Source organism: Anaerotruncus sp. DFI.9.16 (assembly GCF_024461615.1).
GTDB classification, from domain to species: Bacteria; Bacillota; Clostridia; order Oscillospirales; family Ruminococcaceae; genus Anaerotruncus; species Anaerotruncus massiliensis.
The window spans coordinates 1-94,073 of sequence record NZ_JANFZX010000007.1 but is presented as its reverse complement, the minus strand read 5'-3'; the positions used below and the strand labels follow the sequence as shown (position 1 = coordinate 94,073).

General features: G+C 55.4%; 108 protein-coding genes, 3 tRNA genes and 2 pseudogenes. 9 read left to right on the top strand and 104 right to left on the bottom strand.

Annotated features, from left to right (window positions below):
- A partial coding sequence (locus NE609_RS05400; RefSeq protein ID WP_256151947.1) for a cell wall metabolism sensor histidine kinase WalK occupies positions 1-819 on the top strand: 819 nt, incomplete at its 5' end.
- A 15-nt stretch (positions 820-834) separates the two neighbouring features.
- Here the strand turns inward: NE609_RS05400 and NE609_RS05395 are convergent.
- From NE609_RS05395 to NE609_RS05345, 11 genes are all read right to left on the bottom strand, one after another.
- A complete protein-coding gene (locus NE609_RS05395) occupies positions 835-2,232 on the bottom strand; it encodes an ABC transporter ATP-binding protein (RefSeq protein ID WP_055245603.1) in 1,398 nt (465 codons plus the stop codon).
- Entirely contained in the window at positions 2,229-2,927 is a 699-nt protein-coding gene (locus tag NE609_RS05390; RefSeq protein ID WP_055245604.1) for an energy-coupling factor transporter transmembrane protein EcfT, read from the bottom strand. The genes NE609_RS05395 and NE609_RS05390 overlap by 4 nt, the downstream gene beginning before the upstream one ends.
- Positions 2,924-3,526: an MptD family putative ECF transporter S component gene (locus NE609_RS05385; protein ID WP_055245605.1), complete on the bottom strand. Its 603-nt coding sequence runs from the start codon at positions 3,524-3,526 to the stop codon at positions 2,924-2,926. Before NE609_RS05385 ends, NE609_RS05390 begins: the two co-directional genes overlap by 4 nt.
- A gap of 70 nt (positions 3,527-3,596) precedes the next feature.
- Positions 3,597-5,339 (bottom strand): ABC transporter ATP-binding protein, encoded by a 1,743-nt coding sequence (locus tag NE609_RS05380; protein ID WP_055245606.1) that lies wholly within the window; start codon positions 5,337-5,339, stop codon positions 3,597-3,599.
- Positions 5,336-7,129, bottom strand: a complete 1,794-nt coding sequence (locus NE609_RS05375) for an ABC transporter ATP-binding protein (RefSeq protein WP_055245607.1) — start codon at positions 7,127-7,129, stop codon at positions 5,336-5,338. Before NE609_RS05375 ends, NE609_RS05380 begins: the two co-directional genes overlap by 4 nt.
- A gap of 91 nt (positions 7,130-7,220) precedes the next feature.
- A complete protein-coding gene (locus tag NE609_RS05370; RefSeq protein WP_055245608.1) occupies positions 7,221-7,835 on the bottom strand; it encodes a TetR/AcrR family transcriptional regulator in 615 nt (204 codons plus the stop codon).
- Between the two features lie 300 nt (positions 7,836-8,135).
- Positions 8,136-8,492 (bottom strand): FMN-binding protein, encoded by a 357-nt coding sequence (locus NE609_RS05365; RefSeq protein WP_055245609.1) that lies wholly within the window; start codon positions 8,490-8,492, stop codon positions 8,136-8,138.
- The gene (locus NE609_RS05360; protein WP_055245610.1) at positions 8,489-9,307 is read right to left on the bottom strand and encodes an ABC transporter ATP-binding protein; all 819 of its coding nucleotides are present in this window, start codon (positions 9,305-9,307) and stop codon (positions 8,489-8,491) included. Before NE609_RS05360 ends, NE609_RS05365 begins: the two co-directional genes overlap by 4 nt.
- 12 nt (positions 9,308-9,319) lie before the next feature.
- Complete coding sequence (locus NE609_RS05355) at positions 9,320-10,318, bottom strand: iron ABC transporter permease (protein WP_055245611.1); 999 nt, start codon at positions 10,316-10,318, stop codon at positions 9,320-9,322.
- Complete coding sequence (locus NE609_RS05350; RefSeq protein ID WP_256151946.1) at positions 10,315-11,367, bottom strand: iron ABC transporter permease; 1,053 nt, start codon at positions 11,365-11,367, stop codon at positions 10,315-10,317. The genes NE609_RS05355 and NE609_RS05350 overlap by 4 nt, the downstream gene beginning before the upstream one ends.
- On the bottom strand, positions 11,360-12,334 hold the full coding sequence (locus NE609_RS05345) for an ABC transporter substrate-binding protein (RefSeq protein WP_110440243.1): 975 nt from the start codon (positions 12,332-12,334) through the stop codon (positions 11,360-11,362). The genes NE609_RS05350 and NE609_RS05345 overlap by 8 nt, the downstream gene beginning before the upstream one ends.
- Positions 12,335-12,615: 281 nt before the next feature.
- Here NE609_RS05345 and NE609_RS05340 point away from each other — a divergent pair, with 281 nt between their 5' ends.
- Entirely contained in the window at positions 12,616-13,134 is a 519-nt protein-coding gene (locus NE609_RS05340; RefSeq protein WP_055245614.1) for a ClbS/DfsB family four-helix bundle protein, read from the top strand.
- A 331-nt stretch (positions 13,135-13,465) separates the two neighbouring features.
- Here NE609_RS05340 and NE609_RS05335 read toward each other — a convergent pair whose 3' ends face one another.
- The 14 genes from NE609_RS05335 to NE609_RS05270 all read right to left on the bottom strand — a co-directional run bounded on the left by NE609_RS05335 (position 13,466) and on the right by NE609_RS05270 (position 25,220).
- Positions 13,466-14,452 carry an AraC family transcriptional regulator gene (locus NE609_RS05335; protein ID WP_162598951.1) on the bottom strand — a complete coding sequence of 329 codons (987 nt, stop codon included), beginning with the start codon at positions 14,450-14,452 and terminating at the stop codon, positions 13,466-13,468.
- Positions 14,453-14,983: 531 nt separating this feature from the next.
- Positions 14,984-15,406 carry a flavodoxin gene (locus NE609_RS05330; protein WP_256151945.1) on the bottom strand — a complete coding sequence of 141 codons (423 nt, stop codon included), beginning with the start codon at positions 15,404-15,406 and terminating at the stop codon, positions 14,984-14,986.
- Between the two features lie 36 nt (positions 15,407-15,442).
- Positions 15,443-15,799, bottom strand: a complete 357-nt coding sequence (locus NE609_RS05325; RefSeq protein ID WP_110440240.1) for a DUF3793 family protein — start codon at positions 15,797-15,799, stop codon at positions 15,443-15,445.
- A gap of 44 nt (positions 15,800-15,843) precedes the next feature.
- On the bottom strand, positions 15,844-16,635 hold the full coding sequence (locus tag NE609_RS05320; RefSeq protein ID WP_055245618.1) for a class I SAM-dependent methyltransferase: 792 nt from the start codon (positions 16,633-16,635) through the stop codon (positions 15,844-15,846).
- A 144-nt stretch (positions 16,636-16,779) separates the two neighbouring features.
- Positions 16,780-17,556: a ZIP family metal transporter gene (locus NE609_RS05315; RefSeq protein WP_256151944.1), complete on the bottom strand. Its 777-nt coding sequence runs from the start codon at positions 17,554-17,556 to the stop codon at positions 16,780-16,782.
- A gap of 27 nt (positions 17,557-17,583) precedes the next feature.
- On the bottom strand, positions 17,584-18,285 hold the full coding sequence (locus tag NE609_RS05310) for an L-2-amino-thiazoline-4-carboxylic acid hydrolase (protein WP_256151943.1): 702 nt from the start codon (positions 18,283-18,285) through the stop codon (positions 17,584-17,586).
- A gap of 15 nt (positions 18,286-18,300) precedes the next feature.
- A complete protein-coding gene (locus tag NE609_RS05305) occupies positions 18,301-18,906 on the bottom strand; it encodes a class I SAM-dependent methyltransferase (protein ID WP_256151942.1) in 606 nt (201 codons plus the stop codon).
- Positions 18,907-19,099: 193 nt separating this feature from the next.
- Positions 19,100-19,678 carry a TetR/AcrR family transcriptional regulator gene (locus tag NE609_RS05300; protein WP_256151941.1) on the bottom strand — a complete coding sequence of 193 codons (579 nt, stop codon included), beginning with the start codon at positions 19,676-19,678 and terminating at the stop codon, positions 19,100-19,102.
- 226 nt (positions 19,679-19,904) lie between these two features.
- Entirely contained in the window at positions 19,905-21,350 is a 1,446-nt protein-coding gene (locus NE609_RS05295; protein ID WP_134107467.1) for a carbon starvation protein A, read from the bottom strand.
- Between the two features lie 193 nt (positions 21,351-21,543).
- Complete coding sequence (locus tag NE609_RS05290) at positions 21,544-22,290, bottom strand: LytTR family DNA-binding domain-containing protein (protein WP_205490656.1); 747 nt, start codon at positions 22,288-22,290, stop codon at positions 21,544-21,546.
- 41 nt (positions 22,291-22,331) lie between these two features.
- Positions 22,332-24,068 carry a LytS/YhcK type 5TM receptor domain-containing protein gene (locus tag NE609_RS05285; RefSeq protein WP_256151940.1) on the bottom strand — a complete coding sequence of 579 codons (1,737 nt, stop codon included), beginning with the start codon at positions 24,066-24,068 and terminating at the stop codon, positions 22,332-22,334.
- Positions 24,068-24,316, bottom strand: coding sequence for a hypothetical protein (locus NE609_RS05280; RefSeq protein WP_177809362.1), 249 nt, complete (start codon positions 24,314-24,316; stop codon positions 24,068-24,070). Before NE609_RS05280 ends, NE609_RS05285 begins: the two co-directional genes overlap by 1 nt.
- A gap of 8 nt (positions 24,317-24,324) precedes the next feature.
- The gene (locus NE609_RS05275; protein ID WP_256151939.1) at positions 24,325-24,834 is read right to left on the bottom strand and encodes a ferritin; all 510 of its coding nucleotides are present in this window, start codon (positions 24,832-24,834) and stop codon (positions 24,325-24,327) included.
- A complete protein-coding gene (locus tag NE609_RS05270; protein ID WP_134107477.1) occupies positions 24,831-25,220 on the bottom strand; it encodes a Fur family transcriptional regulator in 390 nt (129 codons plus the stop codon). Before NE609_RS05270 ends, NE609_RS05275 begins: the two co-directional genes overlap by 4 nt.
- A gap of 196 nt (positions 25,221-25,416) precedes the next feature.
- Between NE609_RS05270 and NE609_RS05265 the strand changes: the two genes are divergently transcribed.
- From NE609_RS05265 to trxB, 4 genes are read left to right on the top strand one after another with little or no spacing between them, the layout of a single operon-like run.
- A complete protein-coding gene (locus NE609_RS05265; RefSeq protein WP_256151938.1) occupies positions 25,417-25,839 on the top strand; it encodes a rhodanese-like domain-containing protein in 423 nt (140 codons plus the stop codon).
- A gap of 2 nt (positions 25,840-25,841) precedes the next feature.
- On the top strand, positions 25,842-26,258 hold the full coding sequence (locus tag NE609_RS05260; RefSeq protein ID WP_256151937.1) for an Rrf2 family transcriptional regulator: 417 nt from the start codon (positions 25,842-25,844) through the stop codon (positions 26,256-26,258).
- A 12-nt stretch (positions 26,259-26,270) separates the two neighbouring features.
- Positions 26,271-26,591 carry a thioredoxin gene (gene trxA / locus NE609_RS05255; RefSeq protein WP_256151936.1) on the top strand — a complete coding sequence of 107 codons (321 nt, stop codon included), beginning with the start codon at positions 26,271-26,273 and terminating at the stop codon, positions 26,589-26,591.
- 10 nt (positions 26,592-26,601) lie between these two features.
- A complete protein-coding gene (trxB, locus tag NE609_RS05250; RefSeq protein WP_256151935.1) occupies positions 26,602-27,525 on the top strand; it encodes a thioredoxin-disulfide reductase in 924 nt (307 codons plus the stop codon).
- A 712-nt stretch (positions 27,526-28,237) separates the two neighbouring features.
- On the opposite strand, the gene NE609_RS05245 is transcribed toward trxB, so the two are convergent.
- From NE609_RS05245 to NE609_RS05220, 6 genes are all read right to left on the bottom strand, one after another.
- The gene (locus tag NE609_RS05245; protein ID WP_256151934.1) at positions 28,238-29,155 is read right to left on the bottom strand and encodes a DUF4300 family protein; all 918 of its coding nucleotides are present in this window, start codon (positions 29,153-29,155) and stop codon (positions 28,238-28,240) included.
- 270 nt (positions 29,156-29,425) lie between these two features.
- Positions 29,426-31,024: a hydroxylamine reductase gene (hcp, locus tag NE609_RS05240; protein WP_172678065.1), complete on the bottom strand. Its 1,599-nt coding sequence runs from the start codon at positions 31,022-31,024 to the stop codon at positions 29,426-29,428.
- Between the two features lie 23 nt (positions 31,025-31,047).
- Positions 31,048-31,737 carry a DUF2249 domain-containing protein gene (locus NE609_RS05235; RefSeq protein WP_256151933.1) on the bottom strand — a complete coding sequence of 230 codons (690 nt, stop codon included), beginning with the start codon at positions 31,735-31,737 and terminating at the stop codon, positions 31,048-31,050.
- Between the two features lie 4 nt (positions 31,738-31,741).
- On the bottom strand, positions 31,742-31,999 hold the full coding sequence (locus NE609_RS05230; protein WP_134107492.1) for a DUF2249 domain-containing protein: 258 nt from the start codon (positions 31,997-31,999) through the stop codon (positions 31,742-31,744).
- 25 nt (positions 32,000-32,024) lie between these two features.
- Positions 32,025-32,180 carry a rubredoxin gene (locus NE609_RS05225; RefSeq protein ID WP_256151932.1) on the bottom strand — a complete coding sequence of 52 codons (156 nt, stop codon included), beginning with the start codon at positions 32,178-32,180 and terminating at the stop codon, positions 32,025-32,027.
- A 33-nt stretch (positions 32,181-32,213) separates the two neighbouring features.
- The gene (locus NE609_RS05220; protein ID WP_256151931.1) at positions 32,214-32,927 is read right to left on the bottom strand and encodes an ATP-binding protein; all 714 of its coding nucleotides are present in this window, start codon (positions 32,925-32,927) and stop codon (positions 32,214-32,216) included.
- Between the two features lie 87 nt (positions 32,928-33,014).
- Between NE609_RS05220 and NE609_RS05215 the strand changes: the two genes are divergently transcribed.
- Together NE609_RS05215 and NE609_RS05210 are read left to right on the top strand one after the other, a co-directional pair.
- On the top strand, positions 33,015-33,710 hold the full coding sequence (locus NE609_RS05215; RefSeq protein WP_256151930.1) for a Crp/Fnr family transcriptional regulator: 696 nt from the start codon (positions 33,015-33,017) through the stop codon (positions 33,708-33,710).
- Positions 33,711-34,138: 428 nt separating this feature from the next.
- Entirely contained in the window at positions 34,139-34,927 is a 789-nt protein-coding gene (locus NE609_RS05210; protein WP_110440229.1) for a CPBP family intramembrane glutamic endopeptidase, read from the top strand.
- 399 nt (positions 34,928-35,326) lie between these two features.
- Here the strand turns inward: NE609_RS05210 and NE609_RS05205 are convergent, their stop codons facing one another.
- The 65 genes and pseudogenes from NE609_RS05205 to NE609_RS04880 all read right to left on the bottom strand — a co-directional run bounded on the left by NE609_RS05205 (position 35,327) and on the right by NE609_RS04880 (position 89,044).
- Positions 35,327-35,929 (bottom strand): hypothetical protein, encoded by a 603-nt coding sequence (locus NE609_RS05205; RefSeq protein WP_055245636.1) that lies wholly within the window; start codon positions 35,927-35,929, stop codon positions 35,327-35,329.
- 168 nt (positions 35,930-36,097) lie between these two features.
- Positions 36,098-36,502 (bottom strand): hypothetical protein, encoded by a 405-nt coding sequence (locus tag NE609_RS05195; protein WP_242857777.1) that lies wholly within the window; start codon positions 36,500-36,502, stop codon positions 36,098-36,100.
- A gap of 41 nt (positions 36,503-36,543) precedes the next feature.
- Complete coding sequence (locus NE609_RS05190; protein WP_055245637.1) at positions 36,544-37,308, bottom strand: YwaF family protein; 765 nt, start codon at positions 37,306-37,308, stop codon at positions 36,544-36,546.
- A complete protein-coding gene (locus tag NE609_RS05185) occupies positions 37,305-37,829 on the bottom strand; it encodes a YcxB family protein (RefSeq protein ID WP_110440226.1) in 525 nt (174 codons plus the stop codon). The genes NE609_RS05190 and NE609_RS05185 overlap by 4 nt, the downstream gene beginning before the upstream one ends.
- Positions 37,830-38,133: 304 nt before the next feature.
- Entirely contained in the window at positions 38,134-38,691 is a 558-nt protein-coding gene (locus NE609_RS05180) for a hypothetical protein (RefSeq protein WP_055245639.1), read from the bottom strand.
- Positions 38,688-39,542 carry a metal ABC transporter permease gene (locus NE609_RS05175; protein WP_172678067.1) on the bottom strand — a complete coding sequence of 285 codons (855 nt, stop codon included), beginning with the start codon at positions 39,540-39,542 and terminating at the stop codon, positions 38,688-38,690. The genes NE609_RS05180 and NE609_RS05175 overlap by 4 nt, the downstream gene beginning before the upstream one ends.
- Entirely contained in the window at positions 39,539-40,243 is a 705-nt protein-coding gene (locus tag NE609_RS05170) for a metal ABC transporter ATP-binding protein (protein WP_110440225.1), read from the bottom strand. Before NE609_RS05170 ends, NE609_RS05175 begins: the two co-directional genes overlap by 4 nt.
- 13 nt (positions 40,244-40,256) lie before the next feature.
- Positions 40,257-41,786 carry a metal ABC transporter solute-binding protein, Zn/Mn family gene (locus NE609_RS05165; RefSeq protein WP_317258890.1) on the bottom strand — a complete coding sequence of 510 codons (1,530 nt, stop codon included), beginning with the start codon at positions 41,784-41,786 and terminating at the stop codon, positions 40,257-40,259.
- 113 nt (positions 41,787-41,899) lie between these two features.
- On the bottom strand, positions 41,900-42,196 hold the full coding sequence (locus tag NE609_RS05160; protein ID WP_055245642.1) for a hypothetical protein: 297 nt from the start codon (positions 42,194-42,196) through the stop codon (positions 41,900-41,902).
- 22 nt (positions 42,197-42,218) lie between these two features.
- Positions 42,219-42,614, bottom strand: a complete 396-nt coding sequence (locus tag NE609_RS05155) for a transcriptional repressor (protein WP_162598949.1) — start codon at positions 42,612-42,614, stop codon at positions 42,219-42,221.
- A 164-nt stretch (positions 42,615-42,778) separates the two neighbouring features.
- Positions 42,779-42,961: a hypothetical protein gene (locus tag NE609_RS05150; protein WP_110440171.1), complete on the bottom strand. Its 183-nt coding sequence runs from the start codon at positions 42,959-42,961 to the stop codon at positions 42,779-42,781.
- A gap of 63 nt (positions 42,962-43,024) precedes the next feature.
- On the bottom strand, positions 43,025-43,591 hold the full coding sequence (locus tag NE609_RS05145) for a hypothetical protein (RefSeq protein WP_110440170.1): 567 nt from the start codon (positions 43,589-43,591) through the stop codon (positions 43,025-43,027).
- 132 nt (positions 43,592-43,723) lie between these two features.
- A complete protein-coding gene (locus NE609_RS05140; RefSeq protein ID WP_110440169.1) occupies positions 43,724-44,944 on the bottom strand; it encodes a cell wall metabolism sensor histidine kinase WalK in 1,221 nt (406 codons plus the stop codon).
- Positions 44,941-45,642, bottom strand: a complete 702-nt coding sequence (locus tag NE609_RS05135; protein ID WP_110440168.1) for a response regulator transcription factor — start codon at positions 45,640-45,642, stop codon at positions 44,941-44,943. Before NE609_RS05135 ends, NE609_RS05140 begins: the two co-directional genes overlap by 4 nt.
- A 90-nt stretch (positions 45,643-45,732) precedes the next feature.
- Positions 45,733-46,470 (bottom strand): hypothetical protein, encoded by a 738-nt coding sequence (locus NE609_RS05130; protein WP_110440167.1) that lies wholly within the window; start codon positions 46,468-46,470, stop codon positions 45,733-45,735.
- Positions 46,471-46,883: 413 nt separating this feature from the next.
- Positions 46,884-47,141 carry a helix-turn-helix domain-containing protein gene (locus NE609_RS05125; protein WP_055245649.1) on the bottom strand — a complete coding sequence of 86 codons (258 nt, stop codon included), beginning with the start codon at positions 47,139-47,141 and terminating at the stop codon, positions 46,884-46,886.
- Positions 47,138-49,003, bottom strand: coding sequence for a type IV secretory system conjugative DNA transfer family protein (locus tag NE609_RS05120; RefSeq protein ID WP_110440165.1), 1,866 nt, complete (start codon positions 49,001-49,003; stop codon positions 47,138-47,140). Before NE609_RS05120 ends, NE609_RS05125 begins: the two co-directional genes overlap by 4 nt.
- Before the next feature lie 2 nt (positions 49,004-49,005).
- On the bottom strand, positions 49,006-49,956 hold the full coding sequence (locus tag NE609_RS05115) for a DUF3991 and toprim domain-containing protein (RefSeq protein ID WP_110440164.1): 951 nt from the start codon (positions 49,954-49,956) through the stop codon (positions 49,006-49,008).
- A gap of 10 nt (positions 49,957-49,966) precedes the next feature.
- The gene (gene mobP3 / locus NE609_RS05110) at positions 49,967-51,958 is read right to left on the bottom strand and encodes a MobP3 family relaxase (RefSeq protein WP_110440163.1); all 1,992 of its coding nucleotides are present in this window, start codon (positions 51,956-51,958) and stop codon (positions 49,967-49,969) included.
- Positions 51,946-52,371 carry a hypothetical protein gene (locus tag NE609_RS05105; RefSeq protein WP_110440162.1) on the bottom strand — a complete coding sequence of 142 codons (426 nt, stop codon included), beginning with the start codon at positions 52,369-52,371 and terminating at the stop codon, positions 51,946-51,948. Before NE609_RS05105 ends, mobP3 begins: the two co-directional genes overlap by 13 nt.
- A 395-nt stretch (positions 52,372-52,766) precedes the next feature.
- On the bottom strand, positions 52,767-53,207 hold the full coding sequence (locus NE609_RS05100; RefSeq protein WP_110440161.1) for a hypothetical protein: 441 nt from the start codon (positions 53,205-53,207) through the stop codon (positions 52,767-52,769).
- 334 nt (positions 53,208-53,541) lie between these two features.
- A complete protein-coding gene (locus NE609_RS05095; RefSeq protein ID WP_110440160.1) occupies positions 53,542-54,552 on the bottom strand; it encodes a hypothetical protein in 1,011 nt (336 codons plus the stop codon).
- 1 nt (position 54,553) lies between these two features.
- Entirely contained in the window at positions 54,554-54,823 is a 270-nt protein-coding gene (locus NE609_RS05090) for a DUF6103 family protein (RefSeq protein ID WP_110440159.1), read from the bottom strand.
- 106 nt (positions 54,824-54,929) lie between these two features.
- Entirely contained in the window at positions 54,930-55,211 is a 282-nt protein-coding gene (locus tag NE609_RS05085; protein ID WP_110440158.1) for a hypothetical protein, read from the bottom strand.
- 15 nt (positions 55,212-55,226) lie between these two features.
- Positions 55,227-55,634 carry a hypothetical protein gene (locus NE609_RS05080; protein WP_110440157.1) on the bottom strand — a complete coding sequence of 136 codons (408 nt, stop codon included), beginning with the start codon at positions 55,632-55,634 and terminating at the stop codon, positions 55,227-55,229.
- Between the two features lie 14 nt (positions 55,635-55,648).
- Positions 55,649-56,434: a hypothetical protein gene (locus NE609_RS05075; RefSeq protein ID WP_256151929.1), complete on the bottom strand. Its 786-nt coding sequence runs from the start codon at positions 56,432-56,434 to the stop codon at positions 55,649-55,651.
- 12 nt (positions 56,435-56,446) lie between these two features.
- The gene (locus NE609_RS05070; RefSeq protein WP_110440156.1) at positions 56,447-57,202 is read right to left on the bottom strand and encodes a hypothetical protein; all 756 of its coding nucleotides are present in this window, start codon (positions 57,200-57,202) and stop codon (positions 56,447-56,449) included.
- Positions 57,203-57,212: 10 nt separating this feature from the next.
- Complete coding sequence (locus NE609_RS05065; RefSeq protein ID WP_110440155.1) at positions 57,213-58,409, bottom strand: hypothetical protein; 1,197 nt, start codon at positions 58,407-58,409, stop codon at positions 57,213-57,215.
- The gene (locus NE609_RS05060; RefSeq protein ID WP_110441771.1) at positions 58,409-60,172 is read right to left on the bottom strand and encodes a VirB4 family type IV secretion system protein; all 1,764 of its coding nucleotides are present in this window, start codon (positions 60,170-60,172) and stop codon (positions 58,409-58,411) included. Before NE609_RS05060 ends, NE609_RS05065 begins: the two co-directional genes overlap by 1 nt.
- Positions 60,173-60,268: 96 nt before the next feature.
- Positions 60,269-60,514, bottom strand: coding sequence for a hypothetical protein (locus tag NE609_RS05055; protein WP_110440154.1), 246 nt, complete (start codon positions 60,512-60,514; stop codon positions 60,269-60,271).
- Positions 60,515-60,518: 4 nt separating this feature from the next.
- Positions 60,519-61,106: a hypothetical protein gene (locus tag NE609_RS05050; RefSeq protein WP_110440153.1), complete on the bottom strand. Its 588-nt coding sequence runs from the start codon at positions 61,104-61,106 to the stop codon at positions 60,519-60,521.
- Positions 61,103-61,366, bottom strand: a complete 264-nt coding sequence (locus NE609_RS05045; RefSeq protein WP_110440152.1) for a hypothetical protein — start codon at positions 61,364-61,366, stop codon at positions 61,103-61,105. The genes NE609_RS05050 and NE609_RS05045 overlap by 4 nt, the downstream gene beginning before the upstream one ends.
- Before the next feature lie 65 nt (positions 61,367-61,431).
- On the bottom strand, positions 61,432-61,725 hold the full coding sequence (locus NE609_RS05040) for a 4-oxalocrotonate tautomerase (protein WP_110440151.1): 294 nt from the start codon (positions 61,723-61,725) through the stop codon (positions 61,432-61,434).
- Between the two features lie 213 nt (positions 61,726-61,938).
- Positions 61,939-63,441, bottom strand: a complete 1,503-nt coding sequence (locus tag NE609_RS05035; protein WP_256151928.1) for a HipA domain-containing protein — start codon at positions 63,439-63,441, stop codon at positions 61,939-61,941.
- A 64-nt stretch (positions 63,442-63,505) separates the two neighbouring features.
- Positions 63,506-63,949 (bottom strand): annotated as a pseudogene (locus NE609_RS05030) (DNA cytosine methyltransferase); the annotation flags it as partial.
- Positions 63,950-64,081: 132 nt separating this feature from the next.
- Positions 64,082-64,483: a DUF6262 family protein gene (locus NE609_RS05025; protein ID WP_256151926.1), complete on the bottom strand. Its 402-nt coding sequence runs from the start codon at positions 64,481-64,483 to the stop codon at positions 64,082-64,084.
- Positions 64,464-65,744, bottom strand: coding sequence for a site-specific integrase (locus tag NE609_RS05020; protein ID WP_256151925.1), 1,281 nt, complete (start codon positions 65,742-65,744; stop codon positions 64,464-64,466). The genes NE609_RS05025 and NE609_RS05020 overlap by 20 nt, the downstream gene beginning before the upstream one ends.
- Positions 65,745-66,003: 259 nt before the next feature.
- Positions 66,004-67,821, bottom strand: a complete 1,818-nt coding sequence (locus NE609_RS05015; RefSeq protein WP_256151924.1) for a tyrosine-type recombinase/integrase — start codon at positions 67,819-67,821, stop codon at positions 66,004-66,006.
- A complete protein-coding gene (locus NE609_RS05010) occupies positions 67,814-68,965 on the bottom strand; it encodes a tyrosine-type recombinase/integrase (RefSeq protein ID WP_256151923.1) in 1,152 nt (383 codons plus the stop codon). The genes NE609_RS05015 and NE609_RS05010 overlap by 8 nt, the downstream gene beginning before the upstream one ends.
- A 115-nt stretch (positions 68,966-69,080) precedes the next feature.
- Complete coding sequence (locus NE609_RS17760) at positions 69,081-70,148, bottom strand: hypothetical protein (protein WP_370867138.1); 1,068 nt, start codon at positions 70,146-70,148, stop codon at positions 69,081-69,083.
- A 42-nt stretch (positions 70,149-70,190) separates the two neighbouring features.
- Positions 70,191-70,841 (bottom strand): annotated as a pseudogene (locus tag NE609_RS05000) (DNA cytosine methyltransferase); the annotation flags it as partial.
- Positions 70,838-71,737, bottom strand: coding sequence for a conjugal transfer protein TrbL family protein (locus NE609_RS04995; protein WP_110440149.1), 900 nt, complete (start codon positions 71,735-71,737; stop codon positions 70,838-70,840). The pseudogene NE609_RS05000 and the gene NE609_RS04995, both read right to left, overlap by 4 nt.
- A gap of 94 nt (positions 71,738-71,831) precedes the next feature.
- The gene (locus NE609_RS04990; RefSeq protein WP_110440148.1) at positions 71,832-72,257 is read right to left on the bottom strand and encodes a hypothetical protein; all 426 of its coding nucleotides are present in this window, start codon (positions 72,255-72,257) and stop codon (positions 71,832-71,834) included.
- Positions 72,258-72,267: 10 nt separating this feature from the next.
- Complete coding sequence (locus NE609_RS04985; protein ID WP_110440147.1) at positions 72,268-72,606, bottom strand: DUF3852 domain-containing protein; 339 nt, start codon at positions 72,604-72,606, stop codon at positions 72,268-72,270.
- A gap of 14 nt (positions 72,607-72,620) precedes the next feature.
- Positions 72,621-74,381, bottom strand: coding sequence for a hypothetical protein (locus NE609_RS04980; RefSeq protein ID WP_110440146.1), 1,761 nt, complete (start codon positions 74,379-74,381; stop codon positions 72,621-72,623).
- 74 nt (positions 74,382-74,455) lie between these two features.
- The gene (locus tag NE609_RS04975; RefSeq protein ID WP_110440145.1) at positions 74,456-75,004 is read right to left on the bottom strand and encodes a DUF6550 family protein; all 549 of its coding nucleotides are present in this window, start codon (positions 75,002-75,004) and stop codon (positions 74,456-74,458) included.
- A 97-nt stretch (positions 75,005-75,101) separates the two neighbouring features.
- Complete coding sequence (locus NE609_RS04970; RefSeq protein WP_256151922.1) at positions 75,102-75,635, bottom strand: hypothetical protein; 534 nt, start codon at positions 75,633-75,635, stop codon at positions 75,102-75,104.
- The gene (locus NE609_RS04965) at positions 75,632-76,024 is read right to left on the bottom strand and encodes a DUF4320 family protein (RefSeq protein WP_370867140.1); all 393 of its coding nucleotides are present in this window, start codon (positions 76,022-76,024) and stop codon (positions 75,632-75,634) included. The genes NE609_RS04970 and NE609_RS04965 overlap by 4 nt, the downstream gene beginning before the upstream one ends.
- Positions 76,024-76,899 carry a secretion protein F gene (locus tag NE609_RS04960; RefSeq protein WP_110440143.1) on the bottom strand — a complete coding sequence of 292 codons (876 nt, stop codon included), beginning with the start codon at positions 76,897-76,899 and terminating at the stop codon, positions 76,024-76,026. Before NE609_RS04960 ends, NE609_RS04965 begins: the two co-directional genes overlap by 1 nt.
- A gap of 5 nt (positions 76,900-76,904) precedes the next feature.
- Positions 76,905-77,834 (bottom strand): type II secretion system F family protein, encoded by a 930-nt coding sequence (locus tag NE609_RS04955; protein WP_110440142.1) that lies wholly within the window; start codon positions 77,832-77,834, stop codon positions 76,905-76,907.
- Positions 77,831-79,342 (bottom strand): ATPase, T2SS/T4P/T4SS family, encoded by a 1,512-nt coding sequence (locus NE609_RS04950; RefSeq protein WP_110440141.1) that lies wholly within the window; start codon positions 79,340-79,342, stop codon positions 77,831-77,833. Before NE609_RS04950 ends, NE609_RS04955 begins: the two co-directional genes overlap by 4 nt.
- 144 nt (positions 79,343-79,486) lie before the next feature.
- Positions 79,487-80,284 carry a ParA family protein gene (locus tag NE609_RS04945; protein ID WP_110440140.1) on the bottom strand — a complete coding sequence of 266 codons (798 nt, stop codon included), beginning with the start codon at positions 80,282-80,284 and terminating at the stop codon, positions 79,487-79,489.
- Positions 80,281-81,084: a Flp pilus assembly protein CpaB gene (gene cpaB / locus NE609_RS04940; RefSeq protein ID WP_110440139.1), complete on the bottom strand. Its 804-nt coding sequence runs from the start codon at positions 81,082-81,084 to the stop codon at positions 80,281-80,283. Before cpaB ends, NE609_RS04945 begins: the two co-directional genes overlap by 4 nt.
- 20 nt (positions 81,085-81,104) lie before the next feature.
- Positions 81,105-81,515, bottom strand: a complete 411-nt coding sequence (locus NE609_RS04935) for a prepilin peptidase (RefSeq protein WP_110440138.1) — start codon at positions 81,513-81,515, stop codon at positions 81,105-81,107.
- Between the two features lie 3 nt (positions 81,516-81,518).
- Positions 81,519-81,755, bottom strand: coding sequence for a DUF6133 family protein (locus NE609_RS04930; protein WP_110440137.1), 237 nt, complete (start codon positions 81,753-81,755; stop codon positions 81,519-81,521).
- Positions 81,756-81,798: 43 nt separating this feature from the next.
- Positions 81,799-82,158 carry a SpoVG family protein gene (locus NE609_RS04925; protein WP_162598946.1) on the bottom strand — a complete coding sequence of 120 codons (360 nt, stop codon included), beginning with the start codon at positions 82,156-82,158 and terminating at the stop codon, positions 81,799-81,801.
- A 58-nt stretch (positions 82,159-82,216) separates the two neighbouring features.
- Positions 82,217-82,765, bottom strand: a complete 549-nt coding sequence (locus NE609_RS04920; RefSeq protein ID WP_256151921.1) for a YodL domain-containing protein — start codon at positions 82,763-82,765, stop codon at positions 82,217-82,219.
- Between the two features lie 15 nt (positions 82,766-82,780).
- The gene (locus tag NE609_RS04915) at positions 82,781-83,509 is read right to left on the bottom strand and encodes a DUF3849 domain-containing protein (RefSeq protein WP_110440135.1); all 729 of its coding nucleotides are present in this window, start codon (positions 83,507-83,509) and stop codon (positions 82,781-82,783) included.
- 41 nt (positions 83,510-83,550) lie between these two features.
- Positions 83,551-84,072 carry a hypothetical protein gene (locus tag NE609_RS04910; protein WP_110440134.1) on the bottom strand — a complete coding sequence of 174 codons (522 nt, stop codon included), beginning with the start codon at positions 84,070-84,072 and terminating at the stop codon, positions 83,551-83,553.
- Between the two features lie 20 nt (positions 84,073-84,092).
- The gene (locus NE609_RS04905; protein WP_110440133.1) at positions 84,093-85,052 is read right to left on the bottom strand and encodes a DNA adenine methylase; all 960 of its coding nucleotides are present in this window, start codon (positions 85,050-85,052) and stop codon (positions 84,093-84,095) included.
- Positions 85,049-85,387, bottom strand: a complete 339-nt coding sequence (locus tag NE609_RS04900) for a hypothetical protein (RefSeq protein WP_178627455.1) — start codon at positions 85,385-85,387, stop codon at positions 85,049-85,051. Before NE609_RS04900 ends, NE609_RS04905 begins: the two co-directional genes overlap by 4 nt.
- A 142-nt stretch (positions 85,388-85,529) precedes the next feature.
- Positions 85,530-85,925, bottom strand: coding sequence for a hypothetical protein (locus NE609_RS04895; protein ID WP_110440132.1), 396 nt, complete (start codon positions 85,923-85,925; stop codon positions 85,530-85,532).
- On the bottom strand, positions 85,922-87,124 hold the full coding sequence (locus NE609_RS04890; protein WP_110440131.1) for an antirestriction protein ArdA: 1,203 nt from the start codon (positions 87,122-87,124) through the stop codon (positions 85,922-85,924). The genes NE609_RS04895 and NE609_RS04890 overlap by 4 nt, the downstream gene beginning before the upstream one ends.
- The gene (locus tag NE609_RS04885) at positions 87,117-88,457 is read right to left on the bottom strand and encodes a DUF4314 domain-containing protein (protein WP_256151920.1); all 1,341 of its coding nucleotides are present in this window, start codon (positions 88,455-88,457) and stop codon (positions 87,117-87,119) included. Before NE609_RS04885 ends, NE609_RS04890 begins: the two co-directional genes overlap by 8 nt.
- Positions 88,457-89,044, bottom strand: coding sequence for a hypothetical protein (locus tag NE609_RS04880; protein WP_256151919.1), 588 nt, complete (start codon positions 89,042-89,044; stop codon positions 88,457-88,459). Before NE609_RS04880 ends, NE609_RS04885 begins: the two co-directional genes overlap by 1 nt.
- A gap of 215 nt (positions 89,045-89,259) precedes the next feature.
- Between NE609_RS04880 and NE609_RS04875 the strand changes: the two genes are divergently transcribed.
- Positions 89,260-89,655 carry a hypothetical protein gene (locus NE609_RS04875; RefSeq protein WP_110440129.1) on the top strand — a complete coding sequence of 132 codons (396 nt, stop codon included), beginning with the start codon at positions 89,260-89,262 and terminating at the stop codon, positions 89,653-89,655.
- A 57-nt stretch (positions 89,656-89,712) separates the two neighbouring features.
- Here NE609_RS04875 and NE609_RS04870 read toward each other — a convergent pair whose 3' ends face one another.
- The 8 genes from NE609_RS04870 to NE609_RS04835 all read right to left on the bottom strand — a co-directional run bounded on the left by NE609_RS04870 (position 89,713) and on the right by NE609_RS04835 (position 93,971).
- A complete protein-coding gene (locus NE609_RS04870; RefSeq protein WP_110440128.1) occupies positions 89,713-90,633 on the bottom strand; it encodes a DUF6329 domain-containing protein in 921 nt (306 codons plus the stop codon).
- Positions 90,630-91,817 (bottom strand): antirestriction protein ArdA, encoded by a 1,188-nt coding sequence (locus tag NE609_RS04865; RefSeq protein ID WP_110440127.1) that lies wholly within the window; start codon positions 91,815-91,817, stop codon positions 90,630-90,632. The genes NE609_RS04870 and NE609_RS04865 overlap by 4 nt, the downstream gene beginning before the upstream one ends.
- Positions 91,814-92,509, bottom strand: coding sequence for a hypothetical protein (locus NE609_RS04860; RefSeq protein ID WP_110440126.1), 696 nt, complete (start codon positions 92,507-92,509; stop codon positions 91,814-91,816). The genes NE609_RS04865 and NE609_RS04860 overlap by 4 nt, the downstream gene beginning before the upstream one ends.
- Positions 92,510-92,586: 77 nt before the next feature.
- On the bottom strand, positions 92,587-93,177 hold the full coding sequence (locus NE609_RS04855; RefSeq protein WP_256151918.1) for a hypothetical protein: 591 nt from the start codon (positions 93,175-93,177) through the stop codon (positions 92,587-92,589).
- A 214-nt stretch (positions 93,178-93,391) separates the two neighbouring features.
- Entirely contained in the window at positions 93,392-93,517 is a 126-nt protein-coding gene (locus NE609_RS04850; RefSeq protein WP_256137409.1) for a hypothetical protein, read from the bottom strand.
- A 147-nt stretch (positions 93,518-93,664) separates the two neighbouring features.
- Positions 93,665-93,740 (bottom strand) — tRNA-Thr (locus NE609_RS04845).
- A 28-nt stretch (positions 93,741-93,768) separates the two neighbouring features.
- Positions 93,769-93,844, bottom strand: a tRNA-Trp gene (locus tag NE609_RS04840).
- Between the two features lie 50 nt (positions 93,845-93,894).
- Positions 93,895-93,971, bottom strand: a tRNA-Ile gene (locus NE609_RS04835).
- Between the last annotated feature and the right edge of the window lie 102 nt (positions 93,972-94,073).

The window sequence follows — 94,073 nt, the reverse complement described above, 5'->3', positions numbered from 1 at the left end:
CAGGTGGAGCAGGTGCAGCTGAACAATCTTGCCGATATGAGGATCGATGAAGACGCCATTTCGGAGTTCCGGCAGCTGAGCCGCTCGTTCAACCAGATGCTGGAGCGGCTGAACAACGCCTTTGCCGCCCAGCGGCAGTTCACCGGCAACGCCGCCCACGAGCTGCGCACGCCGCTGGCGCTGATGCAGGCGCAGCTGGAGCTGTTTTCCGCGGAGCATCCCGATGTGCGGCCGGAGACGGCGGAATTCCTCACGCTTTTGCGCGAGCAGACGGAGCGGTTGACGCAGATGACCAAGACGCTGCTGGAGATGAGCAATTTGCAGCAGGTGGCGCGGAACGAGCAGATCCAGCTCGCCCCCATGGTCGAGGAGATCTTCACAGATCTCGCGCCGCTGGCGGAGAAGCGAAGCATCACGCTGGATGCGGCGGGCGACGCCGCCCTGACCGGCAGCGACGCGCTGATCTACCGCCTGCTCTTTAATTTGACGGAGAACGCCGTCAAATACAACCGTCCCGGCGGCTCGGTGCGGGTCGAGCTTGCGCAAGGGCAGGAAAAGTGCATCATTCGCGTTTCCGACACCGGCTGCGGCATTCCGGAGGAGTATCAGCGGAGCATTTTCCATCCCTTCTTTCGGGTAGATAAATCCCGCAGCCGCGAGTACGGCGGCGCGGGACTGGGGCTTTCTCTGGTGTGGGAGATCGCCAATCTCCACGGCGGCTCCGTTTGGGTGGAGGAAAGCTCGGACAAGGGCACGACCATCGCGGTAGAGCTGCCGGCAGGGGCAGAAAACGATTCCCCCGGCGCGGATATCCCATAACGGTCCTCGGCTGACTCATGGCGATCGTTTTTCAACCTCCACAACATTACCGCAGCAGCTCTCGATCAGCTCCCTGTCATGGGTGATCACGAGAATGGTTCTGCCGTTCCGCTCTTCGCTTTTCAGCCTTTCCGCAATCAGGCGCATATTTCGCCCATCAAGGCCGCTGGTAGGCTCATCGAGTATCAATATCCTGCGGCCGGAAAAGATGGCGCAGGCAATGGCAAGGCGCTGCTTCTGCCCGCCGGACAGGGTGGACGGGTGCGCATCCCTGTACTCGTAAAGCCCAAACTCTTTCAGCAAATGTCTGGCACGGTCTTTGTTTTCTTCCGTCAATTCGGTATTCAGCAGCAGCTCCTCCGCCACGCTTGCCGTAAAGAACTGCGTTGACGTGTCATTGCCGCAGTAATAGATCTCCCTGCGCCGGACTGCCGCTCTTGCTTTTTTCCCATCTATCAGGATATGACCCCTTGTATGCTTCGCCAGCCCGCAGAGGATCTGCGCAAGTGTGGTTTTCCCCGCGCCGTTTTGTCCCGTTATGGCGGTCACGCTGCCCTTTGGAACGGACAGCGAAATATCCTCAAAAATGACTTCTTTGCGTATTCTTTTCGAGAGCCCTGCTGTCTTCAAGACGGCAGGGTTTTCGTCTAATACGGAGGGAGCGGGAAGGCTCTTTCCCTCGTGCGGAGAGCGCAGCCCCATGCCTAAGATGTCTGCTTCCGGCAGAAGGAGTAAGTCCCGTGGTGCATACTCGGCCGCTATTCTACCCTCCCGCAGATATAAAAACCGGTCTGCGATCCCCATCAGCCAGTCGATCCGATGCTCCGTGAGGAGCAGGGTAAAGCCCTGCTCCTTGAGCTGCCGAAGGGTCTGCGCAAGCTGCCTCGTCCCGGCGGCGTCGAGGTTGGCCGTCGGCTCATCGCACACAAAGACCTTTGGCTTCATGGCATATACGGACGCAATGGCCGCCCGCTGCTTTTCTCCGCTTGAGAGGACGTCAACTGCCCTGTCTTTCAAATGGGACAGCTTCAACGCCTCTATGGCGGCGTCCGTTCTCTCCCGTATCTCCCGGGCGGACAGGCCGTAATTCTCGCAGGGAAAGGCCACCTCTCCGGCAAGCTCAGCGGAAAAGAACTGGCTTTTGGGGTCCTGAAAAACGCTTCCCACCAAACGCCCGATCTCCCATGTGGAAAGCCTTGATATGTCCTTGCCGTCTATCCGCACACTCCCGCTGAAAACTCCGGGATAGTAGGACGGCGCAAGCCCGTTGACAAGCCTTGTCACGGTGGTCTTGCCGCAGCCGGAGAGTCCCGTCAGCACGACGCATTCGCCGCTTTTTACCGAAAGGGAAATGTCCCGCACACCTCTGTCCGAGTTTTCGTATTGAAAGGAAGCGTGTGTAAGCTCGATCATGCCATGCTCCTTTCCAAAACCAAATAGGAAGCCGTGACTATCGCACATGCGGCTGCCGCGATGTGATCCCGCGCCCCGGCCCTTTTCTCATAATAGCTGCCGCGCACGCCCGGGCGTTCCGCGCCCCTTGCAACGGCGGAAACGGAAAGCTGATCGGCAAGCTGCAATACCCGAAGAAGAAACGGAACCAGCACATACTCCATGCTCTGCACGGGATGTGCGAGCAGCTGCCCCGCCGCGGTCAGCCCTCGGTTTTTCATCGACCTGCCTACCCCCTTTAGCTCCGCCCGCATGGTGGGGAAGAAGCGAAAGACCACAAGAAGCCCGAGAATGAACGGGGTGGGCATACGGAGGCGGGATAAGAATGCGGAGAGCATCCCCGGCGGCGTGGTGATCAGATCCCATGACACCAGAAAGATCGGCGACAGATTCCAGAACATCAGCACATAAAACTCCGAAAAGGCCGGCATGCGCAGCCCATGAAAGCGGATGCCGTAGAGCAGCAGCGCCAGCAGCAGATAAAAGCAGCCATAGGACGCGGCAAGTCGGAAGTTCCGCTGTAAGACGAGATAAAGAAGCGCCCCGCCGGTCAGGATGCAGGTGAGCAGCACATTCCCGCCGATAGTCACTCCGGCAAAGACGCACAGCAGTGCCCACAGCTTGACCGACACCGCAAAGGATGCGTCCGCTCTCATAGAACGCCGGCCTTCTTAAAATGCCTGCGGATCAGCCGACTGCCCACCATGCAGCCTAAAAAGCCCATCAGCGTCGTGAACAGCAGAATAAAGGCCAGCCAGCCGGGAGAGGTGTAGTAACGCACATAGGAATCGATATAGCTCTGCTCCATGCCGCTTGCCAGCGCAAAATCATAGTAGGTGTCCCAGAAAAACCAGATGGGCAGCAGATTGACCCCGTTGTACAGCAGGCTCGCCGCCGTCCAGGCGGCAGTCAGCCGTTTCGGTTTTTGGCAGGAGCCTTCCTTCCAGAGAATCACCTCGCAGATGACGCCCGTGACGATAAAGTAGGGGAGCAAAAACCAGTTGCCCATCAGGAGAAAAATCACGCCAAGCAGCGTCATATAGATCAGCGTCACAAACCGCTTGCCGATCCGGCTGACCATGAGCATATAGACCGGCGCGCAGAGGAACATGGTGATCCCCACCGACAGCACCATGCTGACAAAGTCGTTGGCCATGCAGACCATGTTGATAACGAGCTGGATCACGATCAGCACCGCCGAAAGCAGCACCGTTGTAATAACATCCTTAACAGACCATTTATTTGTTTCTTTCATAAACGCCTCCTTGTTTTCGACACTTTGTTTTCCAATATTACACTTGGAATCCTGTTTATCTCGCAACTTTCTACGCCGTCCACGCCATGCTCTCGCTCTGGAGCTGCGCCATGTGGCGGAACAGGCCGTTCTTTTTCAGCAGCTCGGCCGGAGAACCCATCTCAACCACGCGGCCGCCGGAGAGCAGGACGATCTGGTCGGCGTTCATGACGGTACGCATACGGTGCGCGATGATGAGCACCGTCTTATCCTTGATCAATCCGGACAGCGCCGCCTGCACCGCCGTTTCGTTTTCCACGTCCAGCGAGGCCGTTGCCTCGTCCAGCAAAATCACCGGCGCGTCCTTCAAGATGGCGCGGGCAATGGAGATGCGCTGCCGCTCGCCGCCGGAGAGCCGGGAGCCGTTTTCTCCGATCAGGGTATGGTAGCCCTCCGGCAGCTTGGATACGAAGGCGTCGCACTGCGCCGCCTTCGCCGCCGCCAGCACCTCCTCGTCGGTGGCGTCCCGCTTGCCGAGGCGGATGTTTTCCATCACGGTGTCGGCAAACAGCACCACATCCTGAAATACGATGGCGTAGTTCTTCAGCAGTGCCTCGCCGTCCACCGTGGACACGTCCACGCCGCCCAGCCGCACCGTTCCCTCCGCCGGATCCCAGAAGCGGGCTGCCAGCTTGGCTGCCGTGGACTTGCCGCCGCCGGAGGGGCCCACCAGCGCCGTCACCTGCCCCTGCTTCGCCGTAAAGGAGACGTCTCTTAGCACGTCCTCTTTTTCCCGGTAGGCAAAGGTCACGTGCTCAAAGCGGATGTCGTAGCCGTCGGGATCATATTCGGTCAGTCCGGTCATGCGCTTTTCGCTCTCGATCTCCCGCATACGCTCGATGCGCACCTCGCAGGCGAAAACCGCGGCCATGTTGGCAAACATGGAGCCGATGGGGTCATATACCCGGGTGGCGGCGATAAGGAACATCAGAAACGGGATCAGCGCCAGGTCGCCGCGGCTCATCAGCGTTACCCCCGTGAGGACGGTGGTGGCAATGCCCAGCTTTAAGAAGGATTGCGCCGCCGTGACTACGGAGCCTGTGAACAGCTCGCCCCGGATGGTGTCCCGCTCCGCCTCGTCCAGCCTGCGGTTCAGGTCAGCGATATACCGCGCCTTTTGGTTGCACGCCTTGATCTCCGGCGCGCACTCCAGCACCTCCTGCATGGCGTCAGTGGCCGCGCGGCGGGTGACGAGACCCTTCGTTATATGCCGCTTTTCCATGCGCCGGGAGAGATAGACCATCAGCAGCGACGCGGGCACCACCCACAAAAGAGCCAACGCCATCCGCCAGTCGTAAAGCAGCATGCCTGCGGAAATCAGCGCCGTGGAGAGGAGCGCGCCGTGCATGGCAGGGTAAAAGTGGGAGAAGGCCTTTTCCAGCGTCTCCGTATCCCCCATGATGGTGGTGGTCAGGTCGGTCAGGTCACGGTTTCCGAAGAAGGACAGCGGGAGCTGGCGCAGCACCTCCGCCAGCCGGATGCGGCGGTTGGCGCTTTCCCGGTAGGTAGCTTCGTATAAGGCTTTGTATTGGATCAGGAAGGTCACAAAGAGCGCGGCGAGGGCAAGGACGCCCGCGACCAGAAAGCGCGTAAGCCCCGTCCTTGGGTCTGTGCCGTTTGTCAGCGCCTCTACGATGCCGGAGAGTGTCGTGGCCAGCACGCCTACGGGCAGCATTTTGCTGATGTTGACCAGTACGGACCAGAACACGGCGGACACATAGTCCCTTGCGCCCTTCTCCGTCATGGCGTATTTTTTGCTGATGCGTTCGATCATGCTGCACCTCCTACCTTCCACTGCGCGGCCTTTTGGTATTCCTCCCACATGGCGGCGTATACGCCGCCCTTTTCAAGAAGCTCGTTGTGCTTTCCTTCCTCGGCGATCTCGCCGTCCCGGATGACGAGGATGCGATCCATGTTCCGCACCGTGGACAGGCGGTGGGCGATCATCAACACGGTCTTACCCTTCATCAGCGCCTCGAAGGCCTTTTGTATCTTCGCCTCGTTCTCGGGGTCTGCAAAGGAGCTGGCCTCATCCAGCACCACGATGGGCGCGTCCTTTAAGATCGCCCGGGCCAGCGCGATTCGCTGCATCTCGCCGCCGGAGAGGTACACGCCCTTGGCGCCGATCACGGCGTCCAGCCCGCCCGGCGTCTTTCCCAGAATATCGCCGCACTGAGCAAGCTGCGCTGCCCGTAATATCTCATCCTCTGTGGCGCTCGGCCGAGCGGCGCGGATGTTGTCGCGGATGCTCTTCTTAAACAGGCGTACCTCCTGAAAGACAAAGGAGATCTGCTCCATCAGCTCCGCGGTGGGGATGCTGCGCACATCCCGTCCGCCCAGGAGCACCGCCCCTGCCTGCACATCGAAAAAGCGCGGGATCAGCCGGGCGATGGTGGTCTTGCCGCCGCCGGAGGGACCCACCAACGCCCACGCCTCCCCCTGCGGCAGATGGAAGCTCACATTCGTCAGCGCGGGCCTGTCCGCGCCGTCATAGGAAAAGGTGACATTCTCAAAGGAAATTCCTCTGTCCGCGGGCTTGCTTCCGCTGTCCGCCGCAGGCTCGGGAAGGGGCGACTCCCGGAGTATCGCCTCCAGCTTGTTCACTGCCTCGGCGGCCTCCATCTGTGCGTTGACCGCGTACATCAGCCGCTCCATCATAAAGGCAAGCTGGGGCGCGAAGAAAATGTAGAATACCAGATCGGCCAGCACTGCCCAACCGTCTGCCGCTCCGCCTACGAGAACCATCCCCAAGGGCATGAGAAGCAGGAACATGGCGTTCAGCACTACTGTAAACAGGGTGTAGGGCATACGGCACATCATGGCGTAGCCGCTGGCAAGGTCGCGGTAGCTGAGGATGGCGGTATGAAAGCTCTTGAAGGAGTAAACCGTCTGCTGGAATACCTTCACCACCGGGATGCCCCGGACATACTCCGTGGCCTCGGCGGAAATGCGCTCTCCGGCGCGCTGGTATTCCTCAAAGAACTTCATGCCTCTCCCGGTCATCATGGTCATCAGGCAGACAAGCCCGATGATCATGGGGATCAGGCAGGCAAGCCCCATGCGCCAGTCAAAGACGAAGAGCAGTCCCACCGCCAGTATCGGCGTTACGATTCCGCCCACCGCGTCGGGGATGGTGTGGGCAAGGAGCGTTTCTGTCAGCGCCGCGTTGTCGTCGATCTGCTTGCGCAGCCGTCCCGTGAGGTTGGCGTTAAAGTACCCCAACGGCAGGTCAATGAGATGAGCGGCCGCCGCCTTTCGCATATTCGTCGCCACCCGGAAGGCCGCAAGGTGCGTGCACATAAGCCCGGCGAAATAGATCGCTGCGCTCAGAAGTGCCGCCGCCAGCGCATACCAGCCGTAGCGGGCAAGCCCTGCCGGAACGCCGCCTCCCGGCGTTAAAATGCCCCTGGCCGCGTACCAGACAAAAACGAATGGGAAAATGCCGACCGCCGCCGAAACGCCGGACAGCCCGCAGCCCAAGACGGACAGCCACTTATGCCCTCCGGCGTATTCCAGCAGCCTGCCCAGCACCGGCGGCTGCTTTTCTTTTTTCTGTTTGCTCATATTCCGTGTTCCTTTCTTAAAATATATGGATTTGGTGGAGGATGTGCCGCATCGGTTAGAGGCGACTAACCAACAGTTATTTTTTTAAGGCTCATTCGAGCCTTAAAAGTCCGCTCCAGCCGGAGTGGAAAAAGATAGCCAGTTCATCAACGTATTTCATGGCTTCCTCTCTCGGCATGTTGTGGACGATGGTTTCACACACCGCCGTAAAGTAAGCTCTTGTGATCATGTGATGAAGCTGACGAGTCATGCTCCCGGAGAGCATACCGTTTTTTCTGAGGAGGGCGTAGTATTCTTCGGATCGATCGACCTCCAGTTCCACCAGCACCTCGATGAAATCCGCGTAGCCCGTTCCCTCCGCCCGGCAGAGGATCAGCTTGAATTCGTCGAAATGGTCGTACATGAACGCGACAAGCTCGTGCAGGTGTTGGGTGGAAAGCTCCAGACTGTCTTTTGCTCTCCCTTCCGGGATGAGGTCAAAATAATCATCCTGTGCCGCCTTGAAGCGGGTGAGCAGCTCCTTTGCGGTCTCACCCACAAGGTCTTCAAACAGAGCGGTCTTATCCGGGTAGTAGCCGTAGAAGGCACCCTTCGTGAAGCCTGCCTCCGCGACGATTTTATTCAGAGATGCGTCCTTAAAACCTTTTTCCAGAAATTCTTTTTTCCCAACTTCGAGGATCTTCCTTTGGGTTTCCGTTCGTTCCATTTCCTACGCCTCCTGATATACCAGCAGTACATACCACTGGTATATTATAACCGCGTAGATTTGGTTTGTCAATGGGAGTGACACATTTTATACTAAACACATATACCCTTGCTTGGAGGATTCGCGATATTCTTTTGCGCATGGAAGGGAGTTCATACAGCCATATATGGAATCTCCAGCGAAATGCCTGCGGCACTTCGCTGGAAAAGCACTTAAAACAGCAGCTATGGCTGATTTTTTGACTTGCCCTTCATCTCACCCATTCTATCACCGCAAAATATCCTTTGCAACGCAAATGGTTCATCGGAGTGCCGCCTGCGCGAGGCAATCTCTGACCGCTTCACGAATGGCATCGCTGGTAAATGTTGCGGATGAAACGGCATCCACATCCCAAGTCTGCGCCTCCACGATCCGGGAAGGGAGTTCATCTATTGCGCGGTCTGAGATATTTACTGTTTCGCTGTGAGATAGGACATGTACAGACAATATGCTACTCCCGTCAAACTCTACCTCTACGGTAACCGGACCGGAATAACCTTCAGCGGAAGCCGTATAAACGCCCGCCGTGTAGATGTCTCCCGATTTGCCGCATCCTGCGCACAGCAGCAGCGCACCCACCAGCACGGAGAACAGCACTGATTGCACCCCTTTTTTCATGTGTTCGAACCTCCTGTTTTTTTGTTCTGCTCCGTTATCCTGAAGGGGAGGCATACCGGAACATTTAATACCGGATGTGTAATGACCTCCGCTTCTACATCAAAGATTTCCCGCAACGCCTGCTGGGTAATAACCTCTTGCGGCGTACCTGCGTTGTGCAGTGTCCCGTCTTTGATCGCCACCAAATAGTCGGAAAACATGATGGCATGATTTAAATCATGAAGAACCATTACGATGGTAACACCATTTTCCCGGTTGAGGCGGCGCAGAAGGTACAATATATCCAGTTGGTGCGAGATGTCCAAATAGGTCGTGGGTTCATCCAGAAACAGCAATCCGGTTTTCTGCGCCAACGCCATGGCGATCCATGCCCGCTGTTGTTGACCTCCCGAAAGTCTCTCCATTTCTCTGTGTTCAAGGGAACTCATGCCTGTACTGGCAAGAGCCCACTGAATGATCTCCCGATCCTTTTCACCGAGACCGCTCAGCGCCGACCTATAAGGAAAACGCCCGTATTCCACAAGGTCGCCGACTGTGATGCCGGCAGGGGCTTGCGCTCCCTGCGGCAGCAGCGCAAGCCTCTGGGCAACACGCTTTGTCGGCATTTCGTGGATCGCTTCGCCATCAAGATATACTGCGCCGGAATCCGGGGAAATGATCCGGCACAGTGTCTTCAGTATGGTGGATTTTCCAGAGCCGTTGGAGCCTATCAAGGTGGTTATGCTGCCTTCAGGGATTTTTAAGTCAAGCCCCCTGAAGACGGCCTCCCCGTTATATCCGGCAGACAAACCCTTTGCCTGCATATGTGAAAGCATAGACATCCTCCCTTAAAAATACCTGCGGAGCAGGAACAGAAAATACGGAGCCGAAAGCACGGAGATCACGATACCAACCGGGATATCCCTCGGCTGAAAGGCAGACCGTCCCAACGTGTCTGCCAAAAGCAACAGCAGCGCCCCCAGCAGCATGGAGGCAGGCATAAGGGCATGGTGTCTGCCTCCGATCAACCTTCGTGCCATATGCGGCGCTACCAGTCCCACAAAACCGATCCCTCCGCTGACGGCAACGCAGGCAGAGGTAAGAGCCACCGATGCAATCAGGAGCAGTCTTAACTCCCTCTCTACGGCTATCCCCAGAGAAATGGCCGTATTCTCTCCTAAGAGCAGAATATCCAGTATATTCGACTTTGTAAGAAGAAAAGGAACCAGTATGAGCATATATGGCAACAGGGCAAGAACCTGATGCCAGCTCGTTCCCCAAATATTTCCTGCAAGCCATCTTGCCACGAGTTGATAGCTGCTGTTGTCCATGTTCGCGGCCATGATCAGCATAAAAGAAGAAAATAGGGACGCAAGCCCGATGCCGCCCAACAGAAAATATATTGGGATGAGTTTTCCGTTCCTCTTTGCAAAAAGATACAGCAGTCCCGTTGTGCAAAGCCCGCCCGCTATGGCAAATATCGGCTGGTACGCCATGGTACGTATATGCAGTGCAGGGAAAAATGTCAGGAACAGCATAACGGCAAATCCCGCCCCTGCGTTTATGCCCAATATCCCCGGATCGGCCAGCGGATTCCCCGTGACAGTCTGCATAACGCATCCGGCAAGTGCCAGACCCATCCCACATAGAACGGCGAGGACGATTCTCGGAACGCGAAACTGCGCTACGACTACGGAGGCTCCATCCGTATGCGGTTGGAATATGCTGTGAACCGCAGTCGAGAAGGAAATTCTTGCGTAACCACTGTTAACGGATAAGATAGCCGCAGCTACAATCAGGATAAGAAGACCGTTGAGGATAAGGAGCTGTCTGGTTTTCTTTTTCATAAGACCATGCCCTCCTTCCTGAAAGTAAGCGCAAAAAAGACGGGCACGCCGAGGATGGATACCAGTGCGCCGACAGGCGTATCAAAAGGGGCGTTTATCATGCGCGCCGCAATATCCGACAGCACCAGCACAACGCCGCCCATGAGCGCAGACACGGGAACCAGCCTGCGGTAATCACCGCCCACAAGAAGTCGGGATATATGCGGCACAATAAGCCCGATAAATGCGATGCCTCCCACGAGCGATACACTGGCTCCCGCAAGCAGCAACACCACAAGCATACCGAAAAGCCTGACCGTGCGGACATTTACGCCCAAGCTGGCGGCGCTATCTTCTCCCAGTGCCAGCGCTGATAGTCGGCTCGATAAAAGTAAACCAAGCGCACTGGCTGAGAGAATCACCGGGGACAGCATTTTCAAGCTTTGCCATGTCACGCCGGACAAACTTCCCGCGCTCCAGAAAGAAAGGGATTTCACGATTCCAAACGCCAGAGAAACCGCCTGACTCAACGCGGTAAGCAGGGCTGATACAGCAGCGCCTGCCAGAATGAACCGGAAAGATTCGGATCTATGTTTGCCGGCGCCGAAACCATAGACCATGAATACCGCAAGAGCGGCTCCGGCAAAGGCGGCGCATGTTTTCACGATGTCTGGTGCGGCGGGAAACAGAATTGCGGACAGTGCAACAAAGAAACCGGCTCCCGCATTGATCCCCAGAAGGCCGGCGTCCGACAGGGGGTTTCTGGTAATTCCCTGCATCACAGCGCCGGAGAGAGCGAAGGCCATTCCTGTCAGCCCGGCAGCCAGCGCCCTGGGCATACGCATTTCCAACATAATCATTCCAACACCGGAAGCCTTAGCGGGGGACATAACCGTTTCCGCAAAGACCTTGAAGCTACCGCCAGCAATGCCGGTGCAGACGGAGAGAACCATTGAGAACCCAAGCAGCAGCACCAATGCGGCAAGAATAATCAGAAAAGCCGGCGCGGAGCGTTTGTATCTCTCTTGTCTCTGCGATATTCCCGCAACCGCGCCTGTTTCCTTACTCAACGTCCCCATGGTTCAGAATCGCGTTCGCGAGCTTTTCCAAATAGAGTTCCTTTCCCATCGCCGTAAAAGCCATATTATACTGATCTTCGTTGATACCAAAGTAAACGTTGCCGGCTTTGACCGCTTTCATATTCTTCCACACGGCAAGGTTCCCCGTGTCTCCAGCTCTGCCGTCGTCGCTAAAGAAGAAGATGTGATCTGCATCGATCAGGGAAAAGTATTCCGCATCGACCACTTCACCCCAGACATTCTCCGGTACTCCGGCTGATGGTGTGAGTTTCAGCTCATCGTAGACAAGCTCACCCGGCCCGCCGCTGCGATAGATGTAATAGGAACCAAAATGAACGGAATTGGCCTCCAATACAGCAAAGGTTTCGTCCCCAATCATATCCCTGATTCTCGCCGCAAGCTCCGCAGCTTTGACGTCGTAGTCGGCAAGCCATTTTTCTACGGCTGCTTCTTTATCAAACCACTGCCCCAGTTGCTTAAATCTTCCGCGCCAGTTAACATAGCTTATGTCATCATCGATCATGACCGTGGGAGCAATAGCCGCGAGTTGTTCATAAACCTTCTCGTGGCGAATATTCATAATGATCAGATCAGGCTTTAACTCCGCGATCTTTTCGAGGTTCAGGTCTCCGGTAGAAGAAGACCCGGAGTAATTGCCGACAACCTCAATACCTCTTTCGGCAAAAAGCGTTGTCAGATGTTTGGGGACAGACACCCCATCGAACATGCTGGTATTAGCCGAGGCAATTACCTTCATATCCAGAATAAGAAGTTCCTCTGTCAAGCCAGCTACATCAACGATGCGCTGTGGATTTGCCGGGATGGCAACCTCGCCCTTCATATCCGTTACCGTGACGGTATCCGAGACCGATCCCTGCGGCGTGGTATCCGTTCCAGCACAGGCTGCAAGAGCAAACACAAGCACAAGGCACAACATGAGCATTGCGGATTTTTTCATTCTGATGACCTCCTGAGTAATAAATCTTTAGTTAGAGTAAGCTAACCAACGGGCGCGCATAGCGAAATAACAGAACAGCTGAGTCTTTTAACCGTGTGGGGTCAACCTTTTCTAACCGCCTACCATTATACAGTCGGCGAAAGGAAAAATCCCCCCGAAAACGCCATGTCTTTCCCCTAAAGCGCCATGATGCTCAGTGCAGTAATAGAATAATTCATAAAGCTATGCTATAATCAGAATCATTGCTCAATAGACAAACCGGAATTTATGGAGGTGTTTTTTTGCGAGTATACAAAAGCAAAGAAGAACTCAAAGCTGAAATCAATAAAACTTTTGAAAAATATATTTCGGAGTTTGATAGCATACCAGAAGCCTTAAAAGATAAGAGGGTTGATGAGGTTGACCGGACCCCGGCAGAAAACCTTGCCTATCAGGTGGGTTGGACAACATTGGTTCTTAAATGGGAGGAAGATGAAAGGAAGGGGCTTCAAGTAAAGACGCCGTCGGACGAATTCAAATGGAACCAACTTGGCGAGCTGTATCAGTGGTTCACGGATACCTACGCTCATTTGTCTCTTCAAGAGTTGAAAGCCGAACTGAACGAAAATGTCAAGTCTATCTGCGCAATGATTGATTCGCTCAGTGCGGATGAATTATTTAAGCCGCATATGAGAAAATGGGCTGATGATGCTACAAAAGCAGCTGTATGGGAAGTTTACAGGTTCATTCACGTTAATACTGTTGCTCCTTTCGGAACTTTTAGAACTAAGATCAGAAAATGGAAAAAGGCGGCGCTGTAACTTCCGGTTCATCAAGCCAATATGCCCTTAAAACACGAGCGGCGGGACAGCCTTTATCTGTCCCGCCGCTCTGCTTTTTCAGCGGTCAAAGTTTTACTTATGCGTAGGCTCGTTTACAGCCCCGCGCGAATGGTTAATTCCGCCCAGCACTAACATCAATGTGTATGCCGCTGCTGAGCAACTCACATTTCAAATGATATAGTTTCCACTGGGCAAGATCTTCCTCGAAATGTGCTGCCTACTATTCTGGTTTTTCAAGGGAAGATGCAATCTTTGTAATTTCCATCCAAGTAACCACAAGAGAATACACCTGTGTCTTTGCTCTTATGTTTCAGAATGGTAAGCTCCGCTTATATTCACTCGGAGTGCATCCAAACTTTTTTCGGAAGGCGTCGCTGAAATGGCTGATGTTGCTGTACCCCACCAACCCTGCTATGTCTTTCACCTGAGCATCGGGCACAGACAACAGTTCGCAGGCGTGCTCCATGCGGCGATTTAACATATATTGATATATGGTGATTCCATAGTGCTTTCGAAATATCTCACGAAGTTTGGATTCACACATAAAGTGCTGTTTGGAGAGCTCCGCGATGGTCACGGGTTCCAGAAATCCCTCATCTATCTGTCGCCTGACCCGAAGTAACGTCTCGCTATCCGCCCAGCTCAACGACCCCTTCACAGCAACAGAATTCTGATCCATCATCTCGTTCGCAAAGGCTGCAACAAGTTCCAGTATCTTTCCTTCTTGATACAATGACTTTGCACAATCATTGTAGTTACACTGCAATATCTGGCGTATTGTGGCTTCTATGGTAGCGGTGATTCTATGTTTTGGTGGAGTTTTACCCCCGCTAAAGGCGGTGCAAGCCTTTTTCTTCTGCAAACCATCCATCACAGAGCGAAACCGACAGGGATGCAGGTTCAGCCCGACACCTATATATCTCTGTCCTGCCTCATAGATATTTTCCGCATCAAACAGACCGCTGCCGTATACGCAGCAATCTCCCTTTTCCAACAACGTTTTTTTGTTTCTGCCCGAAGCCTTCCACTCCAATGCGTCGGAAAGAGAGAAAATGACGGAAAAAGAATCCTTATACACTTGCTCCCGCAATACTGTGTCCCTGTAAAACATTACATCGCAGATATACATCTCGATATTGGGGCACGGTGAAATATAGCGGAAATATCCTTCTCCAATGTCGCTTGGCAAAGCAACCTGATTGTCTTTCATAATACCGCAAAGCTGCTGCATTGCGGGGGAGAAAAAGTCGCTGCGATCCGTTTGCCCATGAAGAAAATCATATTGTGCTTCTTGCATACCAGGCCACCTCCTCCGACACATGATTAGACACTTTTATGCAAATTGGTCCATTCCACCTTTCCAGTTCCAGTTCTGCACACTGGTTAGCCTGCTCTAACCAGTGGATGAAATAAAAGGCAGACTGCCTGTACGCAGTTTGCCTCAAATCCGACGGCACAGCGCCTGTAAAAAATATTTTACCATAAGCGCGCAGGGATTTCAATGTAGAACACCAGGCATCCCTGATTTTCCTGCGAATTTTCCGTTTGCCCAATGTCATCCGTGTGCCGAGAGGGAAGGCCTCAGTGCTTTCAGCGAAAAAATCAATCGATTCAAACACGTTTTCTTATTCGGCTTTACGTCTACTCAACACAGAGCCTCTCTGTTCACATGTCTTGGATGCTTGAGCATATTCTTTTTCAATACTCGCCATACAGCGCAAGGCAGGAACACCGCAAGAGGTGTCCCTGCCTTTTCGGATAGGCTGTTTGGCAAATGCAACCCGCGCAATCTGCCGCTAAAGTTACCGTCAATGGCAGGCATCATTTTTCATTCCACCAATGCCTTGCCCAGAGCGCGGCAGGCTTCAAGCGCCGCGTCGTCGGGAGTCTCCGTGCAGATCACGCTCTCGCAAACGAGGTTCACCCCTGCGCTGTCGCAGTCACTCTCCCAGGTACGCATCCACTCGCCGTCGCCCCAGCCGTAGGAGCCGAACAGCGCCGCGCGCTTGCCGCCGAGGCTGTGCTTGCAGGCATCGAACATGGGCTGGAACTCCATTTCCTCCAGCACCTCGGCGCCCATGGCGGGGCAGCCGAAGGCGATGGCGCCGTAGGCATTCAGATCGCCGGGTGCGACCTCGGCGGGCGTGAGCAGCACAGCCTCTGCGCCCGCGGCGGTCATGCCCTCGGCAACGGCACGCGCCATCGCCTCCGTATTGCCCGTACCGCTCCAGTAAATAACAGCAGTTTTCATGTTTGTAAGTTCCTTTCTTTTCATGATTTTATATGATCAAACCGCGACGGCAAGCTGCTCCAGCTTCAAGCCGCTTTGCCAGAGTGTGCAGTAGATCTCCGTACATTTTTTGTATTTTGCGAACAGTGAGCGCGCCTTTTCCTCGTCGCCGTAGACCTTCCAGAGCCCCGCGCACTTGAAATCGTTCGCACGGTGGTCGATGAAGCCCTTTACATCCTCCGGCGGGTAGCTGAGAAACAGCCCTACCTCATGCGGAAACTCTCCGCTCTCGTCTCCTTTGAATGTTTTCCGGTTAGCATACTCTAACCCTATAGCCCTTGAGAAGCCGCCCGAAGGCGGCTCTTCAAAAATCACCGACTGCCGCCGTGAACGGGCGTCATGGTTCTCTGCCAAGTAAGCCTCGGATGCAGACCGGCATTGCTGATGTCATCGCCGCCTTACTTCCTTCCCACCAGCAACGTTGAGCCGCGAAGCATCAGGCGTTTGGCCTCCTTCGGCGTCATAAAGCTGCCATCGGTCGTGTCCATCAGCTCCACGCGCTCATAGCCCATATCCCTGAGCTTTTGGACAAATGCCTGCATATCGCCGTATCTACCGGGCGACATCAGGTCGTGGATGGCAAACGTTCCGCCCTTTTTCAGCACACGTAACGTTTCCAACAGAAGCGCCTGCTTGTCTTTCCCCGCGATATTGTGATAGACATAATTGCTGGTCACCGCGTCGAAGCTCTCGTCGGGGAAATCCAGCTTCACTGCGTTCCCACGTTGGAACGAAGCGTTTTTCACGCCCTCCGCAGCAGCGTTTTTTTCGCACAGCGGCAGGCTGAAGGAGGCGTATTCCTTGCCCCAGCGGTCGATGCCGACCATTTTTCCCTGGGGATTGCGCTTTGCACAGGCAATGGTCAGCGCGCCGCTGCCGCAGCCGATATCCAGTCCCACGCCGCCCTCCGGCAGCGTGATATGCTCCGCCGTGCCGTCAATGATCTGCTTTGAGAGCTTGCGCTCGCCGTCATAGGAAAAGCTCCGATAGGCATACACGCACCACTGGGTGTACTTTGCACAGACGACAAAGGCGACTCCGAATACCACGCCCAGCACGACGCGCAGCTTTCCGCTCACTTCGATGCCGAATACGCCGAAAACCAGCAGCAGCGCAAGCGATAGTGCTGTTCCCGCAATGAGCGAAAACATCATTCCCTTGGGGATCCAGTTTTTGTAGTCAGGCTTCATTCTTGGACTCCTTTCTTTTCTAACGGTCCTCATGCGAAAATCCCTGCGGTCGTCGCCGCGTCTCAGCGTTTTCGTTCGATGCCGGGTGCAGACCGCGTCATAGGTAATATCATAGCTGTCGCAAAAGCAGCGGCACCTCCGCGCCTATCCCAGCGCCACATCCAGCGTCATCATGACGCTGAAGCCCACGGCAAAGAAAATCGTGCCGATGTTGGAGTGCTTTCCCTGCGACATTTCGGGGATCAGCTCCTCCACCACCACATAGAGCATGGCGCCCGCCGCAAAGCTCAGCAGATACGGCAGCGCCGGGATCACAAGCTGCGCCGCGAGAAGCGTCAGCACTGCTCCGACAGGCTCCACCACGCCGGAGAGCACGCCGCCGAGAAACGCCCTGCCCTTGCTCTCGCCCTCCGCCCGCAGGGGCATGGAGATAATTGCCCCCTCGGGGAAATTCTGAATGGCGATGCCCAGCGACAGGACAAGTGCGCTGGCCGCCGTGATCTGCGCGTTCCCCGCAAGGAAGCCCGCGTACATCACGCCCACCGCCATTCCCTCCGGGATGTTATGCAGGGTCACTGCCAGCACCATCATGGTGGTGCGGCCGAGCCTGCTTTTCGGGCCCTCCGCCTGATTGCTTCCCACATGAAGGTGGGGAATCAGATGGTCGAGCAGGAGCAAAAACAGCACGCCGACCCAGAAGCCGACAAATGCAGGAAGGAAGGACAGCCTGCCCATGCCCTCCGCCTGCTCGATGGCAGGGATCAGCAGACTCCATATCGACGCCGCCACCATCACACCGGCGGCGAAACCCGCAAGGGCGCGCTGCACCAAATTGCCAAGGGTTTTTTTCATAAAGAACACGCAGGCCGCGCCCAGCGTTGTGCCCAAGAAGGGAATCAGCATGCCGAGAAAGGTTTCCATTTATCTCACCGCCTTTGCGTTGCAGCATTATTTGTTCTTTCTGAACCCCGCCTCATCCCGGTATTCGGGATGTTCCTTTAGGTGTGGGTCTTTATCGCCGCATATAGCATAGTCGCATTTGCAGCCGTCCACACAGGTGGTCGTCCGCACCAACCTTGCGTGGAGCAGCTCCATGGAAGCAAAGTCCACATTGCACAGGGCGGGCATGATGTCCGTAAGGCCGTGCCGGATGGCAAATTCCGCTGCCGGACTCGACGTAAACTCATAATAAATAGGCTTGTCGGTTTCATAAGGTGCAACCGTCATCTCGTAATCGTGCCATTTGTCGCAGCCGCTTTTCGCCCGCACAAACGCTCTGTACATCAGCTTCCTCCAGAACGGCTTGTTGCAGTCCACAAAGCGCAGCCTGCGGAAGATCGGCAGGATCAGGTTTTCTTCCATCTCTTCGATCTCGCGGAAGGATGTGACGGGGTTGCAGACCGTGTAATAGCTCATAATGGCGATGCAGTCGTAGGTGCCGCCTACGCCGTTGTGGAAGTTCCGTTTGCCGCCTAAATCGGTGCGCCAGTCGGAGAGAAAGTCCGCATACTGCCGCTGTACCTGTTCCCATATCGTCTCCCGCTCCGCTTCCGGGTAGTGCAGGGCGATCTTCGCCCGTATCTCCTTCTTGCAGGGCCGGGAATACAGCACATGGCATTTGCGGTCGAATAGGAGCTTCTTGTCCTTCATCTGTCTGCTTCTCCCTCATTTCCGCGCCGTGACGCAGAGCCAGCTTTTCTTTTTGTGTATCTGCACATCGTGAAAGCCCGTCTGCTCCAGATACGCCTTCAGCTGGATGTCCTTGTAGATGGTCATGCCGCCGATGATCTCCGTCCACCTCTCGTCCTTGTCCGAGTCGCCATTGCTCTCGTTGCAGATGAGAAAGTTCCCGCCGGGCTTCAGCACCCGGTAAACCTCCCGGAAGCACCGAGGCAGGTCAGGCCAGAAATAGACGGTCTCAAAGGCCGTGACCGCATCGAACCAGTTATCGGCAAACATCATATCCGCCACGCTGCCTTGCAGAACGGCGCAGCGACCCTCCGCGATGGCGGTCTCGTTGACCTTTTTCGACTTCTCCACGCTGACGGGAGAATAGTCGATGCCCTTGACAATGCCCTGCGGGCATTTTTTCAGAAGTCTCTTCATGTTCGCACCGCCGCCGCAGCCGCAGTCCAGCACTTTGGCGTCCGTCGCGGCATTCAGAAATTGAAGACCCCACCGGGCCACGGCGCCGTGCCCGACGTTCATCATGGCGACCATGAGCTTCCCGCCAAAGCCTACGGGCTTGCGGGTGTTTTCAAAGAATGACATATCACACCTCCATTTTTACACACTCGGCTGAAGCGATCGTACCAACCGGCATCTCTGTCCCAGAAATTCTTTCGTCCTTTCATAGCCGTCCTTTTATCTGCGGGAAATAGCTAACCGATGCTTGTGCGGTTTTGCGGTTAGATGCAGCTAACCGCCTCGCCGTGGAAAAGCCGCACCTCTGCGGCATTTTGTCTTATTCAAATAACTCCCTGCAAGCGCCGCATACCAGCGTTTGAAGCGCCTGCGGGTACAACTCCCCGATCTGCTCCCTGTGGGAGACCGTCAGGATCAATCCCCGAACTGTAGCGGCGGCAAGAGAAACGCCGCGCTTAGGCACGAGGTCGTGTTTCTCCAGCAGCTCACGTATGTGCGCTTCGCCGTCGTGATAATGCTCCCTTTTGACGGGTTCCGGAAGCCTTTGCAGGAGCAGCTTCGCGTCGTTTTCGATGAAAACCATATCGCCGGTGTCGGAAAGCCGCTTGCAAACGGCAAGAACCGCCTTTGCCGTGCGCTCCGATGGCGGCACGCCGCCATTTTCGCTCAACGCCCGGTCAGCTACATTGTAAAGCTCCGAGTGGACTCCCTCTAAAACCGCGAAGAAAAGCATTTCCTTGGATTCGTAGAATTTATAAAAGGAGCCCTTGGCGATACCCACGGCCTTCGTCAACTGATCCACGGAGGTCTTCTTCATTCCTAACGTCACCGCGCAACGTCTCGTTTCCTTCAGCAGCGCCTTGCGAAGCTGTTCGGTTTCGTAATCGGTAAAAGCCAAGACTGTGCCTCCTTGAAATATGACCACTTCGGTTCTTTCAGTCATATTATACCGTGTTTCCTTCAATTTGGCAAGGGGCGGGATAAATATACTGCGTTAAAAAGCAAAAGACAGCGCTTGGGCGGCTATTGCCGCGGAGCAAAATAAATCAGGGGCGAAGTCATTCCCATGAATGTCCCCGCCCCTTTGCGTGTTCTATATTATCTTCGACAGCCTATCTTACGGCTTACTGCGCTGATTCGTAAGGAGTTTCCTGAACAGGCGTGTTGGCGTTTTTGCCCTTGCCCATTACGCAGCTCCACAGAAACACCCCGAGGCAGGCCGCGGCGAAAGCGATTCCCACCGGATATGCAACGGAGGTGGGGAGCTTAAAGCCCTCCTGCGCCATCAGTATATAGGTGCAGGATACGGCGGACATGAAGCTCGCAGGAACCACGGTGATCCAATAGTTCCTCTTCCTGCGGAACAGGTACACGCTGGCCGCCCAAAGGGCGATCATGGCAAGGGTCTGGTTGGACCAGGAGAAATACCGCCATACGATCTGCACATCTACCTGTGTCAGCACCGCGCCTACGGCGAGCAGCGGCACGGTTAGAATCAGGCGGTTCTTGACCGGCTTCTGATCGTAGTTAAACCAATCCGCCAGGGTCAGCCTCGCGCTGCGATAGGCGGTATCCGCGGAGGAAACGGGACAGGCGATAACGCCTATCATGGCGATCACCGCGCCCACGGGGCCAAGCAGGGTAAAGCATATATCGTATACCACTACGGACTGTCCCTGAGAGAGAGCCTCAGCAAGGCCGCCGGTACCGTTGTAGAAGGCCACTCCCGCAGCAGCCCATATCAGGGCTATGATGCCCTCCGCCACCATAGCGCCGTAAAATACCTTTCGTCCGTCCTTTTCCGTCCTGATGCAGCGCGCCATCAGTGGCGACTGAGTGGCGTGGAAGCCGGATATGGCACCGCAGGCCACGGATACAAACATGATGGGCCAAATGGGAGTGTTAGATGGATGCAGGTTTGTCAGGGTGATCTCGGGGATGTGGTAGCCCTTTAGCAGTATGCCGCCGCCCACGCCGAGCGCCATGACGATAAGGCATATACCAAATACCGGGTAAATTTTACCAATCACCTTGTCGATGGGGACGAATGTGGCGATGAAGTAATAAATAAGCACCACGACCAGCCAGAACTTGGTATCCAGCACCTTAGGGGTGAGCATGGCCAGAAGATTGGCAGGGCCGGTAGAGAAGGTAACGCCCACGAGCACCAGCAGCACCACGGAGAACACGCGCATCACCTGAAGCATACCCTTGCCCAGGTAGGTTCCGGTAAGTTCGGAAACGCTGGCACCCTTATGCCGCATAGACATCATGCCTATCATAAAATCGTGGACTGCGCCGGCAAAAATGGTGCCCAATGTGATCCAGAGAAATACGCTTGGGCCCCAACACGCGCCGGCAAGCGCGCCGAATATCGGGCCAAGGCCTGCGATGTTCAAAAGCTGAATGAGAAAGACCCTCGGCGTGCTCATAGGCACATAGTCCGCGCCGTCCGTCATGGCAAGGGAAGGCGGCGTCCTGTCATCGGAGCCAAAAACCTTCTCCGCTATTTTCCCATAAGTGAAAAAGCCTACGATCAAAACCACAAGACATACAAAAAAGCTAATCATTCTTTTTCCCTCCTTATTTTCTTTTTGTACGGTTCCATCTTCCGTTTATCCGAGGTTTTGGGTATTTTGTATTATACATAAAAGAAAAGTTAAGGGAAGCTTATTTGCGCCAAGTGTATATTGCGCTGTGTAAAGTGTAAAATGCGCGGCATAAACGGAGCCAGCACATCGGCTGCCGGCTCAAAGCGTCTCTTTAGAAATCCCAAAGCTGACGCAGGGTTTTTATCTTTTCCCTGCTCACGGGCAGTATATTTTGCTCATAGCCCTGCATTTTAAGGGCAAATCCATTATTGGCCCAGGGGAGGATCTCGCTTATGTAGCTCAAATTGACCAGAAAGCTCTTATGTATCCGGCAAAAGCCGCTGCCGGCGAGCTTCTTTTCGTATTCTCCCAGCAGCGCGTTTTCAACGTAATCCTTGCGGGTGGTGTGGATAACGCATCCCCGTCCCAGGGTTTCGATATATACGATCTGGTCAATATCCAGCAGCACGATAGTCCTGTTGATATTCACCGGCAGGCGGCGCGAGGTATGGAGCTGTTCCCTGCCCTGCCGCGTATCCGCTGCTTTAGCAGCCTCGCCCTCCAGTTCCCTGCGGCACTTTTCCAGCACGGTATGCACCCTCGCCGGGTCAAAGGGCTTTAGCAGGTAATTGTTTACCCCCAGCTCAAAGGCCCTTACCCCGTATTGGGAATAAGCCGTGGCAAAGACTATCTGGGCGGCGGGCAGCAGCTTTCTTGCCGCGGCGGCTAACGTCGTGCCCTCCATATCGTTTAACCCGATATCCACGAACAATATATCAAAGTCATTCTCGCTCATCAGCGCAAGCGCGCTGCTTCCGCTGTCCGCCTCTGATATCTCGCTCTCCGGCATCGTATGCAGTATCTGATATATCAATTCGTTTCTGGCGGAGCGCTCGTCGTCTATCACCGCAATTTTCATACGCTTTCTCCCCCGTTCATCCTTCATACCCATGCTTTGCCTCAAACCGCCCGTCCCTGCGCCGAAATCGCCGCAGGCTCCCCAAGATCCTCGATCTTCCCCAAGGGGATGCGAAAAGCCACCCGGGAGCCATTTTCTGTAACGGTGATCTGTAATCCCCCTTCCTCTCCGTAAAGGCTTTGCAGCCGCTTATGCACATTGAGCAGGCCAACGCCCTTGCCTTGCCCTGCCTTTAAGCTCCGTACCACCTCGTCGGGTATGCCGGAGCCATGATCCGTCACAGCGATGACCGCCGCATCCTCCTTTGTCTCCGCGCTGATGTTTATAATGCGGAAGCCCCTTTTATCCACGCCATAGCGCACCGCATTTTCCACAAGAGGCTGCAGGATAAAAGAGGGCAGGACGCAATCCAGCTCCTCCTCAATATCAAATTCCACAGCCAGCTTTTCTTCAAAGCGGGTCTGCTCCAGCTTGAGATAGTTCATTACCTGATATAGCTCTGTGGAAAGGCGTATCATGTATTGTTCATTCTCCAGGGTCTGCCTATAGTATAAGGACAGGGTCAAAAGCAGCTCTCTGGCTCTGTCCGGGTTTTCGCGGCATACGCTGGATATGGTGTTCAATATGTTGTACAGAAAATGCGGGTTGACCTGATTTTGCAGGGCCCTAAGCTCGGCCCGCTTTCTCAGCCGCCTCTGATAATCCAGATCCGAAAGCTCAAGCTGGGTAGAAAAAAGCCGGGCCAGCTCCGTGACGATTATCAGGTGGGGCTTATAGCCATGCCAACGCTTTTTCACGATGATAGCCAGTGAGCCCACCACCTTGTCCTGCTCCACGAGCGGCGCGGCGATCACCACATTACCCTCCAGCGCCGGACAGAAGATCTCCCGCTGATCGCCTTGGGCGGTATATATCTCCATCAGCGCATTTCCCGTCCGGATTGAGTCGGGTATGGGCGCGATGAGCGGGCAATGCTCGAGCGCCTCAAATTCGCCCCCTCCGCCGACCTTTGCCAGCACCTCCTTAGCGTCAGTTATCATGACCGCCTCGCAGTCGGTGGAGCGGTGGATTATCCTCACCGCCTCCGCCATATCCTCCCTGCTGTGCAGTCCGTTTCTTAAATGTGGCAGGCTTTTTTCCGCAATGGCAAGGGCTATCCTCATTTTCTCACCGTACAGGCTTTCCTCCATCAGAAAAATACGGTTGAAGACCCCGATAAATACCATCATGCCAAAAGAATTCATCAGTATCATGGGAAGGGCTATCTTCTCCACCAGCGCGATCGCCGCCGAGTATGGCCTCGCCACCAAAAGGATGATGGCCATCTGCCCCATCTCAGCCACCGCCGTGAGTAAAAACAGCTCCCCGCCTCCGATTTCCCCCGCCTTGAATTTGCGGGAAAACGCAGCCCCTATGGCGCCCTCCATTATGGTAGACAGGGCGCAGCTTACCGCAGTAAAGCCGCCGATGTCGAAAAGATATCGATGGATCCCTCCGATCAGGGCGGCTCCGACGCCCACGTACGGGCCGCCCAAAAGCCCCGCAGCCATCACGCCGATGACGCGGGTGTTAACGATTGCGCCCTGAATAGGCACCCCGATATAGGTGGAGCAAATGCTGACCATGCCAAAAATCAGGGAAAGCCAAAGCCGGCTGCGGAATGTCTGCTTTTCCTCCAGCAGGAGGGCCCTCACCGGTGGCAGATTGGTCAGCATGGTAGCGATCAGAACGAGAAGCCCTATATTGAGAAGCAGGTTAAAAAGCATGCTGTCCGCCATTATCCGTTCTCATCAGGCAGCTCCGGATCTTCCTTGGCATTCTCCGTCGCGCCTGCCTGTTCCTTAGGCGTCCCATCGCAATTCCTGCCCATCCTGCAATAATGCGGACAGCCGCCGCAGAGCTTGCCGCCCGCCTTCGCTCCCTTTTTTCGGGAATCCTCGATGAGCCAGTAGGCTCCACCTATCAAGGCAAGCACCGCTATCATCACGGCCCAGTCTACCGGGGTCATATTTGCAAATACGCTCATCTTCTCTTTTACAGCACCAGGGAGGGCGCGGTGTATACCCGGGCCTTCAGCTCACTGTTGAGCATATACAGCCCCTTGCTGTCTCCGCCGAACATCTCCATCTTTGTGATGAGGTCGGCGGCGTTCTTCTCCTCCTCGCCCTGCTCCTTGATGAACCAGTCCAGCATCTGCATGGCGCGGAAGTCCTTGGCCTCGTACGCGGCGGCGTAGATGGCGTCGATGCTGGCGGTAACGAGTCTCTCATGCGCCAGCGCCTTTTTCAGCGGAGTCATGTGGTCACCTCGCTCCCACTCCGGCTTTGCAATGGCCTCAAAGGTGACGCCCTCGCCGTTGTTCTGCAAATACTGATAGAACAGCATGGCGTGATCCCGCTCCTCCTGCGCCTGCACCCGGTACCAGTTCTCAAAGCCGTCTAAGCCCACGGAGGCGTAGTAGTTGGCAAAATCCAGATACAGATAGGCAGAGTAGAACTCCTTGTTGATCTGCTCGTTGAGCAACTTCGATACGTTTGCGTTCATAGGTCTCCTCCTTCAGTGTTGTTTTCTTCCTGTCCCCTGCAATCGGGACAGATATACCGGATTTTAAGATCATACGAGAGGATCTCCCGTCCCAGCGCCCGTTCGATCTGGCTCTGCATATCCGGCAGGTGAACGTCTGCGATTTTCCCGCACCGACTGCAAATCAAGTGATCGTGCCGCTCCGTTCGGTCGTACCGGTCCGGCGAACCCGACTCCGTGATGCGGTGCAGCAGGCCCTCCTCTGCCAAGGCATTCAGATGCTTATACACGGTGCCAATGGCGATACTGGGATGCTCCCTTTTCATCTCCAGAAACACCTGCTCCGCCGTGGGATGCTGCTGCAGCTCCGTTACGGCGGCCAATATCTCCTCTGCGTATTTTGGCATACTGCCAACTCTCCAAATACAAGAATAAGTCTTATTCTTTTGCTTTTATTATACCTATATTTTTTTCTCTGTCAACAGTCACAAGGGTCTTGCGCCCCAAAATTGCTTCAAAAACCTTGACAGCCTAAACTGTATCTGTTATAGTCACAGTATAAACTGTATCAGCGATAAGCACAAATGTTTTGGAGGTGTATTTATGCGTCAGATATTGCTTTTTGCGCTTCTTGCCGCCTCGCTCGCGCTGCTGAGCGGCTGCGCGCTGTCCAAGACAAAAACGGACACGGCGGAGGACATGACAGGCAAGGCGGCGTATCAGAAGATCAGCGCCGAGGAAGCCTATGAGATGATGGCTTCGCAGGAGGTCGTGGTGGTGGACGTTCGCACTCGTGACGAATACGACGGCGGACATATTGAAAACGCCGTCCTTGTGCCCAATGAGAGCATCGGGAGCGAAATGCCCGAGACGCTGCCCGATAAGGATGCGACGCTGCTGATCTACTGCCGCAGCGGCCGCCGCAGCAAGGACGCCGCGGAAAAGCTGCTATCGCTGGGGTATCAGAGAGTCTACGACTTCGGCGGCGTCATCGACTGGCCCTACGAGCTTGTGAAGGAGGGATAATTGTGGACAGTTCTTTTAATCTGGCCGTCCACGCGCTGGTCTGCCTGAGCCACAGCGGACGCTCCCTCAGCAGCGAAGCGCTGGCGGAGAACATCTGCACCAATCCCACCCGCGTCCGCCGCGTCATGGCGGGGCTAAAAAAGGCAGGCATGGTGGAGACCCGGGAGGGCTTGGACGGCGGCTACCGCCTGACGGCAGACCCGGCGAGCCTTACCCTACGGCAGGTGGCGGAGGCAGTGAATACCCGCTTTGTGGACTGCGCGTGGCACAGCGGCGACATTGACCGGAACTGCGCCATCTGCTCCGGCATGGCGGGCGTGATGGACACGCTGTACCGGCAGATGAACGAGCAGTGCGCCGCCTACCTCTCGCACATTACGATCACAGATATTGAAACACAACTTTTTGCACAGAAATAGGAGGATTTTACGATGCTTACCATTACGACCAACAGCTTTGAAAACGACGTTCTCCGCGCGGACAAGCCCGTGCTGGTGGATTTCTGGGCCCAGTGGTGCCCCTACTGCCGCCGTATTGCCCCGGCCTTTGACAAGGTGGGGGAGCAGTACGCCGACACGCTCATCGCCGGCAAGATCAACTACGACGAGGAACCGCAGCTCATCCAGCGCTTCGGCATCGACACCATCCCCACGCTGATGCTCTTTAAGAACGGAAAAGCGCTCGGCTCCATTGTCGCGCCCGCCTCCAAGGCGGCCATCGAGGCGTTTATCAAGGAAACGCTGGAGCAGTGAGGACACGATTATGGAGCAGATCTATGATATGATCGTCATCGGCGGCGGTCCCGCCGGATACACCGCCGCCCTGTACGCCGCCAGAAGCGGGCTTTCCACACTGGCGCTTGAAAAGCTCTCCGCCGGCGGGCAGATGGCGCTGACGGAGCAGATCGACAACTATCCGGGCTTTGAGGACGGCATCGACGGCTTTACGCTGGGCGAAAAAATGCAGCAGAGCGCGGAACGCTTCGGCGCGGTGACGGAGCTGGCGGAGGTGTACAAGGCAAGCCTTTCCGGGAAGATCAAAACGCTGGAGACCAGCGAGGGTGTCTTTCAGAGCCGCACGGTGGTCATCGCCACCGGCGCGTCGCCCCGCTCCCTAGGCGTTCCCGGCGAAGAAGCGCTTGTTGGAAAGGGCGTTCACTACTGCGCCGCCTGCGACGGCGCGCCCTATCGGGGCAAGACCGTGGCGGTGGTGGGCGGCGGCAATTCCGCCGCGGCAGACGCCCTGACCCTGTCCCGCATCGCAAAAAAAGTCTACCTCATCCACCGCCGGGACAGCCTGCGGGCGACGAAGGTCTATCACCAGCCGCTGATGAACGCACCCAACATGGAGTTCTGCTGGAACAGCACCGTTTCCGCACTGTTGCACGAAAGCCGCCTGACGGGGCTTCGCCTAAAAGACGTCAACACCGGCGCAGAACGTGAGCTTGCCTGTGACGGCGTGTTCATCAGCGTGGGACGCGCCCCGGCCACGGAGCTGTTCCGAAGCGAGCTGGCACTGGACAAGTCCGGCTATATCATCGCGGACGAATCCACCCGCACGAATCTTCCCGGCGTGTTTTCCGTGGGTGACGTGCGCACCAAGGCGCTGCGGCAGGTGGTCACCGCCGTATCGGACGGTGCGGTGGCTGTCCACTATGCAGAGGAATATCTGGCGGAGAATCGGTAAAGGGGCTGCGAACGATCCTCTCATCGGCAGTTCATGTCCGCAGGCAACACGATTGCGAGCCTTGCCTCATAGGGGTGCAGGGTAAGAGAATTTAAGGAGACAATATATGTGGCTGTTTTTAGGAATTTCTGCGATCATTTTTACAGGATTTAATTTGATTTGCTCTTTTAAAAGTAAAATGAAAAATGGTTTAGATTCGGAGCTATTTCTTTCACTGCATTGACCGTATGTTCCTTTTATTCAGACGGAGCGATGCGTGTGCTAAATGAAGATTGGGGAGGCTTGATGGATATCATGCCAACCATGAGCAAGGCTCTGGGGGTATGTGTAGGAATATCGATTTTATTAAACTCTGTTTCGCTCTTTAGAGAGAAATAACCACATCTCTATCCCAAGGACAACGCCCTCGGCTGCACACGGCAGGTCTGTGCCTTTGCCGTAGCCTACGTGAAATTTGAAAAGCTGAACGCCAATGCTTGTATATGATAAAGAAGCAAACTAAAAATGACAGCTTTCTCTAAAGATTTCACGCATATTTTAGCAGGAACATCGCCGTTGCGGCAAGCAATGCAAATTAACATTCTATGATTTGAAGTCACTTTGCAGCGTTGATGCGCTTTATCTGGTTTTCTCCACAGCTTCAGCGGAGGATAATATAAGAAATCCCCGATCGGAGTCGGGGATTTCTTATATTGGCAGCAACGCGCAGTCCTTAGTCGAGCACGGAGCTTCCGCTATCCGGGTTTGGACGCCAGCCGTCCATAAGCTCGTCGTTCTCCATGATAAAGGGGCTCGCCGTATTCTGTCCCCATGAGGTGTCATATTTCCCCATAAGATAATCGCTCAGCGCCGTTCGGTCCGCAAAGCGCAGCATCCGGTACGGCTCCTGAAAGGCGACCTTTTCTACAAAGTACAGCGTCCCGTCCTCCGCCGTCAAAAGTACGCCAACATGCCCGACAAACAGCAGAGATTCCTCCTCGGTCGGCTTATCGTGGAAGAATACCGTGATGAGGCGGATCCGTTCATTCTCCCGAAAGGCAACGCCGCGGGATGCCCATTCCTCTTGTACGGTTTGCACATGACGCTTGATCTCCGTGGTATCCTCCGCCTTCATGGAGGAATACAGTGCTTGGAAATCTGCAAGGCTGCTTCCGCCCAGCGCATCGGGATCTGCTTTCAGCGTTTCCTCGTCCACAAACAGCACATCTTCACCGGTATTGATTTGAGAGTCCGCGCTCACGGAGAGGAAGTCCCCAAACAGGCTCATGGCGGTGATCCGGCAGTTATAGCCCGGAAACGTCCCGTTCTTCGCCGTCCATTCGTCCTGCATTGCGTAAGGGTCATATTTCGTATATAGCAGCTCCGCTTCCTCAAAGCCATCCGTAAGCCATTCCTGCTTCACGCTGTCATTAAAGCGGTCCACACGGCGGAAAAAGCTCTGAATACGCCCGTCCGACACGCCTGTGTCGGAGAGCAGCTCCTTCAAAAGTTCCCTTGATCCGCTGTCGTTCAGGTTCGTGTACTCGATCCTATCCAATGCCGGTCGCTGCTCGGCCGCGCCGCAGCCTGCAAGTATGGCGGCAATAAGCACAATACATAAAATAAAAATGCCATCCCGTCGTGATCTCATAGTCCTAATCTATCCTTTCTTTGGCGATTGCCCGGTTTGCTGAGGTTATTATAGCACCGAGCCATAAATCTTATGTTAAGATACAGATGCTGGGTTGTTGAAGCAAGCAGTTTTCTTCACTTCTCCGGGTGTTCTGACATGAGAAGTATTATCTGGAGTCGGCGGCGTATAGGAGTATCGAAGCAAAGAACCAAAAAGCAAACGCTCATGAGTGCTTTCAATAAAGGGCGGCTGCGGAGATGTTCCTCTCCGCAGCCGCATTATGGTTTGTCAGCGCTTCAGCAGCACCTTCAGATCCTCCTCCGGCGTGGTGACCGGGGCAATATGAAAGTTTTCCACGAGATAGTTCAGTACATTCGGCGAGAGGAACGCCGGCAGGGTGGGGCCAAGGCGAATATTCTTGATGCCCAGATGCAGCAGCGTCAGCAGGATACACACCGCCTTCTGCTCATACCACGAAAGCACCAGAGACAGAGGCAGGTCGTTGACCCCACAGCCGAACGCCTCCGCCAAGGCCAGCGCGATTTTGACAGCCCCGTAGGCATCGTTGCACTGTCCTACATCCATCAGCCGCGGCAGCCCGCCGATGGTCCCAAGCTCCAGGTCGTTGAAGCGGAATTTGCCGCAGGCCAGCGTCAGCACCACAGTGTCGGCAGGCGTCTGCTTGACAAACTCAGTATAGTAGTTCCGTCCGGGACGGGCTCCGTCACAGCCGCCCACCAGGAAAAAGTGTCGGACGGCGCCGCTTTTTACCGCACCAATCACCTGCTCCGCCACGCTCAGCACCGCGCCGTGGCCAAAGCCGGTCATGACCGTGCCGCCGCCGTTGATGCCGGTGAATGGCTTGTCCTCGTTGTAGCCACCCAGCGCCAGTGCCTTTTCGATGACAGGGGTGAAATCCTTGTCCTCACCGATGTGGGTGATTTCGGGATAGGATACCACCGCCGTGGTGAACACACGGTCGGCGTAGCTCGCCCGTGGAGGCATCAGGCAGTTTGTGGTGAACAGCACCGGCGCGGGGATGTCGGCAAACTCCTTCTGCTGGTTCTGCCACGCCGTGCCGAAGTTGCCCTTGAGGTGTGGGTATTTCTTCAGCTCCGGATAGCCGTGGGCTGGCAGCATTTCGCCGTGCGTGTAGATATTCACGCCCTTGCCCGCCGTCTGCTCCAGCAGCAGCTTCAGGTCGTGGAGATCATGGCCGGTGATGACGATGAACGGCCCCTTCTCCACCGTCAGCGGAACGGTCACGGGCGTGGGTGTGCCATAGCTCTCGGTGTTGGCCTTGTCCAGCAGCGCCATGCACTGGAGGTTCTTTTCGCCGACCTCCATCACGATGGGCAGCAGCTCGTCCATGCCCCAGTCCTCGCCTACGGCAAAAAGTGCTTTTCCGAAGAAGCGGTTTACCTCCTCATCGGCATAGCCCAGTACCATGGCGTGATGTGCATATGCCGCCATGCCACGCACACCGAAAAGGATCAGGGATTTTAGACTGCGCACATCCTCCTGTGCGCTCCAAAGCAGGTGCATGTCATAGTCGTCGTTCCGCCCACAGCGAGAGGTGCAGCTATAGCAGTTGGGCACCAGCCGTGCCTTTTCCGCATGTACCCGGTCAATCAAATCCCGGATAGTCTTTTCGTTAAAGTTCACATTGGTGACAGTGGTGAACAAGCCCTCGATCATCAGCCGCCAAGTCCCCTCATTCGTATCCGGGGCATTATCTACCGCACGGGACAGTCCAACCAGAGCGCCAGTCAGTTGATCTTGAAGCTCCGCCACCTCAGTGGTTTTGCCGCAGACGCCGGCTTTTCCAGTACAACCAGCGCAGCCTGCCGTCTGCTCGCACTGAAAACAAAACATCCTGTTATCCATTGTCGTTCGTCTCCTTCTGCTTTTTAGTTCAGAACCTGCATCTCCGGGTTCTTCTCTCCGAATTTCTCGCGCAGCGCACTGCAGATATCCTCCCGGGACTTGCCCTGCTTCTCACCGTTTTTAATGAGCTTGTACGCCTGAAACAGTGCCGAGGGGCCGATCTCGCTGCTGAAAAAGCCGATACCCTGATTCCATGCCAGCAGCTCGAACACATCGTCCAGCGCGGCGCTCTCCACACCGTGGATATATGCCTTTACCAGCTCCCGCGCCGCCTGCCTCATCCGTCCCGCACCGACAGCGTTGGTCAGGGACAGCAGCAGCCGCGTTTCGTAGGGCAGTACGCGTTTCTCGCTCTGCCATGTGGTCTCCCAAAAATCCACGGCGATCTGCCCCAGCTTTTCATCGATCATGGGATAGTTCAAAAGAGCCAGCGGCTTGAAGGGAGCGGAGCTGTCGCCTTCCTTATTCTCCACACGGCAGAACCAGACATGGAACTCCGCCTCACCCCGCTGCTCGGTGTGGTGCTCGTAGCCCAAACCCTCCATGACAGCGTACAGTGGATGCGGCTCAAAGGTCTGGATGATGTGTAATCCTTCGCCCACCTCCAACACCTCGGCTCGTTTCCTCAGCCCTTCAAAAAAGCTTCCCTGTATATGGCGCACATCCATGGTCTGAAACCCCTGCGCTTTGTCCTTCCAGTTTTCGTAGCTCATACGGTTATTCTCCTTTCCTCACTCGATAAAACCAGACGTGGTATTCGCTGCCGCTCACCTTCTCCGTGTGACGCTCAAAGCCCATAAGAGCCAACACCGGGTACAGAGGGACAGGCTCGAAGGTCTGGATGATATGCAGTCCTTCGCCGTTTTTCAGCGCGGCGGCCTTTGCCTTCAATGCGGGGAAGAAGTCCATCTTTTTGCCCCGCACATCCATCACTTCGAATGTGCCGATTTTGTCCTTCCAGTTTTCATAACTCATAGTCTTTGCCTCTCTTGCAGAAAGCTCACGCCTCCTCGAAGCTGTCCTTTCCCACGTGGCACAGGGGGCATTCAAAGTCCTCCGGTACCTCGCTCCAGGGCGTTCCCGGCGCGATGCCGCCCTCGGGATACCCCGTGCTCTCGTCGTACTCCCAGCCGCAAACGGTGCATACATACTTCATCGTGCGTCTTCCTTTCTTTTTCTAATGATTTTGTTATTCCTCTTTCAGCCGGCCGTCCACCGTGACGGTGACCACCTGCCACGGAATGAATTTCCCGCTCTGCTGGAGCGCTTTTTTCGCCGCCAGTTCCAGCCCGCCGCAGCAGGGCACCTCCATGCGCACGACGGTGACGCTCCTGATATCGTTCTCCCGGATGATCTCCGTCAGCTTTTCGGAATAGTCCACGCTGTCCAGCTTGGGGCAGCCCACCAGGGTGATGTGCCCCTTGATGAACCGCTCGTGGAAGGCGGCGTAGGCGTAGGCGGTGCAGTCGGCGGCGATGAGGAGCCGCGCGCCGTCAAAATACGGGGCGTTCACCGGCACTAACTTGATCTGCACCGGCCACTGGGAAAGGCAGCTCGTCTGCTGGGCTTGCGGCGTTTCCACGGCGGGCGCGTCCTGACGCTGAATATCCCGGGACTGGCTGCCGGGGCAGCCGCAGGACAGGGTCATGCCCTCTTTCCGCATTTTCCGCTGCTTGTTCTCCATGACGGCTTTTTCGTCGTAGGCGGCGGCCTCCCGCTCCACAAAGGTGATGGCCCCGGTGGGGCAGGTGGGCAGGCAGTCCCCCAGCCCGTCGCAGTAATCGTCCCGCATCAGCTGCGCCTTGCCGTCCACCATGGCGATGGCGCCCTCGTGACAGGCGGCGGCGCAGGCGCCGCAGCCGTTGCATTTATCCTGATCGATTTCAATGATCCGTCGTTTCATGTTCAGTCCTCCTGTTGCTTTTGTGCGTTCATTGTACTATACTAAAAGCAACAAGTCGGTTGAATTTTCAACGAAAGAGGACTTTTTATGAAAGAATTTTTTCCGGTGCTCCATACGGCGGCGCTTTTCTCCGGCATTTCCGACGATGAGCTTGCCGCCATGCTCTCCTGCCTTGGGGCAAGGATCGACACCTTTCCCAAAGGCTCCCGCCTGCTCCGCGCCGGAGACGCGGTGGAGGAGGTGGGCCTTGTGCTGGCGGGCAGCGTCCTCATCGTGCAGGAGGATATCTGGGGAAACCGCAACATTCTCTCCAAGGCCGGGCCGGGGCAGACCTTTGCGGAGGTGTTTGCCTGCGCGCCGGGGGCGGTGCTCAACGTGAGCGTGGAGGCGGAGAGCGCGGTGACGGTGATGTTTCTGCGCGTAAGGCGCGTTTTGAGCGTGTGCCCCTCCGCCTGCTCCCACCACAGCCGGATCATCCGCAACCTGCTGGGCGAGTTGGCGGAGAAAAACCTGCGGCTCAACGAAAAACTCACTCACATGGGCCAGCGCACAACGCGGGCAAAGCTGATGTCCTATTTTTCCGCCGAGGCGCAGCGCCGGGGCGGCTACGAGTTCGACATTCCGTTCTCCCGCCAGCAGCTTGCGGATTACCTCGGTGTGGAGCGCAGCGGACTGTCGCTGGAGCTTGGAAAAATGCGGGATGAGGGCCTGCTCGACTTTCACAAAAGCCACTTTCTTCTCAAGGCGCCAGAGACGGGCGGTCTTCCTCCTTCTGCGCGTTAAGAATCTCCCCTTCAAGCCCCCTTTGGGCGTATTGGAAAGTGCGGATACACCGGGCAGAATATTGGGCTTTTACAGAAGGAGAGCGCAACTACGAACCTTCAGAGATTGACAAGGTAGCGTCAGCTCGTACAATCTGATTTGATCATACCCACAGCCGCTTTGGCTGTGGGTATTTTCTATTTGAACTCCAAAAGCTTTGCAGAACTCAAGGAGCCTAATGCCAAATTCAGTATGTCACCAGCTATGAGGAAAACATCCTTTAGAGAAAGGTCAAAACTCAAATGATTCGGCAAGGAAGATGAACAGTGTCCTTTTGCAATGCCGCTTCCGAAAGATTACAACTTTCCCCCTTAACGAAGACTTTAAGTTAAATCTGTTATACTGCTGCAGTCCCCTCAAAAATACAGACAGGAGAAAAAATTGACCGTATGATGAAAAAAAGATATTTCGCTATTCCCATTCTTGCAATCGCGCTGCATTTTTTGCTGTCCAATCTATTATATTTTCTTGTGGAAAGGCTCGTTTTGGATGTTTTTCATATCCCCCCGCAGCAATTTATGAAACACTCATATTGGGGCGAGATTTTGATCTACGCTGTTCTTATCCTCGTATTCTTCACGCTCTATAAACTGCTTTGGAGGAAAGATATAAGCGAACCGCGCACAGCGACAAATTTCAAAGATGTGCTCGGCAGTCTGGTCGTGGGATTTGGCATTTGCGGGATCTCCGGTCTTTGGATCATGCTGGCAGAACAGCTTCCCTCGCTGCAAAAAAGCGTTGAGGCAATGAACGCCGGTGCTGAAAATATTGCCGGCGGAAATGCATTTGGAACATTTATGATTGCGGTGATTGCTGCACCTGTTGTAGAAGAAATTCTGTTCCGCGGCATTGTGCTTCGCTCCATGCGGAAATTCACCCCCGCTTGGGCCGCGATTCTAATATCATCTGTACTCTTCGGTGCTTATCACCTGAATATCGTGCAGGCTGCCTATGCTACCTTCATGGGTATTGCCGCAGGAATACTTTACGAGAAGAAAAAGAACCTGCTGTTTCCCATCCTCGTGCATTTCGCAAACAACCTCATTACTATGCTGCAGGGCTTTGCGCCATCCGAAGTGAATGAACTGATCAGCATTTTCATTCTGATCATGATCGCTCCGGCAGGGTATGTCGTCTGCCGCTCACTTAGGCAGGGCAAAAGAGCAGATAGCGTGTAAGGTTTTTACACAATGTATAAAGCATACAGCGGCACAGAGCAAACTCTCTGTGCCGCTGTTTTTTAGCTTCGTAATAGATTCAGCATGGAAAAAGGAACCGGGGCACAGTAAGCAGCGCCAAAGCCGCGGCAGCTCTTCTTATCTGACCAGGTATTTCCACAGAAATCTGATCCATCTCCATGGTCGCCGATCAAGGAAGCAGGTACACACGGTTGAAATGACCGTCCCCAAGCCTCCAAAGATATTCAATGACCACAGGGCTTGTGTATGAGGAACACAACCCCTGTGGTCAACATATCCAGGACGAATATCCATTATGACGGCAAAAAGCAGAAGCCACGTCGGCGGATCAAAACCACACCTTTGCAGATATTCGACCACGCGCTCCCTTATCTGCTGTTATGGCAGTCGCCTATGAACTGCGCGGTTCGTTGCATCTTCACATATGCCCTTGGAACAGGTGTTGCTCACATATTCGCGTAGTTTTCCGCAGTAGAGCAGTGTGTGCGGCATTCTAAGGAACTGCATCGGCTGTATGATAGAGGAACGTAACTGTTCCGTGCCGTCAACCCGACTTTTTCTGAGAAGCTCTCCGACAAACTCTGAGCAATAATAGCAGCCCTCCTGCTTCCAGACAATATGGAAGTATGCCAGACATAAGCCAATATAGTTGTAGCCGTATTTCCTCCTCCGCTTCCACATCACATCGAGCATTTCTTTGAGTTCTGCGTGTTGTTCTTCTGTGACACTCACGCTCAGAACCAACACCTTGGTTTCGGAAAAACGCTTGAAGGTACCGGTACGGGGCGACTCTATCACAAAGCCGCCCCAAAACGGATTATAGGGATTCCTGCGGCCAAAAGAGTACATCCTCTCTAAATCTCTGGACAGGCTGATGGAGGCGTGGTTATATTCTGCGCCGGTAATTTGTTTAAGGATCCGGGACAGAAGTGTTCCGGTCTGGCTGATTACGATATACAGCTGTTTATTTTGATTGCTCATATGCGTATCCTCACAAGATTATCCACAGTACCATGCTATTGGCATAAGAGGTGCTGCAGGTCTCGAAGAAGTCCGTTTCGACCATGTTAGCGTTGGTGTGCTGGCTGACCCACTTCATGCTCTCTGGCTCGATCTCGAAGCCTCGATGCAGCGTTGGAAAGCCGAGGCTCATTCGGCAGGTCTTTGTGTATACAGCTGCAATTGTTCGACCTTGAGCGTATTCTCCTCGTTGCCGCCGCTTCGGAAGCTCTCCATTTCCGAGCTCCTGATACACATAATAACCTTATCATTGACCTGTAAATCCTCAAAAGAAATCTTTGTAACCTTCTGCGTGGCAAAGTCGCAATAGGCCATAGGAACGGACGAACAGTCGAGCAGACATTCTTCGCCTAAAGTACTTTCATCGACATCGTCCTTTACCGTTATGGTCTGCTTTTCTGTATCGATTTCCGTGATCACTGCGTTGGCGATCAGAAGCGTGTCATCCTTCAATGAACCGCACCCGGACAGGGACAGCAAGAGAGTCAATAAGCACAGAGCGATGTCGATTCCTCTTAAATTTCTATCCAGCAATGTCGTATCCTCCTGTTTTTGCGCTGTGGGACTTATCCAATCTATGAAAAAGACACTTCTTCCGCCCTTTGCGTCAGGCGGGACAACGCACAGACCGCGTACATATAGCCTGCAAGAATCAGCGGTGCCGGTAGCCCGTAAAGCAGCGGTGCCGGGATGATACGCCAAAACAGCTTGAGCACACCGATCTCCGCGCCGTAGGTGAAGAAGTAGTTCGCCTCCGGGCAGAGCGTGAGGCGTAACAGGAGATTGATAAGGTGCGCGCCTACGGCAAGCAAACCAAAGGTCTTGAGGATCCTCGGGATATCCCTGGGGTCGGGGCGGTAAAAGCCCAGCGTCGCCAGACTCAGGCCGCAAACAACAAGGATTGCGTGGGTCACATAGTAGCCGAAAATTCGCGGCATTAACAGCGAAAAGCCGGAGAATAGAGGCTCCGGGAAGAGCAGCGCCATCAGTGCGCCAAGGGGCGCCACAAAGAAGGAAAAGCCCATGATCGAGCGGTTTCTCTTCCACACGCCCAGCGGAATCAGAAACAGATTGATGTTGCACAGGTGCAGCGGCAGCTCATTGAAAATGCTGAAGCCATTGGGATAGTACGCACGGATATACGCTGCGTCCATGGACAGCGAGAGCTTGTAGCCGGCAAACAGCGCGAGATTAAAAAAGCAAACGCCGATCAGATACCGGGAGCGCCGTGCTTCCGGTTTTCCGCGCAGCAGCAAGAATATGAGCAGTACCGCCGTTGCCGTAAGCAAAAGCAGAAGCAAATGCGGCCCGCGAAAGGGCGTAATAGAAAATTCGTTCATTTCACACGCCGGAACGACTTTCCGGTCCTCTCCTCAAGAAATCGTTTGAATTCCTCCACCGTCCCGCCGGTAAGAGTGTGCTTGTCCAGAGGCTGCGCATAGCGTTTTTTCATCAGAAAGATGATGTAGTCCTGCGACTCAGCCAGTGCGTCGATCAGCTCATAGCGGAACGTGGAGGTAGTGGCCGCCGTAACGACGGTATAGGAATCCTCACCGAATGCGACATGATATTCCTTTGTGCCCGCCAGCGCGTTTTTGCGGGCGATCATGCCATTGAATCGATCCTGAAACAGCAGAACGGACAGCAGCATCACCTCTACCAGCAGGGAAGTCACCGTTCTGACATCAAGCGCAAAAGGCTCTCCATCGAATGGAATCAGCAGCAGAGCGTTGATGAAAAAGACGGTCCAGCCGAAGATGGCCCAAATAATGCTTCTCTTTCGCCGCAGCACCCTGCGCATCGCGCGGGCAGCTACGGTCATAGATTGATTTGTGATATCACTGTGAATTTCAAAAGTCATTCATATTCTCTATCGTTGATCATTTCTGTTTTTGCAGCCTGTCTGGTTCCTTGCAGAAGTGTTCCGTCCAGAGCAGGGTATTTATAGATTATGTTATCATAACAGGAATAAAGTTTATGTTAAGTCTGCCTATTCTTTAAGGGGTCATCTCAAATTCAACACACTGCTTTCCTCATGAGAATTTTTCTGCAGCGGGATAAATGACGTCCTTTGTCCGGCTCTTATAAATTGCAGTCAGGCAGCACCGGAATACCTTTCTCCCTGAAATCGTCACGCTTACTATGTATGCAGCGCTATCACGGTATCACGCCAGCCTTGCGTTCACCAGATGGTACCATGTCATCCCGTTTTCTTCATAGGACTGAAATTCACCGATGACGGTGATCTCCGTCCCCAGCTCTGGATAATCGTCTGGGTAGGTGTAATCGCCTTCCAGCACAAACTCCATGCCCTCGGCACAGCAGGCGGCGGCGTCTGAAATGATGCAGGCGTAGGACACCGGGTCAGGCTGTAAAACGCCGTCTGTCACGAGCTGATAGATGGAAAATTCCCCTCTCGCCTTGACGGTCTTGCCGAGATAATGCGCCGGGTCATTGTAGAGCATATTGTAGACCTCGGAGTAGACCATGGTGCTGCTGAGCACCGTCAGATCCACATCCACTTTGCCGGCAGAGGGCTGTGACGGCTTAGATTTCCCCGGCGTTTCCTGTTCATTCGGCGTTGGAATAATCTCAGTCGATGCAGACAATTCTTCATTGGAAGAAGATGCGTCATTTCCTGCGTCCTTTTCGCGGCCTTTCTCGCAGGCGCAGAGGGAAAGCATCACGCAGGCAGCCAGCAGCAGGCAAAAAAGCCGTTTCATCCCGTTTCCCCTCCCCTTGCGCGGCCAAGGGCCGAACAGATCAAAAATGCCAGAATATCCACCGCCACGATGGTAGAACCCACCGGCGTCCCTGCGAGAATGGAGATCAGAATCCCCAGCGCCGCGCAGCTTACTGACAGTACGGCCGAGCAGACCGTCACGGACCGGAAATTCTGAAAAAGGCGCATGGCGGACAGCGCCGGGAAAATCACCAGCGCGGAGATCAGCAGGGAGCCGACCAGATTCATCGCCAGCACAATGACCACGGCAACGATGACGGCGATCAGCAGGTTGTACAGGTCAGCCTTTGTGCCCACCGCCTTGGCAAAGTCCTCGTCAAAGGTCACAGCAAAGATTTTGTTGTAAAACAGCAGGAACACTGCCACGACCACCACGGACAGTCCCGCACACAGCCAGACCTCGCTTTTTGACAGCGTCAGGATGGAGGTGGAGCCGAACAGTGTGCTGCACACGTCGCCGGAGAGGTTGGACGAGGTGGAAAACAGATTCATCAGAAGATACCCGATGGCCAGCGCCCCCACCGAGATCATGGCGATGGCGGCGTCGCCCTTGATCTTCGTATTTTGTCCCGTGCGCAGGAGCAGCACGGCACAGACCACCGTGACGCCCAGCGTCAGGGGCATATCGTCCGTCAGCCCCAGCACAGCGGCGATAGCCATCGCGCCGAACGCCACGTGGGAAAGGCCGTCGCCGATGAAGGAAAACCGCTTCAGCACCAGCGTCACGCCCAGAAGCGACGAGCACAGCGCGATCAACACACCGACAATGAGCGCGTAGCGCACAAAGGGATAGGTCCAGTAGAACGCGAGTTTTTCAAAGATCGCCGTCATTGTGCCGTGCCTCCCTTCTGCCATGCCTGGGGGAACTCGTTCAGGTAGGCCGCCTTGGTGCCGAAAAACACCGTGTCCCCGATGTGCAGGATGTGGCTTGCATATTGCAGCGCCGCGTTCAGGTCGTGGGAGATCATCACAACGGTAATGCCATCCTCGTAATTGAGCTTTTGAATAAGTGCATACATTTCCGCCGTCACCTTGGGGTCAAGGCCGGAAACAGGTTCATCCAGAAGCAGCATTTTTTGCGTGGCGCACAGGGCGCGGGCGAGCAGCACCCGCTGCTGCTGACCGCCGGAGAGTGTCCGGTAGCAGCGTTTGGCAAGGGGTGTGATCTGCATCTTTTCCATGGCGTCCGCCGCCAGTTCCTTCTCTTCTCTGTTGTAGAAGGGGCGGCTGCCGCAGCGCCCCTGACACCCAGAGAGAACGATCTCTCTCACGGATGCCGGGAAGTCCTTTTGGACAACAGTCTGCTGCGGCAGATAGCCGATCTCATTTTTCCTCAGCCCGTCGCCCGTCAAAATTCTGCCGCCGATGGGCATCTGCAAGCCGAGGATCGTTTTCATAAGGGTACTCTTGCCGGAGCCGTTTTCTCCTACGATGCAGAGATAGTCGCCTGCAAAAACCTCAAAATCAAGGTTTTGCAGAACGGGCTTTCCATCGTAGCCGACGCAGAGCTTTTGACAAGTGAGCTGAGCCATCATCCTACCCCCCTTAACCCAGTGCCTCTTTCAGCACGGAAAGGTTCTGCTCCATGGCAGAGAGGTAAGTTGTGCCGTTTGCCACATCCTCAGAGGTGGTGGACTGCATGGAATCCATGGTCAGCACCTTCTGGTTCTTCCCGGCGGTGCTCTGCACAATGGTTTCCGCGAGCTTGTGGTTCTTGCCCTCAATGGTCAGCACGCAGGGCATCTTCAGTTCGTCCACTTTTTTTGCGAGGAAGGACACTGTCTCAAAGCTGGCTTCGCTCTCGGCGGAGCAGCCCGAAAAGGCGGCGTAGTAGCTCAGACCGTAATCGTCCGCCAGATAGCGGAAGGGGAAGCGGTCGCCAAACAGAACGGTCTTGCGCGCCGCGCCGTCCACGGCGGACTGATACGCGCCGTCCAGCGCGGAAAGCTTTTCGATATAGGCGGAGGCGTTGGCGGCGTAGGTATCCTTGTTATCGGGATCAAGCTCCTGCAGGGCGTCGGAGATCGCACCTACCAACGTTTCGGCGTTCTTCAAAGACAGCCAGACATGTTCGTCAGCTTCCTCCTCATGCTCGTGGTCATGCCCCTCCATGTGCTCGCAGATCTCCTCACCGGTCATATCAGCGGGGAAGAAGGTCGGCCAGGAGTTTTCCGGATCAACGATGGCGTCAAAGCTCTCATTGCTCATCCGGATGTGGAAGTGTTCGGCGGCGGCCGGCTCGATCATGTGGTCGTTGAACTCGATATAGACCGGCGCACCGGAGGTTCTATCTACTGCTTCAAAGCGATACATGGCCGCCTTGGTACCGGTAGACCAGTTCTGAATGTAATAGCCGACATACTGATAGTCAGAGCCGACCTTTTTGCCGTCCTCATAGGTGAACTCAATATGGTCGCCCTCGATATCAATGTTGGTAATGTCCGTTTTGTAGCCGTTCTGATAGTAGGTCTTGTACTCGTCGGCTGTCATCTCGCCTTCCTCTGCCATCGCGGCAAACGCGTCATCCAGCGTTCCGTCCAGCGCAAAGGGATAGGCAGACTGCCAGTCGCCCGCCCAGTCGGACAGGCTTCTGTCCTGAACCTCGTCGTCTTCAAAGGTGGAAACTTCCTTGCTGTGGTCGTGGGCATGTTCCGTTTCCTGCATACCCTCAACGGTCTCTTCTGTTTTCACGGAATCGCCCAGCATCTCCAGCAGGTTGATGACCTTCACATTCTTGTTGGCAGCATTTTTCAGGACGCTCTCCACCCAGCCGTCAGACTCACCGCCCACATGGACGAAGAGGTCGCAGTCGGAAATCTTGACGATGTCATCCGCCGTGGGCTGGTAGCTGTGCAGGTCAACGCCGTTGTCCAGCAGCATGGTTAGGTCGGTGTTCTCGGCCTTGTCGCCGAGAATTTCCTTGACCCAGTCGTATTCGGGGAAGATGGTGGTGACGATCTTTAATTTATCGGAATCGGTTTCACCGTTCTCCGCGGCGTTCTTTTTGCCGCAGCCGGCGAACAGACTGACCGCCATGGTCAGCGCAAGAAAGATGGTAAAAATTTTCTTCATCATACAGATAAAATCTCCGAATTTTTGAAAAATAGGCGCAAAAATACAAGGGCAGCGGCAAAGCCGCAAGAGCCTATCCGAAAACGGATAGACTTCGCCCTTGTAAAAGTCCTATTTTAATTTGAAAGCTTTACCTTGAGAGAAACGAGTGTCAGTGTGCCGATCATCTCTGTGCAGGGTAGGATCGCCTTGCACATGGTATATGTAAACGCAGCAGTGATCGCTGCGGCAGCACCGGCAAGCCCCAGAGATTTCAGCAGATTCTCGCAGACGCCGATCTGATGGCAGATGGCGCAGTCCTCGCCGGAGCAGTCATGGTCGGCTTCGACCGCAATATAGATAGCGGAGGACAGCATGACAACGGCCAGCACGGCCGCCAGCAGGCGCGTCATAAAGCAAAGCTTCTTTGTCATGGTCTGTCCTCCCTTCTGTTCGTTATTTTCCCTTGCAGTCCGAGCAGATCCCATAGAGGATCGTGTCGGCTGCGTCCAGCGTGAATTGCTCGCTCTGCGCCAAGTGCTTTGCAAACAGGGCGGCGTTGCTGTCGGCCATGTGAAAGGTTTTGCCGCACTTCACACAGCTCATGTGCAGCGCGCCCTTGCAGCCCTTGGCGTCAAGATACTGATAAAACGCTTCGTGCGACCCACTTTTTGCGCTGCGGCGCACCTTTTCTTCCGCCTCCAACTGTGCAAGGTTTCGATACACGGCGCTGAGGCTGATTTGTTTCTCTGCCAGCGCGTCCGCCATCTGGCGTGCAGTCAGCAGCTCGTCCGGGTGTTCCCCTAAAAAAGCAAGCAGGGCTCTTCGCTGTTTCGTATTATAGCCTGACACCAGCCGCCCCCAATCTGCGAACCATTCGCAGATATTATAGCATCATTTCCCCCTTTGTCAATATCATCCCGCGATACCAGCGTCTTTTCGGCAGTTCAAAATCTGTCAGCGCCAAAAGAAACAGCAGCGCAGCAAAAGCTTCAATCCGGTGGGAGCTTACGCAGTCAAAGCAGTCTGCATCTTACAGCTTCATCCACCGGCTCCAGTTCTTTTTCCGGCGTACAGGATAGATCCCATAGCAGCTGATGCTCCTCGCCATCCTCTGTGGTCAAGCTGCCTAATTCATCCCACCGCAGAATGATTCGATACAGCGTCAGAGCCTCCTGCTCCGTGAGTCTTAATTCCATAAGAGACGACTCCCTCTCAACTGCTTTTCAACGGGAAATCAGCGGTAAACGATACCGTACATTTCATCGCGTCAGCCGCATCTCATTCTCAAACTGCTCCATGGCCTCCTGCCGGCTGGGGACTTGTGCAAGCGTACAGGAAAACGGCTGGCCGAACAGGGGTTGGGACAGTGTCTCCGCCCAATGCGTCAGCACCTCCGGAGTGAGGGGGCGCTCCTCCCGGAGAAAGATCACCCCGTAATAGGGCGGTACAGACGGGGAAAACAGCTGTGTCAGCGGGACGCCGCTCCGGACGGAGGCGTTGCAGAAATGCATCTCCGGTGAAAAAAGCGGATAGTACAGCGCCCCGACGAACCAGTCCTGTTCACCGCTTCTGAGCCGCCTTGCCTGCTCCAGAAAGTGCGGATGATCCGGGTTATCCGGCTCCACAAACTCACCGTCCAGAATGGTCTGGTGAAGGGCAGGGAGGTTATGGAAATCAAAGTGGAAAAAGGGCACCTTTCCCGCCTCGTCCTCGGAAAGAGAAAACTCCGCCGCATGGAAAGGTTCCCAGTCCTTACAGCAGCGGTAATAGCCCCACCAGTAGTTCCAGTCATAAATATGCAGATATTTTTTTGCTTTGCAGTCCATAGATGTACTCCATTCTGACAATGTGGGCACAAGAGGAAATCACGGGAAACTCTCCACCCGGCACCAGCAAAGATTCTTTCCATGCCCGTCCTTCTTGCAAGAGGGACGCTCAAAGGCGGCGCGGTGATCTTCTTATCGGCTCACCGGAATGGAGATCTCGAAAACGGCGCCGGTGTCCCCGTTGCGGGCGCGGATGGTTCCCTTGTGCAGGTGGATGATCTCACGGGTCAGGGCAAGGCCGATGCCGGATTTTCCGCTTTTGCCCATGTAAAAGCGGTCGAAGATGTGCGGCAGGTCCGCTTCGGCAATGCCGTCCCCGTCGTCCTGTATCCGGATGGTCACGTGCCGCTTATCCGCGCGGCAGGTCAGACGCAGCTCGCTGCGGGCATAGCGCACGCCGTTGGATAGGATATTGGTGACTGCTCTGCGCAGCCGGGTATCATCGCAGCTGACCATAACGGGCTCCTCGGGGAAATCCGGCACGATTGCGATGCCGCTGGCGGCGGCTGCCGGCTCTACGGCGCGTATGCTGTCGTATAGCAGCTCCCGAATATCCATCTCTGAAAAGGCAAGCTGCTGCCGCCCCATATCGATTTTCGAGATGTCCAAGAGCTCCTCCACCAGCTCCGTCATGCGGTCGCTCTCCGCAAGGATCACCTCTGCCGCGCTGCCCGTGTCCATGATGCCTGCCTGTATGCCCTCCGCATAGCCCTGTATCGCCATCAGCGGCGTTTTCAGCTCGTGTGAGGCATTCTGGAAGAAGGTCTGCTGCCGCTCCGCTTCCTTCTCAATATCCCTGCCAAACCGGAACCCCAGCAGGCACATGACGGAGGAGATCGCCAGCAGCACCCCAAAGAACGCCCAATTCAGCGTCACGATATATCGGGTGATGGGCCCGATGTCTATGTACATGATATAGGCGTACGGCTTTTCCCAATCGTCCTGCTCCTCCTGCACGGACATGAAGATCAGGTGATGCCTGTCCGTTTTGAAGGTATAGCATTGGTTGAGCGATAGATCCCGCCCCTTGCAGTATTCCAGCAGTTTTTTCTCCAGACGATATGCGTCCCTGTTCCAACCGCTTGATTGATTGACATTATCCAGCTCTAAAAATACGATGCTTGGCGTAAGGAAGTGCTCCTCAGCGTCATTCCATTCACCGTCAAAAAAGGATCCATCGTCGGTATAGGGGATGGTGCGGTTCTGGTACTGTGCCTCGCTGATGAGCGCTTTTTTTGCCTCACGCACAAAGTGTGCTGGTATAATGAGGTTCACCGCCAGCATGAACAGGGCAAAGAGCAGCAGAGCCGAGCAAAGGATCAGGTACACGATCCGCAGCTTGATGTTTTTCATGTGCGCTCTGCCCCCTTCAGCTTATAGCCAAAGCCCCATATGGTGCTTACGCTGACGGTGCTGCCCGCTTGCAGCAGCTTTTTCCGGATACGGCGCAGCGTTTCGTCGGTCACGCGGGTCTCTACCTCCGAGTCAAAGCCCCACACCGCGCTGAGCAGCTCCTCGCGGGAATAGGCCTTTTCCGGCTGCTTCATCATATAGCTGAGCAGCCGCAGCTCGGTCTGGGTCAGCGCCACGATCGTGCTTCCGCAAAGGACGGCGTTTTCCGTAGCGGAATAGCGGATATCCCCGTAATGCAGCTCATCCTCTGCCGCCGCCGTTTTTCCTCGGTCCATCTCCACACGGCGCAGCAGTGCTTTGACCTTCATCAGCAATATCGTTGGACGGAAGGGCTTGGTGAGATAATCGTCGCTGCCTTGGCTGATGCCCATGACGTAGTCCAGCTCGCTGTCCTTGGCCGTAAGCAGGATGATGGGAATATCGGAAACAGAGCGAAGCTCCCGGCACACGGCAAGTCCGTCCGTGCCAGGCATCATAATGTCCAAGATCACCAGCTCCGCGGGCTCCTGACGAAACGCCTCCAGCAGCGCGTCGCCGCTTTCAAAGGAGCGCACGGTATATCCGTCGCTTGCGAGGAAGCTATGGAGCAGCTCCCGTATGCTCTTTTCATCGTCCGCCAAATAGATGGAATGTCCCATGCGTCCTCCCTGAAAGCAGCGCCAAATGCTGCGCGTGGGCGCAGCATCGGCATGATGTTGATTTTATACTATCAGAAAACCGCCTTTCCGTCAAAGGGGGCAGATGCCGCTTTCGCAGCCGGTGTTGCCCCAGATGGAATTGTACAGCTCGCACAGCCGGTTGTCGATCTCCGTAAGACGGTTGTAGTCGGCGATCAGCGCGTCCTTTTCCGCGTCGGTCAGGAAGCCCAGGCTGCGGATGAAAGCGGCCTCATCGTAGTTGTCGAAGTCGTAGTCGTCCGGCAGATTGAAGTACGCTTCATCTACCTTGTCCCACAGGTCGGCGTGCTTTTCGCAGACGCGGTCATACTCCTGCTCCAGGGTGTCGATCTCATCCAGCACCTTGGGGTCGGCCTTTTCCAGGGCCTTCTCGTAAAGCGGCATATTGTCGCAGTCGGGCAGCTTCTCATACAGCGCCTCCATTTGGGCGTCCAGCTCATCCAGCTCCTTGATGTCCGCCAGAAGCGTTTCCTTCTCCGCTTCGGTCAGGGCATTGGTGTTACGGATAAACGCCGCTTCGTCAAAGTTTGTGAAGTCGTAGTCGTCAGGCAGGGCGTTGCAGATTTCGTCCAGCTTTTCCCATAGCGCCGCGTTTCTTTGGAAGATGGCGTCGCTCTTCTCTTCCACCGCCTCGATCTGCTCCCAGATGGCGTCCTCGTTCTCGGTTGCGATGGCAGTTGCAGGCTCTGCCGTGTCAGGCGCAGCCGCCAAAGCTGCGGTTGATGCGCCGATGGCAGATACCATCAATGCCAGTGCCAGCATAAAGCTCCAAACAGTTTTCTTTTTCATGCTATTTTACTCTCCTTTTTTATTGTTTGGTTGTGTATCAACCATGTCCGTAGCATACCAGGGATCGTCTTGGATTTCCCCCGCGAAAGTGCAGGGAAAGTGTCACAAATTCGTCACAGCGCCTGTGTTATACAAGGAACACCCACCCGGAAGCCGACCGATGGGTGTTCGTTTCAATCAATTGTGGTGCTGAATTTGCCCGCCCCCGCAAGCATAAAAACATGAGCTTCTGCTCCCTGCTTGTTCTTTCTCTGGCTTAATCTCCGATAGAGTGGGCTGTTCCGGTGGGGTCATATTGAACCCCTCCTCGGTCCAGCAAATAGACGTGATCCTCCCTTGGCGGAACGATACAGTCTTTCTCTTTATTCGGGTAAAGAGGTTGGTATCACATTATGATACCAACCACTTTTGCTTTATTTGAGCGTATAGAGGTTGGAGGTGTTGCTCCCGTTGGGGCGGTATCGGGGCAGCTTGGCAAGATAGCCGTGCTGCTCCAAATCTGCCAGCGCCCGCTTGACGGTGCTGCGGGAGAGGTTCATATCCCTTGCAATCGTCTTGATCCCCGGCCAGCAGCTTCCCGCGCTGTTGGACCGATCCTTGAGATACATATAGACAGATACAGCCCTGGGCGGTAGGAGCGTGTCGGCATAAATGCTGTCAAAGTAGCTCACCGATCCACCTCCTGCCGGGGAAGATTATACGGGGTGCGCTTGTGCGGCATACGGTCATAGTCGATGTCCTCCGCTACCACCATCTCCTGCACGGGCGCGTCGTGGAGCTGCCCCTCACCCTTAACGGAGCGGTTGGTCTTCTGCTCCGTCAGCTTGAGCGGGTACTTCCGCACGATGGCGCGGGTCAGCGCATCCCGATCGGCATAATAGACCTTCCGAGCCACCTGTTCCTCCACACGGTATTCCTCCTCGAAGGTGATGCCCCATTCGAGGAACAGTCGCAGGCGGGTGCGCATGGGGTGGCATCCGGTCTTCTGCACGATAAAGCTGCCTTTTGGAATCGACTTGAGCTCATCCGCCGTCAGCAGGGGGCGTTCCATCATCTGCAGGCTCTGGCTGGGATCGTTTTTCCCGCGGCTCACGGAGCCGGAGAGCACCGTGCGGCTGCCGAGGGCTTTGGAGAAGGCATCTGCCGCCTCACTGTTAGGAGCAAAGCCGCCGCAGATCACATCCTGGCAGTTGTCCATCAGGATGGATGCGCCTTCTTTTCCGTAGTTTTTTACAAGCTGATCCACTGACTGGATGATTGGTACCATCATCAGGCGGCGAGAGCGTCCAGCACTGAAAAGCGGCAAAATATCAAAGGGCGGCATGGTACCCAGCTCATCGCAAAAGAGAATAACACGATTTTTCAGTTTGCCGCCGTTCTCATCCGCTACCGCGAACAGCTCACGGGAGAGATTCTGGATCATCAAGCCAGCCATGAAGTTCTTCGTCTGATCCTCCTCCGGCAGGATGAGAAAGATGGCGGATTTCTCCGCAGCGAACATTTCAGCGTCAATGGCACTGTCGAAGCACAGAATTTGCTCCAGCTCACTATCGAGGAACGAGTTGAGCCGGGACAGCACCGTGGACATGACTGATGCCATCGCCTGCTCGGAGCTGTTGAGTGCGGCGCCTGCCAGCCAGCGCGCTTTGTGCTCGGACGGCAGCTTATCCATGAGCAGTTGGAAACGGGAGCGTCCCCGCGCACCACGCGCCGGCTCCAGCAGATCCTGCACCAGCTTGAATACCGACACGATGTGCCGCCGCTCCTCCGGGTGCTCCTCATCCGGTGGCAGAAACTCTGCAAGCAGCAAGATCGTGGAAGACAGCAAGCCCTCCGCCGCATCGTAGAAGAAGGCGTTCTGCCCGTGGTCGGAGTTTCCCTCCGGGCTGACGATGGACTTGGCAAGGATCTTGGCGTACTTTTCGGCTTTGGCGCGGGCAGCGAGGTTATCCGGTTGCTTTCTGGCGATGTCCATATAGCGGTTGATGAGCGTCAGCAGGTTGTTGCCGTCCGAGCGGGTGGGATTACGCAGGTCTATAACGGAGATATGCTTATAGCCGTAATACTTTTTGGCAATAGAGCCGTAGTTGCGGGCGAGATCACCCTTGGTATCCAGCGCCAGAAAGCTCATGCCAGACGCGCAGGCATATTCAAGGTTGGGATAGAGGAAGAATGCCGTCTTGCCCGCGCCGGAGGCGGCGATCATCAGGCAATGGATGTCGTCGCTGTCCACCAGCGCAGTCAGTTCATCTTTCTTGCCCTTGCAGCCCAGCACCAGCCCCTGTTCTGCGGGAAGGCTTACTCCCTTGCGCCAGTCTCTGACCTTGAACGGCACGTGGGCATAGGTCTGGCGGATCTCCTTATCGGTTGCCCAACGCGCCGTGCCGTGCTGCCCGTCACCCACGGTGCGGGACTTGATGCCGCTGAGAGTATAGTGGTAGGACAGCATAGAGAGTCCACCGATGACAGCGAACATCCCCAGCCCTGCCGCGACCAATATTCCGATGTTGGAGCTTTTGATCGTGTCCCACATTGTCAGCAGAAGGTTTGGCATAGCTCGCTCCTTTCCATGTTGTTTTCCTGTTCTGCCTTGAGATCATCGTTCCAGTCCTTTTGCTGCGGTACGAGTCGAACTGCATTGAGATCGTGTTCTTCCAAAAGCGCAGCCATACGCTCACTGGCGGCATGACCGGCAGCGTCATTGTCCAGGCAGAGGTACACCTGCCGGAGCTGCGGGAGCTGCCGCAGCATCTCCAGTACGGGGATGGAGGATGCCCCGCAGCAGGCCACATAGTTATGCTCCTGCCACCCATCCGGGAAAAGGGAGATGTAAGAGAGCAGGTCGATAGGGGCCTCGAAGACATAGAGTGTGTCATCGCCGCCGAGATAGTGAAAGCTGTGCTGCGGGTCGCTGCCCTCAATGTTGCCGCGATAGCTTTGCCCCATGGTATACAGCCCACGCTTATGCCCGTGACGGGGAACGCCGTGTTCATCGAATCCGACGAACACGGCGTTGTGGTATTCCTTTGTCCCGTCCTTGGATCTTTCACAGCTCTCGTAGATGAGCCTCTTGCGCACAAAGGAATTGAGTATCTCGCGGTCGATACAACGCTTTTGCAGCAGGTAGGCATACACACGGCGCATGGACTCGCTCTGCGGCGGCAGTACGAAGGGCTTTGCAGGCGCTGGCACCTTCTCCTTTGCCGCAGGGTAGCTTCCGCCGAGATCATCGCCGAGGAGCAGAGACATGGCGTCCGGGTAGCTGAGTCCATAGAACTGCTTGACGAAGCTGATGGCTCTGCCGCCCTGCTCGGTGGCGTGATCGAACCACTCGCAGCCGCGGATGGTGATGCTGTGGTCGCTGGCAAGGCGTTTGTCCCTGCCGGATGTGATGAGCTTTTCTCCTCGGCGGCGGAGGAACTCCTCCAAGTCCACCGACGCGGCTCGTTCTTTCTGCTCGGTTGTAAACGGAATGTACTTTGACATAGTCCCTCCCTTATTGTGTCTGTTGCGTCAGTCCGCGATCCTCATGGTCATCCGCCTTGTGTCCCATCGCCATACGCTTCTCCTGCAATCTGCGGCGACGCTTCTTGTCGATCTGCATTCCTGCATAGATGGCAGGCTGGGCGGCGTTCTCGCGGAATATGCGGCTCATCTGATGGAGCATCCGAAGGATAGCGGTTCCCGCCGCCGCACCGGAGAAGTCCTCCTGATGGTCAATGAAATATTGAGCGTAGGTGTTGCCCTGTGCCGCTGCCTGTGCGAAATAGCGCAGAGCTTCTTCGCGGTCTGCTTTTACCTCCTGTCCCAGCAAATAGAGCTTTCCCAGCGTGTATTGGGCAAACGAATTCCCTTGCGTGGCAGAGCCCTTCAGAAGCTGAATGGCCGCATCTATATCCTTCGGCACACCTTCCGCGCCGGTGAGCAGCAGCTTGCCGAGCCGGTATTGCGCGTATGGATCGTTCTGCTCCGCTGCCTGCCGCAGCCAGTGAAGGGCCTGCGGGAATTGCTCCTGCTCCAGCAGCAGTTTGCCCAGCGCGTATGCGGAGCAAGTATTTCCGGCCTCCGCCGATTTTTGAAACCACTCTGCCGCCGCTTTTCGGTCAATCGATATGCCAAGCCCGTCCTGATATGCCTTTCCCAACTGGTGTGCCGCGATGGTATAGCCCTCCTCCCACAGACGGTGGAGTGTGACCAATCCCATTGACTTCTCGCTGGGATCTGCGTCCGCAGCATCTAATACGCTTTTTGCTCTGCGGTAAAACCGAGCCCGCTGATGGATCATCCGCTCCGCACTTGGATCTGGAGGAACAGGCGGTTCTTCCGGCTCCGGCTCATCCTGCATGGCATCATCCTCGAAGGTGAAGTGCATCTCCGAGAGGCGGAGCGTTTCCCGGATGACCATGTTGCGCACAGTCTTGAACTCCTTTTGCTGCGACAGCGGTACACGCTGCGGCGGTGTCTGATTATAGTCAGTGCAAAGCTGCTCTCGGAGATCCTGCCATAGAGCATAGGCGGACGACACCCGTTCGTCCTTCGCCAGTTCGTCCACGATCTCATCCACGATGCGTTTGACACGAGGCGGCAGATAACCGTAGACCTTTTTGCCGCTGATTTCCCGAAGCCGCTGGGCGAGATCTGTCACCAACAACTCCAGCTTATCGCTTTGCAGAGTACCGGTTGCCATCTGCCCGATGAGCGTTGCCATCCGTGCTTCCGCTTCCTGCCGGAGCAGGCCGCGCTGTTCGTCCTTCTGCTCATAGATGTGCAGGCGGTCGTTCCGGTAGATCGTGCTGACCAGCGCGGACTTGATGCTGCGGATACCCTGCCGGGAGAGGTAGCCCTCCTTCGGATCGGTTGAGAAGAGCACCATGTGAACATGGATGTGCTTCTCCTTTTCGTGCATAGCTGCGTACCAGCGAAGGCGGTCCGGGTGGATCTTATAGCCCTTGGCGATGTCCGTGATAGATGCGTTGATGAACTCCTGCCAGTTTTTAAGGTCGGTATAGCCCAGCCGCTCCGCGTTCTCACGGGAGAGGGAGATGACCGGCGTCCACACATTCCCCGTGTGCCGCGCCACCTCTGCCACGGCATTCTCCAGCGACGGGACCTTGCCATGGGCATCCCACAGGCCATGTTCGCCCAATGCTTTTACGCCGGGACGGTTTGCGACATAATCCAGATAGTTTTCCCGGCCATCCATGGGCTCGATAAAGTCCTCGTGGATCTGCGCGATGAGCGCAAAGGCAGTCTGCCGGTTGGGTGTGTTTGCATAGTCCTCATGCTCCGGCAGCTCCCTTGCCTCCGGGAAGCTGCGGAGCAGACGCCGGATGTACTGCTGCTGTTTCTTTGTAACAGGAAGATGGGCATTGTCATCCTTGAGAAGCTGCACACCTTCGCGGGTGGCGAAGTAGCGGGTGCGATGGGCCAGCCGAGCGGCATCTCTGCCGCCCTTCATGTATGGAGAGATAAATATCAATCTCGCCATGTGTCATCCGGCAGCTGCCGTTGGACATCCTGGGCATCCTCGAACCTGATCTGACCATTGGTGCGCTTTACCTCGTCCACCACATACCCGCGCAGGGCGCGGCGATCCTCCATCGTATCCCGGAAGTGGGCGGCGATGGTGTGCGCCATGATGCCCTGCTCTACCGCGCACTTGAAGAGAATGCCGTTGGTGCGGTTGGTGCTGTCCGCGATGATCCCGCGCAGCGTTGCCACCAGTGCGTCCGAGAGATACTCGGAGGTGTCCTCTGTTCCCAGATAGCCCATGTAAAAACGGACCGCCTTTTCAATGAATTCGCTGCGACTCCTGCAGTTCGCCTCCTCCAGCCATGCGTCCATGCGGCGAATGACGCTGGGCCGCAGCCAGATCGTGGTGCATTTCTTATTGTCCTCCATTTTTCCTCCTTCCTTCCGCTGCCATCGGTCAAAAACGCCGGAAAGCCCTGCAAACGCTGCACTCCTCCTGCGGACCGACATCGGTTCATCTTGACAGAGCCTCAAACCGACATTGGTTTGTGACCTGTGAAAAAGCCCCGCACTGCGGGGCTTTGTGGACAGCCCGCGGTCGCTTCCGACTGCGGGCGTTTATCTTGTGCTTTTATCGAACAGGTGGGTTCCCAGCACAGTTCCCCATAGGAGGGGCGAAAGCGGGGGCAAACAGCGCCGATGCCTGTCCGGGGTGCAGGGATGCCACCCTCGCCCCCAAAGCCGCACACAGCGGCTCACAGGGGGCATAGCTGGCGAAACAGAGGAGCCGCCCTCCGGTGGGCGGCTCCTCCTGTGGGGTGTGGTCAGCTGACCGGCTCCATCCAAGCCTGCTTTTCCGCCGGCGTCTTTTCGATCCAGTCCAGCAGGTTCTGATACTCCTCCAGCCACTTTGCCATCTCGAACAGCCTCGTCCTGGCGTATGCACTGTCTGTGCGCAGAGTTGTTTCAAACAGATCCCAGATGTTATCCAGCGTTTCAAGGCCGCTGGCATTCATGGGCAGTTCTTCCTCCGGCAGCACATGTGTCACCGTGCCATTTTCTCCCGCGGCAAGGATGGCCGCCTGTTCACGCTCCAGCAGTGAGGCGACCTCCTGCGTGTCACTTACGGGGATGCCCCACACCGTCCCAATGTGGGAGATGCACTCTCGGTGGAGCTGCACATCTGCGGTGGGGTGGAGCACCAGCAATGCCAGTCCCTCTTTTGCGATATTCATCTGCAGTTCCTTTGCGTTATCAATTGTCATGCTTGTTTCCTCCTGATTTTTGATTCGGGCAATGCCCGTGCAAACACAATGGCACGGCGCAGGGAGAAAAGCTATCCACGAAAAGCAACAAAAAATCCATGGCCGGTTTTGTGAAAAGCCAATGGAAACCGCAGTTATTACATGGTTTGCTCCTGCGCGGTGTTCCGCATCTTTTAGATAAGCCGCGGGTGCAAAAGGGAGAGCCACGCCAGTTGGCACGGCTCTCCGGGCAGCGTATTCGATTTCACATTCCCAGCACCGGTGAATCGCGCTGCTCCTGTTCCGGTGTTAGGATAACCAGCCAAGAGAAACTCCGCTTTCTTTTCCTTTACGATCACAGCTGCAGCTCCGCAGTCTGTGCCTGCTCCTCGTGAAGCTGTTGGGCATACTCGCGCAGGCTCATGCCGGTCTGTTCCATGCAAAACGCATCCATCTTCCGCAGCAGGACATCCTTCTCTGCTGCGTTGAGCGGATAGCTCCAGCTCTCCTCGGAGCCGTCACCCTTGCAGAGCGTCAGCTCCAGCGTGTCGCAGGGTCTATCCTCCGCGATGTCGTAGTTGGCATAGATGTTGAGCCAGTCATCGTTTTTGTCCGTGAGGACGAAGGTTCCGAAGGCAGCGTCCACATCAAAATCTGCGTCCACATAGAAGTTGAGCTTACCGTTCTCCTCCATCATAATCTCATCACTGAAGGAAAAATTCCGCGCGGAGAGATGTCCCGCCGAGGTGATCTCTTTGCCGCTGAGATGATCCAGCAGCTTGCGCCACTTATCATCGCTCGACGCGAATTGCGACCGGGTGGCATGGTACACCGCCGCTGACACATCCCGCATCGCCCAGGTCTGCCAACCGTCCATGATGTGAACGGCGGAGAACTCCCGCTTGTCGAAGTTGAGATCGAACACACCGCGCACCTTACCGGTGTTCTCCATACGAAGGGCGGTCAGGGCGTCAAACTCTTTTGCTGTGATGGGTTGCCCGCCGAAAAACATTCCGATAAATTTGTCCGGTGCAGCACCATTGCCCTTTGTAAGATAACCGCGCAGCTTTTTCCCGACCGCCAGCAGTTCCTCGCCGAGCGAGGTCTTGAAGTACCACTCCTGCCCGCGCTCCGTCACATGGTAGGCGGCGTAGGTGCGGGCACCCTCTTTCTTTGCACGCTGCGCGGCGGCTTCCGACTGGATTGCACAGCTGATACGTGCATACTCTTGCTCCGGGAGCTGGTTGCACAGCGTATCCAGCACATCTTCCAGATGCTCCTGCAAGGTTTCACCTTTGAGATGCTTCTCAATGGCATCCTTCCAACGCCGGTCGATCCACAGTGTGATGTCTACATGATCCGCCATCTCAGTTGCCCTCCTTCACAGCCGCAGGCTTCGGCTCACTGCTCTGCGGCTTGGGTGCGGCGGGCTTGACCGTGCGCTTGGGTTTCACCGCCGCGGGAGCGGCCTTGCTGTCCAGATACTCCCGCAGCGGCTCCGGCACGGTTTTTTCATACAGAGCGTTCAGCGCATCCTCCAAGTGCTCCTGCACAGAGGAGTGTTCCTTGCGGAGCGAGAACTCCAGTGCGCCCAGCTTCTCATCGTCAAAGGTGACGGTGACAGTTGCTTTTTTCATGTGCGTGTCCTCCTTCTATATGCTATTTTCGGCGTTTTTGTGTTGTGGGTGATGTAACTACCCTCGGCACGAGACAAGTGTTGTTGAAACGCTGCGCGCGCAGGGGTCATAGCGGCTTACTTGCCGCTTTCCGAGCCCTTGCAAGAGCTGCTTTTTGCGCTTCACTTGCGATCCGCGGCGGTACGATCTTTATCCATGATTTTGGAATGGTGTAGTCAACTGCCCGTCCGCTGCGGGACGCCTTCACGAGCCTGCAGTCCTCCGGCCTGTCACGCGCCAGTGCTGCCAGCTTCTGACGCAGTGCCTTGTTGTGGGTGTAAATACCGGCGGTCTTTTCTTCCTCGTTGAAGTTGATAATGGTTTCCTGCTCATAACGAGCCATGTTCATGCAACGCACCTCCGATCACAGCATCAGCGGCTCATTGAGTAACTGCTGATGCTCATCCTCATATACTTCGATGAGCAGGCTCTGGAAGAGCTCACCCTCATCCATGGTCCGACGCTCCATCCAAGCCTCGCTCAGAAGCTCCAAGGGCTTCTCCTGGCGCAGCAGGAAGAGCATCTTCTCTCGGGAGAGATCTTCGCCCAACGCCATCAGCTCGGCGCGGCAGGTCGCCATGGCGGAGATCTCGTCTGCCGCCATGATCAGCTCACTGCGGGGAAGCTGATTTAGGCTGTTCATATATGCGGCCATCTCGTTCTCTGTCTTTTGGAACAGAAGCTGCCAAAGCGCCCGTGCCGTCCGCTCTGTATGGGGCGCTGTATCTTGTCCACCGACGAAGAGAGCAGAGGTGTTTCTGATATCGTCCATATTCCCCTCGTTTCTCACATTGTCATTTCCGGTTGCTGCGCTTGCCGGATGTCCTCGCAGAACCGTAGGATCGTGTGACTGAACCCCATGTCATAGTTTTCAGCCTGCTCTGCCTGCCACGCCTCTCTTACAGAGGTAAGCGGTTTGTCATTAGAGAGAAGCAGGATCAACTGCTCCCGTTCAAAAGCTGTGGTGAGCAGGGCATTATAGCAAATCCTGTTTGCCTCGATCTCCCCGGCGTTGGCAATGAGCTGCCCCTGCGTCATGCGGTAGAGGGAATCGGTGTATTCCCGCTGTTCACGCTCGATGTGTTCAAATAGGAGCTCCTGCAGTTCCGATGTGGTCTGTACCGACTCTCTCTGCACGATCTCCTCCGTAAGAAACAACGCCACATCGATGACCTCCGCGTTGCGGAAGGTGAGGTCGCCGCGGTAGCCGATCTTCAGCCCTGAAAATTCCTTCGCCGCCTGCACCAGCTCTTTCGGGCTGCCGGGAGGGATCTCCTGATTCCAGCGGTACCAATTATCTTCGTAGCCGCAGGGCGTGAGCTTGAGAAGAACATAGTCCTCCGGCACAAATTTGGGATAGCGGCAGAGTTGCCCGCTCACGGCATAGTAGGGCTTTCCCTCACACATTACGGTCTGCTCCATGTACGCTTTCATTTTGCCGAGGCTCTCACAGAACCAGCACTCGCTGTCCATGAAGCGGCGGATCTTGCCGTCGTCCAGAACGCTGTCGAGGTTTTCCATCCTCGTCAGATGATAGACCACGGACGGTGGGATTGCTTTCACATAGGCCATGTCCCATTCCTCCTACATCTTCAGCGTGGGCATTGGACCGCCTCCGAACAGGCCGTCTGCCGCCATGTCGGAAATCTCCTGTACACTCGCACCCTGCTCTGCGGCCTCTGCTGCCGGAATGATCTCGTTACTCAGCAGGGCGTTGTCCGGTACATGGATGGTCTGATAGATCGTGTTCACCACTTTGGGATCGAATCGCTCAGAGATCTCTTGAAAGGCCGCGACCAGCGAGACCGCTTCTCGCTCAAAGCCGTTTTCCACACCGTCTGCCAACTCCTCAGCGAAGGCGATCCACGCTGCGGTGGTGTGCGCATCGTGCTGCGGAATCAGCTTGTCCAGCATGTCTGCATACTTCCTCTGCGGTGTTCCCCCTGCCCATTGGTATTGAAAATGCTCTTGCTGATCATCCTGTCCGTAATCCGCAGATTCCGGTGTAGTACTGTCTAATTCTTGAGCGGCGTATTGCTGCACGAACGAATTAAACAATTCCAGCGTTTTCTGCTTTGCCTCCCGCACAGAATAGTACGGTCCAATCGTTTCAGCACACTCCATTTTGTCGTCGCGCACATAACCATAATAGTGATTACAGAGGCTTCCGGGGTCGTGTGCATATCGGCGCTCCATCTCTGTATAGATAACGACCTGAAATCGTTCATAGGTCGTGGCGGGGTCGCGTCCCTCGAAGGTGTATCGCGGTGATCCGTCAGTAAAGTCTGCGCCTTTTGTCCAGACGACTTTGTTCTTTACTTCATCTTTTGGAAATTCCATTCGATCCTCCTCAGTCATAATTGATATACGGCACCTTCAGCCAGTGCGTCCAGCCGCGGCCCACCAGCTCCGTTTTGACGACACCATACCTTGTCCCCATAGCTTCGACGACCTGACCGCCGCCGATGTAAACACCGATGTGTCCCTCATGCCAAACCGCAAGGCCGGGAATGTCCGGCATTGTGCTAATGGGGCCGGATTCCCTGGCGTTATAGTACATCTGGTTTGCGCCGATATCCGGCATCCCATGGGTACCATAGTCGATGGTCATCGTTTCCGGGGACAGCCAGCTGTAGCCCTTGATGAGCCCTACGCAGTCGGCGGTCCTGCCGCCCAGCCAGTGACCACGGATGAAGTTCTCATGATTGCCAACACCGTCCGGGTATTGCGACACCTTGTAGGTGAGGAGTGACTCCGTCAGCATATTACCATAGGTGCCCCAGACATAGCCCCAGCTGGACTCCCATGCATGAACCGCATAGGTAACAAGATCGGCGGCATTCTTGGTAGTAGGATCTGTAAAGGTGGAGATGTCCAAGTCGATACTGCTTCCATCCCCGCGAAGGAACTCGCCGCTGTAGCTGCCGCCGCCTGCGGCACCGGCGATCATGGTATAGATGTGGTTGATGTTGCTCTTGTCATCCTCCGTGATCGTCCGGCCCAGCTCCGCTTCCAGATTGGCATACACCTGATATAGCGAAACCGGAACAGCGACGGTGTATTCTTCTTCTGTACTGGTGACCGTTCCGTCCTCGTTCTCAACTTCTACCGTGCGAGTACGGGTTTCCCAAGTGTAGAAGCACTCCACAAAGCGGTTTGCCGCCCGTCTGCCGGGAGCGTTCTCGCCAAAGCAGAGGGCATAAAAAACAGCCTTGACTCGGATCGGGTCAAGGCTGTTTCCGCCTTCCGTCCGCCCGTTGACGGAGGCGACCGCCGAATCCAGAAGAGAAAACGCGGAGCGCATCTCCTCAATATGATACCGGAATGCTGCGGGTACTTCTGTTGAGTAACTCACGCCATAGAAGGCTGCAGCTACCGCCTGGTTGTTGTGATCTGCACCGCCTGTGCCGATGGAGCACAGCGCGGCGATCAGGAGGATGACGGGCGAGAGAACAGCGACCAGCCCCCAGCCGATCCCTTTGCGGAGCTTCTCGTTGGAAAGGGCTGTCGCCGCGGCTTTGGCGATCATACCCGCGGTTACTGCCATCAGCGGCCACCCGCTGTGCCAAACAGCTTTTCCTTGTATGCAGGGGCGTGTACCTCCAGCAGATATCGCTCGTTGCCGCACTTGTACAGACACACGCCACGCTGGGGAAACTTGATGAGATTGTATTCCGCCTCATCCAGCTGGAGCATCTCCATATAGCTGCGCTTGTCGATGGAGCCTGCGTTGAACAGGAACTGGTGAGGCGGGATGCTGAATAGCGGCTTTGTCATCTCACGGATACCCTCCTGGTCAAAATCCTCCAGATTCTGACTTGCCAGCAGCATGGCAGATTCCTTTTTGCGGACACGCTTGAGGCAGTTTCGGATGTACTCAATGGCTGTGGGATTGGACAGCCAGATATACAGCTCGTCCAGCGCCGCCACGGTATTGCCCTCGGTCAGCAGCTTATCCGACAGGAACGACAGAATATTGAATAGCATGGCGTTGCGGACATTCTTCGCTGCGCCCAGCAGTCCTTTCACACCGAAAACGAGGAAGCGGCTGGAGGTGATGTTGGTGTGCCCATTGAAAAACTGCGCGTCCGCGCCCTTGCACATGGAGTGCAGCCCCAGCAGCACCTCACGCAGGATCTGCTCGGTGTAAAGCTGGTGGGCGGCCATGTCATAGCTTTTGTACTCCGCCTCGATCAGGTCATAGAGATCAGAGAGGATGGGATAGTCCTCCGAGCGCATACGGCGGAAATTGGTCCGCTCTGTGATGCCCCATTTTCCATACAGCTTGGAGAGCATGATCTCAATGGTGTCGATATGGGCATCCGAGAAATCCTTGTAGGCGCGGAAGAAGTCCTTGAGGAAGGAAATGTGCTGCGCCAGCAGGGTGCTTTTTCGGAAGGCTTCCGGGGCGGCTGTATCGTCCGGGTCGCCGCCGTCATCCCAACATTTCGGCTCCAGCACATTGATGATGTACTTACCGGCCATAAGGTCGGCAAAGCAGCCGCCGACAGCCTCGCACATTTCCTGCTGCTCATGCTCGGCATCCAGCGTGATAATTGATTTGCCGGACTCCAGCAGATTGAGGATGAGGAGCTTCATCAGATAGCTTTTCCCCTGACCGGAGTTGCCGAGGATAAGGATGTTGGCGGAAGTCTTGTCCTCGTCACGCTGGTCGAAGTCCACGAGGATGTTGCTGCCATACTTGTCCCGTCCGACATAGAAGCCCTTTGCGTCCGTTTTACCGCTGTAATTGAAGGGATAGAGATTTGCTACAGAGCTTGCCGGCAGGACACGCTCGAACTGCGCTCCGAAGGCATTGTATCCCACAGGGCTGGCGCAGCAGAAGCCCTGCTGCTGGCGGAGCAGGAGCCTGTCCACATTGAGTTTGCTTCGCACCAGCTCCGTCAGCACATCGGTCTGGAGCAGCTTGAGCGTGTTATGATCCGAAGCGGTCAGCTCAATGTAAACGGCACAGTGGAATAATGGCTCCTTGTTGCGGTGGCGGCTGCCCTCCATGGAGATCATGTCCTGCAGATTGCTTTCCGCCGTGATCGTCTGCTGCAGATCATTTGTGTTGGAGCTGCCCATGCGGTTTTTGTTGGCGGCATTCTGGATGATGCGCTTTTCCTCGGCAGGGGTGAGCTGCCTGGTATAGATACGCAGGGTGATCCCGTCCTTCTCGCCCAGATGCCGCAGCAGAGCCTGCTCGTCGGTCTGGGTAGGGTATTCCCGCAGAGCCCACACGCAGCGGAAGGTGTTGCCGCAGATGAAGTGGTCGGGATTAAACTGCACCACGGAGGGTGCGATCATATCCAGGAAGGATTTGATGCGGAGACCCTCATGGTTTTGGGATATGGTTTTTTTCACTTGTTTTTTCAATATGGCTGTTCCCCTTTCTGCATAGCTTTACATGGTAAGCTGTGAAAAACCCGGTGCTTCAAGCTGTCCTTCTCGGCGGTATGCGTGGCACATACGGTCGATGTAGCTTCGGATCATATCCTCTGGGTCCGTTTCAGCCGTGATCTCATCAGAGTGGATGCAGAAATCGTCGATCTGCTTGTCGTCCGATGCGCGGAACACTTGGCAGTAATAGCCGCCCTCGTTGGGTCCGCAGTCCTCCATGTAGTCGATGCGCAGGTGTCTATACTGCATACGCTCACTCTCCGAAAAGCACCCAGCGTTCGCCGTCGTGATCCTCGTACCGCTCGGTGGTCACGTTCTGCTCAAAGTAGACTCCCAGCATCCTTTTGAGATCCTCCTCGGTGGCACGACGGACGGTGAAGCCGTTATCCTTGATGCTTTTTTCGATGCGGGAGAGGTAGCTGAACACATCGGATTCCTTTTTACCCTGCAGCCGGACGAGGATATAGAACTCCCGGCTGGATGCCATGAGCACCTGAATACGATCCAGGTGCTTGCTGTCCTGCTCCAGTAGCTTTCGAATGACGGGCAGCTCCTCCTCGTTTGCCCGCTGGCGATAGAATGCCTTGTTGTTCTCAAAGGACTCCTTGGAATTTAACGCCAACATCTCGATCTCCGCCATACCCTTGACCACATTGAGCAGGGCATAGATCCTTGCGCCCACGCCGGCGTCCGGCAGAACGGAGATATTGGTGGGCTTGATGGCAAAGAACACCAGCTCCCCCATGCGGGTGGCGATGCCATAGTCGGTAATGACATCAATGCCCATGAGCTGCCGGGTGGACTGCTCACGGGCATCTTTCTTTTTCTGCTTTCTGCTCATGGGTCGAGCCTCCATTCGTAGTATTGTTGTTTTGTCAGCAGGAAGGCAGCGGCATAGCGGATGAAGTCCAGAATGCTGGTGCCCTCATGCCGGATCGTCAGGAAGGCGAAGACCGCCGTCACCACCAGCGGCAGGGCGATGCCGGTCTGGGTCAGCGCCAGGACAGAGAGAAGAAGCCCAACGCCGATGATGCCGATGTCCCGCAGCTCCCACAGCCACAGCGTGGCCTTTGCGGACAGGTTGTCCGGGTAAATGTACATGGCTGATTACCTCCAATGAGAATGAGGGAGGCCGCGGGTGTTCCCGCGCCTCCTATGATGAATGGTCACTCCGCTTCCGTGTCATCCAGCGCATTCTCGATGAGCTGGATGAGGAACTGCTTTTGCTTGAGGTTGCGGGCTGCCAGATATTCCTTCAGCCGCTCGAAGAGCTCTGCCGGGATCTGTACCGCCAAGGTGCGTTCTGCTTTCATGCTGATCTGTCCTCCTTCGAAGTGTTCGGTGAAGATGCGCTCCACATATTCCGCCAGAGTGTTCAGCTCCAGCTGTTCTTTTTCTGCCATGATTTTTCCGTGGAGCTCGGTGGATATCATGGCACAGAGGTTCTTTTTTCCCTCCATCGGTTCTGCTCCTTTCCTCGATTTTGCAAGCAAAGCATACCGGAAGAAGGCGCGGAAAGCTATTCACCAAGTCTAACGAAGAAGCATAGCAAAACAGAAGCGATACCACCAAAGCGGCTATGCCGTCCGCAGCCAACAGGCAAGGGAATGAAAAGATCAGCCGCCCTGCGATTCGCAAAGCGGCTGATCCATTGCTCTTACGCTGTATTTGCATTACAGCTCCATTTTTGGCGCGTAATCCGCGGCAACTTCCTCTCGGACATCGTCCTCGGTGGTATCGAGCTGCCGTGGCGTCTGCGTCATCGCAAGCTCCTGCAGATGACCGATCCGGCGCTGCACGCTTTCCGTGATCGCATGGATACGTCCCTCATCGATATAGTCGGCAGCTTCCTCGCAAGACAGTACGCTGGAGATCAGCTCGTCTACATCGGAGAGGCGATCAAAGTCGATCCAATCAAAATCGGTCACCAGCTTCAGCTGCTCGGCGTGGTGGTTTTTGAAGGGTTTGCAGATCACATCCTTTTCCGAGCGCATCTGACCGGGCATCTTATCATAGCCAAGGGAGGAGCCGCTGTCATAGATCGGAGCCATACCGAGCCATTCCAGCGTTTCCGCGTTTCGCAGTGCCCCAAAGTTATTGAAGTGGCGATCCTCGTTTGCGATGATATAGTCCAGCACCAGCATCCGGTCTAAAAACGGCGTAATGTTCCCGATGCCGAGCAGCTCGCAGCACTCCAATAGATGCCGGTATCGGGAGGCGCTGTTCTTCTGCTTTTTCGCCTGCAGCAGCCTCCACGCCGGGATCAACTCCGTATTCTCCGTAACAAAATCCTCACAGACCGAGTAGGGTGCATCCTTGCTCCAGATGACTGTATATGATACATGAGGAATGCCGAGCCGCTCCATGATGCCGGAGGCGATCACCTCGTTGAACGGCTGCTGCCGGAACGGATTGCTGCCGCCCTTGATCAGGCATCGCTTCCCATCGATGATCTTCCACCGCTTTTTCAGATTGCCGTCCGATGTGCTGTCGGGGGAGCTGAAATTGAGTGCGTCCTTCTTCTTTCTTTCTCCGAACAGCACATCCCCGATGTCCTCCGAGAAATCATTTTGGAAAAAGTTGATGTCCTCCCACCGAAGCTCCGCGCCTTCCGGACAGATCCAGTACTGATCCGAGAGGCTCAGCCCGTAGCAGCGGACGAGCAGCATTTTGGTGTCTGCCACCCCCAACGATTCCAGTGCTTCCCGCACACCGCTGCGGCTTGCCGGAATAGAGCGATCCCGCCACCAGTCGTTAAACGCCGCACGGTCGGCGATCTCGTTTCGCACAGGGATGCCGATAGGCAGATGCTCCGGTGCGTAGACACTGCCAATTTTTTGTATAAAGCCGGTCACATCGTCCAGCTCGAGCTCTGCCACGGGGGTTCGTTTATGCATAAAGGTGCATTTCATACCTGTCGCCTCATTTCGTCTGCTTTTCTGTGATTTCAGCATGCGCAGCTGCGCCTGCAGTTCCTTGCGCTTTTCGATTTTATCTGCCAGCGGCGCGATCTCACTGTCGTGCAGATAGCGGCTCTGCTTGACGCCGTTTTCCGACCACTGGTGATAGTAATAGACCTTTCCGCCGATGGTTTTTTTGGAAAGATACCCCTTCGGCAGTCCGGCGATCTGCTCGGTCAGTTCCGTGATGCGCCTTAGCTGCTCCCTGTTATCCATGTCTGTCACCTCGTCTTTCAGGGATATTATACCCCGACTTAACCCCTGTTGTCAACGCTGTGCTTCATAAAAGCGCGGCAGCGATGCGCGACATGATAAACTCCACGCAGGGTATCGCCACACTGTTGCCGAGGGCTTTGTAGCGGGCGGAGTCCGATGCGTTGGGGATGTCCGTCCAGCCGTCCGGGAAGCCCTGCAGTCTTTCACACTCCAGCGGAGTAAGACGACGGATGAGATGGGCACAGGCTTCTGCCTGTTGGCAAATCAGGTCGGTTGCGTCCTTGTACTGACGGGCACTCTGGGTACTTGCCACATCATTATGCCGAAAGTCATCCACACGCTGGCGGCTGTAGACCGCGTGGCGGTCTGTGGCGGTCAAAGTATACGCCAAGTCATCCTGACAGCCAAGACCGTTGCCGCCGTTCTGCGGCTGCCGGTCGACCGTATTGCCTGCAATGCAGATGGCATCTGCCTCCTGCTCGACCAGCGGCACGTTGTTGCCGCCCGTTTTTCTTATCTTTTCTGTTGACACGATTACATTCTCCTTTCTGTTGTGTCCTTGCTTGTGGGACAAATTTTTTATATAATAAATAGCACGATGAAAACATTCCGGTTCACATCGTGCTATCATTACATTTGTTTAGAAAAGTTCCTCGCCCTGCGCTGCAGCCTTGTGCGTGAGGATATGTACTTTTCCACGCAGAAGTTCGACCTCGTAACGCAACTGCTCGTTTTCACGGAGAAGCCGTTGGATATAACCGTTCTTTTCCGCAATCAACCTATCCATCCTGCGTGTGCTTTCGGCACCTGCGGTTTTCTCAGGAGTTTGTGTTTGAATGATTCCGTATTCTACCAGCACTTCGCGAATATGAGGTTTGGCAAAAACGGAACGGGACAGACCGGTTACGCTTATCAGATCCTTGATTTTGATATTGTAGCCTTGGGACTCCAAGACAAGAATTGCTTGTGTTACCATTTCTACGGTGTCCTTGCGAGTTTTCTCCTGCCGCTGGACGAGGGATTTAGGTATTGTTCGCTTCATTTCTCTGCACATCCGTTTCAATTGATTTTAGTATGGATTCAAACAGGCCCGCATTTCTTTTCGCATTTTCACAAATGATTGGAAATGCCGAAAAACGTACTTGTTTTTCACGCCAAAGAGCTATCTGTTCGCGATAGTATTCTGTTTGTTCTGTATCGGCCACAAATGCCTTACATTCAAGGCAATTCCACATATCACTTTTGCAAGTTGTAATATCGCTGCATATACCCCCACGGACGCGATGGGCTCTGAGGTTTTTCATCAGCCGCTGTTCCATTTGCTCATCCATATTAAGGATTCGTCCGCCAAATAGCACATACCGTTTATCCGATTCTTGCCGTTCAGCTAATACATAATTCTGCTTTTCACGGATCGTTTCTGGCATAAGATTCAAATGCGCATAGGCGTTAAAGATCATGGCATCTCCGTGATGGCCTGTCATCTCAGCTATCTGGGCAGCGGTGAAACCGGCTGCCAAACGATCTGTGATGCCGTTATGGCGAAACTGGTGCGTTGTCACCACATAGACATTTCCCGTTTCATCCGAAATGTTGTAACGACGGCATATCTTTCGAAAATGGTCGTTGACAGTAAATATTGATGCCACAAAGCAGAGTTTGGTAGAATATGTGGGTTTTCCTTTACGGCAATAACTCTGTCGGTATGAAAACAGCATTCCTTTTTTATCTTCTGGCAGAAACTCCTGGATCTGACGCGCCGTTTCCTGCTGCTCTTTTATTAGTCCTATAAGGTATCCAGCAATTCCTTTGTCCTCCAGGTGAATACTTCGTATGGCTGGTTGCTGCCAACCCCCATTCTGCTTCCATGTGGGAATAAACAAAACATACTGTCCGTTAAACCTTTTTAGACAATCTATCTTCATGCCAAGGATTTCTCCGATACGCGAAGGTATTAGCCTTAGCAACCAATAGACGCACCGAAGATAGAGCGCGATCTCATCGTTCTTAAATGCAGTATCTAATTGAATCGCAATTGATTCTGGAATATACTTTGCATCGTACCTGCGTTGGTGGCGATAAGGGGATACAGAAAATGGATTCTTACTCCTTGCACCATCAATATCATTCATCGTTTCAAAAAATATGCTCAATGATGACCAGATCCCAATGCGGGTCGCTTCTGCAAACTCCGTTTTCTCAAGGTAATGATAGAAGTCGGCCACGGCAAATTCATCGCAACCGCTCAACGGCAAGGTGCCTTTATCAAGCGACCAGAAATCAAAAAATCGGATGAGATCCATCACATACGACTTGACGGTAGATATCTTTTCCCTCGTATAAGGCTGATGGCGGCAAAGCTCTTTACTGTTTCTCTGTGTAGTGCCGGAATCCTGTCAAAGTACAATGTGAACATACAACTTCTTTCTGCTGGACTGCGGCGCAAATTACTGCACACCCACTTGTTTTCGTGAAAGTGTATATTGGAGCCAAGTTGTTCGACAAAGCAGATATATTCTTTTAACTTTGCTGCACTATAGTTTTCAGCAATGACAGCACTGCTCATATACAACCTTCTTTCTCAATCATATTTACGACGCTTTGGTAGGACTCCAACAGGCGGTATTCTTGTTTGTACTCCAGGTATTCTGAATAATCCGTAATGCGCTCCGACTTATATACCTCTGCCAGCCGGTCTAAAAGTTTCTCCTGTTCCTGTAGAAGACCTTTCCAATATGGAAGATACTGTTTTCCAGTGCATAAGTTGCGGCAATTCACACAATTATAAAGGCTGCATCGGTCCGCGCACGGCCCATCTGCCACCTTCCGAACACAAAATCCAAGTTCCACACGTCGTTGACCAAGGCAAAAATCCGTGTACAGGAGCCTACGTTCTTCTTGCGTATAATTTTCAAGCTGTTCGCCGGTCATGATTAACTCAAACTTGCTTCTGAAAAATTCAGTATTTAGCTCCGCCAGTTTTTTCTTACGAACTTCAGCATAATATTTCGCCGCCGTGTCGCTGCATAAGTGCCCCAGCCAATAAGCTAATTCAACAGTAGTCGCTCCGTTTTCAATTAACCTAACAGCCAGGGTTTTACGGAATTGTTTAATGGTGAAGTGCCAGAGTTCTCCATTTTCGTCGCATATATCATACTTTCTGATAATCCCACGGATGCATTTGACAAATGGTTGAGAGTCAATAACTGCTCTCTCATACCCATACCTTCTGCTTCGGAAAATATACGATGTCCCCGCTATTTTTCTTTCCTCAGCATCCTCAATGATATGTTGAGAAAGCCTTCCAGCTATATCTTTGGGTATCATGATCCTGTGGTAGTCCCCAGCTCCGCGTCGATGTCTTGCACTTAGTGTTTTATGCGGAATATATTTCAGTTGGCAGACATTAGGGTATCGAGATTCTTCAATGCAGTCTTCTTCAAGAAGGTACACTTCTTTCAATCTCAGTCCTGTATTCATGAATAAATCGTATAGCAGCCTGTATTGACAGGGCATTTCTTCTCGATGCAAGTCCAATTGCTCCACCACTTCTTCCGGAATGATTTCGGTAGGTGTGTTAAACTGGCGAAGATTGTGAAATGTAACAATATCAAACGGATTGGTGCGCGGCCTTGGCGCTCTAATTTGTGTGTCCCGTTCAGTGCTCATGAGGTAACACATGATCCGTTTTAGACCGTTTACGGATTTTGCAATGTAATATTGAGACAATGGTTCTCCATCATTTTTCCGCATTGCTTCAAGGGCTAAAACCAGTGTCCTGATGTGACCTTCCGTTATATCCGCAAAATATATGACCTCCGGCGCAATATCTGCGAGTGTGTTGATTGCCAGCTTACACGCATCAAAAAGAGGCACATAAACTTTCCCTCTTTGTTCAAATAGATAACAGAAATAATATTTCACCTCAGACCGCAGAGAAGGCCGTTTGATGGCTGTGAAATCAAGCCGTTTGAGCCGTAATACATTCCCATACGGCTCATATAACTTCCAAACATCACGGTAAGGTGTCACTTCTGTAGAATTACCTGCAACGAAAAGTTTCCGTTGGATAATACGTTCCTGCTCCACAGCCTTAAGAAGCATTTCCTTGAATGCTGGATCATATAGCGACAGAGAAGACATTTCGTAATGGAACATTGAAAGCAACAATGCACTATGGGATATCTGTTCTCGCTTCTGGGTAATGGCAGAGGCCATCCTCTGCAAATATGTTTCCAGTAAGCGTATGTCTTTAAGCATATACTCTATCGCAGCAACAACCCCTGCACATCTGGATATTTTTGACAAACTGTGTCCCGTAAGCATGGCCTCTCTTGCGGCTTCGCATTGTTCAGCAGTGAGCGGCTTTGCTTTACTCATTTTCCTCACCACCCCTATGCAGCTTTTCCATGACTGACTTTGCTATGATGGGATTATTATGATTCCTGTAATGATCGATAGATGAAAAGCTCCTCCAGCCGAGGCTTTCCATGATAATGCCATCGGTAATATTGTCTTCTGGATGGAGGGACTGATGTTCAAGAAATTCCATAACTTTTGTGCTGCGCCCATTGTGGGTTCGTATTTTCGCCGCATCGAGCCCGGCACGAGTGGCACACCGCTTTAATATCTTTAGGTAATTATGATAAGACATAGGCAGGCCTTGTCTTTTTCCGGAGTTCAGATTTATAAATAAATACTGACTGAGTTTGCCGCTCTCACTCTCGGCATCCGCCCTTTCAGTCTGGATGTACTTGTCTATAACCTCGCAGGTTTTCTTGGGGAGGGCAACAAGCCTGAGTTTATTTTCTCCATTTCTGGCATTAGCTCGTCCCTTTGACCTTGTTGGCTGTACAAGCTGTTCTATGGCATCATAACTGTCAAGCGTAACGCTAAGAACCTCATCGATTCGAAATCCCTCGAAGGTGAGGCGCAACACCGCTTCATCCCGCAGAGTATTGAAGTTTCTACATAGCAATTCTTTTGTTGCTTTGTCGTACCATTTGGTGTAATCACGACTGGACTTAAGCCTGGCAGCATATCCGTCAATCAAATATCTATACTCCCGTGAATAGATTTGTCCATACAGAAAAGAGCAATTCGCCTGTACGGATTTTTTCTTCCAAAGCATCTCTGTCTGTCGCATATCATCCAGCCAGCCATAAAAACCCGTGATGACTGTGACATACTTTGTTAATGTTGAATATCCCACCGATGACTGTAGTGATAGTACTTTTTCGTCCGCCAAGTTACCAAATACGAGTTCATGTAAGAACTCTCGCACATGGTGATTTGTCGCATTTTCGTATGTGACCTTTCTTGAATCCAACCAGTTCAAAAACGCTACAAGCTTCTTTGCATATTCCTTTCCAGTGCTCGTCTTTCGTATGCTTTTCAGTTCGAGCCATTGGTTGCCAGGGAAAAACGGCATATAATTTTTCGTAATCATATACCGTGTATAATTGGTACTGGCATCCGTCTCGAAACGAAAAACAACTACACGAAATGTTTTTTCTTCCCGCATTATTTTCCTCCTGTTACAATTCACTTGGACTAATCGCCCAAATGCATTATAAAGGTTTCTCTCACAAAACACGATATGGGGGGGACACTCTTACCAGTGTCCCTCCTCTGCATTGTCAATCGTGTGAATCTGTATCGTGTGCACGAGGTTCAGAAAAGCCCGTGCCGTATCGTGCGGACATGGTAGGGGCTACCTTGTGCGGGCCGGTGTAGCGGCTGTCGATGCCGTGATTTTCATATACGAGAGGCTGGTGTCCATGCTCCTGCGCCCGCAGCGTGCCGGATATATTTTCAGAGCAATTCATCACGCTGCCACCCTGGTCGTTGAGGCACAAAACCGACGGCATACAGTTCCCTCCGGGGCTGCCCTTGAGTGTGGGAGCAACCGATTCGTTGTATCCAATGCCGCCCGCGCTGGAACCTGCCCCGGCAGAAAAACCAGCCACGAAGGTCTGCTGTTTCATTCCCGGACTTGCTTGCAACGCGCCCGCTACATCATGCAGGTCGCGCACCTCGTCCCGCTGATTGGCGGCAAAGGCCATGACTCCGTTTCTGCCGGTGGACATCCCACAGTTGACGCCGAGCGTGGCCGCCACATCGCCGGTCAGGTCGCCGTTGTAGCCGTCAAAGCCCTCCACAGCATCGTCCGGCTGCGTCACGAAGGTCTGCATCTGCATATTCGTCGTTGCCAACAATGCGCCTGACACGCCGTGCAGGTCGATGCCCTCGTCTCGCTGGTTGATGTGGTACGCTTCTAATCCTGTGGGCTGTCCGTCCGGGCGCATGAGCCCCGCTTGGATTTTTAGGGCACGCTCCAGCTTCTTCGGCAGCTCCTTGCCGCGCTCAAAGGCTCGGCGCAGGATGCCAATGCAGGCGACTTTCGACAGATAATACTTTTGCGCCGGGTTTGCCTCCAGTATGCCGGAGAGCGGGACTCGGATCGGAATACGGGGGGCAGCCCCGGTATTGAGGGGGCGTTTCCCTTTACGCCATGGAGATCGGAGCTCCCAGTGGCGCTGCCCGAAGAGGTCGACAGAACCGGATACCAGATCCAGGTGGAAATACGGGATCGAAATCAGTTCGGAGTCCGGTTTGCCCGGTCTGCGCTTGGGCGGAGCCCCGGTCCTTTCGGCTGCTTCCAATTCAAGCATCATCAGCTGCCCGTTTGCATCGAATCGGTACATCTATGTGACCTCCTTCCCGCAGTTTCCCGTTTCGCCAAATACATCAAATAATAGCTGCGGCGCAAGCGGTCCGGCGAAGTCAGCAAGGAGAAAAATACGCTTGCGACGCTGCGCGACGCCCCAAAATTGAGCGTCAAGACAGCGCCATGCAAGAGAAAACGCACCGCCTGCCGTGAGCTCACCGGCGTCAGGCCATCCGTAAGGATAGGGGCTTGGGATAAGCTCATTGGGAAAGCAGATCCGCACGATCTCCTCCATCACGATCCGAAAATCCTCGTACTTCGGGGTTCCGCTCGAAAAAGCACCCGGCACATTCTCCCAACACATCCAGCGCGGCCGTATGTTGACACCCTCCTGACCACGGGCTTTCTCTGCCAACCGCATTTCGCGCACGATGCGCATCTGCTCCATAAAAAGGCCGGAACGCGCCCCCGCAAGACCTGCCCTTGCGCCGGCAACAGACAAATCCTGGCATGGGCTGCCCCCGCAGATGATGTCCACGGGCGGCAGCTCTGCGCCATTCAGCTTTGTGATGTCGCCCACATGAACCATATCGGGGAAGCGCAGCTTTGTCACCTCAATGGGAAAGGCTTCGATCTCCGATGCCCACACCGGCGTGATGCCACTGCGGATCGCGGCCAAAGGGAATCCACCGATTCCATCGAACAAGCTGCCCATCGTCAGTCTGCTCATTTCGCCACCGCCTGTACGACCGTGCGCGTGGTGTTGACGGCGGCCTGTGCGGTATAGACAGCACTCATGAGGTTTGCCTTGGTGGAGGTATCCAGTCCAAAGGCTCCGGCGATACGGGGGATCTCGCCGGCAGAGAGCATGAGGCCAAGCCCTAACAGGGCATGATCCTTGAACACCATAAGTCCGGCGACAAGGATCGTCGCCTGCAAGAACGCCGACAGGCATAAGCCGATGATCTGCTTGCACCATTGGATAAAGCCGTCCGTATATCCGCGAGGGACACTGAACATATAGAGGCTTCCCACGGCGATCTGGATGAGCAGGATGCCGCCGCGCTTCAGATTGGCGAAGAAAACCTTGACGACGGCATAAGCCATGAGGATAAGGCAGAACAGGATCATGATCCCGCTGGTAATGCTGCCGAAGCCCAGCAGCGGCCCTGCCGTCAGGTCGGATATCGATTCCACGGCGTTGAACTCCTGCATGACCTCTCCGGCCACATCCCCGATAGAAGTCCCATAGCCGGTGAGCGCCGCGGTGAAGGTCCCCTGCAGCGAAACGCACAGCTCATAAAGCCGGACCGGAACAACGGTGAAGAGGCTGACAGCCATAAAGCCCTTGATGGCATTGAGGGCGGTCTCACGGATATTGCCGCGGCCGCTGGAATACTCCACGCCGGTTTCAAAGCAGGCCACCACCAGCCCTGTGCCGTAGAGTGCCCATGCCAAATAAGAGAAGAACAGCACGATGCTCTGCACCCAATCCATGGTGAAGAGCTCCGCGCCCATGTTTCCCATCTCTGCGAAGAAGTTGCCGAGAAAGCCTACGATCTGACTGTAGAACCAGTCCACGATCTGGCCTAACACCTTGGCGGCAACAAAATCCCAAATGAACATTGATCGGTTTCACCTCCTCCGGGTGAAGCCGTACCAACTGCTTGGGATATGGCAAAGGCCGTACAGTTGGTACGGCCTTTAAATCACACTTTTGTTACATTGTCTGCTCCCACGCCCGGTCAGCGGACTGGCTCATATCCTGAAATACCTCCAGATAGTCTGACACCGCATCGGACAGCACCGCATAGTCCTGCCGGGTGGGGTGATACACATACCAGCTCACCTTTCCATAGTCATCCCAAATGTGCGGCTCCACGCCGTTTCGGAAATTGGGATTTGAGGTCATCTTTGTCCCCAGCAGATCCGAGAAGCGCAGGCGCAGGGCATCCACCTGTCCTTCGCTGCGGTTGAGGATCGTCAGCTGCAGGGCATTGTACTGATTGGAGACGATTCCAGTGACAAATTGGATCTTTGCCCGGTTCATATCGCTCAGACGCACATAGCAGGCTCTGCCTACATAAGTAGCGTCGGGGTACCGTTCTCCGATGATCTTCCGAAGCTCCTGTTCGTAAAAAGACATTGCCTATACCTCAAATTCCGATGATCTGCCAGATGTACAGCGGAGCCGTCAATGTGAACACCAGGCAGGCGAACAGGATGGCGGGAGCTGTCCACTCGAACTGGCCGCTTTTTCTGAAGTCGAAATAGGCCGTCCCCAACTTGGCGAAGAAGAATACCGCCAGGATCAGGTCGATGGCGGGAAAAACCACATTGTTCACCACGGTCTTGATCTGACCGGAGGCCGTTTTCCAGGTGCTCTCCACGGCGCTGGCTACATCGCCTGTGCCGGCAGCGAAGGCCGTGGCGGAAAAAGCACAGCACAGAAGCAGCACAAGGGCGGTCAGAATCAGGATTCTCTTTTTTCTCATAAGTTCCTCCGTTTCTATCGTTGTTTTGCGGGAGCAATATGCCACTCCTCCCAAAGATTCCCCCGGATGGTGACGCTGTCCGTCAGGTTCATGGAGAGCATTCCTGCCGGCGTCCAGCAATCCAGAAGCCATGTGTAGGGCGTATAGCTGCCGTCCGGGTACCAAATGGGCGTGAAGTGGGTGCGGCGGTTGTAGGTGCTGTAGGGATTGGCTTTGAATTGGAAGGTCGTGCTTCGCCCGGAGATTTCTGCCTCCAGCAGCCGCCAATAGTTCTCATAGCCAAACTCCGGGAAATAGGTCACGGCATTCTGCGCTGCCGTCACCGCCGCACTCTGATTTGTGGTGACTTTTGCGGTCACCTTCTCCTGAACGCCATAGCCGCTTTTCAGCGTGGATGCGGTCGCCGTGGGGCTCTTCTCGTCCGGCGTGATGCGCATGGATGCAGTCAGGCTTGCGGAGTAGCCGTTGTAGTCAAACTCCCACCAGCCATGATCCTCCCACCAGCCGTTATCCACCCAATGGTACCAGCGGTCCCTGTGGGTCTTGCCGTCCGCATCCGTCCAGCGGTCTGTGTGCCAGCATTTCTGCCAGTTTTCTACCCACTCCCAATTCTCCTGCCACCACGGTGACCAGATGCCCCAGGACGCCGAAGTCACCTGCTCCTTTTCGAGAACAGACGCCGGCCTGAAGCCGTTGTTGCGGTCATCCGCCAGGGGATTGGGAGGGTCGTTGCCGTCCAGATCCACGATATTACAGGTGATGGTACCCTGTGCCGAGCCGCCGCCGTACACGCTGACGGAAATCGTTATGACGCAGGGTTCCGCGGGAGTTCGCCAGCGCACCCATGCCAGCTGGCTGTCGCCGTCCGGGTAGTAGACATTGCTGACAGTGTAAGTCCTGCCCTGAATGTTAAAGCGTACCGATACAGGGTTGTCCGGGTCAGACTGGCCACCGCGCACCTCCACGGAGGTGATAACTTCTGTGTTGACGCGGTATTCGTAGTCATATTCGCCGGGATCGGGCGGCGTGGTCACCTCGTTGAAGCGGACGATGCCAATACCAAGAGAGGAGATGATGTCGCCGTTGGACGCCTTATCCGTGCGGCTGCCGGACCATGCGGCGTAGCCGAGATCCGCTTCCTCCAGAAAAATCGCCAGCGGCAGATTTTTATGGGTGAGCGTACCCAGCTTCTTTCTGAGATCGCCGTTGACGACCTGGTCATACAGAGCCGCTTCCGTGGCGGTCATGGCGAACTGCTGACCGTTGTAGCAGAGATAGGCCAGCGGCTCCACCACGATTCTGTAATCTCCACTGATAAGCAAATCAAAGTCGATTCCCACATATCCGGCAATCGCTCGGATGACCTGTTCATCGGTGAAATAGCTGCGAGTCGCGGCGATGCTGGCCTTACTGCTGCCGGTGGAGATGATCTTGGGCAGCTTCTGCGTTGGCTGCACGCAGACATAGCCACCCACCGCGGGAGATAAGGTTCTCCCAGTATTATAGGAGAGCTTGGACACTTTTCCGAAATGAGCAATGTTTGCGTTGGGCTTCTGATTGCTCCAATCCACCACACTTCCAATAACTGCTCTGTTGTCAGCATGAACGACAGATAATCTCACTCCGTCCATGCCGGGATTCCAGTAGTTGGTCTTTGTGCCGTCCCCCATGCCGCTGCCGCCGCTGTCCATGTTACCGTCCCCTGTGGCATAGGCAGGAATAGCGGCGGATATCGCTATCACCAATGCCAGCAGCAGGGATATGATCCTTTTCATACGCATTCCTCCAGTTGTGAAGATAAAAAGAGACACGGCCGTTTCTCAGCCGTGTCTCTCTTGGAAGGGCGGGCTTAGCCGCCCATGATACCGATCTTGTTGCCGTTCTCATAGATGTCCTGCCCATCGATGACTGTGTTGGGACCGCTGGGCGTGATGTAGCCGAAACCGGGGACATATACCTGTCCGGCATCATTGGTGCTGCCGCCCGCAGGCTCCGTGGGCTGGGGCTTCTCCTCAGTCTGCTCCGGCTTGTAGGTGGGCGGCGTTTCCTTGTTGCGGTCCGCTTCCGGCACATCGTCCGCCGCATGGTCCTTCTCCGTCTTGCCGGGATGCTCCGGTGCATCCGGCTTGGTGGGCGCACCCTGAATGGTCTGCTCTGTGCCGGAGCTGTCAGCATCCCTGCCGGGATCATGCTGTTTACCATCCGTCCTGCTATCCACCTTTACCTCTGGATCGCTGATGTTCACTACCGGATCTTTCGTGTTGGGTGTATCGTCCGGGATGGCGGGGTCGATGGGCATGGGCACCGCCGCAAGGCGGCTGACGATCCCCACCACCAGTGCCGCGCAGAGCAGGACGCCTGCCGCAATGAGGATGATGCGTTTTGTTTTGTCTGTCATAGGTCGAACTCCTCCTTTGTAGGGGTCAGTGGTTTTTCTTCTTATCCCGAACATACCACAGCTTTCTTCGGAAGTCTACTGCAAGAAGTGAAAAGAACTAAAACTTCGGGATATACTTGGCCTGCACCTGCAGATTTAGGCTCACGGGCGGCAGCACCCGTCCGGCAAAGCGGGTGGGGATCTCCAGATGGAGGGTGGCGGTTGCGAGATACCCCTCGCTCCGGCCTGAGGCGATGGCGTTGTTGGAGATATGAACGGACAGGTCGGAGAGCGTATATTCCAGCTCGTTTACGGCGTATTTCATGTAGCCTTCGCCATCTTTGGTAAGGCCAAGAATATAGGACAGGTTGCCGTAGATGTCACCGGCGTCAATGGACTCGAACCACTCGCCGTCCCCCTCCGGGAACCAGCCTGCTGCATAGCCCTCCCGCACAGAGTGGTACACATCGTCATAGTTCTCATTGACCGTGGCAATGACCGCCTGCTGCACCGCGTCCCGCACACCCTGCACGATGATGTTCACCCGGAAATATTCCGCTATGACCATAAAGAGCATGAGCAGGCAGAGGGTCACAGCGATGACCATGGGATAGCCCTCACCGGAGCGGGAGCGCAAGAGTCGTTTTCTCACTTCCAATACACCTCCGATCTGCCGCTGGCCTGTGCCGTCAGCTCAATGGGGAAGCTGCCAAGCCCGCCAAAGCCGATGTCCACATCCAGGGTCAGCGTCACCGTCACCTCCTCATTGAGCTGGATGCGGCCGGTGCGGGACCAGCGGATGTCCGGGTCGATCTCCAACCGCTCAGACAGCACCTGCGCGCGTGAGGTCGTTTCACTCCCGACCCTGCCGGTGATCTCGGCTTCCCGCACCAGCTCGGCGGCGAAGGTGTCGAGCTGCTGCTTCGCCACATACACCGGCAGCACCTTCACCGCCAATGCGATCACCAGCATGGCGCAGAGGATGAGGACGCAGGTATCGATGTAGCCCTCGCCGGAGCGTTTCTTCCATGTGTGCTTCATCATCCGAACAGCCCTCCCATCGAGGTGAGGATCTGCATGAGGATGACCACAATGTAGATGAGCATAAAGCAGACCAGCATAACGAAGGAGTACACACGGATCTTGGGCGGAATCTTCGCTGCCTGCGCCTTGAGCCGCTGCAGCTCCAGCTGTTTCATGTCATGGGAGAGCATCTGGAAATAAACGCGGCCGTCGTCGCCGCGCAGGACGCCGATGAGCCCGCGCACGATGTCCGAAAGCATGGGCGACGCCAGCCTGCCCTCGAAGCGGACCAGTGCCGCTTCGTAAGAGGATGAGCGCATATCCGCCGTCATCACATCCAGTTCACGGGCGAAGTCGGGACCGGCGTGCCGCTTGTAATTTTCAAGGATCGTCAGCACGTCGCGGCTTGCGCCCAGCTCCTGCTCCACTGTGGCAACAAAGCGGGGCAGCTCACCTTCGATCTTCTCGCGGCGTTCGGTGACCTTTTCCTCCGCCTTGCGGCTCTCCTTGAAGTAAAGCAATATCGACAGCAGCACCACGATGGGCGAGAGCAGAGGAAAAATCAGCAGACACGGAATGACCGCCAGTAGCGCGGCGGCAGGCTTGAGGATGGTATAGGCCAAGTAGACCTCCGGCGTCATGTCCATGCCGGCAGCACTCAGCGTGCGCTCCATGCGATGACGCTTGTACTCGTCCATTCGGATAAACTTGGAGAGCTTGATAGCCCAGCCAAGGAAGAGAGCATCCAGCGACTTCATCCGCTTTTTCTCGGCTCGCCCTGCGGATAGAAGTGCCTTCTCCGTGGAGAGGCGGGGCAGCTTCAGAATGTCTGCCAGAATGAAGAATAAGCCCGCGGCAACGGCCACGCCGAAAAGGAACAGTAAAATCGTCATGTCCGTCACCTCCGATATTCAATGGGCTGGGTCAGCTTGACCACTCTGGCAAAGGAGAGAAAGATAGCGGCGGCGCAGACCGCCAGCACCGCTTTACCGGGTACGGTGGTCATCAAGGCCGCATACCAGTCTTTGTTGAGAAAGTACAGCAGCGGGATATTCAGCGCCACCAGCGCCGCCATGGAGATGAATTCCTTGCGGGGAGCGAACACGAGATTCTCCAGCTCCCCATTGATGATGCGCATATCCGAGAGCTTTGCCACAATGGGATTAAGGGTGCTTTTCATGCTGTGGTCATACTGGCAGGCGGAGAGTGCCTCACACCACTCCCGCCACACCTCATTGTCAATGGCAGACTTCAGCTCCGCCAACGCCGCATTCATATCCGGGTCGATGTGCTTGATGCGGGTGAGGAAGCTGCGGAACACGCCTTGCACGGGCGGGTTCAGATAATTGATATTCTCCTCCACGGCGGTCTGCAGATCCTTACTGCGGAGGTAGGCCGTGGTGATGATAGAAAGTGCTGTTTCCAGCTCGGCGGTAACAGCTTTCCTATAGTGTCCGGCCGTGAGCTTAATGTACCAAAAGGGCAGGAACATCATGCCGGCCGCCAGCACCGGCACCAGCAAGAGGTTATTCATGATGATGGCGATGCCCGCACCCACGGCAAAGAGCAGCAGGGACGCCGCGCAAAGCACGGGAAAGCGTTCCTCCTTGCCGGTGGCTTTCAGGACCGTCTGCGCTTCTGATATCTCGCGGCGGAAGAGGCCGGGCTTTTTGCGATGGGTGGTCTCATTGATCTCATCCCGGATGCTTTTGGGCCCGGCGGTCAACCGGCGGAACACACCCAGCGTGAAGTCCATGGGCGAGATACGGAAGATAAGAAATGCGCCGGTGATCATGCCGACGCACGCAGTCAGCAGCAGGGCTGTCAAGTGGCGTTCACCTCCTTCTTGGTTTCCAAAAGAGCCTGCAGCTCCTCGTTGGGCATACCGTTTTCCAGCAGGCGTTTGCGCAGACTCACGGAGATCTCATTCACCTGCGTGTGATGTCCTTCGATGACGAATTTGCCGTCCTCCATGTGGTTTTCCGTGATGACATAGCGGAACAGCGTGTTGTAGCGGCGATCCCCATTGGGCAGGATCTCGCACTCCATGATCTCCATCATGCGGCGCTGCTTATTTTCCAACTGCTTGCAGAAGACCACGATGGGGTATGCCTCCGTCACATAGCTGAGAAGCGTTTCATCGGACATATCCACAGCTCGTTTGCACAGGGACACCATGCGGCGGTAGGTCGCCTCGCAGGAGTTGGAGTGGATGGTGGTCAGCACCGCCACGCCCACGCGGGCGGCCTCCTGCGCGGCATTGGCCTCGGCGCCGCGCATCTCACCCACCACAAGGATGTCCGGGTTGAAGCGCAGGCAGATATCCACCAGCGCGATCTGATCGATCCGCTGACGCTCATTTTCGCTGTCGCGGGTCAGGGTGTGGACCACCGAGTTGACCACCTTACCGTTTTCCTCCCGCACCAGCTCCAGCTCACGGGAGCCGTTCTCGATGGTGAAGATGCGTTTGCTGTCGGGTATGGTAGTCAGCAGCCAGCCTGCCGCCGTGGTCTTACCGGAGGAGGTGGCGCCAGCCACGCAGATGGAGATCCCATAGCGCAAAAATACGGAAAGCCAGTCCAGCATTTTCTCTGTGGCTGTGCCGCTGCGCAGCAGATCCTCACGGCTGAGATTGTGGCGGTTGACGATTCGGATGGAGGCGGCAACGCCCACATCCTCATCCACCACGGGGGACTTCATAGCGGCAATACGGGTGTTGCGGGTCAGATGCCCTGTGACCAGAGGACTGGCGTTGTCCAGCACCATGCCGGAGGCGTGGAGCATTCGCCGGATGACAGCAAGCGCGTGTTCCGGCGAGTCGAAGTGTTCCGTGAGCTTTTCACTTCGACCGTCCGAATACTGCACCTCGATATCCCGCCACGAGTTGATGTTGATCTCCTCAATGCCGTCGGCGTAGATATAGCGGGTCAGGAAGCCGAACTCCGCCATCTCGGAATAGATGGCGTCCACCAGCTCTGTCTGCGTCATGCCTGCTACGGCGATACGCCGGTCCTGCAGGTACTTGGTGATGTAGCGCATGAGCTGTTCCTTGGAGTCCTCGCCGCCCCCGGTGATGAGTGCGGCGTAGGCGCCGGAGATGTACTCCTGCACCTCCTGCAGCACGGAATTGAAGTCCCTGCCCTCTGCCGACGGGGTAAAGAACAGGTTGTGCGCCCGTCCGAGTGTGCCAATGTCGGTGTTCAAGGTCCGCTGCGGCGTGTCGTCCACCACTACGGGGACGACCTCCGGCTCCGAGGTGACCTGATATTCCGCCGCGTCCCGCCGCTGTGCAGCTGTGGCAAAGACCGAGCCGTTTCGCTTTTCACCAAGAGCCATATTAAAACACCTCCCCAGGCGCACACATTTTCTGCGGAAAATGCCTGCTCACTTCGTTCGCGGTGCGCCTCCAAAGGGGGACCGGTCCCCCTTTGGGGAACCCCCTGCTCTCCGAGGGGGACGATAAGTTTTCCTTTCTCATTTTCAAAACACCTCTGCAATGATACGCTCTAACTCCTTGCGGAAGGGTCGGCTGTCCTTGAGGACGAGGTCGGCAAGCAGATTGCCCGCCAGATACTGATCCTCCAGCTCCTGCGAATAGGGCAGCACGAAGGCCGTGTCGCCCAGCACCTTGCCGATGTGGTCCGCTGCCTGGTAGGGCTTCACATTGGATGCCACCTTATACTGCTTGTCCATGTCCCACTCGGGCCCGTCCAGCAGAGGGAGCTGACTTGCAAAGTAGTTGACGCTTTTGGGGTCACAGTTGGCAAGGCGCAGGATACTGTCCGCTTCCATCAGCGCTACAGCGGAGAGGATGTCGTTGGCAATGTAGCTGCCGCAGTCCACGATGACATAGGGTGCGATCTGACGCAGTCCGTCCAGCAGCTCTACCACCTGCTTCTGCGTAAAGGGCGGAGTGCTGTACTCGTTCTGCCGTTCGAGCAGCCCCAATACCGCAAGGCAGCTGTTGCGCTTAAAGGTGACAAGGTTATGCTTGATGAGGTTTTCGCTGATACGGGCGGCTGCCAGGACGCCGGCAAGAGAGCCATTGCTCTCCAGAGCGTCCGCGGGACAGATGCACGGCAGCATAGGAGCGGCCATGTCACAGAGCAAAAGGATGACATTTTTCTTTCTGGCGGAGAGCATTTTTGCGATCTTCACCGCCGTTACCGTCTTTCCGCTGCCGGGACTGCCCCAGACCGCCAGCATACCGCCGCTGTCATTCTGCTCCTCCGGCTTCTCTGTGTCGCGCTGAAAGATGCTGGCCTTTCTGAAATTCATCCTGTCACCTCACTCTCCGGCATTTCTGCGGTAGGATCGGCGGCTTCGCCCTCCTCAATGGGATCTTCCTCCGGCTCTGCGTACGACTCCTGAATGAGCGCGTCCTGCGCCTCGATGAACTGCCTTGCGCCATCTGTTGTGCCGCGGTAGACGAGCGCCAGATGGAGCTTGGCGACCTGCTCCAGCTCCGCCAGCACCTTGGCCTGCTCCGGCAGAACGAGGAAGGTCACGGTAGAGGGCAGCTCCTTCTCATCACCCTTCGCTTCACCGGTATTGGCGTCATAGCCGGTGCTGGCGGTAACGCTGATGATCTCCACGTACTGCAGCTCGGCGGGGATGGTGGTTTCGCCGTCCTCCGGGTAGTCTGCCACAATGACTGATACGATGTCGCCGCTCTGGAGCTTGCCGGACAGTCCTGTGGCGAAGCTCTTGATGGTGACGGAGATGGCCTGCTTCGTGCCATCCAGATTATAGAGATAAGCATTCTCGGCGGCAGGCGCGTCCGAGAGCTTGGCGGCGAGAATATAATCGCCAACGGCAAGATCCGCCTTGGCGTATTTGCCCACTACATTGTCTTTCGCGGTCATAAGGCCGGAGGGGAGATTATATGAGCCGACCTCGGCCGTGGTGACCATGTCCCTGGTGATGAGCTCGCCGGCGTGAATGTCCTTCGTCACACGGACGATCTCCGCCTTCTGGCTGATGCTCTGATTGAACAGCGGCGTGATGCCGAAGCAGATCACCAGCGCCAGCAGAATGCAGATGACGCCGATGACCGTGCGGTTTTTGAAAATACTCATGGAGCAAGTCCTCCTTATTCTTAGATGATATATGCGGTAAAGAAGCCCACTGCAAGAAATGGCGCGAATGGATAGCTCTCCGGTGGACGCTCTTGCCTGCGGATCTTGTGCAGGGCGGCTATTGCAAGGTAGAAAAGGCAGTACAGCACCAATGCCAGCACCAGTCCGGCGACTCCACGCAGAAAGCCCAGCAGAAAACCGGAGGCGGCGATGAGGAACGCATCTCCCATGCCGCCGCGTCCTCTCCGGCTTGCCAGCCAAAATGGGACGGCCAGCGCCAGGCCGAGAAGCCGGGCGGGGCTGAAGGAAATCAGCCCCGCCCCTGCGATGACGATACCGGAAAGGTCATAGATCTGCCTGCGCCGGAGATCCGTCCATGCCGCGCTCATAAGTCCGATGAGGAACAGCGTCCCCTGCAGGACGGATGCCACGGATCAGCCGCCCAGCGCGCCGGCGTAGTTGAACATATCCTTGATACGCTGGTTCAGGGTGGGCATGACCACATCGCCGAACAAAGCGTAGAGGCCCGCCAGCAGCAGAGCGCCCAGCACCACGGCAATTAGGATCTTGACGGCGGTGTCGATGTAGCCCTCACCGGAGCGGCGGGTGACGGCAAGGCGGATGGCCTTGGCGCGGATGGAATTGGCGGTGTTCTTGATAAACTTCTTCATGTGATAATTTCCTCCCAATTATATGTTTTATGTTGTGGGTGACTTACATGACCTGCTCCGCGGCGGGAGCATTGTCCGGCTGCTGGGCCTGCCGGAGCGACTGCTCGTAGGCGTTCAGCACCGTGTCGTTGAACTGCTGGCGGGCCTCCTTCGTGCAGGGGAAGCAGATGTCGTGGTAGTCCCCATGGCTGTCCTTGTACTGCGGCATGGCGACAAAGGGGCCTTTCTCACCGCGGATGACCTTCACGCCGCGAATGGCGAATACGCCGTTGATATCCACATTGGCGTTGGCGAGAGTGTACTTGCTGTCCTTCACGGGATAGACTCGGACATCGAAGGACACGGGGGACCGGCTTTCCTGCGCGAGGACGGGAGTGCTTGCTTTGGTCTGGTTCTTGGGCATTTTCCTTTCCTCCATTTCTGATGTTGATATGAAAAAAGCACCCGGTCAGGTGCTCATTTCACAGGCCCATATCCATTTTCTGCTGGGGTGCAAACTCGATCTGCCGGAAGCCGACACGGTCGCAGTAGTAGAACTCGCTGCCGTCGGCGTCGTACAGCTCCAGCACATCCGAGATGCCGATGGGTCTGCCGTCGTAGCCGGGAACCGGGTCGCGGAAGAGCGTGTAGATCTCCTCCGGGTCATTGGTCCCGACCAGACCGTCATAGACGGTTTCGTAGTGCTTACGGTCAGGCTGTCCGAAACGCTCCAGCAGGGCTTCATACGGGATGAAGCGCATATTGATGGGACTGTCCCGCGTGAGCTGCCACACACGGCAGCTTTTCAGAGGCGGAGCCTCCGGATCGAAGCGGCCGCCCCTCTGCCCCAGCAGGAGGCGGTCATAGACACCGTCCTCCCAGCGGATGGAGAGCGACTGCTTTTGCAGAAAACGCTCCAGCTCCTGTGTTTGGAACATGGTATCCACCACCGCCTCCTTTCCCGCGATGTATCCGGCAGGATTGCTGTAATAGAGGATGCGGTCATGGTTATCAATGAAGATGCGCTGCACTTGTTTCACCTCCGATCATTCCAGCTTCATCTCGTCTGCGGCCGGCTCCTCCTGCCGGGGTGCGGTCAGCTCCATGAGCTTCTCCCGCGCCCAGTCGGGCAGGTATTTTTCGTCCAGCACACCGATGAACTCGTGTCGGTTCCAGCGTGTCGTCTCGCCGTCACCCAGACAGGTGCAGCGCACCGAGCGGCCAATGGCATGGGGCCTGCAGCCGAAGCCGTCATGGGCATACCAGAGTTGATCCGCCTGACTCCAGCAGGATTCCTTCAGCGTGTCGGGGCTGAGTACCAGCACCTTGCCGGTGAAGTCCTGCTCGGCGCGGTCACCGACGCAATGCTCCGCGCCAAAGAGATTTAACGCCTGCACCGCCTTGCGGTAGAGACTGACGAAGCCATCCAGCACGGCGGGGTGGCTCCGAACAGTGATCGCGGCATTGTGACGCTCATCCTGCGGAATGTAGCGCCGCTCAGCCCACTGCTTATTGGCGGGGCTGAAACGCCCGTCCCACTTGAGTTCGTTTAAAGTATTGGCAAGCACCCACGCAGTACGCTTGTAGCCGTATGCCGTCAGCACCGGCGCGAGGCAGTCCTCGTTCAGATGCATTCCGTCGAAGCTCCGGCGGATGGTATCCTCGATGGCATCACGGCAGGCGATGTTGGCGCGATGGCTTTCCCTCCAGAGCGAAAGCTCATTTCGTTCTCTGGCCTCCTTCGCCGAGTAGGGATAGAGATAGGTTTCATTCATTTGGATATCTCGCCTCGTTTCTTCTTTGAATGCCTACGGTATCACTTATCGTAGATAACATCGTCGTCCATCAGCATATCCTCCAGTACGGACAGGCAGCAGCCGGACTTACGCAGGGCCTCCAGCAGCTCGGCGGGAATATCGGAGAGGTCGTGGTCGTAAAATGTCTCGCACACGGTGATCACACCGGAGCCCTCGTCCACATGGCAGTCCAGCTTGGCGTCGGGCGCGATGTCCGCTTCCGCTCTGGCCCAATCGGGAACGGTGACAGCGGGGCGGATCAGCTCATCGATGTCCGCGTCGCGGAAGGTGCAGTGTCCCTCGGTGCAGCCCTCGCAGCTGCCGCAGAGGTCCGTCAGCTCCCGCATCAGCTGCCCGGCGCGGTCCGTCAGGGCGAGGATCGTGCGCACCATCTCCATGGCGGTCATCTCGCTTTTTGATAAAATGACCGCGCCCCTGGCGCCGGCCATTTCCAGCTTCCCCTCATCGTCCAGCCCGCAGACGGTCAGAACGGCGGGCGGGATGGTGACGCTCTTGTTGTCGTTGTATTTTACAAATTTCATGCTGCTTCTCCTTTTATTGTTCAGATTTTTAAGGGATGTTCCGGCTCATGGATCAGCTCGTAGCGGGTGTCGCCATCGCCGCCCAGCAGACTATCCATAGAGAGCTGCCAGCAGGCTTTGCGGGGGTCATAATTGGTGATGACGACCTCCTCATATTCGCTGCCTGCCGTCTGGGACATGCTGTTGGGACGGGAGGTGCGGAAGATATAGCAATCCTGATAGAGCTCGCAGATGTAGTCCTGGTAGTTGTAGGAAACGATGAAGTATCCTTCACAGGTGACCAGTACATCATGGAGCCGCTGATGATCCTCCGGGGGAAACTCCACCTCGTAGCAGCTCTCCGCCTTGTAGTAGGGCGGGTCACAGTAGATCACGGCGCCTGCCCGGTCGTACTGACGGATGACCTCCTCGAAGTCCTTGTTCTCCACAATGACATTCGCCAGCCTGCGGGAGCATTCCCAGATCAGGTGAAAGAAACGGCGGATGTCGCAGGGCTTGCCGCCGAAGGACTTGGCGCCGCCGCTGAAGCTGTAGCGGATGAGCTTGAAGAAGTCCGCCGCGCGTCGGATGCTCCCGCGGGGCGTGCGCTCCAGCATAAGGGCGCGGATGGCCTCGGCGTCGGGCGGCTTGAGGTAGACCTCCGTCAGATCCATCTCCTCCTGCAGGTAGTCATCCGTGAACTCACCTCTGGAGAAGAACTTGTAAAGGATGTTGAAGTCATCCCGCGTGTTCAGCGGCAGGAAGCCAAGCTCCGCCAGCAGTGCCATGGGGCGGTTCTTCACGCAGCAGAACAGGTTGGTGAGATTGCCGTTGAAGTCGTTGTAGACTTCCATGCAGCCGCGCTGGATGGGACGGCACATGGTCACCGTGCCGCTGCCGCCAAACACATCGATGAAGCGGGTGTAGCGGTCCGGCATCAGCTTGTTGATGATCCACAGCAGCTTGCCCTTGCCGCCTACCCAGGGAATAAAGCTGTTCAAGAAGAGTCACCTCCCTCCAGCGGGAGGGAGAGCTGACCGGTGTCCTCATAGTCAGGCAAGGTGCGGGACAGACCGCGTTCCGCAAATGCGATTTTCTTGATCCGGCTGCGGAGCTGCCGGATGGTGCGCCGCAGCTCCTCCTCGGTGGCGGCATAGTAGTAGCCGCCGTCAAAGCTGCAAATGGGGATGCCGTCGCCCCGCAGGGCGTTGATCTCCCGGCGCAGCTCGGAGCCGCGCATTCGGAAGGCACACTCCAGCTCCCGGCTGGTGACGGCGTTTGCCTCGCCCTTGTGGTAGAGGTCAAGATACTCTGCAAGGGCTTTGTTGATCGGCACAGTTCCTCCTTTCCGGGCCCGTTATCCCGGAGCAGGAGGTCAAATCAGCGCAAAAAAGAAGGGGCCGCTTTTCCCCGTCCGGGAATACGGCCCCTTGGTGTAGTTCTTATCCGCGCAGCTGGCGTGGTTAAGATATGGTCAGCTACTGCATTTCCATGGTAAGATTCTGTTCCTCCGCAGGGTAGCACACATAATCACTGCCGATGAACACGCCTGGATGCTCGTCCTCATAGCGGCAGCCCAGCGCGCCCAGATCCATGTACTCGTACAGCTCCTCTGGGACGGTAGTTTCGGTGGCGAGATAATATCTGCCCAGCGCGGCGTAGCTGTTGACGCCCTTGAGGATCGTGTAATCACGCAGATGCTCCGGTGACTCCCTGAAAATCTCCCCAGCCTCCGCCTCGCCCTTTTGCAGGGCCATGGCGGAGAGGATCGTCTTTTCGTCATCGCTCAGAGCATCCGGTCTGCATCGGAATGCCTCCTGTGCTGCACAAGGCAGCGGCCGGTCGCCTTCATGTTGGATCTGTTCTCTGGTCATTGCATCGTCATCTCCTTTTCCTGTTTTTGCTGTATGGGTGAGAGCATTGGTTCATAGTCCGCGCGGTGCAGCAGGCCATAGGATGTGAGGGTGGCGTTGTCCGCATGGATGACTGTCTCGCCGTAGTTGAAGAGGTTCACATACGGGATCAGCCGAACGGCTTCTTCACGGTTCATGATGAAGCAGAGCTGATCCAGCGCCGCCTCCTGCGGTGAGCTGAGGTTCGGCATGAGGATGTAATCGGCCAGATGCTCCGTTAGGAGCATCGCCGTTTCGATGTCCTGCACCTCGAACTGCTCCAGCAGAGCCTTCAGCTTTGGCACCTCGGATCTCGAAATGTCCCGCGCGGCCTTGGTGAAGGCATTCAATTCCTCCAGCTCCATGGGCAGTTCGGTGAATTCCGCCGCATAGGGGATGATCCCGTCATAATCAATGACTGTGACGCCCTCCCAGCCCTCCACACCGAGCTGTTCCTGCGCGTCCAGCAGCTCCGCCTCTGCTGCGGGAAGATCCAGCGTCACCGTGTGTGCATCGCCAATATCGGGATGCAGTCCGAGCGTGAGCCGGAAGAGGTATCCCGGCTTTTCCGGCAGCGTCTTTTGGACGGGCGGCGCGGTTGTCAGCTCGCCATCCTGCAGCACATACAGGCTGCCCACAAAAACGCCGTTTTCGCTGCACCGCATCATTCTTCCGATGCCGGCGAAGTCCAGCATCTCGAATACCTCGTCGGATATGCCGTCCAGCTCGGGGACGAACTCGTTTTCCGCATAGAAGCGGCCAAGCTGGGTGTCATCCGCGGCATCCACCACATGGTAACAGTCGGTTTTTGCGCTGACCGCCAGATCCCGCAGATCCCGCAGCGTGATGATGCCGCCGTTGGCGTTTACTTTTCTCTGCACCGCTATGGAGAACATCCCCTCAAAGGCGATCCCTTGTACCTCGTCCAATGCCGCAAGCTGTGCGGCAAGGGCGTTGAGCTCGTTGAGGCTGATGTCTAATCCATCCAAGTGGGGCGAGAGATACTCAAAGGCAAAGTAGTCTTCGATCTCCATGTACAGGATATCGTCTGTCTGAAGCCGCACCTTTTCCATGGCGTCCCACAGCTCCCACGGGGAGGCGGGCAGATCCAGCTTGGCATAGGCTGCGCTATACGGTGCATCGTTTTTAGCGAGATACACACGCAGTATTCTTTTACCCAAGGGTCATCCCTCCCATCTCCGGCTGCTGTTCATAGTAGGCGGGGTCCGCGCCGGGGACGCCCCAGCCGAACATGGAACCCGTTTTCATGGCTTTTTCCTGCGCGGGGGTAACGCCCAGCCGCTCGTTGTTATAGTCCGCCAGTTCACGATTATGCGCGGGATCGTTGGTGTTCCAATCACTGTGGTAGTAGCCGATCTCACCGCGCTTGATACAGATGAGCTCGCCGGTGCCGGGGAGAGTGGAGAAGCACAGCTCCGGCAGACCTTCCGCCAGTTTGGGAGAGAAAAGCTCCTGCTCCGTCTGGATGCTCCACTCGTCCGAGTTCCAAAAGTGGACATACAATTCACCGCCGTCATCCACGGCAATCTCCCTCTGTTCAAACCCCTCGCCCCAGCCGTCCGAAGCCTGTCCGGTGATAAACTCTTTCAAAGTATCCATTTCTGTGTCCGACAACTCCCCGGCGACGCGGCATTCCGCCACGCCCCAAAGCTGCCGGTCACGCTTCTCCACGGTGAAGACGGCAGAGCGTACCTTGCGGTCAACGCTGTCGGCTTCGTCATACCAATGCATGAGACCTCGCTCTGTCTCCTCCGGCATCCGGCTTTTCACCAGTGCCGCCATGATCTGATCCTGATAGCCGCGCAGCTCACTGCCCTCCAGCAGTGTGCTGCTGTCATCGAGATCGCCGTACTCGTTCCGCTCGTAGAGATCGGCGGTCAGGGGCATATACAGCTTGAGGGTGGTCAGCTTGGGCGGCAGCACGGTGAAGCTGTCCTCGCCGGGGACAATCCCCAATGTCCTGCCGTTGTCCCATTTCATGTGGATAGTGCCAATGTCATCCACGAAGTCCACTTCACCCTCGGTGCCGGGAAGAATGGGCGCGTAGGGATCGTCCATCGAATTGAGCCGGATGCGGGTGCCGGGGGGATACTGTTCCCTGATAAAATTCACCATTTTTCTGTCCATCATCGTTTCCTCCATGTTTTGCTCTCTGTCGTAAAACTCCAGCTCGTAGATCACACCGCGATCTTGCTTTCGAGTATCCTTCACCTTGATCGTTGTACCATCAAAGATGTAATTGCCGGCTTTTCCAAAATCGGTGTAGAAGCCCTTGCCGTGGTTGCAGGTGGAGAAGGGATGCTCCGGCTGATCCTTGACCTTGGAATAGAAGCCCACCGTCTGCACTGTGGTCACCACACGGGTCAGCCCCACCATATCCGCGTGATTGGCGTGGCTGACGGTCTTAAGCTCCACACCGGGGCGGATGAACCGCTTCAGCTCGGCAAGGCTTTTGAAAGCGACCGGATCTCGCTGCTTTCTTGAAGCGTCCATTACATTCCTCCGAAGGTCATGCCCTGCTCGGGCCGAGGCTCGTGATCCTCCTGCCGGCAAGGAGCTTCCTCGCCGTAGAAGTCGAAGATCATGTCATCCACCTGCTTGCGGACGCTGGGATCGTCGGTCAGCACCTCGTAACGGAAGCCTGTGGTCGGGCGATACGGAAGCTCCTCCCGCACGCACTCGAGAAAGGCTTCGGCATCGGTAAACTCCTGTGTATCGCCGTTGGCATAGGTGACGCGGCCCACCAGAGGCTTGTCCTGCGTCATGTTCTGCCGCTGGACATCCAGATCATAGGCCGTGAGGTAGCAGTTATAATCTCCGGGGGACGGATTGCAGCGCAGGCAGTAGCGGTAATGCTCGGTTTCCACGATGTAACCGTAGTTTTGTGTCCAGCCGCCGCTGATTTTGCCACCGTGTTCATAGCAAAAACGCTCCATCGCGAAGCGGCTTTTCAGTACACTCTCCCGCAGCGTGTCCACGACCTCCTGCAGCTCCGCTTTGAACGCGGGGCTGTTCAGTTCCTCCGGGCCGCGGGGCCACCATGTATGCCAGAACTCGTTGCCGCTGCGTCCGAAGTCCATCCGGACATGTCCAACGGTACCCAGCCGCTTATCTTCTTCGGGGTGCGGGGTATAAAATAAGCCCGCCTCCTCCGGGCGGGCAGGTCGGATATGGAATTGTGTTGTTTTTTTCAAAGTTATGATCTCCTTTCGGTGTAGAATTTGGCTTTACACATTACTGGGGATGCGCTATGATGAGGTAAACAAATCGAAATTTGTGGAGAGGAGCAAGTGATATGATGAACGGACAAATCAATGATTTGTTGGCCAATATAATTTCCATGTATGCACCCCAATTTGGTAGAACAATCACAAAAAAAGTTGCATTAAATCTTGCTATGACAGCTATTGAGTGTCAGATTGAGAATACGTCCGGCGATACTTATGCGTTGATGAGAACAGCACTTTCAGAATGTGGAACTATCCTTGAGGAAAACATAGAAGATGGTATAATTTCTGGAGTGATTTTATCGGGTGCCGCAAATATGAATCCTGCATTTCTTCTGCTCAAGGCTGATGGAACCAGTATCCATCTTGCGGTAAACGAAAAAGATGGCCTAATCAAACAGCATACAGCGGAACGAGCAATAGATGCGTTTAAATCGGCGTTTGCCAACGCTAAAGGCTCATAAATTCCAGTTTGTCTGCCTATCGAGCGGCTCGTTCCAAATGGATCGAGCCGCTTTTGCTTACATCATCCGCTGCCCCTGCCGCTGCTCCGGGAAGGGCGGGTCCAGGCGGCGCAGAAGGCCGAACTCTGTTATTGTCACGCAGTCGTTTTCCATGCAGTCCTGACCGTATTTCTCAAAATCCATGTAGCCGTCCAGCTCATAGATGGCTTCATCATCCAGCCCCAGCGTTTCCTGTAATCGCTGCTGACCGTAACCGTAGGCATCCTCCGTGATGCGCTGGTAGTTGTCCAGATTACGCAGGAGCTCACAGGCCCGGTGCAGGGTTTCCGGTTTCTCGGCCTCCAGCACAGCGGCGCAGGTCAGAAGCATCCCGTCCTTCTGCCAGATGTCCTCCAAGGCTTCGGCAAAATCGTTGTAATCCTCCACGGCGGGGCAATCCGTATCACGGATCAGCTCCCCGATGTAAGGCGCCTTGAAGCGAATGTCACAGAGCATGGCATCCGCGAAAACATCAATATCGAGGTAATTTTTCACAGCGTCCAGGTATTCCTCGTCAGCGGGGAGGACGAGGGTGTAGTCCGGCTTTCCCTCGACACGCAGCGTCATACGGAGCATTTCATCCCTGCTCTCATCCCGCCAAGGCTCTGCCGGCGAAAGATAGCTGCGGTCGATCCCCATATCCGGTGTCAGCAAGCTGCGGGCGTTGGGAACAAAGGCACTGTACCGGGCGTAGTTGTATCCCTGCGGATCAACAAGGAAACCGTCCTTTCCCTCCGCGTGGAGGATGAGCAGGCAGTGCCTTGCAGTATCATCGTGTCGGATGGCGTTTTTATTCTCTGCGATGAAATCGTAATCAGCCAGCAGTGCGCGGCTGAACTGCTTGAACCGCGGGCTTGGCAGCTCGATGACCTTATCCACGGCGCAGGGGTCTGCCTCACACTCAGTCTGCTTACACTTCAGTTCCGCCTGAATGATCATCGCGAAAGCCCTCCCATCACCATGTGGCTGCTTTGACCACCGTTCATCACTTCCTCCATGCTGGTATAGCCCTTATAGGCGATGTAACCCCGGTCGGTGAACACCCCGTCCTCCTCATTCATGCGCTCCGTGCCGTACTTTTCATAGTCATAAAAAGCATCGAGGTTTTCGTCATACTCGAAGCGGCCGGACTGGCGGATCATATACTTGCCGTAGTCCTCCGGCGTATGTGTGCCGGGGGCGAAGTCAAACAGGTCAAGGCTTTCCGCAAGGTTTTTGATCTGTGCCGCGGACTTTGGCTCTGCCAGCGTGACCACGGCGCCCAGCTTTTCCATATCCGCTTTTGATAACCCATCCGTTGCCCCTGCCAGTTCGTTGAGGTCGGAGAGGTTTTCATACTTCATATCCAACAGGACATCCACCTCGTTGGGGAGCTGACTGTCCTCCAGCCGCAGGCGGACATCGGCGGAGTCTGTGATGCCCCCGCGAAGGAGGGCACGGTCGATTTCCTCCTGTTCCATGGGGAGGTACAGCCATGTGATGTGTTCGGTGTCCTCCGGCTCGGCTTTGGAGGTCACCGCAACGGTGATGGCGTTCGGCTCGTAGTAATAGCAGGGGAAAAACCGGCCATCATAGATCTGCTCTAACTTCATGCCGTTGTCGTAGACCACACCGTAGGGGGTGATCGTGCCGCTGCCGCTTTCAATGAGCTGCCGTGCGGTTCCCTTGCCGTCCAGTTTGTTCAGCTCATCCACACTTGCGCTGCCGCCGTGCAGGTTCATGTAATGGTCGCGGCCGATGGCGGCGAGGTCGGAAAAGTCGGTAATGACCGTGGCTTGCTGGCAGCAGAAGGTCAGGTTGATGAGATCCTTCGGCTCGAACAGCTCCAGCTTGTGGGCCATCGCCTGAAACTGCGCGGCTTCGCCGGTGTCGAAGCTTTCCAGCCGTTTGGCGAGGTAGTTCAGCTCCTCCACATTGACCGTGAGCATTTCCGTGCGTTTGAGCACAAAGAAAAAGCTATCAACCTCCTCCACCTTGCAGTCCGCCTTGACCGCGTCACCAATTTCCAACGCCTCCAACAGTTCCATGCAGTGTGCGTACTGGTCATGCGGAATGGGAAACGGGATGGTCGCCACGCCGTATTCCGGGTGGTTGGGATTACCGAGAACCGCTTGAATCATCATGTTATCTCCTCCGTCTTTCTTTCCAGATTTAAGACCACCTCGCCGTACCTGCACAGCAGGAGTGCTCCGAGGATGAGCCGAAAGGCTCTATCACTGACCAGCTCGGAAAAAGCAAGGTCTTCTATCACGATGTTATCACCGCCAACGGAAATGGTTTTCGCCGCCTGATAAATGCTGTACAGCTCCGGGTGAATACCGGAGAGGCGGATGGCGGGGAAGTCGAAGCCGCTGCTGTCGAAATGCCAGAGGACTCTTTGCCAAAGCTCCTCATCGGCGGTAAGCAGAAGCAGCGCAGCCGCATTGCGCTCGGACATACCGTAGCAGCGGTTTTTCCAATGCGTCCATCGTTCTCTGTGGGCATCACTGAGGAAGAAGCAAAAGGGCTGCCGGTTCAGCTCATCTCGCAGCCGTCTTTGCAGCGGGCGGAACAACCTTCCGCCAAAGCACTCCCGCGCCAGAGCATTCAGCTCCACCACGCCGGCCTCGATGCGCTCCTCCAGACAGACGCATTCATTCAGGTGGCAGGGGTGTCCGCTGTCATATCTCGTGCAGTCTTTGCAGCGCACATCGTCGGCACTGTAGCGAAAGCTGCTGCGGATGCGTCCGCTTCTGCGAGGCTGATGACGGGGTGGCGTCATCATCTGCACCTCTGCGGCGAACAGGGGTGTGAACTTCATAAAGTATCGCGTCAAGCAAATCCACTCCTTTTTTGAAAATAAAAAAGGGCCGGAGTCTTATTGCTAAAACTCCGGCCCATGCCATGCTGCTATTACATTGTCTGCTCCTGCGAGGCTCGTTCCAATGCTTCCTCCTGCTGACGGACGCGCTCGTCCAGATCCGGCACGCACACCCTGATCTGCTGCTGGATTCCGCGGATCATTTCTTCCTGCATATCCGTCAGCTCAAAGAAGTCCTCATCCACGGAATCGGCGCAGCAGCGGAATATCTCAGTCAGCTGCTCCGGGCTGAAAAGCTGTTCCTTTGGGATAAGCCCGGAGCGTGTGGCGAAATCCTGCTTGGCGGCATCGTAGTTCTCCATGAAATAGTGCCCGTGTACCACGCCCGTGCGGTCATAGTCCCAATCCCATGTGACGAATTGAACGCCGTATTTGCTTGGAGTACCTGCCAGCACCGTGGCGCCAAAGTCAGCGAGGATGCGGTAGTCGCCATCCAGTCCACTGGCTTTGAGCTGCGGAGCGGTTTCCATAGCGGCCATATACTCCAGCGTCTTCGCGGCGATGTCCTCGACGCGATATAGGGCATCCTCTGCCTGGGGCGTGTCCGCGTCCTCCCGACGATAGAACACACTGCCCTTGCCGGTGATGCGGCAGAGGGGTGCGCCGTTCCAAAGGACAGGCAACTGCTCTCCCTCCACCGGCAGGGTTCCAAAGCCTGCACGGTGCAGGGGAATACGGACCTCTTCAAGGTAGCGAAGCTGACGGCTTGTGTTTTGGGTGTCCATGTGAGCGATCCTCCTGTTGTAAAAAAATAAGGCCGGAGAGGTCTTCTCCAGCCTGTCGTTTCAGACGCTGCAGCCAGCGCCCTTTTAGAAATTGAAAAAGGGCGCCGCTTTTTCAGCTGTCAAAGCCGACAAAACGACGCCCAAATATTTGTGATACTTTTTCTGCGATGATGCCGCTTTTTTCGAGAGAAAAGTCCTCTCTAAAAGGGCGCTGGAGGTTGGAAACTGTCCAGGACATGAGATCCTCCAGTTCAAATCCGGTCAGTTGCTCCGAAACCTCCATAAAAATCTATGGTTCAAAAGAAGAAATCCGGGCTCGAAAAAGCCCGGAAACGGTTGATGCGCCTGGCTTTGCGCCAGACGCATCTATACCGGTAATTCTTTATGGAGCTGATAATCAGATTCGAACTGATGACCTCATCCTTACCAAGGATGTGCTCTGCCGACTGAGCTATATCAGCATGTACAGGCTGCCCGCCTGCGGAAAAGTGGCAGGGGCAGAAGGATTCGAACCCTCGGCACGTGGTTTTGGAGACCACTGCTCTACCAGCTGAGCTATACCCCTATATTGCCCACCCGAATGTATCCCCATACACGGGAAATCCTTGATCCCTGTGGTGGGCCATCAGGGACTCGAACCCCGGACCAACCGGTTATGAGCCGGTGGCTCTGACCAACTGAGCTAATGGCCCGTAAAAAGAAGATGTACCGCTACCGCTCTGGTAGCGGTACCATTTGTTGGCTCCCCCTGTCTGGCTCGAACAGACGACCCTGCGGTTAACAGCCGCATGCTC

Excerpts from the sequence above, each read along its gene's own strand:
- NE609_RS05395 (WP_055245603.1), bottom strand. The coding sequence starts at position 2,232 with ATGATCGAGCTTACACACGCTTCCTTTCAATACGAAAACTCGGACAGA.
- NE609_RS05390 (WP_055245604.1), bottom strand. The coding sequence starts at position 2,927 with ATGAGAGCGGACGCATCCTTTGCGGTGTCGGTCAAGCTGTGGGCACTG.
- NE609_RS05385 (WP_055245605.1), bottom strand. The coding sequence starts at position 3,526 with ATGAAAGAAACAAATAAATGGTCTGTTAAGGATGTTATTACAACGGTG.
- NE609_RS05380 (WP_055245606.1), bottom strand. The coding sequence starts at position 5,339 with ATGATCGAACGCATCAGCAAAAAATACGCCATGACGGAGAAGGGCGCA.
- NE609_RS05375 (WP_055245607.1), bottom strand. The coding sequence starts at position 7,129 with ATGAGCAAACAGAAAAAAGAAAAGCAGCCGCCGGTGCTGGGCAGGCTG.
- NE609_RS05370 (WP_055245608.1), bottom strand. The coding sequence starts at position 7,835 with ATGGAACGAACGGAAACCCAAAGGAAGATCCTCGAAGTTGGGAAAAAA.
- NE609_RS05365 (WP_055245609.1), bottom strand. The coding sequence starts at position 8,492 with ATGAAAAAAGGGGTGCAATCAGTGCTGTTCTCCGTGCTGGTGGGTGCG.
- NE609_RS05360 (WP_055245610.1), bottom strand. The coding sequence starts at position 9,307 with ATGCTTTCACATATGCAGGCAAAGGGTTTGTCTGCCGGATATAACGGG.
- NE609_RS05355 (WP_055245611.1), bottom strand. The coding sequence starts at position 10,318 with ATGAAAAAGAAAACCAGACAGCTCCTTATCCTCAACGGTCTTCTTATC.
- NE609_RS05345 (WP_110440243.1), bottom strand. The coding sequence starts at position 12,334 with ATGAAAAAATCCGCAATGCTCATGTTGTGCCTTGTGCTTGTGTTTGCT.
- NE609_RS05335 (WP_162598951.1), bottom strand. The coding sequence starts at position 14,452 with ATGCAAGAAGCACAATATGATTTTCTTCATGGGCAAACGGATCGCAGC.
- NE609_RS05330 (WP_256151945.1), bottom strand. The coding sequence starts at position 15,406 with ATGAAAACTGCTGTTATTTACTGGAGCGGTACGGGCAATACGGAGGCG.
- NE609_RS05320 (WP_055245618.1), bottom strand. The coding sequence starts at position 16,635 with ATGAAGCCTGACTACAAAAACTGGATCCCCAAGGGAATGATGTTTTCG.
- NE609_RS05315 (WP_256151944.1), bottom strand. The coding sequence starts at position 17,556 with ATGGAAACCTTTCTCGGCATGCTGATTCCCTTCTTGGGCACAACGCTG.
- NE609_RS05310 (WP_256151943.1), bottom strand. The coding sequence starts at position 18,285 with ATGAAGGACAAGAAGCTCCTATTCGACCGCAAATGCCATGTGCTGTAT.
- NE609_RS05305 (WP_256151942.1), bottom strand. The coding sequence starts at position 18,906 with ATGTCATTCTTTGAAAACACCCGCAAGCCCGTAGGCTTTGGCGGGAAG.
- NE609_RS05295 (WP_134107467.1), bottom strand. The coding sequence starts at position 21,350 with ATGATTAGCTTTTTTGTATGTCTTGTGGTTTTGATCGTAGGCTTTTTC.
- NE609_RS05290 (WP_205490656.1), bottom strand. The coding sequence starts at position 22,290 with ATGAAAATTGCGGTGATAGACGACGAGCGCTCCGCCAGAAACGAATTG.
- NE609_RS05285 (WP_256151940.1), bottom strand. The coding sequence starts at position 24,068 with ATGGCGGACAGCATGCTTTTTAACCTGCTTCTCAATATAGGGCTTCTC.
- NE609_RS05280 (WP_177809362.1), bottom strand. The coding sequence starts at position 24,316 with ATGAGCGTATTTGCAAATATGACCCCGGTAGACTGGGCCGTGATGATA.
- NE609_RS05275 (WP_256151939.1), bottom strand. The coding sequence starts at position 24,834 with ATGAACGCAAACGTATCGAAGTTGCTCAACGAGCAGATCAACAAGGAG.
- NE609_RS05270 (WP_134107477.1), bottom strand. The coding sequence starts at position 25,220 with ATGCCAAAATACGCAGAGGAGATATTGGCCGCCGTAACGGAGCTGCAG.
- NE609_RS05265 (WP_256151938.1), top strand. The coding sequence starts at position 25,417 with ATGCGTCAGATATTGCTTTTTGCGCTTCTTGCCGCCTCGCTCGCGCTG.
- trxA (WP_256151936.1), top strand. The coding sequence starts at position 26,271 with ATGCTTACCATTACGACCAACAGCTTTGAAAACGACGTTCTCCGCGCG.
- trxB (WP_256151935.1), top strand. The coding sequence starts at position 26,602 with ATGGAGCAGATCTATGATATGATCGTCATCGGCGGCGGTCCCGCCGGA.
- NE609_RS05245 (WP_256151934.1), bottom strand. The coding sequence starts at position 29,155 with ATGAGATCACGACGGGATGGCATTTTTATTTTATGTATTGTGCTTATT.
- hcp (WP_172678065.1), bottom strand. The coding sequence starts at position 31,024 with ATGGATAACAGGATGTTTTGTTTTCAGTGCGAGCAGACGGCAGGCTGC.
- NE609_RS05235 (WP_256151933.1), bottom strand. The coding sequence starts at position 31,737 with ATGAGCTACGAAAACTGGAAGGACAAAGCGCAGGGGTTTCAGACCATG.
- NE609_RS05230 (WP_134107492.1), bottom strand. The coding sequence starts at position 31,999 with ATGAGTTATGAAAACTGGAAGGACAAAATCGGCACATTCGAAGTGATG.
- NE609_RS05225 (WP_256151932.1), bottom strand. The coding sequence starts at position 32,180 with ATGAAGTATGTATGCACCGTTTGCGGCTGGGAGTACGACGAGAGCACG.
- NE609_RS05220 (WP_256151931.1), bottom strand. The coding sequence starts at position 32,927 with ATGAAACGACGGATCATTGAAATCGATCAGGATAAATGCAACGGCTGC.
- NE609_RS05215 (WP_256151930.1), top strand. The coding sequence starts at position 33,015 with ATGAAAGAATTTTTTCCGGTGCTCCATACGGCGGCGCTTTTCTCCGGC.
- NE609_RS05210 (WP_110440229.1), top strand. The coding sequence starts at position 34,139 with ATGATGAAAAAAAGATATTTCGCTATTCCCATTCTTGCAATCGCGCTG.
- NE609_RS05205 (WP_055245636.1), bottom strand. The coding sequence starts at position 35,929 with ATGAGCAATCAAAATAAACAGCTGTATATCGTAATCAGCCAGACCGGA.
- NE609_RS05190 (WP_055245637.1), bottom strand. The coding sequence starts at position 37,308 with ATGAACGAATTTTCTATTACGCCCTTTCGCGGGCCGCATTTGCTTCTG.
- NE609_RS05185 (WP_110440226.1), bottom strand. The coding sequence starts at position 37,829 with ATGACTTTTGAAATTCACAGTGATATCACAAATCAATCTATGACCGTA.
- NE609_RS05180 (WP_055245639.1), bottom strand. The coding sequence starts at position 38,691 with ATGAAACGGCTTTTTTGCCTGCTGCTGGCTGCCTGCGTGATGCTTTCC.
- NE609_RS05175 (WP_172678067.1), bottom strand. The coding sequence starts at position 39,542 with ATGACGGCGATCTTTGAAAAACTCGCGTTCTACTGGACCTATCCCTTT.
- NE609_RS05170 (WP_110440225.1), bottom strand. The coding sequence starts at position 40,243 with ATGGCTCAGCTCACTTGTCAAAAGCTCTGCGTCGGCTACGATGGAAAG.
- NE609_RS05165 (WP_317258890.1), bottom strand. The coding sequence starts at position 41,786 with ATGATGAAGAAAATTTTTACCATCTTTCTTGCGCTGACCATGGCGGTC.
- NE609_RS05160 (WP_055245642.1), bottom strand. The coding sequence starts at position 42,196 with ATGACAAAGAAGCTTTGCTTTATGACGCGCCTGCTGGCGGCCGTGCTG.
- NE609_RS05150 (WP_110440171.1), bottom strand. The coding sequence starts at position 42,961 with ATGGAATTAAGACTCACGGAGCAGGAGGCTCTGACGCTGTATCGAATC.
- NE609_RS05145 (WP_110440170.1), bottom strand. The coding sequence starts at position 43,591 with ATGGACTGCAAAGCAAAAAAATATCTGCATATTTATGACTGGAACTAC.
- NE609_RS05140 (WP_110440169.1), bottom strand. The coding sequence starts at position 44,944 with ATGAAAAACATCAAGCTGCGGATCGTGTACCTGATCCTTTGCTCGGCT.
- NE609_RS05135 (WP_110440168.1), bottom strand. The coding sequence starts at position 45,642 with ATGGGACATTCCATCTATTTGGCGGACGATGAAAAGAGCATACGGGAG.
- NE609_RS05130 (WP_110440167.1), bottom strand. The coding sequence starts at position 46,470 with ATGAAAAAGAAAACTGTTTGGAGCTTTATGCTGGCACTGGCATTGATG.
- NE609_RS05120 (WP_110440165.1), bottom strand. The coding sequence starts at position 49,003 with ATGTGGGACACGATCAAAAGCTCCAACATCGGAATATTGGTCGCGGCA.
- NE609_RS05115 (WP_110440164.1), bottom strand. The coding sequence starts at position 49,956 with ATGTCAAAGTACATTCCGTTTACAACCGAGCAGAAAGAACGAGCCGCG.
- mobP3 (WP_110440163.1), bottom strand. The coding sequence starts at position 51,958 with ATGGCGAGATTGATATTTATCTCTCCATACATGAAGGGCGGCAGAGAT.
- NE609_RS05105 (WP_110440162.1), bottom strand. The coding sequence starts at position 52,371 with ATGGAGGACAATAAGAAATGCACCACGATCTGGCTGCGGCCCAGCGTC.
- NE609_RS05100 (WP_110440161.1), bottom strand. The coding sequence starts at position 53,207 with ATGACAATTGATAACGCAAAGGAACTGCAGATGAATATCGCAAAAGAG.
- NE609_RS05095 (WP_110440160.1), bottom strand. The coding sequence starts at position 54,552 with ATGGCGGATCATGTAGACATCACACTGTGGATCGACCGGCGTTGGAAG.
- NE609_RS05090 (WP_110440159.1), bottom strand. The coding sequence starts at position 54,823 with ATGAAAAAAGCAACTGTCACCGTCACCTTTGACGATGAGAAGCTGGGC.
- NE609_RS05085 (WP_110440158.1), bottom strand. The coding sequence starts at position 55,211 with ATGAACATGGCTCGTTATGAGCAGGAAACCATTATCAACTTCAACGAG.
- NE609_RS05080 (WP_110440157.1), bottom strand. The coding sequence starts at position 55,634 with ATGGACGATATCAGAAACACCTCTGCTCTCTTCGTCGGTGGACAAGAT.
- NE609_RS05075 (WP_256151929.1), bottom strand. The coding sequence starts at position 56,434 with ATGGCCTATGTGAAAGCAATCCCACCGTCCGTGGTCTATCATCTGACG.
- NE609_RS05070 (WP_110440156.1), bottom strand. The coding sequence starts at position 57,202 with ATGGAATTTCCAAAAGATGAAGTAAAGAACAAAGTCGTCTGGACAAAA.
- NE609_RS05065 (WP_110440155.1), bottom strand. The coding sequence starts at position 58,409 with ATGGCAGTAACCGCGGGTATGATCGCCAAAGCCGCGGCGACAGCCCTT.
- NE609_RS05060 (WP_110441771.1), bottom strand. The coding sequence starts at position 60,172 with ATGATCGCACCCTCCGTGGTGCAGTTTAATCCCGACCACTTCATCTGC.
- NE609_RS05055 (WP_110440154.1), bottom strand. The coding sequence starts at position 60,514 with ATGCAGTATAGACACCTGCGCATCGACTACATGGAGGACTGCGGACCC.
- NE609_RS05050 (WP_110440153.1), bottom strand. The coding sequence starts at position 61,106 with ATGAGCAGAAAGCAGAAAAAGAAAGATGCCCGTGAGCAGTCCACCCGG.
- NE609_RS05045 (WP_110440152.1), bottom strand. The coding sequence starts at position 61,366 with ATGTACATTTACCCGGACAACCTGTCCGCAAAGGCCACGCTGTGGCTG.
- NE609_RS05040 (WP_110440151.1), bottom strand. The coding sequence starts at position 61,725 with ATGGAGGGAAAAAAGAACCTCTGTGCCATGATATCCACCGAGCTCCAC.
- NE609_RS05035 (WP_256151928.1), bottom strand. The coding sequence starts at position 63,441 with ATGGATAACAGGGAGCAGCTAAGGCGCATCACGGAACTGACCGAGCAG.
- NE609_RS05025 (WP_256151926.1), bottom strand. The coding sequence starts at position 64,483 with ATGAAGCGAACAATACCTAAATCCCTCGTCCAGCGGCAGGAGAAAACT.
- NE609_RS05020 (WP_256151925.1), bottom strand. The coding sequence starts at position 65,744 with ATGGATCTCATCCGATTTTTTGATTTCTGGTCGCTTGATAAAGGCACC.
- NE609_RS05015 (WP_256151924.1), bottom strand. The coding sequence starts at position 67,821 with ATGAGTAAAGCAAAGCCGCTCACTGCTGAACAATGCGAAGCCGCAAGA.
- NE609_RS05010 (WP_256151923.1), bottom strand. The coding sequence starts at position 68,965 with ATGCGGGAAGAAAAAACATTTCGTGTAGTTGTTTTTCGTTTCGAGACG.
- NE609_RS17760 (WP_370867138.1), bottom strand. The coding sequence starts at position 70,148 with ATGTACCGATTCGATGCAAACGGGCAGCTGATGATGCTTGAATTGGAA.
- NE609_RS04995 (WP_110440149.1), bottom strand. The coding sequence starts at position 71,737 with ATGTTCATTTGGGATTTTGTTGCCGCCAAGGTGTTAGGCCAGATCGTG.
- NE609_RS04990 (WP_110440148.1), bottom strand. The coding sequence starts at position 72,257 with ATGTCTTTTTACGAACAGGAGCTTCGGAAGATCATCGGAGAACGGTAC.
- NE609_RS04985 (WP_110440147.1), bottom strand. The coding sequence starts at position 72,606 with ATGAGAAAAAAGAGAATCCTGATTCTGACCGCCCTTGTGCTGCTTCTG.
- NE609_RS04980 (WP_110440146.1), bottom strand. The coding sequence starts at position 74,381 with ATGAAAAGGATCATATCCCTGCTGCTGGCATTGGTGATAGCGATATCC.
- NE609_RS04975 (WP_110440145.1), bottom strand. The coding sequence starts at position 75,004 with ATGACAGACAAAACAAAACGCATCATCCTCATTGCGGCAGGCGTCCTG.
- NE609_RS04965 (WP_370867140.1), bottom strand. The coding sequence starts at position 76,024 with ATGAAGCACACATGGAAGAAACGCTCCGGCGAGGGCTACATCGATACC.
- NE609_RS04960 (WP_110440143.1), bottom strand. The coding sequence starts at position 76,899 with ATGACGATTTTACTGTTCCTTTTCGGCGTGGCCGTTGCCGCGGGCTTA.
- NE609_RS04950 (WP_110440141.1), bottom strand. The coding sequence starts at position 79,342 with ATGGCTCTTGGTGAAAAGCGAAACGGCTCGGTCTTTGCCACAGCTGCA.
- NE609_RS04945 (WP_110440140.1), bottom strand. The coding sequence starts at position 80,284 with ATGAATTTCAGAAAGGCCAGCATCTTTCAGCGCGACACAGAGAAGCCG.
- cpaB (WP_110440139.1), bottom strand. The coding sequence starts at position 81,084 with ATGAGTATTTTCAAAAACCGCACGGTCATCGGCGTCATCTGCATTCTG.
- NE609_RS04930 (WP_110440137.1), bottom strand. The coding sequence starts at position 81,755 with ATGAAGAAGTTTATCAAGAACACCGCCAATTCCATCCGCGCCAAGGCC.
- NE609_RS04925 (WP_162598946.1), bottom strand. The coding sequence starts at position 82,158 with ATGCCCAAGAACCAGACCAAAGCAAGCACTCCCGTCCTCGCGCAGGAA.
- NE609_RS04915 (WP_110440135.1), bottom strand. The coding sequence starts at position 83,509 with ATGAATGAAACCTATCTCTATCCCTACTCGGCGAAGGAGGCCAGAGAA.
- NE609_RS04910 (WP_110440134.1), bottom strand. The coding sequence starts at position 84,072 with ATGAAATTTGTAAAATACAACGACAACAAGAGCGTCACCATCCCGCCC.
- NE609_RS04895 (WP_110440132.1), bottom strand. The coding sequence starts at position 85,925 with ATGACCAGAGAACAGATCCAACATGAAGGCGACCGGCCGCTGCCTTGT.
- NE609_RS04885 (WP_256151920.1), bottom strand. The coding sequence starts at position 88,457 with ATGGACGCTTCAAGAAAGCAGCGAGATCCGGTCGCTTTCAAAAGCCTT.
- NE609_RS04880 (WP_256151919.1), bottom strand. The coding sequence starts at position 89,044 with ATGGACTTCGGACGCAGCGGCAACGAGTTCTGGCATACATGGTGGCCC.
- NE609_RS04875 (WP_110440129.1), top strand. The coding sequence starts at position 89,260 with ATGATGAACGGACAAATCAATGATTTGTTGGCCAATATAATTTCCATG.
- NE609_RS04870 (WP_110440128.1), bottom strand. The coding sequence starts at position 90,633 with ATGATCATTCAGGCGGAACTGAAGTGTAAGCAGACTGAGTGTGAGGCA.
- NE609_RS04865 (WP_110440127.1), bottom strand. The coding sequence starts at position 91,817 with ATGATGATTCAAGCGGTTCTCGGTAATCCCAACCACCCGGAATACGGC.
- NE609_RS04850 (WP_256137409.1), bottom strand. The coding sequence starts at position 93,517 with ATGTCCTGGACAGTTTCCAACCTCCAGCGCCCTTTTAGAGAGGACTTT.